The following is a 109822-nucleotide window of genomic DNA, read 5'->3' on the forward strand; positions in this document are numbered from 1 at the left end:
ACATCGTGGGCAACCTGCTGTCCAACGCCATCAAGTATTCGCCCCAGGGCGGGCTGGTGCGCTTTGCGGTGCAGGACCAGGGCCAGGCCCTGGTATTCACCGTGTCCGACCAGGGCATTGGCATTCCCGAGGCCGACCAGGCCCAGCTGTTTGTGAGCTTCCATCGCGCCAGCAATGTGGGCCCGATTGCCGGCACCGGCCTGGGCCTGTCGATCGTGAAAGAGGCCGTGACCTGCCACCAGGGCGAGATCCGTGTCACGAGCACCGTAGGCAAGGGCAGCACCTTCACCGTGACCCTGCCCGCCCACCAATGCACACCTGAGGACTGAGGCCATGCGCATCCTGATTGCCGAAGACGAACCCTCGCTGCGCGAGAACCTGCAGTGGATGCTGGAACTGGAGGGCTACGAGGTGATGGTCGCCTGCGACGGTGCCGACGCCTACGCCCAGGCGCAGGCCCTGCGGCCCGACCTGGTGCTGACCGATGTGATGATGCCCGTGCTGGACGGCTACGGCCTGATCCGCAAGCTGCGCGAGGACGCCCGCACCGCCACGGTGCCCATCATCATGCTGACCGCCAAGGCCGACCGGGCCGATGTGCGCGCCGGCATGAACCTGGGTGCCGACGACTACCTGACCAAGCCTTGCCGCCGCGACGAACTGCTCGAAGCCGTGCAGGCCCGCCTGCAGCGCAGCAGCAGCCTCGACCAGGCAGCCCAACGGCTACAGAATGAAACCCGCTACGCCATGCAGATCGACACGCTCACGGCCCTGCCGGGACGTGACCTGTTTGAGCAGCAGCTGGAATCGGCCCTGGCACACCACCAAGGTGTCGCCCTGCTCTGCCTGGGCCTGGACGGCTTTGCCAAGATCAACGAATCGCTGGGCACCGGCGTGGGTGACCTGGTGCTGCGTGAAGTCGGCAAGCGCCTGAACCTCTACTCCGCGCAATGGGAGCAACCAAGCGCCCATGATGTGGTGGGCCGGATCGGTGGCGACCAGTTTGCCGTGTGCATGGCCGGGCTGGGCCTTGAAACGCAGCTGAACGAGCGCGCCACCGAAATGCTGCGCCGCCTGGCCCAGCCCTACCAGGTGAGCGGCCACACGCTCTTCCTCACCGCCAGCGCGGGTGCCAGCTTGTACCCCATGCAGGCGGACAGCGCACACGCGCTGCTGCTCAATGCGGAGTCGGCCCTGCACCACGCCAAGCCGACCGGCCCCGGCACCTATGTGTACTTCGACGCTGCCATGAACCGCCAGGTGGCCCGTTCGCTGCAAATCCACAACGAGCTGCACCGCGCCGTGGCCCAGGGCGACCTGCAGGTTTACTACCAGCCGCAGGTCAACATCGAAAGCGGTGCCGTGGTCGGCTTTGAGGCGCTGCTGCGCTGGCACCACGCCACGCTGGGCTGGATTCCGCCCTCCGAGTTCATCCCGATTGCCGAGCAAAGCGGCGTCATCGTGCAGCTGGGCCAGTGGGTCATGCACACCGCGGCCGCCCAAGCGGCGACCTGGCTGGCCCAGGGCCACAGCAACTTCCGCATGGCGGTGAATTTGTCGGTGCGCCAGTTTGTCGGCAAGGAGCTGCCGACTCTGGTCGCCCAGGTACTGCAGAGCACCGGCCTGCCTCCGTCCATGCTGGAGCTGGAAGTGACCGAGAGCATGGCCCTGCAAAGTGTGGCCTCCACGCTGGCCACACTGCATGCGTGCAAGGCGCTGGGTGTGAAGCTGGCCATGGACGACTTCGGCACCGGCTATTCCAGCCTGGCCTACCTCAAGCAGTACCCGCTGGACGCGCTGAAGATCGACCAGGCCTTCACCCGCAACATCACGCAGGACACGGGGGATGCCGCGATCACCAAGGCGATTGTGGCGATGGCGCACAGCTTTGGTCTGACGGTGGTGGCCGAAGGGGTGGAGACAACCGAGCAGCTGGCATTTCTGCGCGAGCTGCAGTGTGAGGAGTTTCAGGGCTATCTGTTTAGCAAACCGGTTCCGGCGGAGGAGGCGGTGTTGTGTTTTGCGGGGTATCGGGGCTGACTATTTTTTTCCATCGCCTGCACCGCTTTTTTTAACACCCACTCCCCCAGCCCCTCGCCCCGTCGGCGAGGGGAGCTCTTAACAACCGTATTTTGTTTTTGCACGCCGACTGCGTGGCTACTGGTGTGAAGTTGCCAGCGTGCGTTGTCACCACGGCCAGTGCCTGCGGTTGTGGCGACCTCGGAGGGATTTGTGTGCCAACGCTGGCGGCTGCGCCCGCCAGTGGCTCCGCACCAGTTTTTTGCTATTCACCACAACCGTTGGCACTGGCCGTGGCGCACCCATCTGTTGGCAGCGGTACTTGTGTAGCACCGTAGCCGGAGCGCAGCCCCCAAATCGGCTGTTCAAAGGCTCCCCTCGCCGACGGGGCGAGGGGCTGGGGGAGTGGGAGTTAAAAGAAAAAGTGTCGCTACAAAAACAAAATCAAGCCGCCCAAGTCACCACCCCAGTCCAAGCCGTCACCAACACCACGATGCCAAACACGATGCGGTAGTAGGCAAACCCCACAAAGCTGTGGGTAGAAATAAACCGCAACAACCAGCGCACACACAACCACGCGCTGACAAACGAAAACACCAGTCCCACGCCAAACAGCGGCACATCCGCCACCGACAACAGCGCCCGCTCTTTGTACAGGCTGTACACCCCCGCCCCAATCAAGGTAGGAATGGCCAGGAAGAACGAGAAGTCGGTGGCGGCCTTGCGCGACAGGCCCAAGAGCATGCCGCCGATGATGGTGGCGCCGCTGCGGCTGGTGCCGGGCACCATGGCCAGGCACTGCACCAGGCCCACCTTCAGCGCGTCCAGTGGCGTCATGTCATCCACCTCGGCCACACGCACGGTCTTGGGGTTGTGGGTCTGGCGGCGTTCGGCCCAGAGGATGATGAAGCCACCCACGATGAACGTGGTGGCGACGATGGTCGGGGTGAACAGGTGGGCCTTGATGAACTTGCCAAACAACAAGCCCAGCACCACCGCAGGCACAAAGCCAATCGCGACATTCAGGGCAAAACGCTGCGCCTGTTTCTCGGTGGGCAAGGCCACCAGCGTGTCGCGGATTTTTTGCCAGTAAACCAGGATGACGGCAAAGATGGCGCCGGTCTGGATGGCGATTTCAAACACCTGACGCTTGTCGTGGTCCAGAAAGTCCAGCAGCGCGCCCGCCAGAATCAAATGGCCGGTGCTGGAGATGGGCAGAAACTCCGTCAACCCCTCCACCACGCCCATGAGGGCCGCCTTGATCAGCAATATCATGTCCAAAACACACTCCCTTTTGTAAGCAAAAAATAGCCAGAACGCCCGTATTATCTGCGCGAGCAGCTCACTTATTCATAGCGAATCGCTTGAATCGGTAACAGTTTGGAAGCACGCCGGGCCGGGTAGTAGCCAAAAAACACGCCCACCACACCCGAAAAGCCCACCGCCAGCAGCACCGCCCCCACACTTAAGGACACCTGCCACCCGGCAAAGTGGCCCACGCCCCAGGTGGCCAGCGCGCCCAGCGCCACGCCCATGGCGCCGCCCAGCACACTCAGCGTCACCGCCTCGATCAGGAACTGCGCCAGGATGTCACGCCCGCGCGCGCCCACCGCCATGCGCAGGCCAATCTCGCGCGTGCGCTCGGTCACGCTCACCAGCATGATGTTCATGATGCCAATGCCGCCAATCACCAGGCTGATGCCCGCCACCGCGGCCAGCAGCAAGGTCATCACATGGCTGGACTCTTCCTGCGCCTGCAAAATTTCAGTCAGGTTGCGCACGACAAAGGGATCATCGCCCCCCTCCTGCACCTTGAAGCGTTGGCGCAGCAGGTCTTTGATGCTTGCCTCCACCGCCTTCATGTCCTGGCCGTCACGCACCTTCACGCTGATGGCGCCCACACGCTTCAAGCGGCTGGTGGCGTCACCGCCCCAGATGCGGTTGCGCAGCGTGCCCAGCGGGATCATCACCACATCGTCCTGGTCCTGGCCCATGGAGTTTTGCCCCTTGGGCGCGAGCACACCAATGACCGTGATGGGAATGTTGCGCACACGGATCACCTGGTCCACCGGGTCCTGCTCGCCAAACAGCTCGCGCGCCACGGTGCTGCCAATCCAGGCCACCTTGGCCGAGCCCGAGAGTTCGGCCGCGTCAAACACACGGCCACTGGCCAGCGGCCAGTCGCGCGCCTCCAGGTAGTCGTTGTTCACGCCAATGATGCTGCTGCCCCAGTTGGTGTTGCCAAACACCAGCTGCCCGCTGGTGCGCGACGTGGGGGCCGCCACCTGCACCTCGGGAATCTCCAGCGCTATGGCGGTGGCGTCTTCTTCGGTCAGGCGCTGGCGGGTTTGTGCGCCCAGGCGCACACCGGCCTGCGACACACCACCGGGCAGCACCAACATGATGTTGGAGCCCAGCCCCTTCATTTGCTCTTGCACGCGGTTGGTGGCGCCCTGCCCCACCGCCACCATGGTGATGACAGCGGCCACGCCAATGATGATGCCCAGCATGGTCAAGATGCTGCGCAAGGTGTTGGCCGCCAACGAACGCAAGGCGCTGCGCAACGCCGCTAAAGTATTCATCGCAGCGTGTCCTCCACAATGTGCCCGTCCTTGAACACCAGCGTGCGCCGTGCCCAAGCGGCAATGTCGGCCTCGTGCGTCACCAGCACCACGGTCATGCCCTGATGGTTGAGCTCGGTCAGCAGCTGCATGATGTCTTCGCTGGTCTGCGAATCAAGGGCGCCGGTGGGTTCATCGGCCAATATGAGTTGGGGGTGGTTGACCAGTGCGCGCGCTATCGCCACGCGTTGCTGCTGCCCGCCCGACAGCTCGGCCGGTGTATGGCCGGTGCGCTGGCCCAGGCCCACCCGCTCCAAGGCAGCGCGTGCACGCTGGTGGCGCTGGGCGGCGGGCACACCGGCGTAGACCATGGGCAGCTCCACGTTCTCCAGCGCGCTGGTGCGCGGCAGCAGGTTGAACTGCTGGAACACAAAACCAATGCGCCGGTTGCGAATGCTGGCCAGCGCATCCGGCGCCATGTCTTGTACCGGCTCACCGGCCAGCACATAACTGCCGGCGCTGGGCTGGTCCAGGCAGCCCAGTATGTTCATGAGCGTGGACTTGCCCGAGCCCGAGGCGCCCATGATGGCCACCATCTCGCCCTCGGCAATCTCCAGCGACACCCCGCGCAGCGCGTGCACCGTCTGGTCGCCCATGGCATAGGTTTTGGTCAGGTCACGCGCCTGGATCAGGGCGCGCGCCGGGGTGGTCGATGGCACGGTGCCCGCCTCAGAACGGAGGCCGCGGGCCATTGCTGCGCGGTGCAGTGGCGCCGCCTTGCGGCGTGGTGCCTACCAACACCTCCACACCCTCACGCAATGCCGTCGCTGCTGGTGAGTCCGGCGGCAAGATCAGCTCGGTGCTGCTGCCATCCGACACCCCCACCCGCACGGCATAGGCCAACGGTTTTCCATCGCTGCCCATCACATACACCCGGCTGCGGTTTGCGCCACGCGCCGCGCCGCCCTCGGGGCGGGGCCCCTGCGCACGTGCACCGGGTGCCGACGCAGCCAACGCAGGTGCCACGGGTTCCACACCCTCGATGCGTAAACGCAGCGCCGCGTTGGGTACCTTGAGCACGTTCTCGCGCTGCTCGGTCACCACCCGCACATTGGCCGTCATGCCCGGCAGCAGCTTGCCCTGCACATTGGCAAAACGCACGATGGCCACATAGGTCACCACATTCGCCACATTGGTGGCGGCTTTGCGCACCTGGCGAATCTCACCTTCAAAGGTCTGGCCCGGGAAGGCGTCCACGTTAAAGCTGGCTTTTTGTCCCGGCTGCAGGCGGCCCACGTCACTCTCGTCAATGGCGGCCTCCACCTGCATGTCGGAGAGGTTTTGCGCAATCACAAACAGCTCGGGCGACTGCAGGCTGCTGGCCACGGTCTGGCCACGCTCAATGGTGCGCTTGATCACAATGCCGTTCACCGGCGAGGTGATGCGTGTGCGCGCCAAATCCACCCGCGCCTGGGCCAGCGCGGCCTCACGCTGCGCCACATTGGCCTGCGCCGTTTTCACCTGTGCCTGCGCCACACCCACCTGGGCCTGCACCGCCTTCAGGGCTTCGGTGCTGGTGTTCACCAGTGCGCGCGCCTTGTCGGCCTCGCTCTGGGTAATGAACTGTTTTTCCACCAGGCTTTGTTTGCGCTCCAAGTCGCGCTGCGCCTCGTTCAGGTCCACCTGCGCACGCGAGACCTGGGTCTGCACAGCGGCCACATTGGCCTGCGCGGTCAACACGGCAGCGCGCGCAGCGTCCACATCGGCCTGGGCCGAGCGCACGCGGTATTCAAAGGTCTCGGGGTCAATCTGGGCAATCAGCTGGCCGGCCTTCACCTCGCTGTTGAAGTCCACCAGCACCTCGCGGATCTGCCCGCTCACCTGCGTGCCCACACTCACCTGGGCCACCGGGCTGACCGCACCACTGGCCGCCACAGTGGCCTGCAGATGGCCGCGGACGATGGCCGCCGTGCGGTACTCCACCTTGTCGCCGGCACCCGCCTGCGTCCACCACCACGCACCACCGCCAAGCACGGCGACCAACACCGCGGCGCCACCTATCCATGTTCTGTTCATGCACCGATTCTAGAAAGCCCCCATGGCAGTGCGGTGGCAACCCCCGAAAGCCCCCGCTTTTTGGCATTTCGCGGCGCCCAAGCGGCATTTCGTCGCAGCCCCCTCGCGCCCGTGGCATGCGGGCGGCACAGTCGGCCCATCACTGTTGAACCTTCTCATGGGAGTCTTGCCATGTTCTCTATGTTTGTTTCCAACACCCCGGTCTGGGTGTGGCCCCTGTTGCTGGGCCTGCTGGTACTGGGCCTGCGCCAAACCCTGACCCAGCAGATGGGCTGGATGCGCGTCACTGCATTGCCGCTGGCGCTGGTGGGGCTTTCGCTCTACGGCACGCTGACCGTAGCGCTTGCCTACCCGACCGCCCTGCTGCTGTGGGCTGTGGTGGCCCTCAGTGCTGCCGCCCTGGTGCTGCGCCAGCCCCTGCCCGCCGACGCCCACTACGACCTGGCCCGCCAGCGCTTCACCGTACCGGGCAGCGCCGTTCCGCTGGCGCTGATGATGGGCATCTTCTTCACCAAATACGCCGTGGGTGCCACCCAGGCGCTCGCCCCCGCCCTGCTGCAATCTCCCCTAGCCGCCACGGCCATAGCTGGCATGTATGGACTGTGCAGCGGTGTGCTGCTGGGCCGCAGCCTGCGGCTCTGGAAGCTGGCCGCACACACGGATGCCCAATGGCACCACCACACGCCGACGTCCCGAGTCAATGCCTGAGGAGCACCCCATGCCAGCTTCCACCTCCACCACGCGCCTCGCCCTCTGGTCCGCCCTGCTGGGTGTGGTGCTTCCAACCGCTGCCCAAACCTTTGATTCGGTGCAACTGCATAACGCCGCACCCGGCGCCGATGGCGGCACGATAGGCTTGGCCATCGTGTCGACCCCGGAATACCTGGGCAGTGACCAGCGCAAGACGCTGGGGTTTCCCGCCTTGAGCTACCAGTGGGCCAACGGTTGGTTCGCCGGGCTGGACAATGGCGTGGGCTACAACTTCTCCAAAAACCCGGCCCTGCACTACGGCCTGCGCCTGACAGCGGACCTGGGCCGCCCGAGCGGCGACAACGCGGCCCTGCGCGGCATGGGCGATGTGGATGCCAAGCCCGAAGTCGGTGGCTTTGTCACCTACGCCCCGGCTGAAGGCCTGGCGCTCACCGGCTCGGTGCGCTGGGGCTCGGGCCCAAGCAGCAATGGCACGGTGGTGAACCTGGGCGTGGGCTACTCGGTGGCGCTGGCACCCCAGTGGCGCCTGGGCACCCAACTCAGCGCGACCCTGGCCGACCGCCAGCACATGCAAAGCTACTTTGGGGTCGACGCCCCACAAGCCGCCCGCAGTGGCTACGCCCTCTACACCCCCGACGCAGGCCTGCGCGACACCCGGCTGGGCGTATCCCTCACCTACGCCCTCAACCCGCGCACCTTTGTCACCACCATCGTGTCGGGCAGTGTGCTGGGCGATGCTGCCAAAAACAGCCCGGTCGCACGCAGCAGCAATGCCAATGCTGCGGTGCTGGCACTGACATACGCCTTCTGACCCCGATCCACGAAGGCCCACACCATGTCGACAACAAACTCTCTCTTTCCAGCACCCTATGGCCTTGCGCAATGGGCTAGGTGGTCCACCCTGATGCTGCTGGCACTGGGCGTGGCTGGCTATGCCTTCTGGCTGGTATTGACCAGCGCCCGACCGGACTTTGCCGCCAGCCTGTTTGCCCGCCACCCGGTGGGCGCACTGCTGCACATGGTGTGCAGCCCGGTGGCGCTGGTGGTCGGTGCCCTGCAGGTCAACCGCGCCATTCGCACCCGCCACCTCCTGTTGCACCGCTGGTTGGGGCGCCTGTATGTGCTGGCGGTTGTGCTGGGCGGCACCAGCGGCTTGTCCATGGCTCTGGAGGCCCAGGGCGGACCGGTCTCCGCGTGGGGCTTCGGGCTGGCGGCCATGCTGTGGCTGTGCAGTACGGGTGCGGGCTTCTTGGCCATGCGCCGGGGTGATCGAACGGCTCACCGGGACTGGATGCTGCGCAGCTACGCGCTCACCATGGCGGCCATCACGCTGCGGCTCTACATTCCCGCCAGCCTGATGGCCGGCCTCCCATTTGAGGACGCGTACCGCGCCATTGCCTGGCTGAGTTGGGTACCCAACCTGCTGGTGGCCGAATGGCTGATCCGCCGCCTGCACCGCATCCCCCCAGCATGACCGGTGCAGGACATCCCATGCAACAGCACGACCTGGGCCAACAGGCGTGGAGCCAATGGCTGACGGCATACTTGCCAGCATGACACGCAGACACTTCACCACCCTGGGCCAGGGCCTGTGGAAGACCCTCACGCTCAACACCGTGATTGCCATTGGCATCACCCTGTTTGGCGACCATGGTCTGTGGGACAACCTGGTCTATTCCCAGTGCATCGGCCTGAGCATTGGTGCGGTCATCGATGTGGGACGTTTCTTTTTCCTGCACGACTGGTCCACCCAGATGCGCCGACTGCTGGTGATCGTCCCCATCGGGGTGGTGCTGGGTTTTTTCTTCGGCAATTTTGTGGCCGACCTGATTCTGGGCGGCAGCGCGTTTCACTACTGGATGACCTCGCCCCACAAAGCCTGGGGCATGCTGTTTTTGAGCCTGGTGGCAGGCACCGTGCTCACGCACGAGTTCGTCAGCCGCGAGGTGCTGGCGATCGAACGCGAAAAAGCCGAAGCGGCACGCCGCCAGGCCAGCGAAGCCCAGTTGCGTCTGCTCGAAACGCAGCTGGAGCCCCACATGCTGTTCAACACGCTGGCCAACCTGCGCGCCCTCATTGCCCTGGACCCGGCGCGCGCCCAGACCATGCTGGACCACATGATTGACTACCTGCGCGCCACCCTCAACGCCTCACGCGCCGACGCCAGCCGCCCGCACACACTGGACAGCGAATTTGCCCGCCTGGAGGACTACCTGGAGCTCATGGCCATCCGCATGGGGCCGCGCCTGCGCTTCACGCTGGAGCTGCCTGACGCCCTGCGCCAGTGCTGCGTGCCGCCCCTGCTGCTGCAGCCCTTGGTAGAAAACAGCATCCAGCACGGGCTGGAGCCCAAGGTGGAAGGTGGCAGCGTACGCATCAGCGCCACCCGCCAAGGCGAGCTGCTGTGCCTGGAGGTCGAGGACAGCGGACTGGGCATGCCGCCGCCCGACACCCGGCGCGCGGGCTTTGGCCTGCAGCAGGTGCAAGACCGGCTGCGCACCACGTTCGGCGCCATGGGCGCTATCAAAATAGAAGCTTCTCGCGCAGGTGGTACGCGGGTTAGCATCACTTTTCCCTTAAAACCATGAACCCTCCCACCGCCCTGATTGCCGAAGACGAACCGCTGCTGGCCCAGGCCCTGCTGGCCGAACTGGGCCAGGCCTGGCCCGCACTGCAGGTGCTGCGCACGGTGGGCGACGGCGTATCGGCCGTAGAGGCCGCGCTGGCACTACAACCCGATGTGCTGTTTTTTGACATCCGCATGCCAGGCCAAAGCGGGCTGGAGGCTGCCGCCGAGTTGGCAGACACCTGGCCCCTGGACGGGCCGGGGGCGAAGCCCTTCCCCGCGCTGGTGTTTGTGACCGCCTACGACCAGTATGCCGTGCAGGCCTTTGAGGCCCAAGCGGTGGACTACCTGCTCAAGCCGGTGCAGGCGGCACGGCTGCAGAAAACAGTATCAAAACTGCAGTTAACCCTTGCCAATACTGCGCAAGCAGCTCCTAAAACAGGAGCAGATGACACCGTGCTGGAGGCCACCTTGGCCCAACTGCGCAGCCTGCTGGCCCCTGCAGCCAGTGCTGCCCCGCCGCTGCAGGTGCTGCAAGCCAGCATCGGCAACAGCATCCACATCATTCCGGTAGGCGACGTGCTGTACCTGGAGGCCGCCGACAAATACCTGCGCGTGCTCACCGCCACCCAGGAGTACCTGCTGCGCACCCCGCTCAAGGAACTGCTGCCCCAGCTCGACGCCCAGCTGTTCTGGCAAATCCACCGCGGTACCGTGGTGCGGGTGCAGGCCATCCGCAGCGTCAACCGCGACGAGGCCGGGCGCCTCTGCTTGACCTTGCACCACAGAAGTGAAAGACTCCCGGTCAGTCGGCTGTATGCCCATCGCTTCAAGGCGATGTAGGCGCTGACGCAAAAGGAGGAGTCCCATGGCATTGCTCCGTGGAGCACGGATGTGCGTATGCGCGCGGGCCGCGCTGAGCGGTATGTCCACCTCCCATGCCCAACCCCAGGCCCGCACGCCGAACTTTGCAGTCACCAGCCGCAGCTGGCCCAAACAAGCAGGGCTGCGCAAGGTGCTCGGCCGCACACTGCGCCGGTGCGGGGCGCTGGTCACGCTGGCCGGTGCGGCTCTGGGGAGCCAGGCCGCAACACCGCTTGTATTTGCCATCCCGCCCGAAGACCGCTTGAGTGTGACCATGGCCCAGCGTGTGCTGGCGCTGGCCTACCAAGAACTGGGCGTCGAAGTGCAATACACCAAGCTCCCGGTGCGGCGCGGCTACGCGCTGGCCGACGAGATCGACGGTGTCGGCCTGGGCGTCACGCTGGATATCGCCCTGACGCAGGTGCGCATCGAGGTGCCGGTGTCCTACGAAGAGGCCGCGGTCTACGCCACCCGCACCGACATTGTCCCCAACGGTTATGCCTCGCTACAGCCTTATGTGATCGGCCACATTGCCGGTATCGGGTATCTGGAGACCCGACTGCAAGGCATGCGCACCGATACCGCGACCAATGTGGAAAGCCTGTTTCGCAAGCTGGAGATGGGCCGCACCGATGTCGTGGTGGACTCGCGCTTCAACAGCTGCCTGATCAAGACACTGGGCCTGCGCAAGGTGCAGCTGCTACACCCCTCCCTGGAAACCGCGCCGGGCTTTCACTTCCTGCACATGCGTCATGCGGCCCTGGTTCCACGGGTCACCGCGGTGCTGCGGCGCATGGCCGCGGATGGCACCATCAAGAAAGTACAGGCCCAGGCACTCAAGGAGTACCGGTCGCAGTGTGATTGAGTGTTTCCTAGGGGTTAACCACAAGCCCGACAGCGTGGCACGGTGGTTGCGTGAACGGGCTCCCTCCCTACAATGTGCCCCTTCTCCTACCAGGAACCCCACGATGCAACTGAATCTCTCGCGCCGCGGCGCTGTGCGCCTGTTGGCCCTGTCCGCTGTTCTCTCCAGCGCCCTGCTCCAGGGTTGCGATTCCGTCCCTTCGGTCATCAAAATCGGCGTGGCCCAGCCGCTCACCGGCAACCTCTCGGCCCTGGGCCAGGACTTGCTCAATGGCGTGAACATGGCAGTGGAAGAACTCAACAAGGAAGGCTACAAGGTCAAGGGCAAGACCGTGACCTTTGAAGTGGTGGCGGTGGATGACCGCGCCAACGCGGAAACCGGCAAAGAGGTGGCCCAGCAACTGGTGGACGCCGGCGTGGTGGCTGTCATTGGCCACCTCAACTCCGGCGTGAGCATTGCCGCCGCCCCCATTTACGCCGCCAAGGGCATCCCGCAGCTGGCCATCTCCACCAACCCCAAGTACACCGAGCTGGGTCTGGACACCACCTTCCGCCTGGTGGCCAACGACAAGCTGCAAGCCAAGGCCATTGGCAGCTACTCGGCATCACAGTTCTCGGGCACCAAGTTCGCCCTGCTGGACGATGGCACCCCCTATGGCAAAGACCTGGCTGCCGGAGCCGGCACACAGCTCAAGGCGGCCAAGAAAGAGGTGGTGCTGCAACAGTCGTTCGACGACAAGACCACCAAATTTGAAGAAGTGGCCGCCAAGATCAAGGAGACCGGCGTGGAAGTGGTGGTTTCCACCCTCAACGACTTCCAGATCGTGGCCCTGCTCGACGCGCTCAAGGCCATCAGCTACACCAACATCAAAGTGCTGGGCGGCGACACCATCAAGACCACGCTCATGCTGAAAGGTGCCGGTGTGGCCAGCGGCCTGTTTGCCACCTCCCCCATCCTGGAGGCGCGTGAATTCACCGCCGGTGGCGCCTTTCTGGACAAGTACCGCGCCAAGTACAAGATCGAGCCCGCCTACGCCGGTCACTACACCTACGACGCCATGTACGTGCTGGCGGCAGCCATCCGCCGCGCCGAATCGGCCAAACCCCAGGACATCACCACCACACTCAAAAAGATCGACGGCTACGCACCCGTCACCGGCTCCATGAAATGGGACGAAAAGGGCGAACAGCGCTACGGCGTGATTGGGGTGTACAGTGCCAACGGCGGTCTGTGGGAATCGCAGATGCGCTCCGACAACTGGTAAGCCCACCCCCGTCAGCAGGAGATGCCTATGACCTTGCGTTACACCACAGTGCCCAACACCTTGCCCGAAACCAAGATGCGCCTGTACCCCACCAAGGTCATCAACGTCATCGGCGGGCCGGGGTGTGACAAGTCGCTCATCTCCTCGGCCATCATTCTTTACCTGCACCTGCACACCAAGACGGTAGAGACCATCCCCGACTACGCCAAGTCACTGGTCTGGCAGCAAAACTTTGAAGTGCTCAAAAACCAGTACTTCATCGCCCAACGACAGTATGAAATGCTCAACCTGCTCGACGGGCAGGTGCAGTTCCTCATCACCGAGTGCTCCCTGCCCCAGGTGCTGTACTACAACGAAAACTACCCCGAGAACATTTGCGACGTGGCCAAGACCCGCGCGCAAATTCTGGAGTGGTACCGGCAACACGACAACATCAATGTGTTTGTGGAGCGTGGCGACAAGAAATACGTGCACACCGGCCGCTTTCAGGATGAAGACCAGGCCCGCGGCGTGGACCGCGGCCTGCGCGCCACACTGGTCCGCGAAGGCCTGCACTACACCGCGCTCAAGCCCGACCTGGAATCCATCAACGCTTTTGCAAAAACACTGCTGGGCTAACCATGCACTGGTGCGGTGCGCGCTCCCCGCACAAGCACCAAATAAATACGGGTTTTCACCTACGATTCCCGGTTTTGGGAGTAATGAAATTCATGCATCATTAGATCTTTGAATACAACAAGGACCTAAGTACAAGCCTCATGTCCAGTGCCTGTGACTTGCGCTAACGTCCGCGTTGTGGAAATTAATTCACGATTTTTTTTACCTGGAGTTCTTATGTTGATGAAGTTGAAAACCGTCGCAGCAGCAGCTATCGCTCTGTCTACCGGCATGGCATTTGCGCAAAACGCTGTTGTCACCATCGCTCACGTTGGCCCCACCAGCGGCGCGATCGCCCACCTGGGTAAAGACAACGAAAACGGCGCTATCCTGGCCGTGGAAGAACTCAACGCTGCTGGCGTGACCATCGGCGGCAAGAAGGTCACCCTGAAGCTGATGACCGAAGACGACGCTGCAGACCCCAAGCAAGGCACTGCAGTTGCCCAGAAGCTGGCTGACGCCAAAGTGGCTGGCGTTATTGGTCACCTGAACTCCGGCACCACCATCCCCGCTTCCAGCATCTACTCCGAAGCCGGCATCCCCCAAGTTTCTCCTTCCGCCACCAACCCCAAGTACACACGCCAAGGCTTCAAGACCGCCTTCCGTCTGGTGGCTGACGACGCTCAATTGGGCGGCACCCTGGGCAAATACGCTGTGTCTACCCTGAAGGGCAAGGCCATCGCCGTGATCGACGACCGTACTGCGTACGGCCAAGGTGTGGCGCAAGAATTCACCAAGGCTGTCAAGGCCGCTGGTGGCAACGTGGTCGCTACTGAATTCACCACCGACAAGGCCACTGACTTCAACGCCATCCTGACCACCATCAAGGGCAAGAAGGCTGACGTCGTGTTCTTCGGCGGTATGGACGCTGTGGCCGGCCCCATGCTGCGCCAGATGAAGTCCTTGGGTATCAACGCCAAGTTCTTGGGTGGCGACGGCATCTGCTCCACCGAACTGGTGAAGCTGGCTGGTGACGCAGTGGCTGACAACCAAGTGTTTTGCGCAGAAGCCGGTGGTATCGAAGCTGGTAGCCCGTTCGAAAAAGCACGTGCTGACTTCGACAAGAAGTTCAAGGCCAAGTTCAACGCTGACGTGCAAGTGTACGCACCCTACGTTTACGACGGCGTGAAGGTCATGGTCGCTGCCATGGTCAAGGCTGGTTCTTCTGACCCCGCCAAGTACCTGCCCGTGCTGGCCGCTACCAAGGACTTCAAGGGCGTGACAGGCAACATCTCCTTTGACAACAAGGGCGACATCCTGAACGGCGCTTTGACCTTGAAGACTGTCAAGGGCGGCAAGCTGGAAAAAGTTTCCGTGATCCGCTAAGTCACACAGCTGTCCATGGGCCACACACGTGGCCCTGCCAGCAAAAAGCGCACTGCTTGCAGTGCGCTTTTTTTATGCTCGCGTTCCGCGTCAGCTACGCGGCTGCAGCCCCACCGGCACATAGCGCGCCAGCCGCGCCGCAATGGCCACTTCGTGCCGCTGCCACCAGACACCCAGCGCCACCACCCCCAGACCCAGCAGCGTGAGCGCGAGCGGAAACAGCAGGCTGTCCTGAAACACCTCGTGCGACAAATGGCCCAGGTACAGCGCCACACCCAGCGCGCCAAACACCGTGAACACACGCCGCCCAATGGCTGCGCCCGCCAGCACCATGGCCAGGTTGATCAAGGCGTAGACAAACTTGCCCAGCTCCGAATCGGAGTCGCGCAGGCTCAGGCCGCACCAGAACATCACGGTGCCAAACATGTAGAGCCAAAACGCAAAGTCCTGTCGCCACTCCGCGGTCCTGGACAGGCGGCTGCGCACATCCACCCACAAGGCCACGGCCACCGTGCCAATACCAAACACCAGCGACATATCGCGCATGAACGCCCACTCCCAACTGTGGTCGTCGAGCAGGGCATTGGCTACATCCATACTCATGTACCAGAGCGTTAGCGCCAGTGGCATCACCATGAACGGCAGGCGGTAGCGCCACAGCATCACCACACCTGCGGCCAGCGTGGCAAATTCAAGGGTGAGCCAGCGCCAGTCAATACGCGTGTGGTAGCTGGAGAACGCGTCGGAACCGCCTGGCGGCCACATTCCGGCCAGGCTCTGTGCGCTCCACACGGCCAATGGCACCAAGAACACCGCCAGCGTGGCCAGCAGCCCGGCTGGCACGGCCAGACCACGCACCTTGAAGTGGTCCGCCACCTTGAAGCAAGCCACCATGTAGGCCAGCGCAATGGCCAGCAAAGCGCCCGCACCCAGCGACTGAAAACCCAGCGTCATAAAGAGGCTCATGGCACCAATGGCCACCAACCCGCCAAAGTAATACAGCACATTCACAAAGCCAAACGAAGGCCCCGCGGTGGGCGCAGTGGGCAGCGGCGGCTGGGGGTGCGCGGGGGTGCTGTGGCTCCAGCGCTGCCACAGCGTCTGCGCCTGCGTCTCGGTAAGCAAACCCTCCCGCGCGGCATCCTTCAAATCCTGCAAGCGCAGCTCCACCACCAGATTGGCGGTGTCCGTAAAGTCTTTGATGTGCATGGTGCATACCTGCTGTGGTTTTGCCGCATATGTACCACAGGCGGGCTCCTAGAATTCGCCCATGCAAACCCTTACGCCCTCGGCCCAGGCCACAGACCTGTCCACCATCCTGGAGCAGATCCACACCGAAGCCCAAGCCCTGTTTGGCCAGGGCCGCGTGGCCAGCTACATCCCGGCCCTGGCCGAAGTGGCGCCGCGCCAATTCGGTATGGCCGTGGCGCTGGTGGATGGCAGCACCTACAGCGTGGGCCATGCGCACACCCCGTTCTCGCTGCAAAGCATCACCAAGCTGTTTACCTTTGTGCTGGCGCTCAAGACCGTGGGCGACAACCTGTGGCAGCGCGTGGGCCGCGAGCCATCGGGCGCAGCCTTCAACTCCATGGTGCAGCTGGAAACCGAAAAAGGCATTCCGCGCAACCCCTTCATCAACGCCGGTGCGCTGGTCATCACCGACATATTGACCACCCGCTACGCCCATCTGGACTACGCGCTCTTGGGCGCCCTGCGCCGCCTGACCGATGACCCCGACCTGAGCTGGAACGCACGCATTGCCCGGTCAGAACGCGAGACCGCCCATCGCAATATGGCCCTGGCGTATTTCATGAAGAGTTACGGCAACTTTGTGAACGAGCCCGAACTGGTGCTGGACAACTACTGCCGCCAGTGCGCCACCGAGATGAGCTGCACCCAGCTCGCCCAGGCCACCATGTTTCTGGCCAACGGCGGGCGCGACCTGGGCCGCGACGGCCAGCAGGACGAACAGTTCTTGGCGGCCGACGATGCGCGTCGCGTGAATGCCCTCATGCTCACCTGCGGCGCCTACGATGCCGCGGGCGACTTTGCCTACCGCATTGGCCTGCCAGTCAAGACGGGCGTGGGCGGCGGCATTGTTGCAATTGCGCCGGGCGTGGGTACCATAGCCGTGTGGGCACCCGAGCTGGACGCCAAAGGCAACTCGGTGCTAGGCGCCTTTGCCCTGGAACGCTTGGTGCAACTGACAGCCTGGAACCACACACCATAAAAAAAACAGGGGGCCGGAGTCGTTGTTGGAAAGGGCATCATGCCCATTTGGCTCAAAAGATTGCACACCAGCCTGGCGTGCCTGCTGCTACTCACCGCCGGGTCCGTGCAGGCCGCCAAGTTTTCTGTGGTGTATTCCCGGAAAATCCCCGAAGCAGACAGCCGGCTCGAATACCCGGTCCGGCTGCTGGAGCTGGCCCTGAAGAAATCACGCTTGGACTATGACATCCGGGCCTACCCCCGCCCCATGCCCCAGGGCGCCGCCCTGAACCGGTTGGCCAGTGGCACCGGCATCAATGTGGTGTGGAGCATGACCTCCAAAGACCGCGAAGACCAGCTGCTCCCCATCCGCATTCCTATCGACAAGGGCCTGTTTGGTTACCGCATCGCCTTTGTGCGCGAGCAACACAAGGGCATCATCTCCGGCGTCAAAGGGCTGGAAGACTTGCGCGCCTTTTCTGCCGGCCAGGGCCACGACTGGCCCGACACCGACATCTTGCAGGGCAACGGCCTGCGAGTCACCACCAGCACCACCTATGAAGGCCTGTTTGCCATGCTGCAGGCCGGGCGTTTTGATTACTTTCCGCGCTCCATTCTGGAGATATGGGACGAGGCTGCACAGGCCCGCAATCAGCAACTGGTGGTGGAGGAAAAAGTGCTGCTGCACTACCCCACAGCCATCTACTTTTTTGTGAACAAGAAAGACACAGTGCTGGCCAAAGCCATCGAAACCGGCCTTCACCAGGCCATGGCCGATGGCAGCTTTGATGCCCTGTTTTACGAGCGCTTTGGCGGGATCATCAAACGTGCCAATTTGCGCGGGCGTGTCGCCATTGCGCTGAGCAACCCGCTGCTGCCTGCTGCGACACCCTTGTCGCGCAAGGCCCTGTGGCTGGACCTGGCCGCCCTGCCCAAGTAGGCCGGGCGTTCAGCCCTCGGCCCACACCAGGCAGTCGCGCCCCTGCGCCTTGGCGACATACAGCGCGTGGTCGGCACGGCGCATGTTGTGCGCCGCGTCTTGGCTGGGGTCCAGCATGGTGAGCCCGGCCGAGCAGGTGTAGGCAAAGCCGGGCACCTCGGGCAGGGGGCGTGCAGTGCGCACCTTCTCCAGCACTCGGCCCACGGTTTGCTCCAGCGCCGCGTGGCTGATGTTGGGTAGCAGGAGCATGAACTCCTCGCCTCCCAGGCGACCAAAGCCGTCTTCGCGGCGCAGCGTGGCCTCTACCAGCCGCGCAAAGTGCACCAGCACCCCATCGCCCGCATGGTGGCCATAGGTGTCGTTCACCCGCTTGAAGTGGTCCAGGTCCAGCATCACCAGGCCACAGGGCTGCTGGCGCTCGCGCAGTTGGTCCAAGCGCTTCTCCAGTTGCTGCATCACATGCGCGCGGTTGCTGATGCCGGTAAGCCCATCTACCTGCGCGGCACGCAACGCGCCGTCGCGTGCCAGGCGCAGTGAGCGCTCCCCCACCCGCATGGACGAAATATCAAACGCCACACACAGCATCCAGCCCTGCGCATCCACCGTTTCAGTCATGTAGATCCAGCGGCCATCGGTCAGGTCCGCCTCAAAGGTGCGAAACGGCAGCTTGCCCCGGCGCGAGCGGGTGGACGTGAGCCAGGCCTCAAAGTTGTCGGTCTTGATGGCCGCCCCCACGCCCGAGGTGTGGCTGCAGCGCATCAGGTCGGTCCAGGTGGGCTCGGCACCCGGGGACACGTCAAACGCTTTGCGAAACGCCGGGTTGGCATACCGCATGGTGTCGGAGGCATCAAACAGCGACACAAACAGCGGCGACTGCTCGTACAAGCGCGCCATGTGAAGGGCGGTGGCGTTGGGCACGTCGGGGGGCGCGGCCATGGGCTGGTGCTTTTGAAAAGAAAGTGGCGAAACTGTTGCGCGCCAGTGTACGGGGGGTGCTTCGCATTTCCAAGCGGCGTCTAAAATCCAACGCATGAGCGCCAACACCCCTTCTTCCGCTGCTAACGCCGCCAACACCCCCGAAACACCCAAGATCAGCAACTTCCTGCGCCAGATCATCGAATCCGATCTGGAAAAAGGCACTTACGCCCAGCGCCGCTGGGCCGGCACCCCCGGCGATGCCGCCCACCACGCCGCGGGCCAGCCCGACCCCGCCAAAATCCGCACCCGCTTTCCGCCCGAGCCCAATGGCTACCTGCACGTGGGCCACGCCAAGAGCATCTGCATCAACTTCGGCCTGGCGCGCGACTACGGCGGCGTGTGCCACCTGCGCTTTGACGACACCAACCCCGAGAAGGAAGACACCGAATACGTCAACTCCATCATCGACGCGGTGAAATGGCTGGGCTTTGACTGGAACGGCGCGCCCGATGCTGCCGCCTACCAGGCCAGCGACTACTTTGGTTTTATGTACCGCGCGGCGGAATATTTGATTGAAGCCGGCTACGCCTATGTGGACGAGCAAACGGCAGAGCAAATGCGCATGAACCGTGGCGACTTTGGCAAGCCCGGTGTGGACAGCCCCTTCCGCGCCCGCACGCCCGCTGAAAACCTGGCCCGCTTTCGCGAAATGCGCGACGGCAAACATGAGGATGGATCGATGGTGCTGCGCGCCAAGATCGACATGGCCAGCCCCAACATCAACATGCGCGACCCGGCCATCTACCGCATCCGCCGCGCCACGCACCACAACACCGGCGACACCTGGTGCATCTACCCGATGTACACCTACGCGCACCCCATTGAAGACGCGCTGGAGCAGATCACCCACAGCCTGTGCACGCTGGAGTTTGAAGACCAGCGCCCGTTTTACGACTGGCTGCTGGAGCGCCTGAGCGAAGGCGGCCTGCTGGCAGCGCCCGCGCCCAAGCAATATGAATTTGCCCGCCTGAACCTCACCTATGTCATCACCAGCAAGCGCAAGCTGGCGCAACTGGTGTACGACCACAAGGTGCAAGGCTGGGACGACCCACGCATGCCCACCATCGTCGGCCTGCGCCGCCGCGGCTACACGCCCGAGGCCATCCAACTGTTTGCCGAACGTATTGGCGTGACCAAGAGCGACAGCTGGATTGACTACAGCACGCTGGAAGGCTGCCTGCGCGAAGACCTGGAAGCCAAGGCCCACCGCGGCATGGCCGTCATCAACCCCGTGAAACTGGTGCTGACCAACTGGGATGAAGTGATGGGCGCCGGCCACCTGGAGCCCTGCACCCAGCCCGCCCTGCCCCACCCGCCCGAGGGTGTGGAATCGCCCACACGCCAATTCACCATCGGCAAAGAGGTGTGGATCGAGCGCGAAGACTTTGAAGAAGTGCCCCCCAAGGGCTACAAGCGCCTGTTCCCCGGCAACAAGGTGCGCCTGAAGGGCGGCTACGTGATCGAGTGCACCGGCTGCACCAAAGATGCCAATGGCACCATCACCGAAGTGCTGGCCACCGTGGTGCCCGACACCAAGAGCGGCACGCCGGGCAGCGACTTGGTGAAGGTGAAAGCCGCCATCACCTGGGTGGGCGTGGCCAATGGCGTCAACGCCGAAGTCCGCATGTACGACCGCTTGTTTGTGGACGCGCAGCCCGACGCGGGTGGCAAAGACTTTATCGAGAGCCTGAACCCCAATAGCCTGAAGGTTGTCACTGCAATCGTTGAGCCTTCATTGGCGAACGCCGCGCCAGACCAGAAGTTTCAGTTTGAACGGCATGGGTACTTTGTCGCGGATCGCGTGGACCACGTGCAAGGCAGCAAGCCGGTGTTTAACTTGGCGGTGGGGTTGAAGGATAGTTGGGGAAAGTGAATTCGCGAACTGACAAAACTCGAGTACAGCGATAGCCAAAGTGATCAAAAAGAAACTCAAAAGCTTCCCTTCAGAGGAAAAGCTGGTTGCCGGATTTATCAAGTTTTTAAAGAAAACAAATAACGGCAGCTTTCAAATCGTGCGAGAACTCGAAGGAGGTTTTGGTAGGCCCGATGTGGTTCTCTACAACTTTCCTCCCAAAAGTGCCAAAGCAGATATTCACTCACTTGCGAATCTCAATCCGCGTTTTGCCCCATTGCTTTCAGTTGAGGCGGGAAGATTAGTTCAATCACTTTCAACACTCGCAACAATATCAGGGACTTCGCCTATTGGGGCTCGCAGAATTGCAAATGAATTGGCTGGAATCAAACGATTAGCAATGGTTGATGAAGCTCATCAGACATTTGAAATTGCCTCGATCAATAGCCCACCATTTTCACAAGTAGTTGCAATTGAGGCGAAGTTAAGGGACTGGCGCCGAGCTGTGGTTCAAGCATATCGTTACCTCCAGTTCTCCACCGAGGCATGGGTACTTCTGGATCACTCAAGCGCAGGAAGTGCAATTAAAGAAAGTAATGTATTCCACTCCTGCGGAGTCGGTCTTGCATCTTTCTCTAGCACTGGCGAACTGCACATTCATGTTAGAGCTGCAAACCGCTCATGGCTGGGCGGTGCCCTAGCGTGGAGAACACAAGCAATGTTGGCGCGCGTAGTCGGTGTACGCTAAAACTGATCCACCGCTTTCAACCAAGGAGCGAGATGCGTTCCTTGTCCGTGCTTTTCTAGCTGCATTGTTTTCCCAATTTGGGCATACCATGCCTGAGCGCGCTCTATTCTCTCCCGCAAATAGAGCTTACGGTCCCCTACAGCCATCGACGAAAGCAACTTGACTTCGTTTGTGAAATTTTGAAAATAGTGCTTGTAAAGTTGTGGCTGATTAAAGGTTGGCTCTAACACGAGAGCGAATGCCTGCTCTGAATGTTCGGTCGAGTCATAGATTTCTTCCCATACTTTGGGGAGGCTCTTTCGAATTTCCTTCGCCTGCTCAAACTGGACCCAATTCAAGAGCCCCTTGAGATACACGCGCGCTTTTGGCCCACGTCTATCTTCATCAGTAACTACGAATTTGTCAGTTGAAAAAATTCGAGTGTTCTCGAAACTCCCCATCGTCACCCCAACATCACCCTGCGCAGTCGCCAAAAGAGCTTCTGTATTCTGATGTCCCCATGTCAACTCAAGACCGATACCCTGCATTTCACAGCCAAGTTTGTGACAAGCCACAAGCAATTCTGAATCATGTATTTGCTTTGTGTCACGTGGTGCGGAGTAAATTAGATAAAGTTCCTGGACGTTCGAATAACTCGTAATCCAAGAAAGCAGCTTAGTTCGGAATCCCTCGTCTGCCAACATCGGTGCGGTCACTGCGAGGCTCAAACAGACTTGCTCCTTCGAGGAGATTTGTTCCATAAAAGCATCTACGCAAAAGGCCTTTTGACGATCAACATAGTTGCTGTACATCTGGTCCAAGAAGCGCGTTGGCACAGTAATGCGCCGAAAGCTCATTTCCCTTTGAAATTTAACGCATTGCTCAGCCGACTTTTTCACGTTTGCTTCAAATGAAGTTGTTGCAAATCCGCCTTCTGTAATCTTTTCTGGAAAGAACTCGTATTGCAGCAATTTTGGTTTCTGAGAGCTCGGCAAATAGAACTGCGGATCAAATATAGAAGCTCCTCGCGTTGCATCGGAGAGTTTCTCAATACTTGACGGGGCCTGATGAACAGGGCTAAGTATCAGCCCATCGCCACAATGCTCCTTCTCAAAGGAATCCACATTCCAAGTGGTGTTGTGCCCATTTTGGTGATACACGCGAATAGTCATTACTTCTCCCAAATCAAGTCAATTCTTGTAGCAACGCATCGATTGTTCGCGGGCGAAGGTACGGCTTCTTCTCCATCATCCGCGCAACGGTTTGGGATTGCCTTTCATTCGAACACCCCATTGAAGCTAAAGTTGGTGGGACTAGGTTTTCGGTTGCTTCAGCCACCTCCACCATATCCATTCCATATCTTGTTCGAAATGGGTGCTGGCCCGAAATTAACAGGTACATAACGACGCCGAGCGAAAAGACATCCGTCTTAAAACTCACTAAGTCCTTGTCATTTGCAATATGTTCGGGTGCCGCAAAGTCAATTGAGATTGGGGCTTTGCCCCAACCTTCCTGGGTTATCCCCTGCGAACCAGTTTCACGAACAATGCCAAAATCGATAATGACAATTTCATTTTTCGGGGTAAGCAACAAATTGTCTGGCTTCACATCGCGATGTACCAACTTTCGTGGATGCTCCCACAATGGGCGAAGACCAGACACAACGCTCCGAGCAAGATGAAATACCTCATCGGACTTTCCAACGTAATCTGCCAATTTGTCAGACAGTGGTTCAGATTCGACAAACTCTTCGACGCTGACATAGAGGCTCTCAATCAGCGGATTGTCCGTAATGGGGTTTTCCGTAAAGTAGTTTGAATAGTGAAGTTTGGGGAACTGCGGAGATTGAAGTTCCTTGAGCAAATTTGCTTCCGCTTGCAATCGAGTAAGTGCGACGATCCCTGCGCCAGAAACAACTTTTATTACGACGCGCCCCCACGATTGCCATCCTCGAAGAAAATTTGAAGCTTCGTCATTTAGAAGTTCCGCAGGTATAAGGCTATCGTCAAAGTGTGCGAAATAGACGACTCGTTGCCCCGACTCCTTGGCAACACCATCAATAACGGCGCTTGGAATACAAGCGTTCAAATCTGACCGTAGCTGTGCCGAATCAATTGGCATATGGCCCCTCCCTAAATCTATTTTTGTTTCAGTCTACAGCGCTTTCCGGGAAAATTTCCATCGTCGCATTTGTGGCAATTCAATATGACCAAAAAATGCAATAGCGCTTGGTATCCTTAAGCTCCATGGCCCCTAATTCCATCCTCCACTTCTGGTTCGAAGAGCTAACCCCCAAGCAGCACTTCGTCAAAGACGCCGCGCTGGACGAAACCATTCGTGCGCGGTTTGGCGATACGCTGGAAGCGGCGGCGCGGTGTGAGTTGTTTGCGTGGCGCGCCACGGCTGAGGGGCGGCTGGCGGAGATCATCGTGTTGGACCAGTTCTCGCGCAACGTCTACCGCGACACGCCGCGCGCCTTTGCGCAGGACGCGCTGGCCCTGGTGCTGGCGCAAGAGCTGGTGGCCAGTGGGCAGGACCGCAGCCTGCCTGAAGCGCAGCGCGTGTTTGCCTACATGCCCTACATGCACAGCGAGTCCGCGCTGGTGCATACGCAGGCGGTAGCGCTGTTTACGCAGCTGGGCATTCAGGACAACCTGAACTTCGAGCTGCGCCACAAGACAATAATCGACCGCTTCAGCCGCTACCCCCACCGCAACACCATCCTGGGCCGCAGCTCCAGCACGGAAGAGCTGGCATTTCTGCGCGAGCCAGGGTCGTCGTTCTAGGTTTTGCTTGGCATTTGCTACGCTTTTAGTAGCTGCTGGCGCTTATTCTACGAGGGCTAGAGGTCGATTTCATTAGAAGGCTACCCACCTCTGGGCATCTAGCCACTTGTTGTCTTACATGCTGCCGGTTTACCAAGAAATGGGCGGTCTTCCACTGCTCGGACGACTTGAATATCTTCGCGAGGAATAGTTAGCCGTAGCTTGGTACTCGCCTTGGGTTCCTCCGTCTTCTCTGCTTCGAACTCGATCAGCCATTGCTCACCGACTTTGGAGAGAATTTGCACCTTTGCTTTCCCCCAGTTCTCTCCAGCGCACACGACATCCTTGTTGATCATGCCTTCGGGCACTGCGCTGCGAATCAATTGGCAGGTTTTCTCTGAAACGCGTAAATCGACTGTGCCCTCATCGCGGATTCCTAGGAAGTTAGCGGTCATCTCGGGAAAGAAGTTTCTTTCATTTATAGCCACGGGCATCAAGACAAAGATAATGACGACTGCAAACCAGCCAACAATCGATATCTCAATAGTCCGCAAACTGGTCGCTGCAAACGCATTAATCAGTATTGCAAATGCCCAGAGCGTAAAAAAGATGGAAGTGGCATACAAATACTCGGACCTAAAAACTGGCATCAGTGGTATCACGGCAAGAGAGATTGAGATACTCACAAGCGCAATGCCAACTGCACCAGAGCTTGTACCTAAAAGGGATGCATTCTTTCCTTTTGTAAGCACTATCTTGATGACCACTATCAAGCAAAGAAATAGCGCAACCATTGCAACTACGCCATAGAAGTTCAACCAATTTCCACAGTCCCGGTAGTCAGGGTATGCAGTCAAGCCAAATACACAGCCAATACCACCAAGCTGCAAGCCGATTAGCTCCCACTCCGTGAACTTTCGTTTGGTTTCTGTGGCGTTTTCGTCGGGCTCCAATAAATAGAACCGATAGAAGCCTGCGGGTGCAAACAAGCATGCAAGCTTGATGCACAGCACACCAACTGCACTCGCAGCCGCCCCAACTCCAAGCCCAATAAGCGCAGAAAAGTCGGATGGAAAGAAGTCGATGGTGCGGAAATACCAGAAGAGGACGGAAACTCCGAGCAAGGTGCCAAGTGCAGTCAGGCTGAGCCACGGTACTTCGTTCAAAGTTTGAAACAGTCGGCGTGTCCTGTACGACCAGACCGATTTGATTTCTCTGGAAGCTACGACCTTCCTTTTGATGAACTTGGGCATCTTGCCTCCCTCCCTTTATGAATTCATTCTAGGTGAGTGAAGCAGCCTTTTTTGCTACGCTTTTAGTAGCTGCTGGCGCATATTCCACGTGAGCTAGGGTCCAGTTCCTTCAATAACGAAGGTATTGCAATCCGCGCGCTAGCCCGCCTCAAAGTCAATAAACCCGCGCTCCACATTGGTGGACAGCAGCCTCACGCGCACTTTGTCCCCCACCTTCAGCGCGCTGGCGCCGCGCAGCAGCTTGCCTTCGGCGGGCGGGTTCAGCAGGCGCACCCACTGACCATCGGCGGCGTTGCCGGTGACGATGGCGTCAAAGCGTTCGCCGATGCGGGATTCGAGCAGCAGCGCGGCTTCGGACTTGCGCATCTGGCGCTCCACCTTTTGCGCCGCGTCTTCCTGGCGGGTGCAGTGGGTGGCCAGTGCGGCCAGCTCGGCGTTGCTATAGGGCGGCGGCTCCTTCGCCAGCGTGGCCTTGAGCAGGCGCGCGGTGATGAGGTCGGGGAAGCGGCGGTTGGGCGCGGTGGAGTGGGTGTAGTCGGTGACGGCCAGGCCAAAGTGGCCTACGGGCGGGCCGCCGGGGGCCTCCAGCACGTATTCGCCTCGCCCCATGAGTTTGACGATGACCAGCGACAGATCGGCAAAGCGCAGCGGGTCGACCCGGCGGCGCTTGGCCAAAAAATCTTCCAGCGCTTTCGAATCCGGGTCGGGCGGCAGCACGTCGCCATATTCCTTGGCCACCGCCACGATACGCAGCCAGCGCTCGGGCGAGCGCACCACGCGGCGCAGCGAGGCCACGCCCTGCGCGGCCAGGTAGCGCGCGGTGCAGGTGTTGGTGGCGATCATCACTTCTTCAATGAGCTGGCGGGCGCGGTTGTGTTCTTGCAGCGCGATGTCGGCCACGCGTTCGCCGTCAAACGTGACGCGCGGCTGAAAGCTCTCAAACTCCAGCGCACCCGCGCTGCGGCGGCGTGCGCGCAGCTGCTGGGCCAGCGCGTCTTGTGTGCGCAGCTGTGCGTCCAAGCCCGGCACGGCGGCCGCAGCGGCGGGCAAGTCGTCCTGCCCGTCCAGCCAGGCGCTCACCGCGTCATACGCCAGCTTGGCCTGGTTGCGCACCCGGGCGCGGTACACGGTGGAGCCAGCCAACGAGCCATCGGGGTTGAACACCATCTCGGTCACCATGGCCAGGCGGTCTTGGTGGGGGTTCAGTGATGTCAGGTCGGTGGACAAACGCTCGGGCAGCATGGGGAAGATGCGTGCAGACGTGTAGACCGAGGTGGTGTTGGTGCTGGCGTGCTGGTCGATGGGTGTGTCGCGCGGCACCAGCGCGTCCACATCGGCAATGGCCACCCACAGGCGCACGCTGCCGTTGGGCAAGGCTTCAGACACAGTGAGCTGGTCCAGGTCCATCGAGTCGTCGTTGTCGATGGAACACCACAGCAAGGTGCTGAGGTCGTGGATGGCAGGGTCTGCACTGGTGCCCGTGGCGGTAATGCCAGCCAGCTGGCGCTCCACCGCGGACGAGAACTCGGGCTCCAGCCCGCGCTCCGACATGGCGTGGATGGCAATGCGAACCAGGTCGCTGCGGTGGTGAGATGGTGGCTTGGTACGCATCAAGCCAATATACGCCTGCGTGGGCCCACTGCGCTGAACGGCTGACTGGGCGGATTCACTATTGTTTTGGTAGCTGCTTGCGCATACTCCACGTGGGCTAGAGGCCGATTTGACACATCAACGGGGCGCTCCAGTAAACTCCAAGTCATGCACCCAGCCATCGCCCAACACCGCACAGGCATTTCTGCCATCTGCCAGCGCTACCGCATTCAGCGGCTGGAAGTGTTTGGCTCGGCGGCACGGGCCGATGACTTTGACCCTGCCAACAGTGACGCTGACTTTCTGGTGGAGTTTGCGCCGGGCGTCCAGCCTGGGCTCAACGCCTTGTTTGGTGCCAAAGCAGACCTGGAAGCCCTGCTGGGCCGTGGGGTGGACTTGGTAGAGCCTGGCGCAGTCCGTAACCCCTACGTGCTGGCCAGCATCAATAGCAACCGCGAAGCCATTTATACAGCGTGACCCACGCGCCTTTTTATGGGACGTACGCGAGTCGGCTTTGGCGATTCAGTCGTTTACCAGTGGCATGGATGTGACGGCGTATGAGGGCAACGCAATGGCCCAGGCTGCGGTAGAGCGCAAGTTTGAAATCATCGGCGAAGCACTCAACCAGCTATCGAAACTGGATGCCTTGATTGCCGCACGTATTCCAGACCTGCCGCAAATCGTGGCGTTCCGCAATCAGCTGATCCATGGATATGCCACGGTGAGCGTGGGCACGGTCTGGAACATCACCCGGAGCGCGCTGCCCGCTCTGCTTGACTCCGTGCAAGCGCTGCTGGACGAGCTCGGTTAGGTCTTGGCCCCACCAGCGGCTTTGCGCCGCACATGCAGATGCGTCTGCACCGCATCGCCCTCGCCGCTCTTCACTTCTTTCACGTCCAGATACGCTGCCTGCTGGCGGATGAGTTCGCCCAGCTTGGCTACGCCGTAGTTGCGCGGGTCGAACGAGGGGTGGCTGCGGTTGATCTGGCTGCCCAGCGCGGACAGTGTGGTCCAGCCGTCTTCGCGGGCGGTGGCGTTCAGGGCGTTGAGCAAGATGGGTTTGAGCTTGGGCAGCTCGGCCACGGGCTCGGCACCGGGCTTGGCCTCTTCGGGCTGAGTGCGCAAAATTTCGGTGTAGATGAACTTGTCGCACGCGGCCACAAAGGGTTCGGGCGTTTTACGTTCGCCGAAGCCGTAGACCACCAGCCCTGCCTCGCGGATGCGGGTGGCCAGGCGGGTGAAGTCGCTGTCGCTGCTGACCAGGCAAAAACCGTCCACGCTACCGGTGTGCAACACATCCATGGCGTCGATGATCAACGCTGAGTCGGTGGCGTTTTTGCCGCTGGTGTAGCTAAACTGCTGGATGGGCTGGATCGCCATGGTGTGCAACACCTCTTTCCAGCCCTTGAGGTTGGTGGTCGTCCAGTCGCCATAGGCGCGCTTGATGGTGGCGGTGCCGTAGCGCGACACCTCGGCCAGCAGCTCCTGGATGACGGAGGCCTGCGCGTTGTCCGCGTCAATGAGGACGGCGAGTTTCTGGTTGGTATTGGTGGCCATGGCGTTCCCCCTGTGATTTGCCACATCGTACCGCGCGGCAAAACCGCTATGGTTTTAATAGCTGCTTGCGCAATATCCATGGGGTCTAGCGGCCTATTTGACATCAAAATAGGGCGGGCCGGTAAACTGTATCCCGGTGCCGCCCCGCGGCCTTGTAAGATCACGCCCTTTTGCCCGCCCGGAACCGGAAACAAGCATGCCCAAAACCAACAACAAACCTTTCGTGATCGGTGTCGCAGGCGGCAGTGGCAGCGGCAAGTCCACGGTCACCCGTGAGGTGCTGGCCTCCATTGGGCCGGAGATGGCTTCGGTGGTCTACCAAGACGACTATTACCTGGACCAGACCCACCTCTCGATTGAAGAGCGCGTCAAGACCAATTACGACCACCCCGATGCCTTTGACTGGCCGCTGATGGTGAAGCAGGTGCAAGCCTTGCGCCGTGGCGAGGCCATCGACATGCCGACCTACGACTTTGTGAAGCACAACCGCGCGCCCACCACGGTGGTGGTGAACCCGGCGCCGGTGATTGTGGTGGAGGGCTTGTTTGCGCTGTTCGACCCCGAGCTGCGCAAGATGATGTCGCTGAAGATTTTTGTGGATACGGCGGCCGACGTGCGCTTTATCCGCCGCCTGCAGCGTGACATTTCCGAGCGTGGGCGCAGCGCCGAGAGCGTGATTGCCCAGTACCTGGAAACCGTGCGCCCCATGCACAAGCAGTTCATCGAGCCCACCAAGCGGCACGCGCACGTCATCCTGCCGCACGGCGCCAATGACCCGGCGGTGGACATCATCACCACCAAGGTGAAGACGCTGATCCGCGACCTGGAACGCAGCTAAAGCCACGCCATGGCCGAGCCCCTGGTTGCCCAATACGGCCCCGATGTACCCCGCGCCATTGCGCGCATGGTGGCCGCGGTGCACCGGCGGTTTGACACCGATGCCTTTTTGCACGACGCGCTGAACGGCTTTGAGGCGCTGGCGCTGATGCCGCGTGGCAAACACATGGCGCGGGCGCTGCAGCGGCATTTGCCGCAAGACTATGCCCAGGCGCTGCCCATCGTGCTGGCGTCGGCCGAGCAGCCGCATGGGCGTGACCCGGGTTTGTCGCTGGGGTCGTTCTTGTACCTGCCGCACACGGCGTTTGTGGCGGAGTTTGGGCTGGGGCATTTTGATCTGTCGATGCAGGCGCAGCACGCGCTCACGCAGCGCTTCACGGCAGAGTTCAGCATTCGCCCCTTTCTGCAGCAGCACCAAGATGCCACGCTGGAGCGGCTGGCGGAATGGACGCAGGATGCAAGCGAACATGTACGCCGCCTGGTGTCTGAGGGCACACGGCCGCGGCTGCCCTGGGCGTCGCGCCTGCCCGCCTTCCAGCGCGACCCGGCGCCGGTGCTGGCGCTGCTGGAGCGCCTGAAGGACGACGCCGCGCTGTACGTGCGCCGCTCGGTGGCCAACAACCTCAACGACATTGGCAAAGACCACCCCGCCCTGCTGGCCCACACGGCCCAGGCCTGGCTGCAAGGCGCCACGCCCGAGCGGCGCTGGATCGTGCAGCACGCGCTGCGCAGCGCGGTGAAACGCGGCGAGGCCGGTGCGCTGGCGGCGCTGGGCTTTGGAGAAACGGCCAACGTGGTGGTCGGCCAGCCTGCCATCACACCACAGCGCGCAGTGATGGGCGGCTCGCTGAACGTGGCCTTTGACGTGACCAACACCACGGCGCAGCCCCAGCAGGTGCTGGTGGACTTTGCGGTGCACTACGTCAAGGCCAATGGCCAGGCGCGGGCCAAGGTGTTCAAGCTCAAGACGCTGGACCTGGCCGCGCACGAGACCCAACGCGTGGGCAAAAAAATCTCGCTGGCCGACATGACCACCCGCAAACACTACCCCGGCCACCACCGGGTAGACGCCATCCTCAACGGCCGCGCGCAGGCGCTGGGGACCTTTGATTTAACAACCAGTTAAAGCAGGATTTAGACCGCCAGCCCGCGCCGCCGTTGCGCCAGAAGCTATAGTTTCAGGAGCATTTGCGCCAACACCAGGCGCGCGCTGGACAGGTTGGTGGCGCAGGGCACGTCGTGCACATCGCAGGCGCGCACCAGGGCGTTGATGTCGGGTTCGTGCGGCTGTGGGGTCATGGGGTCGCGCAAGAAGATCACCGCGTCCACCTCGCCCTGCGCCAGCCGCGCGCCAATCTGCAAGTCGCCGCCCCAGGGGCCGCTGAGCATGCGCTCCACATCCAGGCCCGCTTCATCCACCAGACGTCCGCCGGTGGTTCCGGTGGCCATCAGTGTGCAGCGCTGCAGGTAGGGCGCGAACTCTTTGGCCAGTGCGACCATGGTGTCTTTCTTGCGATCGTGCGCAATGAGTGCGATGCGCGGGCGGTCTGACGGGGTGGGGGTGGCAGGGGCGTTGTACATGCCCACTATGCTAATCCAGCAGGCGCGAGGACTTGGGCACGTGCGCCATCAAAAACTCCATCTGGTCCGCCAGGATGCGGCGGTTGCGCAGGATGAAGTCCTCCCACAGGCTGGGCACGTAGGGCGTGTAGAGCAAGGGCATGTGGGCCTGCTCGGGCGTGCGGTGGCTCTTGCGGTGGTTGCAGGGCTTGCACGCGGTGACCACGTTCATCCAGGTGTCGATGCCGTGCTGGGCAAAGGGGATGATGTGCTCGCGCGTGAGCTCGCTCTCGTGGAAATGGCCGCCGCAGTAGGCGCACACATTGCGGTCGCGGACAAAGAGCTTGGCGTTGGTCAGGCCAGGGCGCAGGTTGAAGGGGTTGATACTGGGTACGCCGCGCGTGCCAATGATGCTGTTGACCTTGATGATCGACTGCTGGCCGGTCATGGCGTTGTGCCCGCCGTGGAACACGGCGACCTCACCCCCCGACTCCCAGCGCACCTCGCCCGCAGCGTAATGGATCACCGCTTGCTCCAGCGATATCCAGGACTGGGGAAGCCCTTGGGCCGACAACTTCAAGACTTTCACGCAACGCCTCCATCAACGGTAAAACCTACCACCAACACGGACTGCCAAATGTCTGCAAGTGCGCGCCAGACGTGTGTCCGGGCCCTGCTAAGTCACAATATACCGTGTTTCCATGACAAATTGGCGTCCAGCCCCGGCAGCGTTTGCGCGGCCTGCTATCAAAAAGATAACAAAACATGAAGGTTTTCCGCGGTTTCAAGCACCCTGGCATTGCCAGCGCGAGTGCGGTCACGATTGGCAACTTTGACGGTGTCCACCGGGGGCACCAGGCCATGCTGGCCCTGCTGCGTGCCGAAGCCCAGCAGCGCGGCGTGGCCAGCGTGGTGCTGACCTTTGAGCCCCACCCACGCGACTACTTCGCCGAGCTGCACAAGAAACCCGAGCTGGCCCCGGCCCGCGTGGGCACCCTGCGCGACAAACTGGAAGACCTGGCCCAAGCCGGCGTGGACCAGACCGTGGTGCTGCCCTTTGACGCCCGGCTGGCGAACCAGAGCCCGCAGGCGTTCATCGACCAGGTGCTGCTGCAAGGCCTGGGCGCCCGCTATGTGCTGGTGGGCGACGATTTCCGCTTTGGCAAGGCCCGCGCGGGCGATTACGCCCTCTTGGACGCCGCAGGCGAGGCCCAGGGCTTTGACGTGGCCCGCATGAATTCGTACGAAGTGCATGGCCTGCGTGTCTCCAGCTCCGCCGTGCGCGACGCGCTGGGCCGGGGCGACATGGCAGCCGCCGCCCGCCTGCTGGGCCGCCCCTATTGCATCAGTGGCCACGTGGTGCACGGACGCAAGCTGGGCCGCACGCTGGGCTTCAAGACCCTGAATTTGCGCTTTGCGCACTGGAAACCGGCTGCCAGCGGCATCTTTGTGGTGCTGGTGCATGGCCTGGCCAGCAAGCCGCTGCAAGGCGTGGCCAACCTGGGCGTGCGCCCCTCGCTGGATCCCAACGATGTGAACGGCGGGCGTGTGCTGCTGGAGACCCATTGCCTGGACTGGCCTGCCGAGCTGGGCCCCGAGGGGGCCTACGGTAAAATCATCCGTGTGGAACTGCTACACAAACTGCACGACGAACTGAAATACGACGGTCTGGATGCCCTCACCCAGGGCATACAAAAAGACCGCGACGACGCGCGTGTCTGGCTCCAGTCCAACGTCAGCACCCGAATTTGACGGGGCTCCCCGACGCACTTTGCCCCGCGTCTTGCCCCATTGCTTGCCGTGACGACCACCGCAGGCCGTCCAACTCCCTTTGAGATTAGCCATGACTGACAAAGTTGATTACCGCAGCACCTTGAACCTGCCCGACAGCCCCTTCCCCATGCGCGGCGACCTGCCCAAGCGCGAACCGGCCTGGGTGAAAGAATGGAACGAAGAAGGCCTGTACAAGAAGCTGCGCGATGCGCGCCATGGCGCCCCGTTGTTTGTGCTGCACGATGGCCCGCCCTATGCCAACGGCAAGCTGCACATCGGCCACGCGCTGAACAAGGTGCTCAAGGACATGATCGTCAAGAGCAAGCAGCTCGCCGGCTTTGACGCGCAGTACATCCCTGGTTGGGACTGCCACGGTCTGCCGATCGAAAACGCGATCGAAAAACTGCACGGCCGCAACCTGAGCCGCGACGACATGCAGGCCAAGAGCCGCGCATTTGCCACCGAGCAGATCGACCAGCAGCGCGAAGACTTCAAGCGCCTGGGTGTGCTGGGCGACTGGGAGCGCCCCTACAAAACCATGAACCCGGCCAACGAGGCGGGCGAAATCCGCGCCTTCAAGCGCGTCATCGAGCGCGGCTTTGTCTACCGTGGCTTGAAACCCGTGTACTGGTGTTTTGACTGCGGCTCGTCCCTGGCCGAGTTTGAAATCGAATACGCGGACAAGAAGAGCGACACGCTGGATGTGGCCTTCGAGTCCAACGATGCCACAGGTCTGGCCAAGGCCTTTGGCCTGAGCGCCCTGCCCGCGGGCAAGCCAGCCTTTGCCGTGATCTGGACCACCACCGCGTGGACCATCCCGGCCAACCAGGCACTCAATGCCCACCCCGAGCTGGAGTACGCGCTGGTGGATACGCCCAAGGGCGTGCTGCTGCTGGGTGCCAATCTGGTCGAGAAGTGCCTGGAGCGCTTCGGCCTGACTGGCACGGTGCTAGCGACCGCCAAGGGCGAAGCCCTGCGCGGCCAGGTGTTCCGCCACCCGCTGTATGACCTGCCTGAGAGCGGTAACGAATACAGCTACAAACGCCTGTCGCCGCTGTACCTGGCTGACTATGTGAGCGACGGCGACGGCACCGGCATCGTGCACTCCTCGCCCGCTTACGGCGTGGACGACTTCAACAGCTGCATCGCCAACGGCCTCAAGTACGACCAGATCTTGAACCCCGTGCTGGGCAATGGTGTGTATGCCGAAGAGCTGCCCCTGTTCGGTGGCCAGCACATCTGGAAGGCCTGTGCCAACGTCATCAACACGCTGCGCGAACACGGCCGCCTGATGGCCACCGTGGGTATCACGCACAGCTACCCGCACTGCTGGCGCCACAAGACACCAGTGATCTACCGCGCCGCCGCCCAATGGTTTGTGCGCATGGACGAAGGCGTTGGCGTGTTCACCCAGGACAAGGCGCCCAAGACCCTGCGCCAACTGGCGCTGGACGCGATCGAAGACACCCAGTTCTACCCCGAGAACGGCAAGACCCGCCTGCGCGACATGATCGCCAATCGGCCCGACTGGTGCATCTCGCGCCAGCGCAGCTGGGGCGTGCCCGTGCCCTTCTTTTTGCACAAGGACAGCGGCGAGCTGCACCCGCGCACCATGGAGATCCTGGACCAGGCCGCAGACATCGTCGAAAAGGGCGGCATCGAAGCCTGGAGCCGTGTGTCGGTGGAAGACATCCTGGGCGCAGCTGACGCCCCCAGCTACACCAAGAGCACCGACATTCTGGAAGTCTGGTTCGACTCGGGCTCCACCTTCCAGCACGTGCTGCGCGGCAGCCACAAGGACGCCTACGACCGCGTGCCCTTCCACACCGAAGGGCCCGAGGCCGACCTGTACCTCGAAGGCCACGACCAGCACCGCGGCTGGTTCCACAGCTCGCTGCTGCTGGGCTGCGCGCTGTACGACCGCGCCCCCTACCGTGGTCTGCTGACCCACGGCTTTGCCACCGACGGCCAGGGCCGCAAGATGAGCAAGAGCCTGGGCAACACGGTGGACCCACAAACCGTGACCAGCAAGCTGGGCGCCGAAATTGCCCGCCTGTGGGTGGCCAGCACCGACTATTCGGGTGACCTGAACATCGACGACAAGATCCTGGCCCGCGTGGTGGACACCTACCGCCGCGTGCGCAACACGCTCAAGTTCTTGCTGGCCAACGTCAGCGACTTTGACCCGGCCAAGGACGCCGTGCCAGCAGACCAGCTGCTGGAGATCGACCGCTACGCCCTGAGCCGCGCCGCGCAGCTGCAGGCGGACATCCTGGCGCACTACAAGGTGTACGAGTTCCATCCTGTTGTGTCGAAACTGCAGGTCTATTGCAGCGAAGACCTGGGCGCGTTCTACCTCGACATCCTGAAAGACCGCCTCTACACCACGGGCGCCAACAGCCTGGCACGCCGCTCTGCACAAACCGCGCTGTGGACGATCACCCAGGCCATGCTGCGCTGGATGGCACCGTTCCTGAGCTTCACCGCCGAAGAGGCGTGGGCCGTGCTGGGTGCCGAAGGCAAGACGCCTGCCGCCACCAAGCTGTCCATCTTCATGGACGGCTATGTGGCGCTGGCCGCGGCGGATGAGGCCTTGCTGGCCAAGTGGGACCGTATCCGCGCCGTGCGCGAAGCCGTCAACAAGGACATCGAAACCCTGCGGACTGCCGGCCAGGTGGGCGCGTCCTTGCAGGCCGAAGTGACCCTGACCGTGCCCGCGGAAGAGTTTGCACTCTTGAGCAGCCTGGGCGATGACCTGAAGTTTGTGTTCATCACTTCCGCTATCAATTTGGTAGCTGGTGACGCACAATCCATAAGCGTTGCAGCCTCAAATGGTACAAAATGCGAGCGCTGCTGGCACTATCGGCAAGACATTGGCGTAGATGCAGCCCACCCCACGCTATGCGGCCGCTGCACCAGCAACCTGTATGGCGCCGGTGAAAACCGCGTGTTTGCCTGATGGCCCGCGGCGGCAAAGCAGCCGGTGGCAACACCGGCCTGTGGCAGTGGCTGGGTCTGGCCTTTATCTTGCTACTGGCAGACCAGTTCACCAAAATCCTGATCCTGGGCTACTACCAGTTGGGCGACAGCACCTACGTGACCAGCTTCTTCAATGTGGTGCGGGTCCACAACACGGGGGCTGCGTTCTCGTTTCTGGCGGGCGCCTCGGGCTGGCAACGCTGGTTCTTCACGGTGTTGGGCCTGGTGGCAGCCGGGGTCATCATCTGGATGCTCAAGTCCCACCCGGGGCAAAAGCTGTTCAGTTTTGCCATGGCCTGCATTCTGGGCGGCGCCATTGGCAACGTGATTGACCGCCTGGCCCATGGTTACGTGGTGGACTTTTTGGATTTCCACTGGCGGGGCATGCATTTCCCCGCCTTTAATGTGGCGGACAGCGCGATTTCCATCGGCGCGGTTTGCCTGATACTGGACGAACTGCTGCGCGTGCGCAAAACCCGCTAAACAGGGACGGCACACCGCGCGGCACACAAGGAAGAGTTTGTGACGCATTTGCTGAATCTGTTTGCCGCGATTGCCCTGCTGGTGTGGGGCACGCACCTGGTCCGTACCGGTATCCTGCGCGTATTTGGCGCCAACCTGCGCAGCATCCTGGCGCACAGCACCGGCAACCGCTTTGCCGCCGTGGTGTCGGGCATTGGTGTCACGGCCGTGGTGCAGTCCAGCACCGCCACCGCACTCATCGTCTCGGCCTTTGTGGGCCAGGGGCTCATGAGTCTGCCCTCGGCCCTGGCCGTGATGCTGGGCGCGGACATTGGCACCAGCCTGATGGCCGTGGCGTTTTCGCGGGATCTGTCCTGGCTCTCGCCTCTGTTCATTTTTATCGGCGTGGTGCTCTTCATTGCACGCCCCTCCACCACCGTTGGCCGCGTGGGGCGCGTACTCATCGGGCTGGGCCTGATGCTGCTGGCGCTGCGCCTGGTCACGCAATCGGCCACCGTACTAACCCAGTCAGCAGCGGTCAAAGCCCTGCTGGGCACGCTGACCAGCGACTTGCTGCTGGAGATTGTGGTGGGGGCCGCACTGGCCCTGGTGTCCTACTCCAGCCTGGCCATCGTGCTCCTGACCGCCACGCTGGCCACCTCGGGGGTGATCCCGGTGGACGTGGCATTGGGTCTGGTGCTGGGCGCCAACCTGGGCAGCGGTGCGCTGGCGGTGCTGACGACCATGAACGCCAATGTGGAGACGCGCCAGGTGCCGCTGGGCAACCTGGTGTTCAAGGTACTGGGGGTGGCGGCGGTGCTGCCGTTTTCGGGCGTCTGGATGCGATATGCCAGCCCCTACCTCACCGACGAGGCCACGCTGGTGGTGGGTTTTCACCTCGCTTTCAACGTGGGCGTAGGCATTGCCCTGATCGGCTTCACACAGGTGGTGGCACGCTGGGTGGAACACTGGCTGCCCAAACCCCAAAAGACCACCGTGGCCGGCCGCCAGCGCCACCTGGACCCCTCGGCTCTGGCCACGCCCTCCTTGGCGATTTCATGTGCCGTGCGCGAGGCCATGCACCAGGCCGATGTGGTGGAGTCCATGCTGCTGGGCACCCTGGCGGTGATGCGCGACAACGACCAGGCCCTGGCCAAACAGCTGCGCACCATGGACGACACGGTGGACGAGCTCTACAGCGACATCAAGTACTACCTGACCAAAATCTCGCGCGAGGCGCTGGGCGAGAACGAGGCCAAGCGCTGGACTGACATCATCAGCTTCACCATCAACATGGAGCAGATCGGTGACATCATCGAGCGCGTGATCCTGGATGTGGAAGACAAGAAGATCAACAAGGGGCGCGAGTTTTCCGACGCGGGCATGGCCGAGATCTGCGAGCTGCACAGCCGCCTGGTGGACAACCTGCGCCTGGGCATGAGCGTGTTTTTGAATGGCAATGTGCGCGATGCGCGCCGCCTGCTCGAAGAAAAAACCCGCTTCCGCGACCTGGAGCGCCAGTACGCCGCCACCCACATCGCGCGCCTGTCAGACAACACACTCTCCAGCATCGAGACCAGCTCTCTGCACCTGGACCTGATCAGCGACTTGAAGCGCATCAACTCGCACATCTGCTCGATTGCCTACCCCATCCTCGACTCCGCGGGCGAACTGGCGCCGAACCGCCTGCGCATGCATGTGGAGTCCAGCGGCAAATAAAAAAGGCCGGCGCATGCACCGGCCTTTTGGCTTGGAAACCCAAGCGCTTAGAAGCGGTAACCCACCGCCACCAGCAACTCGTTGTAGGTGAAATGGTGCGAGGCCTTGTCGCCGCGCGCACTGGTCAGCACATCGGGCAGGTCCACATACCCCATCTTGTAGGCCGTGCGCACAAACACGGTCTTGGTCACGTCCACGTCCATGCCCACACCGGCGCCCACGCTCCAACCGGCCAAATGGAACTCGTCGTTGCGGGTCTGGTTCACCATGTGCATGGTGGCGTTGGTCTTGGGAATCACGATGCCCAGGCCCACCAGCGCAAACACCTTGGTGCGGTCGCCGCCAAACCAGTCCACCTTCTTTTGCTTTTCGTATTCCAGGCTCACGATGTTCAGGCCATCGGTGTGCTCGAAGTTGAGCCAATTGTCGGCAATCACCTGCTGGCCGCTTTGCGTCACACCCTTGATCTGGCCGTCAATGGCAACGGACTGGTCCTGCACCACCACATATTTCATGTGGTCCAGGTTCAGGGCAATGGCGGTGTCGCCATCGAGCTGGTAGGCCACACGCAGGTTGGTTTGCGGGATGGTGATCTCGGCCGGGTTCAGGTAGTACTTGAAGATGTCCGCCAGACCGGTGTTGGTCTGCAAGTCGGTGGCCTTGACATCGTGCAGGGTGAAGTCGTGGTCCGAGCCCTTGAAGTGAATGGTGCTGTTGGAGTAGGTGGAACGGTTCCAGCCCCAGTAGATCGACCAACGCCTGCTGTTCTCCGCATCAATCTGGGCCGCGGTCTTGTCGACGGCGGCGGCAGGTGCTGGTGTGGCGGCAGGCTGGGCCTGGGCCAACACCACCGAAGAGGTCTGCGCGTAGGACGCAGCAGCAGCCACCAGGCCCGCTGCGCAAACAAGGGATTTGCGCAGGAGCGCGGAGGAAGTCAAAGTCATCTTGCGATTTTATCCCCCTGACTTACAGGGTCAGGATGGTGCAACCGGTTGTTTGACGTGCCTCAAGGTCTTTGTGGGCCTGCTGCACGTTTTCCAGCGTGTAGTGCTGGGCGATGTGGATCTTCACGGCACCACTTTGCACCACGGCAAACAGGTCGTCCGCCATGGCCTGCGTGGCCTCACGCGTGGCGATGTGGGTGAACAAGGTCTGGCGCGTCACGTAGATGGAGCCCTTGGCCCCCAGCATGCCGGGTGCAAACGGCGCCACCGGGCCCGAGGCATTGCCGAAGCTGGCCATCAGGCCAAACGGGGCCAGGCAATCGAGTGATTGGTCCCAGGTGTCTTTGCCCACCGAGTCGTAGACCACCTTCACGCCCTTGCCACCGGTGATCTCTTTGACCCTCGCCGCAAAGTCATCTGCTGCGTAATTGATAGCAAACTCCGCACCATTGGCAAGCGCCAGGGCACATTTGGCATCAGACCCCGCAGTGCCGATGAGGCGTAGACCCAAGGCCTTGGCCCATTGGCAGGCAATCAGGCCCACACCGCCAGCCGCCGCGTGGAAGAGCACAAAGTCGCCAGGGTTCAGTCCGCCCTGGGGCAAGGTGCGCTTGAGCAGGTACTGTGCGGTCAGGCCCTTGAGCATCATGGCCGCACCGGTCTCGAAGCTGATGGCATCCGGCAGCTTGCACACGCACTTGGCGGGCAGCACCCGCACCTCGCAGTAGGCGCCGGGCGGGTTGCTGGCGTAAGCGGCGCGGTCGCCCGCCTTCAGGTGGGTCACGCCCGCACCCACCGCCTCCACCACACCGGCGGCTTCCATGCCCAGCTGCACGGGCAATTGCTGCGGGTACAGGCCGGTGCGCTGGTACACATCGATGAAGTTCAGACCCACCGCGTGGTGGCGCATGCGCACCTCGCCGGGGCCCGGCTCGCCCACGGTCACGTGCACCAGCTGCAATTGTTCGGGGCCGCCGTGCTGGGCGATGTGGATGGCACGGGAGGGAATGGCAGTCATGGGGTGATCTCCAAAGTAGTGGTGAACTGTGGGCGCTGATGGTGCCAGAAAGCCGTGTCAGCCGCTCGCAAGCGAGGTCATGCCCGGCTTGCTACAGTCGCCCGCATGCACAAAGGCCTCACTCCCACCGCAATTGCGTTGCTCGTCATTCCGCCCCTCATGTGGTCGGGCAATGCCGTGGTGGGGCGACTGGTGGCACCCATGGTTTCCCCCATGACGCTGAACCTGCTGCGCTGGGGCATTGCCTTTTTGTTGCTGCTGCCGCTGGCCGGTGCCGTGCTGCGCCCGGGCAGCGGCCTGTGGCCCCAGTGGCGGCGCTTTGCCTGGCTCAGCCTGTTCAGCATCGGCGGCTACAACGCGCTGCTCTACCTGGCCCTCAACACCTCCACCGCCATCAACGTCACCCTGGTGGGCGCCAGCACGCCGGTGTGGATGCTGCTGATTGGGCGGCTGTTTTTCAAGATGGCGGTAACCCGCCGCCAGCTGCTGGGGGCGGCCTTGTCCATGGTCGGTGTGGTGCTGGTGCTGGGCCGGGGCGACTGGGAAGTCATCACCCATCTGCGCCTGGTACCGGGCGACCTGTATGTGCTGCTGGCCTCCATGGCCTGGGCCTTCTACAGCTGGCTGCTCGCCCATCCCACACCCGAGTCCGCCCACATCCGGGCCGACTGGGCGCAGTTTCTGCTGGGGCAGATGGTGTTTGGCCTGGGCTGGTCGGCGCTGTTCACCGCGGGCGAGTGGGCACTGACACCGGCGCACATCGACTGGAGCTGGCCGCTGGTGGCTGCCTTGGCCTTTATTGCGGTAGGCCCCGCGGTGATTGCCTATGGGTCCTGGGGTGCAGGCGTGTCGCGCGCCGGGCCCGCGGTAGCGGGCTTTTTCATCAACCTCACGCCCCTGTTCACGGCACTGCTCTCCTCCCTGTTTTTGGGGGAGCCACCGCGCGTCTACCACGGCGTAGCGTTTGTGCTCATCGTCTCGGGCATCGTGCTGTCTTCCCGCAAATAGCCCCCCAGGCGCCTGCCTAGGCCTTCTCGGGTACGTGGCGGGAACTGAGCGCCAGGATGGTGGAAGCCAGCACCACCACGCCCATGGCCAGCGTGAGTGAGGCGTGCTGGGCAATGCCGCCAATCAGCGGTGGCCCGATCATGAAGCCGCTGTACCCAATGGACGACACCGCTGCAATGGCTGCGGCGGGGGTGGTGCCCGGGACGCGGCTGGCTGCGCCATACAAGATGGGCACCACCATGGCCAGGCCGGCACCAATGAAGGCGTAACCCAGCAAGGACACCCAGGGGTTGCCGCTCAGCAGCAGCACCGCCATGGCCAGTGCCGTGGTGCTGCCGCTGGCGCGCAGCAGTCGCTGCTCGCTGAACCGGGCGCGCAGGCTGTCGGCCACAAAACGCATGGTGGCCATGGCGCCGGAAAACGCGGCATAACCCAGGGCCGCCTGCGCCTGGGGCATGCCCACCTCCTGCTGCAGGTAGAGCACACACCAGTCGTACATCACGCCTTCGGCGCTCATGCCGGCAAATATCAGCAGTCCAATCACCAGCAGCGGGCCGCGCGGCCAGGCAAAGTGCGGCTTCTGGGCGCTGGCCTCGGTGTCTGGCGCGGTGGGCAACATCCAGCGCGAGCCCACCAGCACCCAGGCCGCCATGCCCAGCCCCACCGCGCTCAGCTGCCAGGGCGCAGGCACGCCCGCGCGCAAGAGCCCCGCCGCCAGCGCGGCCCCAGCCATGCCACCCACGCTGAACATGCCGTGCAAACCACCCATGATGGGCTTGCCCCCCGCAGTCTCCAGCGCCGAACCTTCGGTGTTGATGGCCACGTCGTACACGCTGAGCGAGGAGCCGAACACCACCATGGACAGCAGCAGGAGCGCAAAGCTGGGCCACTGCAGCGCCATGCCCAAAGAAAACGCCATGACCAACGCACACAGCGCCGCCGCATTGCGCGCCCCCAGCCGGCCAATCACGCGGCCCGCAAAAAACAATGCCAGCACGGCACCACTGGCCGCCGCCACCAGCACCAAGGAGAGCGCGCCCTCGCCCAGCCCGTAATGCGCCTTGACCGAAGGAATGTGCACCCCCCAGGCCGCGCTGAGCACACCCAAGGCGGCAAACAACGCGCGCGTGGCCCAGGTGGCCTGGCGGATTTGGGCTGGGGTGCCGTGCACGGCAGCGGCGCTCATGCGGCACTCCCGGGCTGGCAAGCGCTAGCAAAAAACCGGGAATCAGTACGAGGAATCTTGGTTGGCATAAGAAATAACAGGGATTCTGGAAACACAGGAAAATAAAACCACCATTCCTGCGCTAGCGTACGGGTTTGCCATACCGCGGGCAACGCCAATCCATACCAGCAACATGTCAAAAGTAGCAAAATTCTTTGAAACACCAGCACTGCCCGATTGCAGCTGCGTGGCCGCCATTTCGCCCGACGATCCGTCCGCGCCCGCCCACGCACGGCAGATGCGTGTGGTGCTGGGCGACTTCATTGCGCGCGCGGCCCAAGGCAGCCTGCGCGTGCTGTCGCCCCCGGCGCAAAGCGGCTGGACCACGCGCGGCGCGGGGCACTTGCACCTGAACCCCGAGCTGTTTTTGCAGGTGCAGGGCCACACCACGTTCCGCTTCCCCGAGGGCGAAGTGACCCTGCGCGCCGGCGAGGCCCTGCTGATGCCCCCCAAGCTGCTGCACGACGAGTGGGTGGCCGGGAACGGTGCGCAGGCGTTTTCCAACCTGGTGATCTATGCCGACCACCAGGCCCTGTCGTGCCATCTGGCGCACGAAGACCGCCCTGGTCACCCCGCCAACCTGTACCTGGAGGTCTACCCGCATGTGGAGGCCGCGCGCATTGAAGGCTGGCTGGGCGACGCCAGCAAGCCGCCCGCACACGACGCACAGGACCTGTGGGGGCTGCAGCAGCGCGCGCTGGTGCTGGCGGCACTGACGGCGGTGGCACGCTTGCTGGATGCACCGCAAAAATCCGTGGCCAGCGAACCGGCTATGCTGGGCCAGTTGCGTGTGCTGGTGCAAAACCGCTTGGGCGAAGTGGACCTGACAGTGACCAGTCTGGCCGAGGAACTGGGCTGCACCGCGGACTACCTGTCGCACCTCTACAGCCGCAGCACGGGGGAACATCTATGGCAGGTGGTGCTGCGCCAGCGTTTGGCGCGCGCGGCCCGGCTGTTGGCGGAGGATGGTTCGGCGATCAAAGAGATTGCCTGGTGCTGCGGTTTTGCCAGCGCGAGTTATTTCATTCGCAGTTTCAAGCAGCAGTTTGGGCTGACGCCCAAGGTATTTCGGGCGCAGGCGCAGGCGGGGGTGTCTTGAGTCTCCTGCGGCGGCTTTTTGTGTGTGCCTGCACCGCTTTTTTGGACACCCACTCCCCCAGCCCCTCGCCCCGTCGGCGAGGGGAGCCTTTGAACAGCCATATTTGGTGGTTGCGCGCCGACTGCGTGACTACTGGGGTGAAGTTGCCAGCGTCAGTTTGCTCCACGGCCTGTGCCTGCGGTTGTGGGACTTCGGAGGAATGTGTTTGCCAACGCTGGCGGCTGCGTCCGCCAGTGGCTCCGCACCAGTTTTTTGCTATTCACCACAACCGTTGGCGCTGGCCGTGGCGTACCCATCTATTGGCAGTGGTACTTGTGTAGCACCGTAGCCGGAGCGCAGCCCCCAAATCGGCTGTTCAAAGGCTCCCCTCGCCGACGGGGCGAGGGGCTGGGGGAGTGGGTGTCCAAAAAAAGCGGTTTAGGCGAACAAAAAATCTCCCCCAAGAAAACTAGTAGGTCCCCGGATAAGCCCCGCCATCCAGCAACACGTTTTGTCCCGTCATATAGCTAGCCTGCTGGCTGCACAAGAAAGCACAGACCTGCCCAAACTCCTGGGGCGTGCCATACCGCCCCATGGGAATCTGCGCCTGCTGCGCAGCGCGCACCTCGTCCACACTCTTGCCCGTCTTGGCCGCCGCGGCCTTCACCGTCGTGGCAATGCGGTCGGTGTCGAACTTGCCGGGCAAGAGGTTGTTGATCGTCACCCCCTTGGCGGCCAGGCTGCTGCGTGCCACGCCGGCGACAAAACCGGTGAGGCCGCTGCGTGCGCCGTTGGACAGGCCCAGGATGTCGATGGGTGATTTGACCGAGCTGGAGGTGATGTTGACGATGCGCCCAAAGCCGCGAGCGGCCATGCCGTCCACCGTGGCCTTGATGAGCTCGATGGGCGTGAGCATGTTGGCGTCCACCGCTTTGATCCAGGCCTCGCGGTCCCAGTCGCGGAAGTCGCCCGTGGGTGGACCGCCCGCATTGGTGACCACGATGTCGAACTGGCTGCGCATGGCGAACACCGCGGCGCGGCCGGCCTCGGTGGTGATGTCTTGGGCACAAAACAGCACCTCAGCGCCTGTGGATACTGCGTAAGCAGCTTCCAAATTCATAGCACTTTGCTGCAACGCCTCGTGCCCGCGCGCCACCATCAGCACGTTCACGCCCTCGGCCACCAGTGCCTGCGCACAGCCCAGACCCAGCCCCTTGCTGGCGCCGCACACCAGCGCCCATTTGCCCTTGATTCCCAAGTCCATTGTGTTGTCTCCAGAAAATAATTCAGTCGGCCACCGGTGCCGCCGCGCGCTGGCGGCTCACCACGTACACGCCCAACAGCACCAGCACCGTGCCGCCCACCACCCAGCCGTTCATGGGCTCGTCCAGCAGCAGCACACCCATGGCGATGGTGGACATGGGGCCCACCATGCCCACCTGTGCGGCCAGGCCGGCGCCAATGCGCTCGATCGCCATCATGACCATCAGCACCGGCACCACGGTGCAGGCGGTGGCGTTGAGCAGGGACAGCCACAGCACCTCGGGCGCCACGGCAAAAGCGGTGTTCAGCGGGCGCAGCACCACAAATTGCGCGATACACAGCACGCAGGCCACACTGGTGGCCAGACCCACCAGGCGCAGCGAGCCCAGGCGCTTGACCAGCTCACCGCTGTACGACAGGTACAGCGCGTAGCTGATGGCACTGCCCAGCACCAAAAGCGCGCCCAGCGCCACATCACCGCCAGCCAATGTGACCTCGTGGCCAAACACCAGCAGCACGCCGCCGTAACTGATCGCCATGCCCAGCGCCTGCGGCGCCGTCACACGCCTGCCGTACAGCGCCACACCCAGCAGCACCACCAGCGTGGGGTTCAGATACAGGATCAGCCGCTCCAGCGAGGCCGAGATGTAGGCCAGCCCGGCAAAGTCCAGAAAGCTGGCCAGGTAATAGCCGGTGACGCCCAGGCCCAGAATGCCCCACTTGTCGTGGGCAGTCAGGCGCGGCAGGGCCACACCCGAGAGGCGCGCCTTGCGCCCGGTCCACCACACGATGACCAGAAAGAAAGGCAGCGCCATCAGCATGCGCAGCATGATGAGGGTGACCGCGTCTACCCCATAGCGGTAGGCCAGCTTGACGATGATGGCCTTGCCACTGAAGGCAATCGCGCCTGCGATCGCCAAAAACAAACCAGTTGCTATTGATTTAGGAGCTATCTGCGCACTATTCATGAGGGCTAGAGGCACTTTTCATTGTTATTTCTACAGCAACACCCGGCGTGCGCGCTGCACAGCCGTCACACCGGCCAGCACCAGCCCACCGGCCACCACGCCGACCAGGCCATCCCACACAAAGCCGAGGGGCAAGCCTTCGAGCAGGTGGTGCAACAACGGCAGGCCGTGCACCAGAATGCCGCCGCCCACCAGGAACATGGCCGCCGTGCCCGCTACCGACAGCACTTTCATGAGGATGGGCGCTGCCCGCAACAGGCCGCGCCCCAGCGCCTGCGAACCACTGCCGGATTGTCGGCTCAGGTACAGGCCCGCGTCGTCGATTTTCACGATGCCAGCCACCAGGCCATACACGCCCATCGTCATGATCAGAGCCACCCCGGCCAAAACGGTGAACTGGGTGGCAAACGGGCTGGTTTGCACCGTACCCAAGGTGATGGCAATGATCTCGGCCGAGAGGATGAAGTCGGTGCGGATGGCGCCCTTGACCTTGTCTTTCTCCAGCGCCAGCAGGTCCACCTCGGGGTTGGCCAGCGCCTGCATCAGTTCGGCCTCGTGGGCCTGGTCGTCTTCAGCGCGGTGCAAGAACTTGTGCGCCAGCTTTTCAAAGCCTTCGAAACACAGAAACGCACCGCCCACCATCAACAGCGGCGTCACCAGCCAGGGCGCCACGGCGCTGATAGCCAACGCTGCGGGCACCAGAATCATCTTGTTGACCAAAGAACCCTTGCACACCGCCCACACCACGGGCAGCTCGCGGTCGGCGCGCACACCGGCCACCTGCTGGGCATTCAGCGCCAGGTCATCACCCAGCACACCGGCTGTTTTTTTGGCGGCCACTTTGGTGAGAACGGCCACGTCGTCCAGGATGGTGGCAATGTCGTCGAGGAGGGCAAGAAGGCTGCTGGCCATGGCGTGTTGGGGCGGAAGTGAAAGAGGCGCCCATTGTCACCCGTTTGGCGTAGGCGCCTTAGTGCTTACCCGTACAGGCCTGGCCCGGGCCTTGCTGGAGAATGGCAAACAGCAGGCGCCGCCTTCCCCATGCATTCCTCCCCTTTGACCCACCCCAAGCCATCCCTCTCACCCGCCATGCCCACGGTGCTCGACATTGAAGCCTCCGGCCTGGGCCGCAGCAGTTACCCGATCGAAGTGGGCTACGTACTTCCCGACGGCCACGCCTACTGCACCCTGGTGCAACCCGAGGACGACTGGACCCACTGGGACGAAGGTGCCGCGTCCCTGCACCGCATCACCCGCGACCTGCTGCAAGCCCGCGGCCTGCCCGCCAAAGACGTAGCCCGCCGCCTAAACGAACAGCTGGCCGGCCAAACCGTGTACTCCGACGGCTGGGCCAATGACTACACTTGGCTGTCGGCCCTGTTTGAGGCGGCCGAGATGACACCCCGCTTCAAACTGGACAACCTGCGCAGCCTGCTGACCGAAGCAGAAGCCGACCAGTGGCACGACGTGAAGGCGCAAATTTCCAGCGAACGCGGCACGCAGCGCCACCGTGCCAGCTCCGATGCGCGCCTGCTGCAGCTCACGCTGCAGCGACTGCGCGGGCCGCACTGAGCTCGGCGCATTCTAGGCAGCCAGCTCCAGCCCCGGCCACCACTGCGCGCAGTAACATGCGCCCACAGCATTCACAACAAGGAGACAGACACCATGGCCGTTACCGTAGAGATCAACCTGGGTTACGAATTTGAAGTCAAGGCCAAGGCGGCCGAGGTTTTTGAAGTCCTGTCTGACGTGCCCACCTCAGCCAGCCACTTCCCCAAGGTTGACCAGTTGGTGGACCTGGGCGGCGGCGCCTACCGCTGGGAGATGGAAAAGATCGGCATCGCGTCCATCAGCCTGCAAACGGTGTACGCCTCCAAGTACGTGTCCAACAAATCCAAGGGCACCATTGTCTGGACACCCGTGAAAGGCGAAGGCAACGCACTGGTGTCGGGCAGCTGGAAGATCACCGACAACAAAAAGTCCACCAAGCTGGAACTGGAAATTCAGGGCGAACTGACCCTGCCCCTGCCCGGCCTCATGAAGATGGTGGCCGGCCCCGTGGCCGAAGCCGAGTTTGAGAAGATGGTGGAGCAATACATCGAGAACCTGACCCAGCGCTTTGGCGGAGAAGCGTAAGACCGGCGCACAAAAATACGCTATGGAATAAGGAGCTGCTGGCGCCCTGTTGATGGGGGCTGGCGGCTCTTTTTATTGGGCATTGAGGCAGCAGCGTGCGCGCTGGCTTATTCGCTGTACTTCTTTTGCAAGGCCGCAAATACGCCAGACGCCTTTAATCCGTCCAGCGTCTTTTGCCACAGCGCAATGTCTTGATCGGCAATGTCTGTGCTGCATGCGATGTACAAAGGGGCACCCACCAGTTTGACCGGTGTCTGAACCAATGCGCTGGCCGGCATATTCAACTTCTTCAGAATGTGCTTCACGCCCAACGGCGTGTCACTGATGGCCAAGTCACACCGGCCCAGCAACAGCTTCTTGTAGACAGATTCACCGTCAGTGGAAGTGGGGTCAAGGTTCGTAAACCCCGCTGATTTCAAGGTATTCAGCACCAGGCCGGCATGTCGGCATCCGATCAGCTTGACCTTTCTGGCATCGTCCAAACTGGCGATCTCCAGTGGACTATCGCCCTTCTTGTAGAAGTAAATGTGGCCATCGCCCAAGGGCCCTATCCACTTGTACTTCGTCTCTCGTTCAGGTGTCCTCAACATGGTGATCATCATGGTCCCGGGCACACTGCCAAGCATCAGGGTCGTGCGCATGCTGGGATAGACCTCGATCGATATTTTCAAATTCAGTCGGTCAATGATGTGCTGCACCACCTCCACTGAAAATCCCTTCAGAACGCCATCTTCCAAATAGTTGTACGGGGCCCAGTCCTCTGTGATCACGCTCAACTTCTTCTCCTCGGCCCACAATGCAGACGGAGATGCCCCACCAAGCAGGAGGGTCAGTCCAAGCAGGGTGGTTCTTCTGTCGCTACGGATCGGGTTGGGGGGCATGGGAAGACTCGTTTTCTGCTCGGACCGCCATGAATTCTGAAACCGCTTCAGCCATCCCAACAGCACCGGCAGACACCTCTGGCATATCGAAAACTACGCAAAACAGGCCATTTTGGTAGACCCAGCAGCACCGGTCAATGGGCGCCATGCACCGGAGTGCCTTCCAGCTGACACGTGGAGACACGCAACTTGCGCAGACAGCACATCCCCAAAAAAGGCAGCGCAACACTTTTCGGCACTCCCACAACGTGATAACGTGCAATATCAAACAAAAAAAGCACTTGGATGTCTGAATCGGACAAGGAAGAATGAAGGCACACGAACCCGCTGACACGCAAAGTGTTCCGGTTGTTGCAATCAGCGCACCAGTGGGCCCGTTTGAAGGTGTCCATTCCGTTGCGGTTGCCACTCTGAAGAAAGTGTCTGCGGCGCTGGGAGGGGTGATCTTTCTCAGCCTCGCTGCCATGCTGCTCCTGCTGCTGCACATGGGCGATAGCCATGACGAGTTGGCGGCTGCAGATGCACAGCGGCAGTTCAGCAGTTTGCTGGAGCTGCAATCCCGGCAACTCGCCACGCAAGCCCTGGACTACTCCAACTGGGATGAAGCGATCGAGGCTCTGCTGGTAAAGAGAGACACCAAGTGGTGGGCAGCCAATGCGGGGGACTACGCAGTGACCACGTTTGGCCTCTCCTTCAGCCTGGTGATCGACGGCCGCGACAAAGCAACCTTTGTCGCCCTGACAAAAGACCTGCCCCTGACCGTGCCCGAGATCACGGCAGCCCCGTCATTGCAGGCATTGCTTCGCTCGGCCCGCAATCGGCCATTGTTGGGAAACGCAGCGTTGGTTGCGGCAACCGGGCTGGTGAACGTTCAAGGACAGGTCTATTCGGTTGCCGCAGTTCGCTTCCGCACGGAGACACCCGCCTCCAAACGCAACCCCGACCCGGAGGCCTTGCTGCTGTTCGGGCGGTCCGTGCCAGATTCCGTGCTGCCGATCACCGCAGAAGTGATGGGGGTGCGTGATCTGCAACTGGGGCAGGATTCCACACCAGAGCAGGTGGCGGTCCGTCTGGAGTTGGCAGATGGTGAGCCCGCCGGTGCGGTGACATGGCCATCCCCAACCCCTGGGCGGAAGATGGTGGTTTCTGTGCTTCCCTGGATGGGGGGACTTTTTTTACTGGTGCTGGCCGCCGTCGTTTATGCGGCCTTGCGTACACAGCGCCTCACCCGCGAGATCCTGGCCGAGTCACGACTGCGACAAATGCTCGCCGTGCGCAACCGCTCCATCCTGGACGCCGCGGATGACGGCATCATCGGCATCGACAGACAGAGCCGCATCATTTTCGTCAACCCCGCCGCGATGCAAATTCTTCGGCAACCGGAGTCCGCGCTGTTCGGCCTGGATTTGCACCAGGTGCTTTTGCCCCAAACGGCCGATGTCTTGCAGTCCGCGCTCGCGAACGGCGAGTCCTGGAGCAGTGCATCTGAAATGTTGTGCGACAGCGCAGGCCGGATGTTTCCCGCAGAGCTGTCCATCACGATGGTCCGGCACAACCACGTGATCGACGGTGCGGTGGTCGTTTTTCGGGACATCACCGAACGCAAATCCATCGAGGATCAAATTCACCACCGCGCCAACTTCGACGCACTCACGGGGGCCCCCAACCGCAACCTGCTGAGCGACCGTTTGTCCAAGGAAATCGCGCTCGCCCGACAAAGTGGTCGCTCCGGTGCGGTGATGCTGATCGATATTGACCGTTTCAAAAAAGTCAATGACTCCATGGGCCACGAAGCCGGTGACTTGCTCCTGCAGCAGGCCTACGATCGATTGCGCAAGTGCGTGGGCACGGTGGACACCGTGGCCCGGCTGGGTGGTGACGAGTTTGTTCTGATTTTTCCGAATGTCAGCGATACGCAATCGGCCAAGCAGATGGCCAAGACACTGCTGGCAGAACTCAGCCACGGCTTCGACCTCCTGGGCCATTCCGTATGGGCGGGCGGCAGTCTCGGCATTGCCTTCTATCCTGGCGATGGTGAGACTTCCGCCGATTTGCTCCGCCACGCCGAGATGGCGATGTACAAAGCCAAACACGAGGGGCGCAACAGCTACCAGTTTTATGAACAGGCGATGGCCGAACACATTCAGGCCTACCGTTCCCTGGAAGTCAATCTGCGCCAAGCCTTGGTGCAACAACAGCTGCTGCTGCACTACCAGCCCATTTTGGACTTGAAAACAGAACGCATGTCGCACATGGAGGCACTCGTGCGGTGGCGCGATCCTGAGCGTGGGTTGATCAGCCCTGACGCCTTTATTCCCTTGGCGGAGGAGACAGGCCTCATCGTCGACATCGGGATTTGGGTCCTGGACGAAGGCTGCCGACAGCTGGCAGCCTGGCACGCCCAAGGGCTGGACGCGTCCATCGGAATTGCCATCAACGTATCGGGACGCCAAGTGCCGCGGGGTCTCTCCGTGGAAAGTGTCGCTGCCACACTGGCAAGGCACAACATGGCAGGAACGCTGCTGAATCTTGAAATCACCGAGTCCGTGCTGTTCGACCGATCACCTGCCGTGATGGAGTGGCTGCACGGTATTCGCGCATTGGGCATCAAGCTGATGATTGATGACTTTGGAACGGGCTACTCCTCACTAAGCTACCTCAAGCACTTTCGTGCGGGCGCACTCAAGATCGACAAGAGTTTCATCGCCGGCGTCGTGGACAAGAACGAAGACCAGTCGCTGGTGCGTGCCATTCTCGCCATGGCCCACAGCCTAGACTTGCCCGTGGTGGCCGAGGGCGTAGAGACGCAGGAACAAGCGGCCTGGCTGCGCGAACACGGCTGCGACTACGCACAGGGTTACCTGTTTGGACGCCCCATGCCGGCCGGTGACATGTGGTTGTCCATGGATCGGGCTACCCGAGCAGCCTGAGCTGCTCGCGCCACTTGCACTTCCCGCTGGAGTGCATTATTTTGCTATCAAATACATAGCTGCTCGCGCAATATCCATAAGCCTCAAAGGCCTATTTCAAGCAAAAATCACACGAAGTCGGCATCCAGCACCACGCGGTAGCGTGCCTTGCCGCTGCGCAGGTGCTCCAGCGCCTCGTTGACTTGGGACATGGGAAAGTGCTCTACCTGCGGTGCGATGCCGTGGCGGGCGCAGAACTCCATCATCTTCATCAGCGTGACAGGCGATGGTGTGGGTGACGCAGAGATGCTGCGTTGCCAGGACAGCAGGCCATTGGTGCGGAGCTTCATGGCCTCCGTCACCACGCCCACCAGGTGCAGGCGGCCCTTGGGCGCCAAGGTGCCCATCAGCGCGTCCCACTCCAGGCTGGCGCCCACGGTCACCAGCAAAAAGTCCAATTGGCCCGCATGGGCTTTGAGTTCCTTCACATCCACACTCGACACCGTGCGGTGCGCGCCCAGCAACAGCGCCTCCTCGCGCTTGGACGGGCTGGAGGTGAATGCCGTGACCTCGCAACCCCAGGCCTTGGCAAACTTGACGGCGAGGTGGCCCAGGCCGCCAATGCCCACCACGCCCACCCGGTCGGTCGGCTTGATGTCGTGGATCACAAAGGGCAGAAACGCCGTGCCGCCGCCACACATCAGCGGGCCGGCTGCTGCCGGGTCCAGCCCTGCCGGGATGGGCAAGGCCCAGCTCCAGTGCGCACGCAGCTTGTCGGCAAAGCCGCCATGGCGGCCGATGATGGTGGGCTGGCGGGTGCCGCAGAGGTGTTGTTCACCCCCCACGCAAAACTGGCAGTGCTGGCAGCTCCTGCTGTGCCAACCCACCCCCACACGCTGGCCCACGCTGCGGCCCTTGGCGTTGGGACCCACGGCCACGATGGTGCCCACCACCTCATGACCAGGCACCACGGGGTAAGTGGTGGGGAACCATTCGCTGTCCACCATGGCCAGGTCGGAGTGGCAGACGCCGCAATACTCCACGGCTATCTCCACGTCCTCCGCGTCGAGGGGGCCAGGGTCAAAGTTCAGGCGCTCCAGCGGGGCAGCCTTGCTGGGGGCGGCCCAGCCACGGAAAGGGGTCATGGTGGTCTCCTGCAGACGGGATGGCAAATGCAGGCGGCAGGGTACAACGAAGCGGCCGTGCTGCACAGGCCCGCTGTAACGCCCGGGACTGCCCTGCGGGCAGCGATAATCCGCCCGTCGCCGGGCAGCTGCCCGCCCCCATCCAGCCAGAGAAGACCACCATGCACCGTGTCGCCATCAGCAGTACAGGCCTGTTCACCCCGCCCCACGTCATCACCAATGCCGAGCTGGTCGCCAGCTACAACGCCTACGCCGCCCTGCAAAATGCCCAACACGCCGACGCGATTGCAGCCGGCACTCGCACGGCGCTCACCGACTCCAGCGTGGAATTCATTGAGAAGGCCTCCGGCATCCAGCGCCGCTACGTGATGGAAAAGACCGGTGTGTTGGACCCCACGCGCATGCGCCCCCACTTCACCCCACGCCCCGACACCGAGATTTCGCTGATGGCCGAGATTGCCGTGAAGGCCTGCCAGGACGCGCTGACAGCAGCTGGCAAGACCGCGGCGGATGTGGATGGTGTGATCTGCGCCGCCGCCAATATGCAGCGCCCCTACCCCGCCATGGCGGTGGAAATACAAACCGCGCTGGGCGTGCAGGGCTATGGTTTTGACATGAATGTGGCCTGCTCGTCGGCCACCTTTGCGCTGGAGCAAGCAGTGAACGCGGTGCGCTGCGGCAGCGCCCGCGCCGTGCTGGTGGTGAACCCCGAAATCACCTCGGCCCACCAGGCCTGGATAGACCGGGACTGCCATTTCATCTTTGGCGATGTGTGCACCGCCATCCTCGTGGAACGGCTGGACCTGGCGCCAGCAGGTGCCTTTGAGGTGCTGGGCACCAGACTGCTGAGCACCTTCAGCAACAACATCCGCAACAACCACGGTTTTATGTGGCGCGCCGAAGACCGCAACCCCGAAGACCGCGACCAGCTGTTCCGCCAGGAAGGCCGCAAGGTGTTCAAAGAGGTATGCCCCATGGCGGCTGAGCACATGGAACAACACCTGAAGAGCCTGGAGCTGACACCGCAGAACGTGCGCCGTTTCTGGCTACACCAGGCCAACCTGGGCATGAACCAGTTGATTGCGAAAAAGCTGCTGGGCCGGGAGGCGACGCTGGATGACGCGCCGGTCATTCTGGACGAGTTTGCCAATACCGCATCCGCCGGCTCCATCATTGCCTTCCACCGCCACCACGCCGACATTGCGGCGGGTGAAGTGGGGGTGATTTGCTCGTTCGGTGCGGGATATTCGATTGGCAGCGTGGTCGTCAAACGCCTGCAGTAGCAGACCGAGGCTCAGGAGGATGAAAGGCAATTTGCCGCCGGGCCGCCCCAAGGCGAATTAGCCCCCCTGGGGGGCAGCGACCCGCGCAGCGGTGGATCGTGGGAGCCTTAATTCAGTGGGCGCTTGAGGCGGATTTCCTCGATCTTGACGGTGCCGATAGGCACCGTCTTGGCGCTGGACATTTCGCGCTTGAAGCCGGCCAGCTCATGGAAACGCATGGCCCGCTCGTTGGCAATCGGCAGCCACACGCTGACGTGGGTGCAGCCTTCGTCCTGCAGACCTTCGCGAGCCGCGTCCCACAGGGCCAGGCCTACGCCCTTGTCCCAGTGGCTGGGGCTCACGTAAATGGCCCAGATCTCGCCCATGGTGGGGGGAGTACCTTTGTCGCGCGAACGGTCAAAGCCAACAAACCCAACGATCTTGTCGTCGTCCAGCGCCACTTGCACCTGGGGTTCGGCGTATTCGATCGCTTCGCGCCAGTAAGCCTGGCGCTTGTCCAGGGGTGTGGTGGGGATGGGGGTGTCGGCCAGCATGCTTTTGAAGGCTTCGCGCACGGTAGAGTTGTGGAGCTCAGCGATGGCTTTGGCATCGCGCAGTGTGGCGGGGCGAACCTTGTAGGTGGTCGTATCGGACATGTCTAAACGCAAACTCACGCAAAATTGAAAAAAAGAGCGTGATTGTCGCAGCATTCGTAGAAACCCTCCCTAGCCCCCACTTTGATGCCCGATTCCAACCCCAGATCTGCCGCCGATCCGACACCCCCACTCACCGCGTTTCAGGTGCGCATTGCGCCCGACGGCTGGGTGTTTGCGGCGACGTCTGCGCAGAGCGTGCTGCAGGCGGCCTTGGCGGCCGGCGTGGAGCTGGAGAGTTCGTGCCGCAACGGCACCTGTCGCACCTGTCTTTGTCGGCTGGTGCAGGGCACGGTGGCCTACCCCATGGCCTGGCCGGGCGTGAGTACGGAGGAGCAGGCCGAGGGCTGGTTTCTGCCCTGCGTGGCCCAGGCCCGCAGCGACCTGGTGGTGGACCAACCCATGGCCTGGCCCGCGCCCACACCGTAGAAACGCCAAGTTCGCCGTGCCACGTCACCTAGGGTCAACACCATTGCCGCAGGAGATACAGGCCCCAAGAATGGCCGCTCCAACCACAGGGAAGCGTCCATGACCACCATCACCGTCTCGCCCGGCGATTTGCCTCTGCAATGCCTGTACCGCTGGGAAAAGGAGCGCGGCCCGCAGGTCTACCTGACCCAGCCCACCGGTGGCGGTGTGGTGCTGGACATCACCTGGGCCCAGGCCGCCCGGCAAGTGCGCAGCATGGCGGCTTGGCTGCAATCCCAGGGCTGGCCACAGGGCAGCCGCGTGGCCATCATCGGCAAAAACAGCGCGCACTGGATCCTGGCGGACCTGGCCATCGTGATGGCGGGGCATGTATCAGTGCCGATCTACCCCACCTTCAATGCCGAAGCGCTGGCCTACATCCTGGCGCACAGCGAGGCCAAGGCCCTGTTTGTGGGCAAGATGGACGACATTACCAACCTCCACAACGGCGTACCCGCCGGTCTGCCGCTGGTGGCTTTGCCGCTGGCCCCCACGCTGCCAGCGCTGCAGTGGGCAGATGTGGTCAAGGCCCATAGCCCTCTGGGCGGCGAGCCGGTGGCTGACGGGGACCAGATCAGCACCATCATCTACACCTCGGGCACCACCGGACAACCCAAAGGGGTCGTCCACACCTTCAACACCATGGCCTGGGGAGTCTCCAGCGCTACGCAGCGCGTGCGCATGGATGTGAATGATCGCTACATCTCCTACCTGCCGCTGGCCCATGTGGCCGAGCGTATGCTGGTGGAACAGGCCTCGTTGCGCTACGGCGGGCGCATCTTTTTTGCCGAGTCGCTGGACACCTTCTTGCAGGACCTGCAACGCGCGCGGCCCACCATCTTTTTCTCGGTGCCACGCCTGTGGGTCAAGTTCCAGCAAGGCATCCACGGCAAGATTCCGGCACCCAAACTCCAGCGCCTGTTGGGCCTGCCGCTGATTGGCAGCCTGGTGCGGAAAAAGATTCTCAAGGGCTTGGGCCTGGACCAGTGCCGCATTGCCGCCGGCGGTGCCGCGCCCATGCCGGCGGATGTGCTGCAGTGGTACCGCAAGCTGGGCCTGGATTTGATCGAGGTCTACGGCATGACCGAGAACAGCGGTGTGTCCCACTCCACCCTGCCAGGCTCGCGCCAGACGGGCTCGGTGGGCCTGCCCTACGCGGGCGTGGAAAGCCGTGTGGACGCAGAGACCGGCGAGATCCAGATGCGCTGCACGGCCCTCATGAAAGGTTACTACCGCGAGGAGGCGCAGACCGCTGCAGCCCTCACACCGGATGGCTGGTTGCGCACCGGAGACAAGGGCCAAATCGACGCGCAGGGCTTTTTGAGCATCACCGGCCGCGTAAAAGACATGTTCAAAACCAGCAAGGGCAAGTACGTGGCCCCCGCCCCGATTGAGGACCGACTGGTGATGCACCCCGACATCGAGGCCTGCGCCGTGACAGGCGCCAACCTGGCCCAACCACTGGCGCTGGTGATGCTGTCGCCAGATGCCATTGCGCGCAGCCAAAACAGCGAGGACCGCCAGACCCTGAACACCTCGCTGCAACTGCACCTGCAGGCCGTGAACGCCAAATTGGAACCACACGAAAAGCTGGACTGCCTGGTCGCCGTGACCACCGTCTGGACGCCGGAGAACGGTTTTGTCACGCCCACGCTCAAGGTCAAACGCAACATGGTGGAAGAGGTCTATGCCCCGCGCTTTGGCCACTGGCTGGCGCAGGGCCAGCCCGTGGTGTGGGCCGACGCCAGCTAAAGGCTGCTCACACCTGCTGCGGTAAGCTCGCAGCATGCATGCTCGGAGATTCTTTTTGTCACGTCGCGGCCAGTGTGCCGCCGGGCTGGCGGCCATGGCACTGTGGCTGGCCCCGGCACGCGCCGAAGCAGCCGAGCCCCTTCACCCTATGGCCGAGCGCACCGCTGCCTGCACCGCCTGCCACGGCACGCAAGGCAAAGCCGGGCCGGATGGCTACTACCCGCGCCTGGCCGGCAAGCCTGCGGGCTACCTCTACAACCAACTGCGCAACTTCCAGGAAGGCCGCCGCCACTACACGCTGATGGCGGGCTTGCTGGCGCCGCTGGGCCCTGGCTACCTGCGCGACATGGCCACCTATTTTTCGGAGCTGGACCTGCCCTACCCGCCCCCTGCCCGCAGCAGCGCCCCCTCAGCCGTGCTGGAGCGTGGCAAAGCCCTGGTGATGCATGGCGACAAGGCGCTGGGAATCCCGGCCTGTGTGGCGTGCCACGGCACCGCGCTGACCGGTGTGCAGCCCCACACCCCAGGCCTGCTGGGCTTGCCACGCGACTACCTCAACGCCCAACTGGGCGGCTGGCAAACCGGCCAGCGCAAAGCCCATGCGCCCGACTGCATGGCCGCCATAGCGCGCAAGCTCAGTACGGACGATGTGAATGCCGCCAGCCAGTGGCTCTCGTCCCAAGCCCTGCCCAGCTCCACCAAGCCAGCCACCCAGCGCCCCAGCGCCGTGGCGGGTGCCTTGACGCTGCCCACCTGCGGCAGTGCCCCCTGATATGCGCGCACGGACTCCGCTTTGGCGTCGCCTGTGGTGGGTCTTGCTGGGCCTGCCACTGGCAGCGGCCTTGTTGCTGGCCGCACTGGTGTTGCGTGAACTGCGCTCCCCAGGCCACAACGCAGCCACCCCTGCCGCGGCCGCACCGTCCATGGAGCAGGTGCAGCGCGGGGCCTACCTGGCCCGTGTGGGCAACTGTGCCTTGTGCCACAGCGCACCAGGCGGTGCGAGTTATGCGGGTGGCAAAGGCATTCCCACACCATTTGGCACGGTCTACACCAGCAACCTGACCCCGCACCCCGAACACGGCCTGGGCCGCTGGTCGGCTGACGACTTCTGGCAGGCCATGCACCTGGGCCGCTCACGTGACGGCCACCTGCTCTACCCCGCCTTCCCCTACACCAGCTTTACCCAACTGGCGCGCGACGACAGTGATGCCTTGCTGGCTTTTTTGCACACCCTGCCCGCGGCAGACCAGCCCAACCTGCCCCACGCTCTTCGCTGGCCCTACAGCAGCCAGTGGGCACTGGCGGTGTGGCGCGTGCTGAACTTCGCGCCTGCGCAGGCAGTCGCCACCGCCCCAGCGCGTGGGGATGCTGTGCTGCGCGGGGCTTACCTGGTCAATGGCCTGGGGCATTGCAATGAATGCCATGGCGGGCGCAATGTGTGGGGGGCGCCCGACCTGCAGCAGACGCTGTCGGGCGCCACGCTGCCGCAGAGCCTGTGGTACGCCCCCTCGCTGCGCACGGCTGAGCAGGGCAGCGTCGCCGCCTGGACGCTGGAGGACACCGTGGCCCTGCTCACCACCGGCACCAACCGCCACGCCAGCACCAGCGGCCCCATGGCCGAGGTGGTGCACCACAGCACACAGTACCTGCAGGCGACCGATGCCCAGGCCATGGCCCGCTATCTGGCCCAACTGCCCGCTGCGCCCGCCCGCCAGGTGCACACCGACCCGGTCACGCCCGCCAACCAGCCGCTGGGCGCACGCCTCTACGAGGCGCAGTGCGCCCAATGCCACGGCAAACAGGGTGAGGGCCAGGCAAATGCCTATCCCGCCTTGGCGGGCAACCGTGCGGTGCAAATGACACCCAGCAACAACCTGGTGCTCAGTGTGCTGCAGGGTGGCTACGGCCCGTCCACCCAGGGCCGCCCTCAGCCCCATGGCATGCCGCCGTTTCAGTTGGTACTCAACGACGCCGAGCTGGCCGCCGTGCTCAGCTACATCCGCAGTGCCTGGGGCAACCAGGCCCCGGCCCTGAGCGAGTTTGATATAAACAAGTTTCGCAATCTCCAAGCCCCGTAAAGCCCCCGGAACCACCACCATGCGTACCTCTCACCTTCTTCTCAGTGTCTCCGTACTGGCCCTCGCAGGCTGCGCACAATGGGGTGGCCCTGGCCCGGACAAGGACAAGACCTACGCCATCACCATCCTGCACACCAACGACCACCACGGCCGTTTCTGGAAGAACCGCGATGGCGAGTACGGCATGGCCGCCCGCAAAACCGTGGTCGACCAGATCCGCCAGGAAGTCAAGGCCGCGGGTGGCTACAGCCTGCTGCTGGACGGCGGCGACGTGAACACCGGCGTGCCCGAGTCCGACCTGCAGGACGCTGTACCCGATTTCCGAGGCATGAACCTGCTGGGTTATGACGCCATGGCCGTGGGCAACCACGAATTCGACAAGCCGCCTGTGGTGTTGCAGATGCAACGCGACCTGGCGACCTTTCCCATGCTGTCGGCCAACATCTACAAAGACGGCAACCGCCTGTTTGCGCCCTACAAGGTGTTCAACCTGGGTGGCGTGCGCGTGGGCGTGATGGGCCTGACCACCGAAGACACGCAGAAGATGGTGCACCCGGACAATGTGCGCGGCGTCACCTTTGCCAATGTGCAAACGGAGACCGCCAAGGTACTGCCCGAACTGCGCCAGAAAGCCGACGTGGTGATTGCCGCCACCCACATGGGCCACTACGAAGACGGCAAACACGGCGTGCAGGCTCCTGGCGATGTGGAGTTGGCCCGGGCCGTCAAAGGGCTGGACATGATTGTGGGCGGCCACTCCCAGAACCCGGTGTGCATGAAGGCCGAGAACGTGGCGGACCGTGCCTACGTGCCTGGTGCCGCCTGCCAGCCCGACCGCCAGAACGGCACCTGGATCGTGCAGGCGCACGAGTGGGGCAAGTACGTGGGCCGCGCCGACTTCAGCTACCGCAACGGCGAATTCAAGCTGGTGAAGTACTCCCTGATTCCCATCAACCTCAAGAAGCCCGTGAAGACCACGGACGGCAAGACGGTGATGCAACCTTACACCGCCGAGATTGCAGAGTCACCCGAGATGCTGCAGCTGCTCAAACCCTTCCAGGACTTTGGCCAGCAAAAGCTGCTGGTGGAAGTGGGCAGCAGCGATGGCAAACTCGAAGGCGACCGCAGCGTGGTGCGCAGCCAGCCCACCGCACTGGGCGTGATGATTGGCCAGTCCATGATGGACAAGACCAAGGCCGACTTCGCCATCGTCAATGCAGGCGGGGTGCGCGACTCGCTGCCCGCAGGCAAGCTCACCTACAAGGATGTGCTGACGGTGCACCCCTTTGGCAACACCGTGGCGGTGGTGACCCTGACCGGCAAGGAAGTGCTGGACTACCTGAACGCCGCCGCCAAGATGACCCCGGGCTCGGGCGCCTTTGCACAGTTTGCCGGGGTACAACTGGTGATTGAGGGCGGCAAGGTGCAAAGCGCCCAGGTGGCCGGCCATGCCATCGACCCCACCAAGACCTACCGCATGGCGATCAACAACTTTGTGGCCGCAGGTGGCGATGGTTACCCCAAGCTGAGCACCCACCCCGGCTATGTGGACACCGGCTTTGTGGATGCCGATGTGCTGCGCGCCTACATCGCGGCCAACAGCCCCCTCAAGTCCCAGGCCTACGCGCCTGGCAACAGCGTCGTGCGACGGTAAATGGCACAACTCTCACGCCGCAAAGCCAAACTACCCTCCTCGCGCCAAGCCTCCGTGCCCACACGCCAGGGGCGTGCCGGGCAGCACATGATCATCGACGGCTACGCCCCGTCGCAGATGATTGAAGACCTGCGCAAGTACCAGGCCGAACTGGAAATCCAGAACAAGGCCTTGCGTTACTCGCAGCAGGAGGCCGAAGGCGCCTCGGAGCGCTTTGCCACCCTGTTCTCCAATGTCCCCCTGGCGCTGATGGTGGTGGACGAAGAGGGCCTGGTGCTGGCCAGCAATGCCATGGCACTGCGCCTGTTCCAGCCACTGGAGAGTGATGCACCGCTGAATTTTTTGCTGCCCTTTGTGGGGCCGGACCATGCAGACGAAGTGGCGGTGGCCTTTTCCAGCGCCAAGCAGGACGGTACCAGCGAGGTCCATGAGGTGGAGTTCCTGGCGGGCTCACGCGGCAAGTTCACTGGTGACCTGCACATTGCACGTATTGAGAACCCGCTGGACGAGCTGGCGCACTTCATCTGCGCCATCATCGACCAGGGCCCTTTGCTGGCAGAACGCCAAGCCCTGCAGGAAAGTGCGACCGTGCTGCGCCAGCGCAACGAAGACTTGCTGCTCAGCGAAAACCGCATGGCGGCCATCATCAACTCCTCGCTCGATGCGATCTTGTGCATCGACGAGAAACAATGCATCACGGTCTTCAACCCGGCTGCGACGGCGCTGTTTGAATGCCCGGCCGACCAGGCTTTTGGTGCCCGACTGGGCCGTTTTTTGCCTGACGTGGAATATGCCTTGGCAAACGGCAGCGTTCCCGCGCAGGCCATGCTGGGGGAGTTCACCGCCACCACGCTGAGTGGCAGGAAGATTTACGTCGAAATCAGCGTCTCGCTGGAACGGCGCCTGCGCACCCGTGCGCCCCTGCGCTCGCTGGACAGTGACCCCACTGCACACCGAGGCCAACACAGCGCGCATGGCGCCATCACCACCATTTTTGCGCGCGACCTGACCGCAAAAAAACTCGCAGAAGCCCAGCGCACCGCCCTGGAAACCCAGCTGCGCGAATCGCAAAAAATGCAGGCCATGGGCACCATGGCGGGTGGCATAGCGCACGACTTCAACAACATCCTGAGCGCGATCCTGGGCAATGTGGAGTTGGCCAAGCAAGACACCGCACCCGACGCGGCCTCCCTGGTGAGCCTGCAGGAAATTGACAAGGCCGGTCGCCGCGCGCGCGACCTGGTGCGGCAAATCCTGACCTTCAGCCGCAACGAGCCCCCCAAGCGCACCCCGCTGCAGCTGGCCGAGGTGGTACAGGAAACCGCGCGTCTGGTGAAGGTGGCTCTGCCCCCGGCGGTGGAATTGCAGCTCATGCTTCCGGACAACCTGCCATCGGTGCTGGCCGACGTCACGCAAGTGGAGCAAGCCCTGCTCAACCTCTGCACCAACGGCATTCTGGCCATTGGCAATGCCAAGGGCTCGGTCACCATTGAGCTCAGCCAGATCGAGATCGAACTGCCCTTCAGCAACCGCCTTGGCCTCCCCGAGGGGCACTACGTGACCGTACGGGTGCGCGACACCGGTGGCGGCATGTCCGAGGCCACAATGCAGCGCATCTTCGAGCCCTTCTTCACCACGCGCCAGGTCGGCCAAGGCACGGGCTTGGGTTTGTCGGTGGTGCACGGCATCATGCAAACCCATCTGGGCGCCATCGACGTGCACAGTGAACTGGGGCATGGCAGTGTGTTCACCCTGTACTTTCCTGCCACGGAGCAAATGCCGCTGGACGTCGCAGAGCCCGAACCCGTGCAGGAAGTCAGGGGCAGCGGCCGCCGTGTGATGTATGTGGACGATGACCAGGCCCTGGTATTCCTGGTATCGCGCGTGCTCACGCGCAAAGGCTTTGCCGTGACCGCCTTTACCGATCCGCACGAAGCCCTGGCCGCACTCAAGACCAATGCGGCCCACTACGACCTGCTGGTCACCGACTACAACATGCCGGGCTTCAGCGGTGTGGACCTGCTGCGTGAGGCCAAAGCGCTGCGGGCCGACCTGCCAGTGGCCCTGGCCTCGGGCTATGTCACGCCGGAGATTGAGCAACGCGCGCTGCAAGAAGGCGCCAACGCGCTGATTTACAAACCCAATGATGTGAACGAGCTGTGTGAAACCGTACAGCGCCTGATAGCCCCCCCCGATGCTCCCCACTGAAGATTTCGCTACCCTGCCCTTGGACGTGGTGTTTGCTGACGACGCCATCGTGGTACTCAACAAACCCTCGGGCCTGCTGACCGTGCCAGGCCGCGGCCCGGACAAGGCAGACTGCCTGAGCAAACGTGTGCAGGCGCACTACCCCGACGCACTCATCGTGCACCGGCTGGACCGCGACACCTCAGGCCTGGTGGTGATGGCGCGCGGCCTGCCGGCCCAGCGCGTGCTCAACCTGGCATTTGAACAGCGCCGCGTGGACAAGCGCTACACGGCGGTGGTAAGCGGCCTGCTGACTGTGGACAGCCAGTGGCACGAGATTGACCTGCCCATGCTGGTGGACTGGCCCAACCGGCCCAAGCGCACCATCAATTTCGCGGAAGGCCAAAGCGCGCTCACCCGCTGGCGCTGCACGGCGGTGGACACCGTGGCCCACACCTCCCGCGTGGAACTGGAGCCGGTGACCGGGCGCACGCACCAATTGCGTGTGCACATGCAGGCCATCGGCCACCCCATGGTGGGCGACACCCTGTATGCGCCGCCCGAGGTGCAAGCCCAGGCCAACCGGTTGCTGTTGCACTCGGGCCTGCTGAGTTTTCCGCACCCGATGACGGGCGCGGTGCACGAATACACCGCGGCGCCTGCCTTTTAATGCCTGGGCCTAAAATGGTTCGGTGACTATCCAACTCAACGCCGACCTCCATTGCCACTCTGTGGTGTCCGATGGCACCCTGACCCCCGAAGCCCTGGCCGCGCGCGCCAAAGGCAATGGTGTGGAACTGTGGGCGCTGACCGACCACGACGAAGTGGGCGGTCTGCAGCGCGCGCGTGATGCGGCCCGTGCCGAGGGCATGCAGTACCTCACCGGCGTGGAGATTTCCATCACCTTTTTGAACCAGACCGTACACATCGTCGGTCTGGGTTTTGACGCCGACAACGAGGCCCTGCGCCAGGGCTTGCGCCAAACCCGTGGTGGCCGCAAAGAGCGCGCCATGGAAATGTCGGACGGGCTCGCCAAGGCGGGCATCCAGGGTGCCTATGAAGGTGCACTGAAGTTTGTCGGCAACCCCGAGCTGATTTCGCGCACCCACTTTGCGCGCTTTCTGGTGGAAAGCGGCGTCTGCCGGGAAACCAACGAGGTGTTCCGCAAGTACCTGACCGAGGGCAAGCCCGGCTTTGTGCCGCACCGCTGGGCCACGCTCAAGGACGCGGTCACCTGGATCACCCAGGCTGGCGGTATGTCCATCATTGCCCACCCGGCGCGCTACAAGTTCACACCCAACGAGGAGTTCGCGCTGTTCACTGAATTCAAGGGCTACGGCGGCCAGGGTGTGGAAGTGGTGACCGGCAGCCACTCGGTGCCCGAGTACCAGATCTACGCCGAAACCGCCAGGGAATTTGGCCTGGCCGCCTCGCGCGGCAGCGATTTCCACAGCCCTGATGAAAGCCACACGGAGCTGGGCACCCTGCCCACGCTGCCCAGTGGCCTGACCCCCGTGTGGGAGTTGTTGAGCTCCCGTATTCAATAAAAACAAGAGGACAAGCGCGCAAGCGTTTGCCATGCCATGGCGCAGTATTTCGAAGTTCACCCCGACAACCCCCAACCCCGCCTGCTCAAGCAGGCCGTAGGTCTGCTTGAAAAAGGCGGCATCCTGGCCGTTCCAACAGACTCCAGCTACGCCCTGGTCTGCCACCTGGACGACAAGGCCGCCGCCGACAAGCTGCGCAGCATCCGCGGGGTGGACGACAAACACCACCTGACCCTGCTGTGCCGCGACCTGAGCGAACTGGCCAGCTACGCGCGCGTGGACAACGCGCAGTACCGCTTGCTCAAGGCCGCCACACCCGGCGCTTACACCTTCATCCTGGAAGCCAGCAAGGAAGTGCCACGTCGCGTGAGCCACCCCTCGCGCAAGACCATCGGCCTGCGCGTACCCGAGCACAAGGCACTGCAAGAGCTGCTGGCCCTCCACGGCTCGGCACTCCTGGCGACTACGTTGATCGCGAAGGGGGACGTGGAACCGCTCAACGAAGCACAGGACATCCGCGAGCGCTACGAGCACCAGATCGCCGCCGTGATCGACGCGGGCGCCTGCGCAGCAGAACCCACCACGGTGATCGACCTGACGGGTGACACGCCCGAGGTGATCCGCCAAGGGGGCGGCGAGCTGGCCGCCATCGGGCTCTAGCCCAGCCGCGCTCCCCACGTTTTGCCCCCATTTCACTCTGAGACAATTGCCCTGTGGACTTTGCACACCTGATCCAAACCGTTGCCATTTATGCCCTGCCCGTGCTGTTTGCCATCACGGTGCACGAGGCCGCCCACGGCTACGCGGCCCTGCATTTCGGCGATAAGACCGCCTGGGCCCTGGGCCGCATCACACTCAACCCGGCCAAACACATTGACCCGGTGGGCACCCTCCTGATGCCGCTGCTGCTGTACTTCGCCACTTCCGGCGCCTTTCTGTTTGGCTATGCCAAACCGGTGCCGGTGCGCTTTGGCAACTTGCGCAATCCCAAGCGCGACATGGTCTGGGTCGCCCTGGCGGGCCCGGGCGCCAACCTGCTGATGGCTCTGGCTTGGGGCGTGGCTTTGTACCTGCTGCAAGGTGCGGGGGTGAGCGAACCCTTCTTCCTGAAAATGTGCCAGGGCGGTGTTTTGGTCAATGTGGTGATGTTCGCCTTCAACCTGTTCCCGCTGCCCCCGCTGGATGGCGGCCGCATTCTGGTGGGGCTGCTGCCTCTCAAGCAGGCCATGGCCGTGTCGCGCATTGAGCCCTGGGGTTTCTTCATCGTCATGGCGCTGGTGATTGCCGGTGTGCTTAGCGCCGTGTGGATGCAACCCGTCATGTCCCTCACCTTTGGCTTTTTGGACCTGGTGCTCACACCACTGTCCATGCTGACCCGTTGACTATTTACTGTTTTGTCTGACCGATTGTTTCCATGAGCACTGTTCGCTTCCTCACCGGCATCACCACCTCCGGCACGCCCCACCTGGGCAATTACGTGGGCTCCATCCGCCCCGCCGTGCGCGCCAGCCTGACGCCGGGCGTGGAGAGTTTTTACTTTCTGGCGGACTACCACGCGCTCATCAAGATCGACGAGCCTGCGCGCATCCAGCGCTCCACGCTGGAGATTGCGGCGAGCTGGCTGGCCGCAGGGCTGGACCCGTCGCATGTGACCTTCTACCGCCAGAGCGACGTGCCCGAGATTCCCGAACTCACCTGGTTTCTGACCTGCGTAACCGGCAAGGGCGTGCTCAACCGTGCGCACGCCTACAAGGCCTCGGTGGACAAGAACACTGCGGCCGGTGTGGACCCGGATGCCGATGTGACGGCGGGCCTCTTCATGTACCCGGTGCTCATGGGCGCGGACATTCTGATGTTCAACGCGCACAAGGTGCCCGTGGGGCGCGACCAGATCCAGCACATTGAAATGGCACGCGACATGGCGGCCAGCTTCAACCACCGCTATGGCGAGCACTTTGTGCCACCGCAGGCCGAGATTGAAGAGTCCGTGGCCACCCTGCCCGGCCTGGACGGCCGCAAGATGAGCAAGAGCTACGACAACACGATTCCGCTGTTCAGCAGCCGTGAACAGCTCAAGAAGCTGATTGCCGGCATCAAGACCGATTCGCGCGCACCTGGGGAGCCCAAGGACACCGAAGGCTCGGCCCTGTTCCAGATTTACCAGGCCTTTGCGTCCGAAGAAGAGACCGCCACGCTGCGCCAGGCCTATGCCGATGGCATTGCCTGGGGCGATGCCAAGGCCCTTCTGTTCGAGCGAATCGACCAGGAAATCGCGCCCATGCGCGCCGCCTACGAGGACTACATGGCCCACCCCGAAAAGGTGGAGGCCCTGCTGCTGGCCGGCGCCAAAAAAGCCCGCGCAATTGCGACGCCTTTCATGGCCCAACTGCGCAGCGCCGTCGGCCTGCGTGGCCTGGGCAGTGCGGTGCAAACCAAAAGCGACAAGAGCAGCAAGGCCACCCTCGCCGCCTTCAAGCAATACCGCGAGAAAGACGGCCTGTTCTACTTCAAGCTGGTGGACACGGCCGGCGCCGTGCTGCTGCAAAGCAAAGGCTTTGAGTCGCCCAAGGTTGCGGGCCAGGCGATTGCGCAGCTGCAACGCGAAGGCGCTGCAGGCATTGCGGCACTGCAGGCCCAGCTGGAGACGCTGGGCAGCGAGGCCCAGACCCGCGCCGTACAGGCACTGACTGCGCTAGCCGAAGTGGCAGACGCCAAATAACGCTATTAAATTAGTAGCTGCTCGCGCATATTCCATGCGGGCTAGAGGCCAAAATTGCCTCAAAACACGGCATTCGGCTAGGGCACCAGCACTCGGATCTGCAAGAGGCGTCGCACCTCGCTGCCGCCCGCACTGCTGTAGCTGCCTTGGCGGGTGGGTGCAGGGCCCGTCGCGGCAATGGTGACCCACTGCGCCAGCGGCGCGGTCACCGTAGTGCTGAACTGGCTGCGGCTTTGGCTGGGCATGTCAGCGTTGTGGCGCGTGACCAGGGCGGCTTGTTGCACCTCCAGCTCCACCGTGGCAGCGCGGTTGCCCCCCGGCCAGCGTGGGGTGACCGCCATGCTTTGCCCGGCCTCAAACCACTGCAGCGCATTTTTGACCCCAGCCCCGCTGTTGGCCGATGCGGCCTGCACGGCCTCCACCCACTGCATGGGGACCGAGAGATGCATGCGCAGCTGTGCCTTCTGGCCGTTGCGCACCTGCACCTTTTGGGGCTGAAACGACTGTGCGCTGTTTGCGGCACCCGCGCGGTAGCTGCTGCCATCGTCGCGGCCTTCTTCAATCTGGCGCAGCTCCACGGTCAGGTCCCGTGCAGGCAACTGGGCTAGGGCCCAAGGCGCCCAAGCGCTGCAGACCAGCAGCAGGAACGAGGCAATGGAAGTGCGCATGGGGCCATTGTTCCACGCAAGCCCCTGGCCGACCAGCCGGCAAAGGGGGCAACAGGGGCCGCAAATAACGGCTTATTCGATCTTCAGGTTCTGCGTCTGGACCACGTCGCGCCAGGCGCGGTAGTCGGCCTCGATGAACTTCGCCTGCGCCAGAGGCGTGCCCGGCGTGGCTTCCACCGCATCGAGCTTGAAGCGGGCCTGTACCTCCGGCAGTTGCACCACCTTGTTCAAGGCCGTGTTCAGCTTGTCGATGACCGCTGCCGGTGTACCGGCGGGAGCGGCCAACGCAAAGTAGTTCAGCACGTCAAAGCCCTTGAAGCCGGCTTCAGCCATGCTCGGTACATCGGGCATGGCGCTGGAGCGCTTGGCACTGGTCACCGCCAGAGGCTTGATGCGCCCGTCTTTCACCAAAGGCAACAGCGCCGGGATGGTACCGGTCACCAGTTGCACCTGGCCCGAGACCATGTCCAGGGCCGCAGGTGCCACGCCGCGGTAGGGAATGTGGGTGATGAAGGTGCCGGTCTTGGCCTTGAGCAGCTCCAGCACCAGGTGGTTCACCCCCCCCGCACCGGCCGAGCCGTAGTTCAGCACACCTGGTTTTTGCTTGGCATAGGCCACCAGCTCCTGCATGGTGCTGATGCCGGTCTGGTGGTTGGTGGCCCAGACCAGGGGACCGCTGGCAATCATGCCCACGGGCGTAAAACTCTTGACCGGGTCGTAGCCCGCGTTGGGCAAGGACGCCGCGACCGTGGTGAAGGGCGATGCCACCAGCAGCAGGGTGTAGCCATCGGCCGCTTGTTGCGCCACGTACTGCGTGCCAATGGCACCGGAGGCGCCGGTGCGGTTCTCCACCACAAAGCTTCCACCCATCACCTCACCCAGCTTTTGCGCCATCAGGCGGCCCATGGCGTCGGTACCGGCACCGGGTGCAAAAGGCACCACGATCCGGACCGGCTTGTCGGGGAAGCCGGTGCTGCCGTTTTGCGCCCACGCTGCCGGGCCCCAAAAAATGCTTGTCAGTAGGGCCGCAGCCGCTGCGCGACGGGACATTGTGTGAATCTTCACCATGAAAAACACCTTAAACACTGGAGACAGCCCGCCACTATGCGACAAACAGATTGCAGCCACATGACAGCGCCCACCGGGGCGTGGCGCCCCAACAAAAAAGCCTGCATCGTTGTGCGATGCAGGCTTTTGTATGTGGAGGAGAAGGAGGGATTCGAACCCTCGGTGCCTTGCGACACGCCTGATTTCGAGTCAGGTACATTCGACCACTCTGCCACTTCTCCTGATTCGTGTCGGTCGAAACGAATCCGAGATTCTATCAGGCCTTCAGCACCGCTTTTCCGCCCAGGTAGGGCCGCAGCACTTCCGGCACAGTAATGCTGCCGTCGGCGTTCTGGTGGTTCTCCAGCACCGCCACCAGCGCGCGGCCCACGGCCAGGCCGGAGCCGTTCAAGGTGTGCACCAGTTCATTTTTGCCCTGGGCATTTTTGAAGCGGGCCTGCAGGCGGCGCGCCTGGAAGGCTTCGCAGTTGGAGACCGAGCTGATTTCGCGGTAGGTGTTCTGCGCGGGCAGCCAGACCTCCAGGTCGTAGGTCTTGGTGGCGCCAAAGCCCATGTCACCGGTGCACAGGCTCATCACGCGGTAGGGCAAGCCCAGCTTTTGCAAAATGGCTTCGGCGTGGCCGGTCATCGCCTCCAGCGCTTCATAGCTCTTCTCGGGGTGCACGATCTGCACCATCTCCACCTTGTCGAACTGGTGCTGGCGGATCAGGCCACGCGTATCGCGCCCGGCGCTGCCGGCCTCGGACCGGAAGCAGGGGGTGTGCGCGGTCAGCTTGATGGGCAGGTCGGACTCGGCCGACACCACGTCACGCACAAAGTTGGTCAGCGGCACTTCGCTGGTGGGAATCAGGTACAGCGCGGTGTTGTCGTCACCACCGTCCTGGCCACCCTTTTTCGCGGCGAACAGGTCTTCCTCAAACTTGGGCAACTGGCCGGTGCCGCGCAGGCTGTCGCCGTTGACGATGTAGGGCGTGTAGCACTCGGTGTAGCCGTGTTCTTCGGTCTGCACGTCCAGCATGAACTGGGCGAGTGCGCGGTGCAGGCGGGCGATAGGGCCCTTCATCACAGTAAAGCGCGAGCCAGTGAGCTTGACGCCCATCTCAAAATCCAGGCCCAGAGGGGAGCCCAAGTCCACATGGTCCTTGACTTCAAAGTCATAGGTCTTGGGTCCCTTACCGTCAGGACTCCAGCTGCGCACCACCACATTGCCGTGTTCGTCTTCACCCACGGGCACGCTCTCGTGCGGCAGGTTGGGCACCGCCTCCAGCATGGTTTGCATCTCGGCCTGGATGGCATCCAGGCGGGTGGCGGAGGCGTCCAGTTCGGCCTTCAAGCTGCCCACTTCAGCCATGGCAGCGTCGGCCTCGGCGTGCTGGCCCTTGCCTTTGAGCATGCCGATCTGTTTGCTGACCGTGTTGCGCTTGGCCTGCATTTCCTCGGTACGCATCTGGATGGTCTTGCGCTCGGATTCCAGCGCCTTGAAGGCATCCACGTTCAGGAAGGCTTGCGGGTTTTTGCGGGTTTGCAAACGGGCGACCACCGAATCCAGGTCTTTGCGCAGCAGGGTGATGTCTAACATGGTGTTCTCGTACTTCTAAGTCAAATCAGTATCAAATCGGGCTCTAGCCCTCTATTTTATTGCGCAAGCAGCTACTAAAAACATAGCGCTTTGCAACGGCCTCAGGCATCCAGTTTCAGCCCCTTGGGCAGCGGAAACTTCACGGTTTCCTCGATGCCGTCCATCTTGCGCACCGACACGGCGCCCAGCGCCTTGATGCGGTCGATCACGGCCTTCACAAGCACCTCGGGCGCGCTGGCACCGGCGGTCAGGCCCACGCGGGAGCGGCCTTCAAACCACTCGGGCTTGAGCTCGTCAGCGTTGTCCACCATGTAGCTCTCGGTGCCCAGCTTTTTGGCCACTTCGCGCAGGCGGTTGCTGTTGGAGCTGGTGGGGCTGCCCACCACGATCACGATGTCCACCTGCGGGCTCATCACCTTGACCGCGTCCTGGCGGTTCTGGGTGGCGTAGCAAATGTCTTGCATCTTGGGTTTCTTGATCAGCGGAAAGCGCGCGACCACCGCGGCCGTAATGTCCGCCGCATCGTCCACGCTGAGGGTGGTTTGGGTCACCACGGCCAGCTTGTCGGTCTGGCCGGGCTGGATGCGGGCCACATCGGCCACGTCTTCCACCAGGTGAATGCCGCTCTCCAACTGCCCCATGGTGCCCTCCACCTCGGGGTGGCCCTTGTGGCCGATCATGATGAATTCAAAGCCTTCTTTGTGCAGCTTGGCCACTTCCACGTGCACCTTGGTCACCAGCGGGCAGGTGGCGTCGAAAATCTGGAAGCCCCTCTGCTGCGCCTCGCGCTGGATGGCCTGGCTCACGCCGTGGGCCGAAAACACCAGCGTCGCGCCCGGGGGCACATCGTCCAGCTCTTCAATGAAGATGGCGCCGCGCTCTTTGAGGTCGTTGACCACATAGGTGTTGTGCACGATCTCGTGGCGCACGTAAATCGGCCGGCCGAACTTGGCGAGGGCCTTTTCTACAATCTCGATGGCCCGGTCCACACCGGCGCAGAAGCCGCGTGGCTCGGCCAACAAAATTTCCTGGGGCAACACCGGTGCGCTCATAACACGCCAATCAACTGCACTTCAAACGTGACGGGCCGGCCAGCCAGCGGGTGGTTGAAGTCAAACAACACGGCGCGCTCCTCACCCTCGCCACGCAACTGCAGCACCACGCCCGCAAACTGGCCTTGGCCATCGGGTGTGGGGAACTGCACCACGTCACCCACGCTGTAGGTCTCCAGCGGGTCACCCATCTGGGTCAGCACCTTGCGCGCCAGCCACTGCTGCATGTCGGGATTGCGCTCGCCAAAGGCAGCGCCAGCCGGCAACTCAAACGTGGCACGGGCGCCCTCTTCCATGTCCATCAAGCAGGCTTCCACGGCGGGGGACAGCTCGCCCGTACCCAGACTGAGCGTGGCCGGCTTGCCGGTGAAGGTGTTGATGATGTCCCCAGCCGGGCCGCCCAGGCGGTAGTGCAAGGTGAGGAAAGAGCCCGCTTGGACTCGGGGGAGCGTGGTGGTCATAAAAGTCCCGATAAACTGGCCTCTATTGTAGAAAGCTTGCCCCGACCAGCCTTCCGGCACCCGCTTCACCTCCCCGCCATGCCCCTCAAAGACCTGCCCCTGGAAGCCCGCCCGCGCGAAAAGCTGCTGGCCCGTGGCCCCGGCGCGCTCAGCGATGCGGAGCTGCTGGCCATTTTGTTGCGCACCGGCATGGCGGGCAAAGGGGTGTTGCAGATGGCGGAGGAGCTGCTGCAACTCAAAAATGATAGCGCCTCGCGCAATACTGACGGGCTCCAGGGCGGGTTTGGAGGCATAGCCGGCTTGCTGCACGCCACCGCCGACGACCTCAAGCGCGTCAAAGGCCTGGGGCCTGCCAAGCGGGCCGAGATTGTGGCGGTGCTGGAGCTGGCCCGCCGCGCCATGGCGCAGCGCCTGCAGGAGCGCGAGGTGTTTGCCGACCCGCAGGCCGTGAAGCACTACCTGCAGCTGCACCTGGCCGCCAAAGGGCACGAGGTGTTTGCGGTACTTTTCCTGGACAGCCAGAACAAGATGCTGGCCATGGAGGAGCTGTTTCGCGGCACGCTCACGCAGACCAGTGTGTACCCGCGCGAGGTCGTCATCCGCGCGCTGCACCACAGCGCGGCTGCCGTGGTGCTGGCGCACAACCACCCCAGCGGCAGCGTGCAGCCCAGCCGTGCCGACGAGGCACTGACCCAAACACTCAAAGCCGCGCTCGCACTGGTGGATGTGCGGGTGCTGGACCACATCATCGTAGGCCCCGGCCAGGCACTGTCCATGGCCGAGGCCGGTTTACTCTAAAGGGCTGCCATGAAGATCAACGCCCTTTCCGACCTGAAGCTGGTCAAAAAAGAAATCGAAGCCCAGGCCGCACGCGAAGCGGCGCTGGCCGCACAGAAGGCGGCAGAGGCCAAGCGCAAGGCGGCTGCCAGCAACCTGTTCCAGGCGGCCATCGGCAAAGTCAAACCACTGGAGCCACCGCAGCGCGCCAAGCTGGCGCCGGAACCGCCCAAACCCATCCCCAAGCAGCAGATGCTGGATGACGCCGCCGCACTGCAAGAAGCGCTGAGCGACGAAGTGGACGTGACCACCCTGCTGGACACCGACGAGCACCTCAGCTTTCGCCGCCCCGGCGTGGGTACCGATGTGACGCAGAAGCTGCGCAAGGGCAAGTGGAGCATCCAGAAACAGATTGACCTGCACGGCTACCGCAGCGACGAGGCGCGCGAAGCGCTGGGTGCCTTTATCCGCGAATCACACAAACAGGGCATACGCTGCGTGCGCGTGGTGCACGGCAAAGGCCTGGGCTCACCCGGCAAGGCACCCGTGCTGAAAGAGAAAGTGCACAAATGGCTGGTACAGAAGAGTGAGGTCGTCGCCTTTGTCCAAGCCCAGCCCGCGCAAGGCGGCGCAGGCGCACTGGTGGTGCTGTTGCAGCCCCTGAATCGCGCCTAGTCAGTGCGAGCCAGGTGGCTTGCGCGCCGCCCACCACTGCCCTGCCTGATTCACCAGCAACCCCAACAACACCGCCCCCGTACCCAGCCACTGCAGCAGCTTGGGCACTTCCCCAAACGCCAGCGCCGCAGCGGCCAGCCCCACCACCGGCACCAGCAGCGAAAACGGGGTGACCTTGCCCGCCGTGTGGCGCTGCAACAGCCGCGTCCACAGCGTGTAGGCCAACAGGGTGGCCAGCCACGCCAAATACAGCACCGAAGCCACCGCCGGCCAGCGCAGCCCGGCCAGCTGCGACACCACCGCGTCCCAACCCTCGGTCCACAGCGCCAGGCCAGTAAACGGCAGGATGGGCACCACACTGGTCCACACAATGAAGGGAAAAGGCTCGTAACTGCCATGGCGGGCCGCCAGCCGCACCACGATGTTGGATACCGCCCACATCAATGCCGCGCTGGCCGTGAGCACCAGGCCCACCAGCGTCATCTGGCCCGGGCCTTCGCCATGTGCCGAGGCAATGGCCAGCAGGCCGCCCAATGCCAGCACCAAACCAGCCCACTGCCAGCCGCGTGCGCGCTCACCGAGGATGGGCGCCGCCAGCAGCAGCGTAAAAAAGGCCTGCATCTGCATCACCACCGAGGCCATGCCCGCCGTCATGCCCAGTTGCAAGCCCCAGAACAGAAAGCCGAACTGTCCCAGCCCCTGCGCCAGCCCATAGGCCAGTACATAACGCCAAGGCAGCGGCGGGCGCCCTACCCACCACAAAAACGGCAACGATGCTGCAGCAAAACGCAAGGCGCCCAGCAGCATGGGGCTCAGGCCCTGCAAGCCCACCTTCATGACCACAAAGTTGAGCCCCCACAGCACCACCACGGCCAGTGCACGCAGGCTGTCGCCCCGGCTCCAGGGGCGCAACACCTGTGCGCCGCTCATGCAGCGGCCCGCGTGCCTGTCACCGGACGGCCTTGGGCTGCGCGGGCGGCAATAAAGGCGTCCAGCGCCTGGCTGCTGGTTTTGCCGGGCACATAGCCCAGTTCGGTCTTGAGCGCGGTGTTCAACAGCACCGGGCGGTAACGCAAGAAGTCGAGCTGCTCGGGACCATAACGACTCACACCCAGCGCCTGCCCCATGGCCAGTGCGCTCTTGAGCAGCCAGGCCGGCAAGGTCAGCAGCGGTTTGCCCAGGCGTTTGGCAATGGCCTGCAAGGGCAAGGCCCCATCCCCCGCCAGGTTGAAACACCCTGCGTGGCGGCGCTGCAGCGCATGCAGCATGGCGCCGGTGACATCCGTATCCCAGATGAACACAAAGGGGCTGTCGCTGCCGCGTATGGCCAACAGGCGCGGCTTCTCGAACAGTGCGGTGATCTGGTTGTCCACCGCCTCCCCCAAAATGGTGCCGATGCGGAACACGGTTTGCAGCAGCTGCGGCGCATGCGAGCGGTACTGCGCCAGCATCTCCTCCACCAGACGTTTGTGGTGGGCGTAGGCAAAGGCCTCGTTGCCGCGCAGCGCGTCACGCTCCACGAGCCAGGCCGGGTTGTCCGCGTGGTAGCCATACGCCGCGCCACTGGAGCTCACCACCAGGTGCTGCACGCCCTGGGCCACACAGGCATCCAGCACATTGCGCGTACCCAGCACATCCACCGAATACTCAAACTCACGGTTGGACTGCTTGCCCGGCGTGACGATGGAGGCCAGGTGCACCACGGTGTCGATGGCATGGGCGCCCAGCAAGGCACCCAGTGCAGCGTCGCGTACATCCTGCTCCAGGTAGGTCACGCCCGGCAGACGACGCTCTGGGGGTACGGTGCGCACATCGGCCGCCACAATGGCTTCAAACTGCCCGCTGTGCAACATGGCAGCCACCAGGCTGCGACCCAGAAAGCCATCGGCCCCGGTGATGAAAACGCGGCGCGCGGCGCCTGTTGCCGCCACGCTCATGCTTCGCTCCCAGCCGGTTTGACGGGTGGTTTTCGGCCCCACCAGCTGGCCAAAGCCAAGCCGGCGATGATGTCCCAAAAGCCCCACACCCCGGCCACCACGGCCATGCCGCCCAGGCCACCAAAGAAGCTGAAGATCAGCACCAAGCCCAGGCCCGCGTTGCGGATGCCCACCTCAATCGACACGGCACGGCGGTCGTAGTCCGAGAGGCCCGTGGCACGCGCGCACAGATAGCCCGTGCCAAAGGCCAGCGCATCGTGGATGGCCACGGCCAGCAGCACCAGGCCCACATAGTCCAGAAAGTAGCGCCAGTTGCCAGCTACCGCACCAACGATGAAACCAATGAGGCACAGAAAGCTCAGGATGCGGGCTGGCTTGCGCACCTTCTCGGTCAAGCGTGGCAGCTTCTCGGCGCAGGCGATGCCCAGCACAAAGGGCACACCGATGATGACCACGATGTGGCCCGCCATTTCCAGCGGGTCCAGCGCGATGCTGCGAAACAGGGTTGAGGCCGTGGGGTGCATGCCGGCCCAGAACGCAAAGTTCAGGGGCATCAGCACAATCGCCAGCGCGTTGGAAATCGCCGTCATGGACACCGACAGCGCGACATTGCCTTGCGCCCGGTGCGTGAGGATGTTGCTTACATTGCCGGGCGGGCAGCAGGCCACCAGAATCATGCCCAGTGCAATGCTGGGGCCAGGGTTCAGCGCCAGCGTGAGCGCATAGGTCACCGCAGGCAACACCACAAACTGCGCCGCAATGCCCGCGGCCATGGCCACGGGCATGCGCAGCACGCGTTTGAAGTCGGCCACGCGTGTGTCCAGCGCAATGCCGAACATCAGAAAGCCCAGCACGATGTTGAGAATCACCAGCGAGGCGGGGTTGAAGTTCAGGCGTATTTCGTCGACAGGCAGCATGGCGCGTTTCCTGGTTGTGGTGAGTGAGGCTCAGACCAGTGCAGCACTGGCGGCACGCACCGCAGCGCGGTAGGTGTCTTTGTGCACGTAATAGGCCATGCGTTCGAGCTTGAGGTAGCGGTAGCCGCCACTCAGGTCGGGTGGTGGGCCGGCCTTGGCGCGGCACAGCGCGGCTGCGGCTGCGCTGCCGGCATCACGCGCCTTGAAGTAGCGCGCCACCAGCTCGCCCTGCTCGTAGCGGCCCTGCCAGCCAATACCACTGGCTTCGATCATGCCCATCACGGCCAGGTTGTCGTATTGGGGCGAGAAGATGTTGAGGTAGAGCTGGGGCGACATGCCCTGCCAGTTCAACAGCTTCACATCCATAAAAGGGTAGTGCAGGCGGTAACCCGTGGCGCACAGAATCAGGTCGTAGTCCTTGGCACTGCCGTCCTTGAAGTGCACGGTGTGCCCGTCCAGACGCGCAATGTCACCCTTCACATGCAAGTCGCCATGGCCCAGGTGGTGCAGCACCAGCGAGTTCACCACCGGGTGCGACTCGTACATCTTGTAGTCGGGCTTGGGGAAGCCAAAACGGCTGGGGTCGCCGGTGAACCAGCCCAGCACCGTGCTGTCCACCTTTTGCTTGAGCCAGGCTGGCAGCTTGACCTTGCCACCCAAGGTATCGGCCGGTTTGCCAAACACGTACTTGGGCACAAAGTAGTAGCCCCGGCGCACCGAGATGTCCACGCTCCGCGCGGCATGCACCGCGTCCACGGCAATGTCGCAGCCCGAGTTGCCCGCCCCCACCACCAGCACACGTTTGCCGCGAAACATCTCCGCGCTCTTGTAGGCCGCGGTGTGCAGCAGTTCGCCGTCAAAGTGCCCGTCAAACGCGGGCATGTTGGGCTCTGCCAAGGTGCCATTGGCAATCACCACACCCTTGAACTCTGCACTGTGCACACCACCAGCGGCGTCCTGCCATTCCACACGCCATAGCGGCGCCACGTGATCGCCCAAGGGCTTGACCGACAACACCTTGGCACCAAAATGAAAGTGTGCGCGCAGGCCAAAGTGATCGGCGAAATCGAAGAAGTACTGGCGCATCTCCTTGTGGCTGGGGTAGTCGGCCACTTCGGGGCGCATGGGGAATTCGCTGAACTCGGTGGTGGTCTTGCTGGAGATCAGGTGGGCCGACTCGTAAACCGTGCTGCGCGGGTTGTCGATGTTCCACAGGCCACCCACATCGGTGTGGGCCTCAAAGCCCTGGAAGGGCAGGCCCTGCTTTTGCAGGTTGCGGGCGGCGGCCAGGCCACTGGGGCCAGCGCCAATCAGGGCAATGCAGTCGCGTGTCGCGGCACGCTTCAAAGTCTCGGTCATCAAAGTCTCTCTCGGGTGCTTGTCGTAAAAAAATCAGGGGCGCGGTGGCAGGCCCGGAATGGCCGTGGCGCCCGCTTCGCCCACGCGTGGCTTGCGCGGCTGGCCCAGCAGGATGCGGTCGTGCCAGGCGGTGGGCAGCAGGCTCAGCGCCCGCGACAACCAGCCCATGTGGCGCGGCAGCACAATCTGCTCGCGCCCACGGGCCACGGCGGCCAGCAGCGCACGTGCCGCGTCATCGGCCTCCATGAGGCCGGGCATCACAAACTGGTTGCCCGCGGTCAGTGGCGTGCGCAGGTAGCCCGGGCTCACGGTGTGCACGCGCAGGCCGCTGCCTCGCAACTCGGCACGCAGGCTCTCTAGGTAGCGAATCAGTGCACCCTTGCTCGCGCAGTAGGCGCCGTTGCCCGGCATGCCGCGCCAACCGGCCAGGCTGGCCACGCCCACCAGGCTGCCGCGGCCCTGGGCACGCATGGCGTCCAGAAATGGCTGAAACGTGGTAGCCACGCCCAGCACATTGATCTCCAGCATGCGGCGCATCACCGCCAGGTCGTCGGCCTGGGCGGTGTCAAAACCCCCAGCTACGCCGGCATTGGCAATCAACAAGTCGGGCACGCCAAAGCGGCCGACCCAGTCCTGTGCACAGGCCTGCATGGCCTGCGGGTCGGCCACATCGGGCGTGTAAATGGCACAGCGGTAGGGGGCGGTGGCGGCCAGCGCCTCCAGCGCAGGATGGTTCAACCCCACCAGCGCCACCACCGAGCCCTGGGCCAGCAACTGGCGCGCCAGCGCCTGGCCCAGGCCGCCGCAAGCGCCAGTGAGAACCGTGTTTTGGAAGGGAAGTGGCATGCGGGGACTGGTGTATCAACAATGCCACGAGCATAATCAGCGCAGTTTTTTGTCTCAGATATTTATAGTTATTTGTCTCGAATTCCGGAACCAACATCCAAGCCATGGACAAACCCACGCCCGCCCTGCGCATGTTTGAGTTGCTGGACCTGGTCTGCGCCACGGGCCAGCCCTTCAGTCTGGCCGACGCCGTGCGCAGCAGCGGTTGGCCCAAGCCCAGCGTGCACCGCATGCTGGCGCAGCTGGAAGCCGGGGGCCTGGTCACGCGCGAGCCCGGCGGCCGCCTCTATGCGCCCGCCGCCCGGCTGGTGCGCCTGGCCGAGAACGTGCTGAGTGCCGACACGCGCCGCGGCGTGCGCCACGCGGTGCTGCGCCAGCTGGTGAGTGTGGTGGGCGAGAGCTGCAACCTCACAGCCCTGAGCGGCACCGACGTGATGTACCTGGACCGGGTGGAGTCGGCCTTTCCGCTGCGCATGGAACTCAAGGCCGGCACGCGTGTCCCCATCCACTGTTCGGCCAGTGGCAAGCTGTTTCTGGCGTATATGACCGAACAGGCGCGTGCGGCCCTGCTGGACAGCCTGCCCCTGCCCCGCTACACCGCCACCACCCTGACCCAGCGCCAGGCGCTGGAAGACGAGCTCGCACAGATCGTGCGCCAAGGCTATGCCGTGGATGCGGAAGAGTTTGTGGACGGTCTGGTGTGTGTGGCCGTACCCGTGCTGCAAGCTGGCAGCCGCGCGGTGCGCACGGCCGTGGCGCTGCAGGCGCCAGCCGCCCGCATGCCGCTGCAGCAAGCCTTGCAACATGTGCCCCAACTGCTGGAGGCGGCTACGGCCCTGGGCCGCACGCTGGCCTGATCTGTCAGGGTTGCGGCACGCCGCAGCCCCTAGTGCCGGGGTCGTTGTGGGCGATGGCCAATTCGTCCTTGGCATGGGACACCGCCATGTCGCGCGGCAAGGTCACCCCGTTTTTGACGGCCAGTATTTCCGCCATCACGCTAACCGCAATCTCGGGCGGTGTCTTGCTGCCGATGTAAATGCCAATGGGGCCGCGCAGACGGGCCAGCGTTTGGGGCGTCTGTGCCAGGTGTTCCAGCATGCGTTGGCGGCGGGCCGCGTGGTTGCGGCGCGAGCCAATGGCACCGATGTAGAAGGCGTCCGACTGCAGCGCTTCCAACAGCGCCAGATCGTCCAGCTTGGGGTCGTGCGTGAGCGCAATCACACAGCTGCGGCTGTCGGGCTTGAAAGCCGTCACCACCTCATCAGGCATGCCGCTGCTGACCGTCACGCCGGGCACGGCCCAGGCACCGCGGTACTCCTCGCGCGGGTCACACACCGTCACGGCAAAACCGCTGAACTGCGCCATGGTCGCCACATACTCGCTGAGCTGCCCGGCACCGATGATGAGCAGGCGGTATTCCGGCCCAAAGGTGTTGGCCAGTTCTGCATCCGAGACAGCCAGTGCCGCCGGAGTGCTGGCAGGTTGCAAGCCCACCACGCCATCGGCCAGTCGCACCGTGCGCCGCACCAGCTGACCTTGCTCCAGGCGCACCACCAGCTCTGCCAGGCAGGTGGCGTCAGGGTCGAACTCCAGCAGCAGCTCCAGCGTGCCACCACAGGGCAGGCCAAAGCGGTGTGCCTCGTCGGCGGTGATGCCATACTTCACGCGCTGCGGCGGGCCGCTGGGAATCTGCTGCACGCCATCGCTGGGCGCCGCCCCATCGGACGCGTAGGCCCGCGTGAAACGAAAAATCAAATCGTCCTCAATACACCCGCCCGACACCGAACCAATCACCGCGCCATCCTCGCTCAGCGCCATGATGGACCCCACGGGCCGCGGCGACGAGCCCCAGGTGCGCACCACCGTGGCCAGCAGCGCGCGCCGTCCGGCTTGGCGCCAGCCGCACAGGGCCCGCAAGACCATCACATCAAGGTTTTCCATGGCGCTCAAGTATTGCGGTGCGGCTCACGCCCCCACATTGCGCATCCAGTCTGCCGTCTGAAAAAACGAGGTCTTGAGCCGCTCGCGCAGTTCGACAGGAACACCGGTGTCGCCCATGGCCTGGTCCATGCAGGCCAGCCATTGGTCGCGCTCCAGAATGCCGATCTTGAAAGGCATGTGCCGCGCCCGCAGCCGCGGGTGGCCAAAACGCTCCACAAAATAATCCGGACCGCCGAGCCAGCCACACAAAAACCAGAATAGGTGGTCTCGTGCCTTGTCCAGCGAGCTGCCATGCGCGGCCCGCAATTCGGTGTAGCCGGGCTCCAGATCCATCAGGTCGTAAAAACGGTCCACCAGGCTGCGGACCACGGGTTCACCACCTATCCATTCAAACGGGGTGCGGGCTTCGTTGGGGGTATCGCTCATGCCGTTTTATAGCCCACAAACTCCACCGCCGCACACACGGCGGCCACCTGCGCGGCAACGCACTGCTCGGGCGTGGCGCAGGGGCTGTCAGGGTAGACCTCGGTGGTACTGGTGTAGCGCGCACCGCTGATGCTGGCGCACAGACCCAGTTCTTTCATGGCGTAGTGGATCACACCGTGCGCCACCAGCGGCGAGCCGATGATGCCGCCCTGCGTGTCTGCCGGAGCGATATGGGTGACGCGCTGTACCGCGTCGATGATGGCCTGCTGGAACACGGGCTGGGGGTTGGCGCTGTCGTCCACCAGATAAAAGCCGTCCGGGATGGTGCCGGGCTCGAACGGTTTGCCGTCACGGGCGGCCACGGCGGGGCGGTATTCAGTCTCGTCGGTGTCGGTGGTTTCGTGCAGGTCGATGTGGGCGGCAAACTGGCCGTACAGCGGTGTCACCAGGCGCAAGAGTGCCGCGCTCTCTTGCGCGGGGCTGTCCGCGCGGAAGTTGCGGTTGGGGTCCAGCGCGTCATGGTTCCAGCGCTGGATGCGCTCATACGCCCAGGGACTCACACACGGTGCCACCAGCAGGTTCACCCGGTCTGCGTAGGTGGCGGCGTGCGCGTCCACAAAACGCAGCGCACCGTGCACACCGCTGGTCTCGTAGCCATGCACGCCACCGGTCACCAGCACGCTGGGCAGCGCGGCATTCCAGTGGCGGCTGCGGATGGCCATGAGCGCAAAACGCTCGTCCCCGTAGACCACCTCGCCATAGGTGTCCACGTCAAAACGGTCGCGCAGATCCGCGACCGCCCGCAGCACATCGTCGGCATAACTGCGCTGGCGCACCTGGCGTGCGCGCCACTGGGCGCGCTCTGCGGGGCCCCATGCCTGACCGGGGCTGCCTATTGGGTAAAAGTGGGAGATTTGCATAGGAGCAGCATGGTACATGGGCCACAATTTGCTCCTGTATTTATAGCTACTCGCGCAATATCCATAAGCTCTATAGGCATTTTTTATACATAAAGCCCAATACCTCTGCGGCCTGCAGCGCCCCGGGGAAACAGCAGGTCGCGGCTTTGTCCGACATACCGCGCGGCGCGGCGGGCGCGTAATGGGTCTTTCACCCTAGGAGCCCCCATGACCCAACACGCCACCGTAACGGACCACGTGACCTACCGCCCAGGCGATGGTGCCCCTCTGCAGATTCCACTGGGGCCCATACAGGTGGAGCTGGCGGCAGACAGCGCCACACTGAGCTGGACCGACGAAAACGGCAACGCGGGCCTGACAGCGATTCCGCTGACACAGTACAAGGAATACGTGCAGCAAAAACGCATCACAGTGCAAGCCTGATGCTGCCCAGGCAGTGAAGCGACCAGGTCTTGCCAACTGGCCCTGCGATGGCAATACTGCAGCCCTTGAACAAAGGGAAGCCATGGTGAAGGTGGAGTTTGCAGCCAGCTTGCGTCGCCACGTGGAATGCGCGCCGCAACGTGTGGCGCCCGGCAGCCTGCGCGCTGTATTGGATGCCGCGCTGGCTGCCGCACCCGGCCTGCGTCACTATGTGTTGGACGACCAAGGCCATATCCGTAAACATGTGGCGGTGTTCATCAACAAGACCATGGTGATGGACCGGCAAACCCTCAGCCAGCCGTTGGCCAGCGGCGACAGCGTGCTGGTGATTCAGGCCCTGACCGGCGGCTAGGACATGGCCCCACGCTTGCTTCTTTGTGCACTGCGCTCCCTCCGGAGAGGAACCGCGTTTCACCTTGGGGCGGCCAGGCCGTAAAAGCAGTTCATCGGAGACATAAGCTATGCAAACACTGTTGGTAGCCAGCCGCAAAGGCTTGTTTGTGGTGCGCGGCCAGGGCGCGCAATGGGCGGTGGTGGGCCACCACTTTGCGGGTGACCCGGTCACCCAGGTGCTGGCCGACCCACGTACCGGCCACTGGTGGGCCGCGCTGCGCATGGGCCACTTTGGCGTGAAGCTGCGCAAGAGCACCGACCAGGGCGCCAGCTGGACCGAGATCGCGGCGCCCGCCTTCCCGCCCAAGCCCTCCAGCGGCCCGCTGGCCGACGACCCCACGCCCTGGAATGTGGACCTGGTCTGGGCGCTCACCCCGGGCAGCGCCGACCAGCCCGGCACACTGTGGGCCGGCTGCATGCCGGCGGGGCTGTTCAAGTCGGAGGACGGGGGCGCCAGTTGGGAACTTTGCACCGCGCTGTGGGAGGACCCGCGCCGCCCGGGCTGGTTTGGTGGTGGCAATGACTTTCCGGGCATGCACTCGGTGCTGGTGGACCCGCGCGATCCGCAGCACATCACGGTGGCCATCTCCTGCGGCGGTGTGTGGCAAACGCAGGACGGTGGTGCCAGCTGGGCGCTCACGGCGACAGGCATGACGGCCGACTACCTGCCTGCCGACAACGCCGACGACCAGAACACCCAAGACCCGCACCGCGTGGTGCAATGCGCAGCCCAGCCCGAAGTGCTGTGGGCGCAGCACCACTGCGGCATCTACCGCAGCGCCAACGGCGGGCAGCAGTGGGAGCGCATCACGGCGCCGGCACCGTCGGGTTTTGGTTTTGCCGTGGCCTGCGACCCGCAAGACCCGCTGCGCGCCTGGCTGGTGCCGGCGCAGGCGGACACGCACCGCTACCCGGTGGACGGCCGGATGGTGGTGAACCGCACCGACGACGGCGGCAAGACCTTCAGGACGTTTGGCGCCGGCCTGCCGCAAGCGCATGCGTACCATCTGGTGTACCGGCATTGCCTGGAACTGGCCACCGACCGCCAGACCCTGGCCATGGCGTCCACCACCGGCGGCCTGTGGGTCAGCGCCGATGCGGGCGAACACTGGCACACCGTGAGCCAGGACCTGCCGCCCGTGGCCGCACTGGGCTTTGTACCCTGAACTACCCCACTTTCCAGTAACCCCACCGCCCTCGGTGTATTCGGCGGGTGGTACCTTCTCGGCCCTTGTTGTCTCACTCTCTGGACTTAATTTCCATGCTTTTTAATCCCCTGCAAGTTGGCGCGCTGACCCTTCCCAACCGTTTTGTGCTGGCCCCGCTGACGCGCACCCGCGCGGGCACCGAGCACCAGCCCAACGACCTGATGGCCGAGTACTACGCACAGCGTGCCAGCGGCGGCCTCTTGATTACCGAATGCACCATGGTGGTGGAGGGCACGTCGGCCTTTGTGGCCGAGCCCGGCATCTACTCCGCAGAACAGATTGAAGGCTGGAAGAAGACCACCGCCGCCGTGCACGCCAAGGGCGGGCGCATCTTCATGCAGATCTGGCACGCGGGCCGCGCCGCGCACCCCGGCATCAACGGCGGCCAACGCACCGTTTCCAGCAGCGCCACCGCCATTGAGGGCGAGATCCACACGCCCGCTGGCAAGGTGCCCCACGCCGTGCCCCACGCGCTCAGCACCGACGAGATTGCCACCATCGTGGCGGCCTTTGCACAGGGCGCGAAGAACGCCATCGCAGCCGGTTTTGACGGGGTGGAAGTGCATGGCGCCAATGGCTACCTGATTGACCAGTTCCTGCGCGACGGCTGCAACCAGCGCACCGATGGGTATGGCGGCTCTGTGGAAAACCGGGCGCGCTTTTTGTTCGAGGTGTTGACGGCCGTGAGTGCGGCGATTGGCTCGGAGCGTGTGGGCCTGCGCCTGTCGCCACTGAACAGCTACAACAGCATGAAGGACAGCGACCCCGTGGGCCTGACTGCCTACCTGGCCGAGAAGCTCAACGACTTCAAACTGGCCTACCTGCACCTGATGCGGGCTGACTTCTTTGGCGTGCAAACCGGCGACGTGATGACGGTGGCCCGCGAGAAATACAAGGGCGTGCTGATGGGCAATATGGGCTACAGCGCAGAAGAAGCGGCGCTGGCCATTCAGGAAGGGAAGCTGGATGCGGTCGCGTTTGGCAATACCTACATCGCCAACCCCGACCTGCCAGAGCGCATCAAGGCCGGGGCGGCGCTCAATGCGCCAGACAGCAGCACCTACTATTCGCCCGGTGCCAAGGGCTACACCGATTACCCCACGATGTAAGGGGAGCAGGCGGTCGGCCTGCGCGAAGGCTTACAGGCCTTCGTGGCGGTCGGCGGCGGCGAACAGGTCGTTCGCAAATTCAGGGTCCGCGCCCTGGATTTGCGCAGCGTAGGTGCGCAGTTCTTCGGCTTCCTGGTATGCGGTCTTGGCTGCAGCGGGCTTGGCACCCAGGGCCGCTTGCCACACGGCAACTGCCAGGGCCTGACCGGCTGCCAGCAGGGCTTGCAGGGACGCACCCACGGTGGGCTGGGCGCTGGAAGGCAGGGAGAGGCTGTTCAGAGTGGTGCTGGCCATGGTGGGCTCCTAGAAAGTAAAAACAACTGATGTTGCACTGCAGTATAGGGTAAACCCTATACATCAATCAAGGGTTTACCCTAGGCTCCTGTTGCTTTAGTTAGACAGTCAGCCCTAAGTCGGGCTAAGGCAGGCGCTCCACCCGGTAGCCCTTGCCGGCCAGCAGGTGCACCACACCGTCGCTGCCCACCAGATGCAGCGCGCCTACCACCACCAGCACGTTGTCGCGGGCCTTGTCCCGCAGCAGGGCTTCGAGCTGCGGCAGCCAGACCTTGTTGCGGTCCACATTCACACGCTGGTAGAGCACGGGGTACTGGTCACGCATCTCGGCCAGTGCCGCGCGCTCCAGTGCGCTGGCGTCGCCCTGGCGCCAAGCGGTGTGCAGCGCTTCAAACAGCGCCTTGAAGTCGCCAATCTCGCGCAGCGTGTCTTGCAGATAGGCGTCTTGCAGCGTGCCGTCCAGGCTGTCGAGCATGGCAATCTGGGCCTCGGCCGTTTCCAGGCCCTGCGTGGGTTTGCCGGCTTGGGCGGCGCGCTCCATCAGGTGCTGGTCCAGCCCCAGCGCGGGGTTCAGGCCCAGCTTCTGGCTTTCCGTCAGTGCCAGCAGCATGGCCACAAACCAGGGTTTCAGGCCTTGCAGGCTGGCCACGTCCATCTGGTTCTTGGCCGCGTAGCGCTGCAGCGCCCGCCAGGTGGCTGGCGACACGGCTTGCTGCAGGGTCTTGCCATCGGTGCGCGTGGCGGCCTGCATCATCCGGGCGGGCAAGGCGGGGTCAGCCATCTCGCGCGGCGCCACTTCAAAATAAACCTGCTGTACATCGGCCAGCGCGGCACCCACGCTGGGGGCCAGCGGGTAGTCGCTGGGCTTGAGCATGTGAAAAGAACCCAGCAGGTAGATGCTGTTGTCAGCGTCACTCACCTTCCACAGCATCGGCACGGGGGCCTGCGCCCATGCCAGGGTGGTGCACAGTGCCCACAGCCAAACCAGTACGATTTTTTTCATCACCACACCCACCACAGCAGAAAGCCAGAAGCATACGGGCAAGCGCCACCGCCTGGATTGCTATTGTTTCAGTAGCTGCTTGCGCATATTCCATAAGGGTTAGAGGCCAATTTGGCACTTAAACTCAAGCCGCATACACTGCGCGCAAACCACACAGGGAGTCTGTCCATGCACCGCACCGTCCAGTTTTTGAAGTGGCTGACCGGGTTTGCCGTGCTGCTGGCACTGCTCACCTGGGGCACGCTGCAGCTGCCCACCTTTGGCGGCACCTTCGAAGGCGCACGTCTGCAGCGCATGCAGCAGTCGCCCCAGTTCCAGCATGGCCGCTTTGAGAACACGCCACCGTACGTCAGCCATATGTCGCTCGCCCGCGAGCTGCACGACTACCTGGGCGAACAAGTGCGCGAGCCCACCTTTGAAGTGCCGGTGGTGAAGATGCGGGCCGAGCAGCTTGATGCCCCCGCAGCCCCTGGCCTGCGCAGTTGGTGGCTCGGCCACGCCAGTGTGCTGGTGGAACTGGACGGTGTGCGCATCCTGACCGACCCGGTGCTGTCGCTGCGGGCTTCGCCCTTCCAGTGGATAGGCCCCAAGCGCCTGCACCCGGCGCCGCTGCCACTGGAACAGTGGAAGAACATTGACGCCGTGGTGATCTCCCACGACCACTTTGACCACCTGGACAGGGACACCATCCGCCACCTGGCGCAAGGTGGCACCCACATCTATGCGGGCCTGGGCATTGGCGCGCACCTGGCGCGCTGGGGCGTGCCTGCCGCGCAGATCCACGAGATGGACTGGTGGGAGCAAGCCAGCATCAAGGGCGTGACCATCCACTGCACGCCAGCGCGCCACTACTCGGGCCGCACCAGCATGGACAACTCCACGTTGTGGGCTTCGTGGATGGTGAAAGGACCCGCGCATTCGATGTACTACAGCGGCGACACCGGCTACGCCGGGCACTTCAAAGCCATCCGCGACAAGCTGGGCGCACCGCAACTGGCCCTGGTCAAAGTGGGCGCCTATGGCGACACCTGGATGGACATTCACATGGCCCCCGAGTCTGCGGTGCAAGCCGCGCGGGACCTGGGTGCCACCACCCTGCTGCCGGTGCACTGGGCCACCTTCAACCTGGCCTACCATGACTGGGCCGAGCCCGCCGTGCGCACCCTGGCCGCGGCCCAAACGGCCGGCGTGCAAACCGTGCTGCCCCGCGTGGGCGAACCCGTTGTCTTCGGCCAGCCCTTCATCAACCAGCCTTGGTACCGCCCGTGACCGAACTCCACCTCATCCCCGTGAACGCCGATGTGCACAGCGTGCACACGCCCGACGGCGCCCACGTGGGCAACCTCAAGCGCATCGGAACGGTGTGGAAGTTCAAGGCCGTGGGCTACGACGCCCGCGGTGGCGTGGAGCCCGGCGGCGGCCCACTGACCGAGCAGCACAACATGGTGTTTGATACGCCCGACGCGCAGGCCGTGAGTGCGCGGCTGGGCTGCGGGCTGTAGCCCTGCAGCCCGCGCCTCTACAATAGCGGCGGGCTTGCAGGACGCCCGCCTCGCAAAAGCCGAAGCACCTGCATCGCAAGCACCCCGCTTGCATACCCCCTCCTCACTGGCCCACTGCGAGAACGGCCAATTGTTCCAAGGAGTCGGTATGCACATTTCCAGCATTCCACAACACACCAGCCCCTGCGCGCTGGACCTGGCCTTGCGCCAGGCCCGCCTGCTGCACCGCGCCGCCCAGACCGGCACGCTCACGCAGGCGCTCCCCGCCTTGCGGCGTGCGCACAACGCGGGCCTGTTTTCCGAGTTATCACTCAGCAACCTGTACCGCCAGCGGCACCTGCTGCAGCGCAAGCATTTCTTGCGCACCCTGGCGGCGGAGGCGGGCCACGCCAGTTGGGCCGAGTATCTGCCCACACTGCGTGCGCAGGCTGCGCATGACTTTGCGCACTACACCACGGGCCGCGAATACGGCTACCCCAACGCCTGGTTCAGCACCCACGCGGAGGCTGCGGCCTACGCGGCCGAGCACGGTGGCAAGGTAGTGCGCTACGGCCAGCAGGCCATGGTGCAAGCACCGATGCCACACTAGCACCGCTATCGTTTCAGGAGCTGCTGGCGCTTGTTCTACGGGGGCTAGCAGCTCTTTTGACGCATAAACCCGGCCCGCTATCATTGCCCCATGGCCCAACCCGACTTCAGCCCCTCTGCCGAACGCAACAAACAGCCCATCCTGGAAGCGCTGCAGACTTTTCTGCCCGCGCAGGGCACGGCGCTGGAAATTGCCTCGGGCACCGGCCAGCATGTGGTGTGGCTGGCGCAGCACCTGCCGCTGTGGACCTGGCAGCCGACCGAGGTGCACCCCGGCGCGCTCTACAACATCGAGGTGCGCGCCACCGAGGCGGACCTGGCCAATGTGAACGTGGCGCTGCCGCTGGATGTATGCAAGACGCCCTGGCAACTGGAAGACACGCCGTTTGACCTGATCCTGTGCATCAACATGCTGCACATCGCGCCCTGGGAGGCCTGCACCGCGCTGATGCGCGGTGCCGCCACGCACTTGGCGCCGGGCGGCAAGCTGGTCACCTACGGCCCCTACTTCGAAGCCGGAGTGGTACCCACACAAAGCAATCTGGACTTCGACCAGAGTCTGCGCACGCATGATGCGAGTTTTGGCATTCGCCAGCTGGATGATGTGCAGGAACAGGCGGGCTTGGCCGGTCTGCAACTGCTGGCGCGCCACGCGCTGCCGGCCAACAACCTGCTGCTCGTCTGGGGCCGTGCCCCGGCCCACTGAGCGTCCAACTTAGACGACGCGCTCCACCGACACCGGGTGGCGCGGCTGGCCCGTGGCTGCAAAGCTGCTGATGTTGTCCAGCGTGGTGCGGGCAATGGCAGCCAGCGCATCTTCGGTAAAAAACGCCTGGTGCCCGGTGACCACCACATTGGGAAAGGTAAGCAGACGGGCAAACACATCGTCCTGAATCGCTGCGCCCGAGAGGTCACGAAAGAACAAGTCGCCCTCCTCCTCGTACACATCCAGCCCCAGGGCGCCCAGTTGCCCGCTCTTCAATGCCTCAATGGCGGCGCGGGTGTCCACCACCGCGCCACGGCTGGTGTTGACCAGCATGGCGCCGCGCTTCATGCCGGCAAAAGCCGCCGCGTCAATCAGGTGATGGGTCTGCGGCGTGAGTGGACAGTTCAGGCTCACTACATCGCTGCGCGCCAACAGCTCGGGCAGCGGCACGTACAACACGCCCAGGGCCACACAGGCCGGGTTGGGCTGCGGGTCTGCCGCCAGCAGCGTGCAGCCAAAGCCGGTCATCAGGCGGCAAAAGGTTTCACCAATGCGGCCCGTACCCACCACACCGATGGTGCGGCCATGCAGGTCAAAACCCAGCAGGCCATCCAGCGCAAAGTTGCCCTCGCGCACACGGGCGTAGGCGCGGTGGATTTTCCGGTTGAGCGTGAGCACCAGCGCCAGCGTGTGCTCGGCCACGGCGTAGGGCGAATATTCAGGCACACGGGCTACGGCCATGCCCAGCTCGGCCGCAGCCGCCAGGTCCACCTGGTTGAAGCCGGCGCAGCGCAGCACCACCAGGCGCACGCCCAGCGCATGCAGGGCCTGCAGCACTTCGCGCGGTAGCTGGTCGTTCACAAATACACACACCGCGTCGGCCCCGGCTGCGGTGGCTACGGTGCTGGTGTCCAGCCGCACGTCCAGAAAGGTCCACTGGTGCGGCGTGCCCTGTGCGGCAGCGCTGAGGGCGGCCCGGTCATAAGGGCGGGTGCTGTAAACGGTGATGTGCATGGCAGGCTCGGTGGGAGGGGGTGTCATCCATCTTACGGCTGGCTGGGTTAACCTCGCCGCCTCAGCCACCAAGGAAACTTATGAAAAAACTCCACGTCACCATCAAACTCGAAATGTCCGTACCTGACGAATGGGAGCTGGTCGAAACCTCGGAAGGCACACCCGTGCTCAAGTTGCCCAACGGCCAGTTTCTGGACGTAGCCATCGAACCCCTGTTTGCCACCAACCCCGAAGAAACCTGGGCCAGCACCGAGAGCGAAGACGAGCTCAACGACATCCTGGACATGGTGGAGAGCGAGGAAGTGGCCTACGAATTCGTGGTGCACTAAGCCCCACCAACCCACCGGACCTGGCCTCAGACCAGAGCTTTAGGCCAGGTCCAGCGCGTGGAACACGCGGATGGCGGCATACGCGTCATTCGCGGCGTACACCAGCTGCGACTCACTCAGCCGCGCATTGGCCCAGTTGCTGGTGGCGGCTTTTTTGGACTTCATGAAGCGCTGCTTGAACAGCACGGCCACTGCGCCCTTCACGCCCATGTCCTTGCGGTAACCGCGCTCGCGGAACACCGTGTTGAGCTCCAGAATGCCCTGGGGCTGCACCCCCAGCTTGCTCACAATGCGTTTCTTGTCATCGCCCAGGCCAAAGCCGGCCTTGGCAATGCCGCCCAGGGCCAGCAACTCGGCCGCCACAGCGCTGCAGGCGGGGTCCATCAACTGAAACACCCAGGCGCGCTCTGGCGTGGCCAGCTGCAGGATGTGCGGCCCGTCGGACACATCGCCCACCTTGAAGGTGGGTTTGGATTCGGTGTCAAAGCCCCAGGCGGGGGTGTCGGTCAAGGCCGCATAGGCCTCTTTGGCCTCTGCGCCCGTGCTCACCAGAGTGATGCGGTCGAGCCCCAGGCGCTCGAACGGCGGCAATAGGGCAATGGTGTCTTTGTCGGGGGTGGGGTGGCGTTCCTGCATGGGGCGTATCATCGCCCACCCGCCTTTGTTGGCCCAGGACCCCCATGAAAAAGACATTTCCCCTTGCCGTAGAAGGCAAACACCCTGAGCGCCTGCTCGAAGCCACCAAGCACGAAATCCGCAAATATGTGAAACGCGAGCGCCGCCGCGACCTGCCCGAAGGCGTGGACTTTTGGGACTTTGACTGCCGTTTTGGCCCCACCGAAGACGCCGCCCAGAGCGCCCACCTGGCCGAAATCACCAAGCTGATTGACGCCGTGGTGCAGAGTGGCGGTACGCAGTTTTATGTAGAAATTCTGGCCAAGCATGGCGTGCGCAAGGCACGTGACCCGAGCGAAGCGCCCACCGCGGGCGACTTTCTGGAAGAGTAAGCGCTCCCAGCGCTGGCACCGCTCTGGGCGGCCAGTGCACCGATGTACATCCCCATCAGCGGCCTCCGGCGTCGCGCAGCAGCTCCGCCACATGCACCTGCTTGCGGGCCAGCGCGTGCTGCAAGGGGGTTACGCCCTGGGCATCGGCCAGGTTCACATCGGCCTTGGCCGCAATCAGCATGCGCACGATTTCGGCATGCGCCAGCCCGCCATCGCCCAGGATCACGGCCTCCAGCAGCGCGGTCCAGCCCAGATTGTTGACGTGGTCTACCGCAATCCGGGTGGTGAGCAGCAGGCGCACGGTATCCACATGGCCGTAGTGGCAGGCCGGAATCAGGGCGGTGCCGCCGTAGCGGTTGGTGCTGGCCAAATCGGCACCTGCGGCCAAGGTGGCCTGCACGATGTCGGTGTAACCACTGGCACTGGCCAGCAGGAAGGCACTGTCTTGCTGCGCATCCTGCGCATTCACATTGGCACCGCGGGAGACCAGCAGACGCACCACATCCACATGGTTGCCCTGCGTGGCGGCCAGCACGGGCGTGGCGTTGCGGCTGCGCGCCGTGTCCGCGCGCGATTCAATTGGCGCCCCACCGTCCAGCAGCACCAGCACCTTGCCCCACTGCCCACGCGCCGCTGCGTCCACCAGGGCGGGGCTGTTGCCGGTCAGGTGGACCGGCTGGGCAAACGTGATCGGAAGGTTGAGCAACCAAAGGGCAGCAAACGCGGCGTGGCGGCGGTGCAATGTCATGCTTGTGTGTCCTTGTCCTGGGGCAGGCGCAGCTGCAACAGCTGCGCGGCCTGTTGGGGGTCGTCGGGGTCGGTCACCATGGTAAACACCCAATCGCTGCCATCGGACAGCACGGCAAGGCCTTCCACCTTGGGTGCACCGTGCAAGAGATGCACCTGCCGCACCTGGCCGTCGGGCAACACGATACCAACCGCACTGGCCACACAGGCACCATCCGCATAGCTGTCGTCCGAGCTCTCGGCCACGGCAGCAAAAGCCCAAGCACCGCCGTGCAACGGTGTGCCGTCGGTCAGCGTGAGCGGCACACCGTCCACATGCCCCAGGTCCATCCGTTGCACGCTTTTGGCGGCGGGTGGCTGGGGCTGCAGGCCTGCCAGCCAGGGCGCAATCTGGTTCCAGTCGTAACGGATGCAGGCGCTGTGGGGGTCCGCCAGGTTGCCACGCTGCAAGAGCAGCAGCTCACCGCTGACCACCAGCGCGCCCTCGATATTGAGGTCTGCAAAACGCTTGTGCAGCGGCGCATAGAGTCCGCCCAGATCCAGCGTAGCCATACGGCCATTAGGTTGGCCCGCCACGTCCAGCGCCACCAGCACACCGGTTTCTCGGTTGGGCCGCGAGCCCGAGCCCAGGGCCAGCAGTGCGCCCGCCGGACAACCCGGCAAAGGGGGCAACAGGGCCAAACTCTCCAAATCCGGTTTGGCCGCCTTGCGCTGCTTTTTGCCCTGAGGCAGTTCGCCGTCCAGCAGGCGCAACAAGCGGCCGGGTGCGGCTGCAGGCGTGGGGCTGCCGCAGTCGTCAAACTGGCCCAGATGCAACTCGTCGTCAGCCACCACATACAGGCGCTGGCGCACACGCACCAGGCCGCTGGCCGCGCTCAGGTGGGCCATGCCGCGGGGGTGCTGCGCCGGATCGATCTGCAGGGTGTGCAGCAGTGTGGGGTGCAAGGGGGCGGACAGTGTGGCGGGCGTGGCCATGGGCGCTTTCAGGAGTTGCGGCATGGTACAGGCTGGGGCCTGCACCGACGCCTCAGGCCAGCATTGCGCGTCGCTTGCCCGCTTGCTTGGCGCGGTACAGGGCTTGGTCAGCCGCCAGCGCCAGGGTTTTGGTGTCGGAGCCGTGGCGCGGAAACAGTGCCACTCCCGCGCTAGCCGACACCGGTGCCAGCACTTGCGGGTAAGGCTCCGAGAGCGCCGAAACAATGCGCTCTGCCGTGTCCATCGCTGCGACCTGGTCCACCTCGCTGAGCAGCAGAATGAATTCATCCCCGCCAATGCGCGCCACAATGTCCGAGGCGCGAATGGCGGTCTGGATACGCTGCGCGACCGCTTTGAGCACCTCATCCCCCGTCGCATGGCCCTGGGTGTCGTTCACGGTCTTGAAGCCGTCCAGGTCCACCGCCACCACGGCAAGGGTGTGGCCTCGCCGCTGGGCAAAGGCCAGACTCCGTTCGGCCACTTCGTCAAACAACAACCGGTTGGGCAACCCTGTCAGCGCATCGTGTTGGGCAAAAAATTTGACCTGCTTCATGGCCAGCGAAGCCTGCACCAGTGCGGCGCCCACCGCCTCGGCCTCTTGGAGGCGCATGGTGGGCAAGGCCACTTCTTCGCCATGGCTCAGGGCTTGGGCAGCGTCGTTCAGTTCACGTACCGAGGCCAGCACACGCAGGGAAATGGCGCGTGCCAACCACAGGCCCAAACCATACGCCGCCAGAATGCCGCCCAGTACCCACCCCAGATGGGAGAGAAGATCTTGCATCAACACGGCGCGGGGGGCACCCACCACCACACGCCAGCGCCAGGCCTTGGAGGTGGTGTAGGCCGTGAACACCGGCACACCGTCCTTGGTCTCTGACAGCAGGGTGTCGCTGTCACGCAGCGCCATGGCCGCCAGCAGCTCGGGCACAGCAGACTGGCCAAGATAACGCCCCGCATCACGCGAACGCCCCACAATATGGCCACTGCTGTCGAGCACCGCCACCAGCCAGCCCGTTGGCAAATGCTGCTGCCCCAGCAGCGTCTGGATGCGTGCGGGGTCCAAACCGATGTTGAGCACGTAGGGAACCCGGTCCCCCACCTTCACCGGGACCCCCATGGCCACCGCCTGACGGCGGGCCACAGGCCCCATAAACAGGTCGGTCAGCACGCTGGTTTGTTCGGTGAATGCGCGCGCGAGCTGCGGCGGAGTCCCGGTAGTGGGCAGGGGGGCGCCCCAGGGGCGCAGGGTGTTGAGCAGCTGGTGCCCTTGCACATCGGTCAGGATGTAGTTGTAGGCCAGCCCCGTGCCCAGGGTGTTGGTGGCGCGCTGGTAAAAGCCACGCAGGTCGCCATCGACGAGTTCCGGCGCCGTGGCCATGACCTTGAGGACGGATTCGATGGAGGCCAGATCGCGCTCCAGGTCAGCCAGAACCGACAGGCCCAACAACACCGTTTGTTGCTCCACCTGCTCGCGGCGCAACTGGTAGGTGGAATAGGTCAGCAGGGCACTCACCAGTGTGGCCGGCAGCACACACACAAAGACCAGCAGCCTCAAGTTGCTGCGCAACGAGTAAGGTCGATCCGACAGCTTGAACAGCAGCATGTAGTGGTGCCTGACTCTTGGTTTCCCTGACCCGAGCACACTATGGCAGATGCCGGCGCCACACGCAATCCATCGGGGCTGGCTACTGCAGAAATGATAGTGGGACGCATTGCCGCCACGGCCCTGGCGAGGCCAAATTCAAAAAAAACGAAAAAAACTTACCCCAAATTCATGGAGACAACGTTGTGGATAACCACCGGAACAAGCCGCCAAAACCGCGCCAGCCGTGGCTTGCCACACGACGCCTATTTTTTAAGCAGCCCAAGACATGCCTGGTGTGAAAGGGTGCAGTTTTGTCAATGGAGGGAAAAACTGTGCTAGCAAAAATGAACCGAAAATGAAAATCCAGAAATCGTTTTCTCACCCCGCAAAGTTGCACCCGTAAACTGTGCGTGACTTTGTGGATAACTATGTTCACAAGCGGCAAAACCCGCGCCAACAGGGGCTTTGCCAAGGGTGCCTGCAAAATGACCAACCCGGGAACCTTTTGGCTGCTGGCACACTCCACCCTTGTTGAACCTTGCTTGCACGGTTCTGCCCCCCAACTCTTCTGAACACCCATGCTGAAAGCTACCCCAACGCCCCGCGCCCAACGCCAACGCTTGCACCTGCTGGCCCTGCCCCTGGTGGCTGCCATGGCCGGTCTCGCAGGCTGCTCCAAGTCCGAAGAAACAACACCGGCCGCCGCACCCGCCAGCGCCCTGCCTCCCGCCCAGGCCTATGAAAAAGTGGCCACCACCAGCAAGGGCTTCACCGTGGGCGCATTGATGAGCGCCAACCCGGTGTTTGTCCTGTTTGACCCCCAGTGCCCCCACTGCGGCCACTTGTGGAACACCTCCCAGCCCTTGCTGGGCAAGGTCAAGTTCGTCTGGGTCCCGGTGTCTTTCATCAACGGCAAAAGTGCGCCTCAGGGTGCCGCCATTCTGGCGGCAGGCAACCCAGCCGAGTTCATGACCGCACACGAAGCCTCTTTGCTCGCTGGCACCGGCGGAGCCCCACTGCCCGCCAGCATGTCGCCTGAACACGAAGCCACCATCAAGGCCAACACCGAGTTGTTCAACAGCCTGAAGGTGGAGTCGGTGCCCTACATCCTGGCCAAGAACCTCAAGACCGGCACCGTGGTGACCAACGCGGGCGCCATGGAGACCGCGGCGCTGGCCGAGTTCCTGGGTGTGTAAACCCTGAGCGGGGCGGTGGCGCTGGGCTTGCGTGCCTTTCTTCGCCCTGCCCCGCAGCATGGACTAGCGCCTGCGCCGCGTGGCCCTGGTCGGCACCTGCATGACGACGAACGCTAAAGCACTGCGTAGCGCCCGGGCCGGTGGTTGATGGCGATGAAGAGATTCATCACCACGGCTGCCAGCACCGAATAGGCCACCCGCACCGGGTCCACCACAGTCAGGGCCAGCAGCACAATGGTGCAGTCCATGCCCATTTGCACCACGCCGGCGCGCCAGCCGCGCGACTGCTGCAGGTACAGCGAGACGATGGTGGCGCCGCCCAAACTGGCGCGGTGCCGCGCCAGAAACAGGCAGCCCGAGCCCAGCAGCAACCCGCCCAGCACTGCAGCATAGGCCGGGTGCAGCCGCTCGATGGCAAAGAGGCGCGGTGACCACTCGGCCATGGCCGACAAAAACGTGATGGCCACAAAAGTCTTGAGCGTGAACTCGCGCCCCATGCGGCGCCAGGCAAACCAGTAAAACGGCAGGTTGATGAGGAAAAACAGCTTGCCCAGGCTCACCCCCGTGGCGTAGTGCAGCACAAAGGCCACACCCGCCGTGCCGCCGGTGAGCAGCCCCGCCTGCGCAAACAGGATGAGTGCCAGGCTGACGAACAGCGTGCCGGTGAAGATGGCCTGCGCGTCTTCGAACAGCGTGTGCGTGTGTACCGGGGTGGTGAGGGCGTTCATATCGGGCATGGAGCAAACATTGTGCCGTGCCCCACGCCCCAGGCCTTACCAACTCGCCGGATCGACCCTAAAAAAGCCGCGCAACTCCGCGTACACCTGCGGGTACTCGGCCGCCAGCGCGCGGCCCTGCTCAAAAAACACCTCGCTCACCACGGCAAAAAACTCCGCCGGATCTTGCGCTCCGTAGTGGTTCAGCAGGCCCTGCTCGCCCATGAAGACCTGCTGGCGCAAATGCTCGTAGGCGTCTTCAAACACCCGCTGCCAGCGGGCGGCGTTGTAGCGCGCATCCCCCAGCACTGGCAGCGGTGCGCCTACGGCACGGCCGTTCTCCTGGTCCAGCTGGTGGGCAAATTCGTGGATCACCACGTTGCGCCCGTCATCCGCAGTGGCCGCGCCATCCAGCGTGTCTTGCCAGGACAGAATCACCTGCCCCTCGCCCCAGGATTCACCCGCCAGCGCCTCGCGCTGCTCCTGCTGCACACCGGCAGCATCGGTATGGCGGCGGTTCACCACAAAGGCACCGGGGTACATGAGGATTTGCCGCACCTTGGGAAAGTAAGCCGCCGCGTCGGGCCGGTTGAGCAACAGCAAACAGGCATTGGCCGCCACCACCACCCGCATCTCTTCGGTCACCTGCAGGCCGGCGCAGCCTATAAAGGTTTTCTCGGCCACAAACACCTGGATGTGCTGCTTGAGCTGCAGCTGCAGGTCGGCTGGCAGGCGGGCCACCATCGGCACACGGCGGCGCAGCAAGGTGCGCCAGTGTTTGGGAAAGGGCTGCGCCTGCAGCCCACGGCGCCGGGTGCGCTGCCACCAGGGATAGCCCAGCAACCAGGCCAGGAGCCCGGCAGCAGCCAGGCAAAACACAACAAAGGCCACAGGGCTCCGATCCAAAGCGTTGCAGGAACGCCGTAGCTGGAGGCCGCGTGGCCGTTTTCAAGCCATGGGCTCAGGCCCTTATCGCGTCACCAGCACCGGCACCGGGCTCTCAGCCACCACCTTGGTGGCCACGCTGCCCAGCATCAGGCGAACGATACCGGTTCGGCCGTGGGAGCCCAGCACAATCAGGTCGGCCCCCACTTCAGCCGCGGCCTGCACAATGCCGCTGGCCGCGGTCACCCCCTCCACCAGCTTGGCCTGCATGGCCACCACCGGGCCGCCTTCGCGGCACAGGGCGTCTGCCTGGGCATGGGCCTGGGCAGCCAGTTCCTGCGCGGCGGCGGCATAGGCCTGGTAGCCCATGGGATTGGCCTCACCCACACCCAGGTAGGGGTAGGGGTCAGACACGTACACCGCGGTGAGCTGGGCGCCATGGGTACGCGCCAGGCCCACGGCCAGGGAGCCAGCGTGGGCCGAAGCGGTGGAGCCATCGGTGGCCAAAAGAATGTGTTTGAACATACGCACCTCGCCTTCCAAAAAATGAACCAAGCTCCATGCTGCGCGCGGGCCGCGCTACAGTCATTGATATAGATCAGGTGCCGCACAGATGCAAGTCTGTCACTCTATTGCTATATTTTTGGTAGCTATTTGCGCATATTCCACGCTGGCTACAGCCCTATTTTACCTAAAAACCGATGACACCCCCCACTTGGCGCCCGACCCTGGGCGGCAAGTCCATCAACACCAACAACGGGAACGAAACCGCGGAGCGGCCTGCACCGCAGCTGCTACGAAGACGGCAAACAGACCGCCGACGACGCCCGGTTTGAAGGCGGCTCACGCAAGGCCTACACCCGTTGGGGAGCTGTCACACAAGCGGGCTACACTGGGATCAAGAGAAAAACAAGGGACACGAGCCACCCATGATCCCGTCGTTGAGACATCTGCTTGCCACGCTTTTGTTGGTCTGCCCCTTGTGGGCGCAGGCACAGACCATGCGTTATGCCTACCCGCCCCCCGAAAGCGGCTCCGATGTGCGCCTGAACTACTACTGGGAGCTGCTGCAGGCCGCACTGGACGCGACAAGTCCCAAATGGGGCCCCTATGTGTTGCAAGCCAGCCCCAAAGTCATGAATACGGGTCGGGCAGAGTTGCTGCTGACTACGGCCACCGACATCAGCGTCATGACTCGCACCACCAGCGTCGCACGCGAACAGGCACTGCGCCCCATCCGCATCCCGCTGGACAAGGGGCTGACCGGCTACCGCCTGTTTCTCATCAAGGCGGACACGCAGGCATGGACCGACCCCGTGCGCACACTGGAGCAGTTGCAGTTGTTGTCGATTGGCCAGGGGGCCACCTGGGTCGACACCGAAATCCTGCGTGCCAACGGATTCACGGTGGTCACCGCACCCACCTATGATTTGCTGCTGCCGATGCTGGATTCCAAACGCTTTGACCTGTTCTCGCGCGGGGTCAACGAAATCAGCCATGAGCTGACCAGCGGCAGCCGCGTCTACCCGGGACTGGCCATCGAGCGCAAGCTGCTGCTCTATTACCCGCTGCCGCGCTACTTCTTCTTCCCGCGCACGGCCGAAGGTGAGCGTCTGGCGCAACGCGCCGAGGAAGGCTTGCGCCTGCTCATGAAAAGCGGCAAGTTCGAGAAGCGATACCAGATTTTCAAAAAATCCATCCTCAGCGAGTTGCATCTCAGCGGGCGGCGTGTCTTCAAGATCAGCAACCCCTTGTTGCCCGCCGAAACCCCACTGGCCGAGCGTGAACTGTGGGACACGCTGGAGCCCGAGCTGCGCGCCCGACCCTGAACGCTTGGCCCGCCACAGGCGCCAAGAAAGGCGGCTGCATCGCTATATGATCGTGGCTACAACAGAGGGCGACAAGCCCCAACCACTTTCAAGGAGGACTCCCCGCATGCAACATGCAGACACTGCCACGTCCGGCGCAACCCATCCCTTCGACGCGCCCGACACCGAGGTGCAAGTGCCCACCTCGACCAACCAGATCCCCATCGCCTTCACCGGCTCCGGCAGCGAGTACTTCCGCATCTGGATCGTCAACCTGCTGCTGATGTTGGTTACGTTGGGCCTCTACTTCCCCTGGGCCAAAGCACGCCGCCTGCGCTACTTCATGGGCAACACACTGGTCGGTGGCCAGCCCCTGGGTTTCCATGGCGATCCCAAAAAAATGTTCAAGGGTTATGCCCTGGTCGGCGTTCTTTTCATCCTGTATTCAATCGCGGGCGAGTTTTCCAGCATGGCCGGTCTGGTGGCCCTGGTGCTGGTCGCCGGCTTGTGGCCTGCGCTGTTCAAGTCGTCCATGCAGTTCCGCCTGGCCAACACCAGCTGGCGCGGCTTGCGTTTTCGGTTCACCGGCGATTTGCCCAGCGCCTACCGGGCGGTGTTGCCCTTGTTCCTTCCCGGCCTGGTCCTGGTCGGAGGACTCGCTTTTGTCAACGATGAGTCTGCACCACCTGCCTGGTTCGGCTTCCTGGCCTTGGGGGTCATGCTGACCACACTGGCCATCACCCCCTGGCTGATGTGGAACCTCAAGCAATACCAGCACAACCACTACAGCCTGGGCCACCTGCAAACCAGCTTCCGAGCCTCGGTGGGTTCTTTTTATCTGCTGGCGCTCAAGATCATCGGCATGTGGTTGATGGCCATCGTGCTGCCCGTGGGCATTCTGTTTGGCCTGGCTTCCGGCATGGAGGGGCTGGAGGGCATGCGCAGACAAACCGGCATCTGGATGATGGCTGCCGCCTTCCTGCCAGCCCTGCTGATCATGCTGGCCGTGCTGGTCGGTATCAAGCCCTACGCCGTAGCCCGCCTGCAAAACCTGGTGTGGACCAAAACCGGCAATACCGAGCTGCGTTTTGTGAGCACGCTACGCGTGCGTTCCCTGCTTTGGGTCACCCTCAAGAACTGGCTGCTGATCGTCATCACCCTGGGCCTGTACTGGCCTTTCGCCGCCGTGGCGCTGGCGCGTGTGCGGCTGGAGGCCGTGAGCGTCAAGTCGCGCGCCAACCCGGATCTGCTGGTTTCGCAGGTGCACCCCCGTGAAGGCGATGCGGCGGGGGACGCTGCCGGCGACTTCTTTGGCCTGGATGTGGGGCTCTGAGCCGTGCACAGTGCCGGCAGCTCCCTGCCCGCCACCTACTTTGACGGCCGCAGCGCCCGCGCCCAGCCTGTGACACTGCAGCTGCTGGGCGAGGGCCGGCAGCGCAGCCTGCACATCCAGGGCGAGGGCGTGGACCTGCGGGTGCCCGCCCACCAGGTGCAATGGCCCGAGCGCACGCGCCACGGCCAGCGCCTGGCCCACCTGGCCAGTGGCGGCCATGTGCAATGCGACGACGGCCCCGCCTGGGACGCCTGGGCGCAGAGCCAGGGCCAGCGCGAATCACTGGTTGTGAAGATGCAGCAGAGCTGGCGCTGGGTAGCCGGCAGTGTGACGGTGCTGGTTGCGCTGGTGGTGGCGCTGCAGCTCTGGGGCCTGCCCTTGGTGGCGCGTGCCGTGGTGGCCGCCACGCCACCCGGCATCGAGCAAAGCCTGGGCGAAAGCACCTTGGCCGCCGTCGATGAAGCCCTGATGCAGCCTAGCCAACTGCCACAGGCCGAGCAGGCGCGCATTACCCAGGCCTTTACGGACGCGGTGGCGCACCAGGACGCGGCCAGCCAGCGTTCCTGGAGACTGGTCTTTCGCCAGAGCAAGATCGGCCCCAACGCCCTGGCCCTGCCGGGTGGCACCATCATCATGACCGACGAGATGGTGGCCCTGGTGAATGCCGACACCCGGGTGCTGACCGCCGTATTGGCCCACGAGCTGGGCCATGTGCAACAACGCCATGGCCTGCGCATGCTGGTGCAGGCCACCGTGTTGGGCGCCTTAGGCGCCGTGGTACTGGGAGACTTCAGCACCCTGCTGGCAGCCGTGCCCGCCCTGCTGGGCCAGGCCCATTACTCGCGCGAAGCCGAACGGGAGGCCGATGCCCATGCCGTGCAGGTGCTCCAGGCTGCGAGCCTGTCCCCCCTGCACATGGTCACGCTGTTTGAGGCGCTGGAACACGAGCGTCAGCAAAAAGCCAAAGACTCCGTCGATGGGAAAACCGAGGCTGAAGACAGCCCCTCCTGGCTCGGCATTGCCTTCGCCTCGCACCCGTCCGATGCGGACCGGATTGCCTACTTTCGGGCTGCAGCCCAATAAGCACAAGCGCAAGCAGCTACTCATTCAATAGCAAACCCATGAGCCAACACAGTTTTTACGTCAACGAGACCGAGGTCTTCCTGGAAGGCCGGGGCAGCCACACGGTGGTGATGCTGCACGGCTGGCCCGACACCTACCGCCTGTGGGACGGCATGGTGACCGCCCTGGCACCGCAGTACCGCTGTGTGCGCTTCACCATGCCCGGTTTTGAAACTCCGCACAACGGCAAGGCCCGCTCGCTGGCAGAGATGACCGCGCAGCTACTGGCGATTGTGGACACGGTGAGTCCGCAGCAGCCCGTCACGCTGCTGCTGCACGACTGGGGCTGCATTTTTGGCTACGAACTGGCCATGCGCCACCCCGACCGGGTGGCGCGCATCGTGGGTATCGACATTGGCGACCACAACAGCGGCGCCTACCGGCGCGCGCTGGGTACCAAACAGAAGCTGCAAATCCTGGGCTACCAGCTCTGGCTGGCGGGGGCCTGGGGCCTGGGCGTGTTGGGGAGCGAAGGCCTGGCCGATCGCATGACCCGCTACATGGCCCGCATACTGCGCTGCCCGCTGGCGCCAGCGGCCATCCACTGGCACATGAACCGGCCCTACGCCATGGCCTGGCTGGGCGCAGCCGGTGGCCTGCGCCACACGCTGCCGGTGCGGCCCCAGTGCCCGCTGTTCTACGCCTACGGCACACACAAGCCCTTCATGTTCCATTCGCCACGCTGGCTGGAAACGCTGGCCCGCAACCCGGCCAATGTCGCGTTGGGCTTTCGCAGCGGCCACTGGGTGATGCTGGACCAGGCCGAGGCACTGCAAACCGCCGTACGCCAGTGGCTTGAAAGCCCGGCCAACCGCCCCAGTTAAAGGGCATGACCGACGCCCTGCACATTGTTTGCCCCCACTGCCACACCACCAACCGCGTGCAACACGCCCAGCTGGGCAGCGCACCCGACTGCGGCAGTTGCAAGAAACCCCTGTTTGTAGCCCAGCCGGTGGCGCTGGACGAAGCGGCCTTTGACAAACACATCGCGCGCAACCACATCCCGGTGCTGGTGGACTTTTGGGCCCCCTGGTGCGGGCCCTGCCGACAGATGGCACCGGCATTTGCGCAAGCCGCCGCACAGTTGGAGCCGCAGCTGCGCCTGGCCAAGGTCGACACCGAAGCGGTGCCGAATCTGGCCGCACGTTTTCAGATCCGCAGCATTCCCACCCTGGCGCTGTTTGCCGGGGGCCGGGAGATTGCACGCCAGCCCGGCGCCATGGGCACGGCGGATATCGTGCGCTGGGCACGCAGCCACCTGGGGCGCTGAGGCGTTCTAAAACAGCGAGAGGTTCGGTGCCTCGGGTACAGCCCGGTCCAGCGGGGCTGCAGCGGCCACCAGGTCTTCGGCTGGCGCCGCACGCATGAAGTCCCCCGCCTGCTGCGGGCTGGCCTGCAGCCAGTCGGCATAGTGCGCAGGCGGCACGATCACCGGCATGCGTTTTTCCTCGTCGGGCCGGTGCATGCGGCCCATCACCGCGTGGCCATCGGCATTCACCGTGAGCACCGTGAAGCTGCCCTGCACACTGCCCGTGGCGGGGTCGGTCCAGCGATCCCACAGGCCGGCCACGGCAAAGGGTTGGCCATCGGCGCGCGCAATGCGCCAGCGCGTGGGGCGGCCGCTGTTGGCTGCGGCATCTTCCCAGCTGGGCTCAAAAAAACACTGCATCGGCACCAGCACCCACTGGCGGGCGGCCCAGGCGGTACGAAAGCTGGGCTTGCTGGCAGCGGTTTCGCTGCGTGCGTTGTAGGTCTTGCGGCTGATATCGCGCGCCTGCGCGGCATCCGGGCACCAGTGCGGCACCAGGCCAAACTGTGCCGGCCGCAGCGCGGCCAGGCTGTTGCCAGCACCACCGCGGCGCAGGGCCACCGGCGCGCTGTAGCCTGGAAAGATGTCTTCCAAGTGGCCCAGCGGCGGCTCCAGCGGGCCCAGGCGCTCGGCCAGAAAGGCCGGGTTGGCTGCGGGCCGGAAGTTGATGCACATGGCAGCGACTCAGTTTGCTATGAATTCAGGAGCTGCTTGCGCAATATCCACGAGGGCTAGATGCCTATTTGGTTCTATTCCTCGGTCCCGGCGTCGTCCACGCGCGGTGGGCGGGGCACTTTCTTGAAGCGGATCTTGCGGTCCAGCTCGATAGCGTCTTTCTTGAGCTGGCGCTCGGCATCCAGCTTCTGACCCACGGCCAACCAATCGGCAAACTCGGCGGGGGTCTCCAGTGTCATCCGGCCGATGGCGCAGGCCCGGAAGTCGTGGATCACGATCTCGGCCGCCTTCTGCAGGTTGATCTTGCCGCCGCTTTGCAGCGCACCGCGCTTGCGGCCTATCGCGTCCAGCAGCTGTTCGTCGGTTTGCGCGGCCACACCGGTCAGCTTGTAACGCGCCTCCAGCGCGTTGGCGTAGTGCTGGCGCAGGTAATCCAGCAGCTCCAGCGCCACCTCTTCCTCGTCAAAGGCGTTCTTGCCAATGGCGCCGCTGGCGGCCAGGTTGTAGCCGCTCTTGGCCACAATGATGCGCGGCCACAGCACGCCGGGTGTGTCGTAGAGGTAGAAGTCGTCCGCAATGGTGATGCGCTGCTCCAGCTTGGTGACACCGGCCTCGTCGCCGGTCTTGGCGGCGCGCTTGCCCTTCAGGGTGTTGATGAGGGTGGACTTGCCCACGTTGGGAATGCCGCAGATCAGCACGCGCATGGGCTTGGCCATGCCGCCGCGGTTGGGGGCCAGCTCGTGGCAGGCGGCCACCAGCGCACGCGCGGGCGTGGTCATGCTGGCATCCAGCGGGAGTGCGCGCACGCCGGGCATGGCGTTGTAGTGCGCCAGCCAGAGTGCGGTGCGCGCGGGATCGGCCAGGTCTTGCTTGTTCAGCACTTTGAGCGCCGGTTTGCCTGCGGTCATCTCGGCCAGCATGGGGTTGGCACTCGATCCGGGCAGGCGCGCGTCCAGCAACTCAATGACCACATCAATCGCCTTGATGCGGTCCTGGATCGCCTTGCGCGTCAGGTGCATATGCCCCGGGAACCACTGAATTGCCATGCCGTGTCGTCTTTCTGCCTGTGCGCTAAACCCTGCATTGTCCGGCATGTGCCGCCCCTGCCCTGCTTAGGCAGGCGCCTCTAGGAAAGAGGCGGGATTTAAGGTGCCTTCACTAGGGGGGCTTTGGAGAATGCAAGGCACTGGTTTTTCATTCATCCACTTTGCAGGAGTTTTCCATGGCCAACAAGAAACTGTCCACCGTGACCACCGAACTGATCGCGTCTTATGGCAACACTGCCAAGAACGTGATCAATGCCTACCGCGTGGGCAATGCCCGTGCCGTGGGTTATGTCGACCAGTCCTGGGCCGCTGCGGTCAAGAAGGCTGGCAACCGCATCAGCGCCGAAGTGCGTACCAACGCCGTGGCCGCCCAAAAGAAAGTCACCTCCCTCTACACCCAGGGCGTGACGCTGACCACCGACGGTGCCGACAGCGCCGTCAACAAGGCCATGGAACTGGCCGGCAAGGGCCTGGAGCAAGTGGCGGCCAACGCCAGCCGCTTTGAGAAGAGCACCGGCCTGTCCACGCTGAACACGATTGCGGTGGCTGCTGTGCCCGCCGCGGTGGCGGTTGGCAATGTGGCCGCCAAGCTGGAAGCCCAGAGCGGTGTGCTGGTGAGCAAGATTGCAGGCTCCAAAGTGAAGGCCAAGGCGGCGACTGCCAAGCGCGCTGTTGCCAAGAAAGTGGCTCGGGTTCGCAAGGCGGCCTAAGCTTTCTGCTCGTCTCCACTAAGCCGGCATTGGATGCCGGCTTTTTTGTTTTTGGGGTTTTGCTTTTTGAACACCCACTCCCCCAGCCCCTCGCCCCGTCGGCGAGGGGAGCCTTTCAACAGCCATATTTGGTGGTTGCGCGCCGACTGCGTGGCGACTGGGGTGATGTTGCCGCTGCTACTTCACACCACGGCCTGTGCCAACGGTTGTGGAACTTCAGAGGAGTGTGTTTGCCAACGCTGGCGGCTGCGCTCGCCAGTGGCTCCGCACCAACATGTGTGCATTCACCACAACCGTTGGTGCTGGCCGTGGCGTACCTATCCGTCGGTGACGGCTCTTGTGTAGCTCCGTAACCGGAGACTGCCTCCAAATCGGCAGTTAAAGGCTCCCCTCGCCGACGGGGCGAGGGGCTGGGGGAGTGGGTGTTAAAAAAACCAGTCCCACCAGAGAAAGAAAAGCCGCGCCGTCAGCCCACCTTGACCGCCCGCGCCTGCAAGCGGTGCGGTGCCAGGTATTCCTTCAGGTACACATCAAACGGCATGGTGTCCGCCGCCTCGATGGCGCGTTGCGCGTCCCAAGACGCTTGCGACTCTGCCGCAAAGCGTGCAGCCACCGCCGGCGCCGGGGGGGTCTGCAACATGGCAGCACGGGTTTGCTCCGACTGTGCGCGGGCAAAGGCCACAAAGGAGCCGTCGTGCTGCTCGGTAATGGCGCGCAGCACACGGGCCGAGGGCAAGGTGTCGGGGTGCTGCAAGGCATGCTGGGCCGCTTGCACGGCGCGGCTGTAGGCGTCAGTGCCATGGGCTGCATCCAGCGCCTGTGCAATGCCCACCATGCCGTCGAGAAGCTCTTGGCCCCAGCTGGTCAGTGTGACTTGGGTGTCACCACGCTGTAGCAACAGGCCGGGCTCGCGGCCGCGCTCGGCCACCGCATGCTGGTTGCGGCCCACGGCGGCAATCTCTTGCGGCGTGTCGTCAGGGCTGGCGACAGACAGACAGTGCAGCAAAAACACGTCCAGAAAGCGCATGGTCTGGCTGTTGATGCCCACAACCTCAAACGGGTCCAGGTCCATCAGGCGCACTTCCACGTACTCCACACCGCGCTCGCGCAGGGCGTGCAGCGGACGCTCGCCAGCAAAGGTGACGCGCTTGGGGCGGATGGTGCCGTAGAACTCGTTTTCAATCTGCAGCAGCGTGGTCGCCAACTGCTTGTAGACGCCGTCTTCCCCGCGCACACCCACCGTCTCATAGGGTGCATAGGGTTGGGTCAGCGCGCCGTGCAGCGAGTGGGCATAGCCCTCCAGGCTGTTGTAGCTCACGGCCAGCGAGGCCTGGGCATCGCTCTGGTAGCCCAGACGGCCCATGCGCAACGAGGTGGCATAGGGCAGGTACATGGTGCCTTCGCTCAGCGGCTGGAGCTGGTGCTGGCGGCCCGCCACAAAAGACGCACACACCGCGGGCGAGGCGCCAAACAAATACAACAGCAAAAATGCATGGCGACGGAAGTTGCGAATCAGCCCAAAGTACTGCTCGCTGCTGACATCGGGCAGCGACCAGTTGTAGTGAATGCCCGAGATGGTTTGCATGCGCCGACCGTAGCGGTGGCCCAGGCCACGGCGGTACACGGTCTTGGACTGCGCCACATTCGATGAACCGTATTGGCCCAGCGGAATCGTGTCGTCATCCGGCAAGCAACAGGGCATGCTGGAGACCCACAGGCGCTCATCGCCCATGGTGCCCAGGGTGAACTGCTGCACATCGGCCAATTCCTGCAAGCATGCCTCGGGATCTGCATGCACACCGGTGATCAGCTCGACCTGCGATTCGCTGAAATCGGTGGTGATGTGGGGGTGGGTGAGGGCCGAGCCCAGCGCCTGGGGGTGCGAGGTCATCGCCAGCATGCCGCTGGGCAGCGCGCGCAGGCTTTCTTTTTCCACACCCCGGCGGATGCCGCGCAGGCGGTCTGCTGTCAGGGCACTCAGGGCCGCTTCTCTACTGTCCATGCCTAAGGGCCCTTCCATTTTTCTTCGGGGCGCAAAGTTACCACAGGCGGGCATTTGCTGCAGGCGCCGGGTTGAGTTTGCAGGTTTCAGGCAACTGGGGTTGGGCGGGCAGATTTCAAGGGAGAGGCCCAGCGGCTGGTGAATAATGGCTTGGTGGAAACATCCGAACTGATGGTTTGGTCCTGCATGCTCGGTGGCCTGTTAACCATGGCAGCCGTGGCGCTGGCCGACGTACTCATGAACCGCAGCGTCGCATCGTGGCGCGGGCTGATTTTCGTGCTGATGCTGGGCAGCTGCGCCATGCTGATGACCAGCCTGCCCGCCTTGTGGTTTCCCGAGCTCTCGCCCACCATCTGGCTCACCCTGAAGGCCAGCCTAGGGCCGCTGTGCGGCGCCTTGTCGCTGATTTATCTGGGCCTGTGGCTGGGCACCGCCGCGGAAGACCGCGTCGTCTACTACTGCCTGGCCTGGGGTGCCACGGTGTTGATCGGCACCTCGGTGTTGCTGGCGTTTTGGGCGCTGAACTACGAAGGCCAAAGCCCCGAGGACGTGATCAAAGTGGCGGCCGGTTTCAGCGGCGCAGCCGTGCTGCTGGCGCTGGGTGTCTCTGTGCGCGCCCATGTGCTGGGGGACGAGTTGGCCCGCTGGATGGTGGTGGCCTGTGTTTTCCTGGCGGGCATGAGTCTGGGGCTCTACACCTACACCCTGCACCCGGCCTGGTTTGGCTGGCAGGGCATGGCGCTTACCGCCTTTTGCACCGTGGCCTACTTTCTGCTGGCCACCGCCTTGGCCGTGCGGCGCAACCGGCAGCACCGCAAGTTGTTGCGCCTGGCGGGCCTGGCCCAGGGGGCGGACCCGGCCACCGGCTTGCCCACGGGCTCGGTCCTGCTGTCCAAGGTGGACGATGCTTTTTGGCGTGGCGCCCGCATGCACGGGCAGTGCACCGTGGTGTGCCTGCACCTGCACAACCTCTACGAGCTGGGCGAATCCGCCGGCCACCGGGTGGACCAGCAAATCCTGACCTCCATCACCGCGCGCATCCGCCGTGCGGTGGGCTTCCGGTGTGTGGTGGGCCTGTACCACCCGCGCTGCTTTGTGGTGGTGATTTCGGGCATCAAACACGAGGAATTGGTCGAGCGCACTGTGCTGCGCCTGCGCATGGTGCTGTCCAAACCGCTGAATGTGGTGGGCCTGGACGAAGCCTTCCACACCTTCATGCCGCGCTACGGCATGGGCGTGGTCACGGTGCATGCGGCCAGTGCCGATCCGGTGGCGGTGGTGGACGAGGCCGAGCGACGGTCATGGGAAAACGCGGGCAGCGCACCGCCCGCGGCAGCTACCGTTTTTTGAACCCCGGGCTCAGCGCCCACCCAGTTGGGCCATGGCACGTGCCACTTCCTGGCCGCCCTGTGCAGCACCACTCTCCGGCACCGTATCGCCCGCACGCGCCAGCACTTGTTGCAAGTTGGCCGCCAGTGTTTCGGGGGCTTGGGCTTCCAGCCCTATCCATGCGCCTTGTGTGAGCGTGATGTGCGCCGCCTCCACACTGCCAGCACCGGCACACAGCGTGGTGCGCGTAGGCGCGCCTTCGGACACCAGCACCAGCATGGCAGGCACCACGGCTTCGGGCTTGAGGGCTTCGAGCACCTGGGGCGGCATCAGGCCCTCGGTCATGCGGGTGGCCGCCGTGGGGGCCAGGCTGTTGACATGGATATTGTTTTTGGCACCTTCCAGGGCCAGGGTCTGCATCAGGCCCACCAGCGCCAGCTTGGCCGCGCCGTAATTGCTCTGGCCGAAGTTGCCATACAGGCCGGAGCTGGAGGTGGTCATCAGAATGCGGCCGTACTTCTGTTCGTTCATGTGGGGCCACACCGCCTTGCAGCAATGCACCGCGCCCATGAGGTGCACATCCACCACGGTGCGGAAGTCGGCAATCTCCATCTTGGCAAAACTCTTGTCACGCAGGATGCCAGCGTTGTTCACCAGAATATCCACTCGGCCCCAGGCGTCTATGGCCTGCTGCACCATGGCCTGCACGGCCTCAAAGTCGGTGACGGACGCACCGTTGGCCATCGCCTCGCCGCCCGCCGCGCGGATCTCGGCCACCACCGACTCTGCTGCGGAGAGCGAACCGCCGGAGCCATCGCGCGCACCGCCCAGATCATTCACCACCACTTTGGCGCCGCGTGCAGCCAATGCCAGCGCATGTTGGCGACCCAAGCCGCCGCCTGCGCCCGTTACGATGGCCACGCGGCCTTTGAAATCCAGATTCATGACTCGTCTCCTCGGGTTGTTGGATCAGACCAAGGGCAAGTCCGTAGGCCCACAGTCAGCTGCAGGTACTTTAATTCAAGCAGTTGCTCACCAAAAAACAAAACAGAAATAACAGTCCCATGCAAGACACCCTCAGCCCCGCCAGCGGCACGCCGCGCGATGCCTCCACTGTCGTGCTGCTGCGCGATGCCCGCCACGGACTGGAAGTGTTTTTGATGAAGCGCAGCGGTCTG

The 109822-nt window shown here is 63.4% G+C and carries 113 protein-coding genes and 1 tRNA gene (2 of these 114 only partly in view); 64 read left to right on the plus strand and 50 right to left on the minus strand.

Annotation, left to right across the window (positions count from 1 at the left end):
• Both AC3WS7_RS15290 and AC3WS7_RS15295 read left to right on the plus strand, forming a co-directional pair.
• Positions 1 to 329 carry the final stretch of an ATP-binding protein gene (locus AC3WS7_RS15290; RefSeq protein ID WP_492656950.1) on the plus strand. It extends 1462 nt beyond the left edge of the window, so the window shows 329 of its 1791 coding nt (coding positions 1463-1791); its start codon lies off the left edge, out of view; its stop codon occupies positions 327 to 329.
• Between the two features lie 4 nt (positions 330 to 333).
• Positions 334 to 2040, plus strand: a complete 1707-nt coding sequence (locus tag AC3WS7_RS15295; protein ID WP_492656951.1) for a putative bifunctional diguanylate cyclase/phosphodiesterase — start codon at positions 334 to 336, stop codon at positions 2038 to 2040.
• Between the two features lie 423 nt (positions 2041 to 2463).
• On the opposite strand, the gene AC3WS7_RS15300 is transcribed toward AC3WS7_RS15295, so the two are convergent.
• The 4 genes from AC3WS7_RS15300 to AC3WS7_RS15315 all read right to left on the minus strand — a co-directional run bounded on the left by AC3WS7_RS15300 (position 2464) and on the right by AC3WS7_RS15315 (position 6656).
• Entirely contained in the window at positions 2464 to 3300 is an 837-nt protein-coding gene (locus AC3WS7_RS15300) for an undecaprenyl-diphosphate phosphatase (protein ID WP_492656952.1), read from the minus strand.
• Positions 3301 to 3365: 65 nt separating this feature from the next.
• Positions 3366 to 4601, minus strand: coding sequence for an ABC transporter permease (locus AC3WS7_RS15305; RefSeq protein ID WP_492656953.1), 1236 nt, complete (start codon positions 4599 to 4601; stop codon positions 3366 to 3368).
• Positions 4598 to 5332 (minus strand): ABC transporter ATP-binding protein, encoded by a 735-nt coding sequence (locus AC3WS7_RS15310; RefSeq protein ID WP_492656954.1) that lies wholly within the window; start codon positions 5330 to 5332, stop codon positions 4598 to 4600. The genes AC3WS7_RS15305 and AC3WS7_RS15310 overlap by 4 nt, the downstream gene beginning before the upstream one ends.
• The gene (locus tag AC3WS7_RS15315) at positions 5310 to 6656 is read right to left on the minus strand and encodes an efflux RND transporter periplasmic adaptor subunit (protein WP_492656955.1); all 1347 of its coding nucleotides are present in this window, start codon (positions 6654 to 6656) and stop codon (positions 5310 to 5312) included. The genes AC3WS7_RS15310 and AC3WS7_RS15315 overlap by 23 nt, the downstream gene beginning before the upstream one ends.
• A gap of 171 nt (positions 6657 to 6827) precedes the next feature.
• Between AC3WS7_RS15315 and AC3WS7_RS15320 the strand changes: the two genes are divergently transcribed.
• The 9 genes from AC3WS7_RS15320 (at position 6828) to AC3WS7_RS15360 (ending at position 14909) form a co-directional block, all read left to right on the plus strand.
• Complete coding sequence (locus AC3WS7_RS15320; RefSeq protein WP_492656956.1) at positions 6828 to 7364, plus strand: DUF6622 family protein; 537 nt, start codon at positions 6828 to 6830, stop codon at positions 7362 to 7364.
• A 10-nt stretch (positions 7365 to 7374) separates the two neighbouring features.
• Positions 7375 to 8178 carry a MipA/OmpV family protein gene (locus tag AC3WS7_RS15325; RefSeq protein WP_492656957.1) on the plus strand — a complete coding sequence of 268 codons (804 nt, stop codon included), beginning with the start codon at positions 7375 to 7377 and terminating at the stop codon, positions 8176 to 8178.
• 24 nt (positions 8179 to 8202) lie between these two features.
• Entirely contained in the window at positions 8203 to 8841 is a 639-nt protein-coding gene (locus AC3WS7_RS15330; protein ID WP_492656958.1) for a DUF2306 domain-containing protein, read from the plus strand.
• Between the two features lie 79 nt (positions 8842 to 8920).
• Positions 8921 to 9955, plus strand: coding sequence for a sensor histidine kinase (locus tag AC3WS7_RS15335; RefSeq protein ID WP_492656959.1), 1035 nt, complete (start codon positions 8921 to 8923; stop codon positions 9953 to 9955).
• A complete protein-coding gene (locus AC3WS7_RS15340) occupies positions 9952 to 10776 on the plus strand; it encodes a LytR/AlgR family response regulator transcription factor (protein WP_492656960.1) in 825 nt (274 codons plus the stop codon). The genes AC3WS7_RS15335 and AC3WS7_RS15340 overlap by 4 nt, the downstream gene beginning before the upstream one ends.
• A 25-nt stretch (positions 10777 to 10801) precedes the next feature.
• Entirely contained in the window at positions 10802 to 11662 is an 861-nt protein-coding gene (locus tag AC3WS7_RS15345) for a substrate-binding periplasmic protein (protein WP_492656961.1), read from the plus strand.
• A 103-nt stretch (positions 11663 to 11765) separates the two neighbouring features.
• Positions 11766 to 12926, plus strand: a complete 1161-nt coding sequence (locus AC3WS7_RS15350; RefSeq protein WP_296472344.1) for a branched-chain amino acid ABC transporter substrate-binding protein — start codon at positions 11766 to 11768, stop codon at positions 12924 to 12926.
• A gap of 27 nt (positions 12927 to 12953) precedes the next feature.
• Positions 12954 to 13544 carry a hypothetical protein gene (locus AC3WS7_RS15355; protein WP_296472342.1) on the plus strand — a complete coding sequence of 197 codons (591 nt, stop codon included), beginning with the start codon at positions 12954 to 12956 and terminating at the stop codon, positions 13542 to 13544.
• Between the two features lie 216 nt (positions 13545 to 13760).
• The gene (locus AC3WS7_RS15360) at positions 13761 to 14909 is read left to right on the plus strand and encodes a branched-chain amino acid ABC transporter substrate-binding protein (RefSeq protein WP_296472340.1); all 1149 of its coding nucleotides are present in this window, start codon (positions 13761 to 13763) and stop codon (positions 14907 to 14909) included.
• Positions 14910 to 14999: 90 nt separating this feature from the next.
• On the opposite strand, the gene AC3WS7_RS15365 is transcribed toward AC3WS7_RS15360, so the two are convergent.
• Positions 15000 to 16118 (minus strand): DUF2157 domain-containing protein, encoded by a 1119-nt coding sequence (locus AC3WS7_RS15365; protein ID WP_492656962.1) that lies wholly within the window; start codon positions 16116 to 16118, stop codon positions 15000 to 15002.
• Positions 16119 to 16179: 61 nt separating this feature from the next.
• On the opposite strand from AC3WS7_RS15365, the gene AC3WS7_RS15370 reads away from it, so the two are divergent.
• Together AC3WS7_RS15370 and AC3WS7_RS15375 are read left to right on the plus strand one after the other, a co-directional pair.
• On the plus strand, positions 16180 to 17139 hold the full coding sequence (locus AC3WS7_RS15370) for a glutaminase (RefSeq protein ID WP_296472335.1): 960 nt from the start codon (positions 16180 to 16182) through the stop codon (positions 17137 to 17139).
• Between the two features lie 39 nt (positions 17140 to 17178).
• A complete protein-coding gene (locus AC3WS7_RS15375; protein ID WP_492656963.1) occupies positions 17179 to 18057 on the plus strand; it encodes a substrate-binding periplasmic protein in 879 nt (292 codons plus the stop codon).
• Between the two features lie 9 nt (positions 18058 to 18066).
• Here the strand turns inward: AC3WS7_RS15375 and AC3WS7_RS15380 are convergent, their stop codons facing one another.
• Positions 18067 to 18993: a sensor domain-containing diguanylate cyclase gene (locus tag AC3WS7_RS15380; RefSeq protein ID WP_296472332.1), complete on the minus strand. Its 927-nt coding sequence runs from the start codon at positions 18991 to 18993 to the stop codon at positions 18067 to 18069.
• Between the two features lie 94 nt (positions 18994 to 19087).
• On the opposite strand from AC3WS7_RS15380, the gene AC3WS7_RS15385 reads away from it, so the two are divergent.
• Positions 19088 to 20908, plus strand: a complete 1821-nt coding sequence (locus AC3WS7_RS15385) for a glutamine--tRNA ligase/YqeY domain fusion protein (protein ID WP_492656964.1) — start codon at positions 19088 to 19090, stop codon at positions 20906 to 20908.
• Positions 20909 to 20948: 40 nt separating this feature from the next.
• Positions 20949 to 21635: a hypothetical protein gene (locus AC3WS7_RS15390; protein WP_492656965.1), complete on the plus strand. Its 687-nt coding sequence runs from the start codon at positions 20949 to 20951 to the stop codon at positions 21633 to 21635.
• Here AC3WS7_RS15390 and AC3WS7_RS15395 read toward each other — a convergent pair.
• Positions 21632 to 22786, minus strand: a complete 1155-nt coding sequence (locus AC3WS7_RS15395; protein WP_492656966.1) for a hypothetical protein — start codon at positions 22784 to 22786, stop codon at positions 21632 to 21634. The genes AC3WS7_RS15390 and AC3WS7_RS15395 overlap by 4 nt on opposite strands.
• Positions 22787 to 22799: 13 nt before the next feature.
• Positions 22800 to 23735, minus strand: a complete 936-nt coding sequence (locus tag AC3WS7_RS15400) for a serine/threonine protein kinase (RefSeq protein ID WP_492656967.1) — start codon at positions 23733 to 23735, stop codon at positions 22800 to 22802.
• Between the two features lie 125 nt (positions 23736 to 23860).
• Here AC3WS7_RS15400 and AC3WS7_RS15405 point away from each other — a divergent pair, with 125 nt between their 5' ends.
• On the plus strand, positions 23861 to 24400 hold the full coding sequence (locus tag AC3WS7_RS15405; RefSeq protein ID WP_492656968.1) for a DUF924 family protein: 540 nt from the start codon (positions 23861 to 23863) through the stop codon (positions 24398 to 24400).
• Positions 24401 to 24498: 98 nt separating this feature from the next.
• Here AC3WS7_RS15405 and AC3WS7_RS15410 read toward each other — a convergent pair whose 3' ends face one another.
• Positions 24499 to 25632, minus strand: coding sequence for a hypothetical protein (locus AC3WS7_RS15410; RefSeq protein WP_492656969.1), 1134 nt, complete (start codon positions 25630 to 25632; stop codon positions 24499 to 24501).
• A gap of 138 nt (positions 25633 to 25770) precedes the next feature.
• A complete protein-coding gene (locus tag AC3WS7_RS15415) occupies positions 25771 to 27243 on the minus strand; it encodes an RNB domain-containing ribonuclease (protein WP_492656970.1) in 1473 nt (490 codons plus the stop codon).
• A gap of 147 nt (positions 27244 to 27390) precedes the next feature.
• On the opposite strand from AC3WS7_RS15415, the gene AC3WS7_RS15420 reads away from it, so the two are divergent.
• The gene (locus tag AC3WS7_RS15420) at positions 27391 to 27699 is read left to right on the plus strand and encodes a nucleotidyltransferase family protein (protein WP_492656971.1); all 309 of its coding nucleotides are present in this window, start codon (positions 27391 to 27393) and stop codon (positions 27697 to 27699) included.
• Positions 27700 to 27736: 37 nt separating this feature from the next.
• The gene (locus AC3WS7_RS15425) at positions 27737 to 28033 is read left to right on the plus strand and encodes a HepT-like ribonuclease domain-containing protein (RefSeq protein ID WP_492656972.1); all 297 of its coding nucleotides are present in this window, start codon (positions 27737 to 27739) and stop codon (positions 28031 to 28033) included.
• On the opposite strand, the gene AC3WS7_RS15430 is transcribed toward AC3WS7_RS15425, so the two are convergent.
• On the minus strand, positions 28030 to 28779 hold the full coding sequence (locus AC3WS7_RS15430; protein ID WP_492656973.1) for an NYN domain-containing protein: 750 nt from the start codon (positions 28777 to 28779) through the stop codon (positions 28030 to 28032). The two genes, AC3WS7_RS15425 and AC3WS7_RS15430, sit on opposite strands and share 4 nt — an antisense overlap.
• A 196-nt stretch (positions 28780 to 28975) precedes the next feature.
• Here AC3WS7_RS15430 and udk point away from each other — a divergent pair, with 196 nt between their 5' ends.
• Both udk and AC3WS7_RS15440 read left to right on the plus strand, forming a co-directional pair.
• On the plus strand, positions 28976 to 29617 hold the full coding sequence (gene udk, locus AC3WS7_RS15435) for a uridine kinase (protein ID WP_296472312.1): 642 nt from the start codon (positions 28976 to 28978) through the stop codon (positions 29615 to 29617).
• Between the two features lie 9 nt (positions 29618 to 29626).
• Positions 29627 to 30742, plus strand: coding sequence for a DNA alkylation repair protein (locus tag AC3WS7_RS15440; RefSeq protein ID WP_492656974.1), 1116 nt, complete (start codon positions 29627 to 29629; stop codon positions 30740 to 30742).
• 44 nt (positions 30743 to 30786) lie between these two features.
• On the opposite strand, the gene AC3WS7_RS15445 is transcribed toward AC3WS7_RS15440, so the two are convergent.
• Together AC3WS7_RS15445 and AC3WS7_RS15450 are read right to left on the minus strand one after the other, a co-directional pair.
• Positions 30787 to 31197, minus strand: a complete 411-nt coding sequence (locus AC3WS7_RS15445) for a methylglyoxal synthase (RefSeq protein WP_296472309.1) — start codon at positions 31195 to 31197, stop codon at positions 30787 to 30789.
• Positions 31198 to 31207: 10 nt separating this feature from the next.
• Positions 31208 to 31765, minus strand: a complete 558-nt coding sequence (locus AC3WS7_RS15450) for an HNH endonuclease (RefSeq protein WP_492656975.1) — start codon at positions 31763 to 31765, stop codon at positions 31208 to 31210.
• Positions 31766 to 31941: 176 nt separating this feature from the next.
• Between AC3WS7_RS15450 and AC3WS7_RS15455 the strand changes: the two genes are divergently transcribed.
• The 4 genes from AC3WS7_RS15455 to AC3WS7_RS15470 all read left to right on the plus strand — a co-directional run bounded on the left by AC3WS7_RS15455 (position 31942) and on the right by AC3WS7_RS15470 (position 38109).
• The gene (locus tag AC3WS7_RS15455) at positions 31942 to 32928 is read left to right on the plus strand and encodes a bifunctional riboflavin kinase/FAD synthetase (RefSeq protein WP_296472307.1); all 987 of its coding nucleotides are present in this window, start codon (positions 31942 to 31944) and stop codon (positions 32926 to 32928) included.
• Positions 32929 to 33019: 91 nt separating this feature from the next.
• Positions 33020 to 35908, plus strand: coding sequence for an isoleucine--tRNA ligase (gene ileS, locus AC3WS7_RS15460; RefSeq protein WP_492656976.1), 2889 nt, complete (start codon positions 33020 to 33022; stop codon positions 35906 to 35908).
• Positions 35908 to 36411 (plus strand): signal peptidase II, encoded by a 504-nt coding sequence (gene lspA, locus AC3WS7_RS15465; RefSeq protein ID WP_492656977.1) that lies wholly within the window; start codon positions 35908 to 35910, stop codon positions 36409 to 36411. The genes ileS and lspA overlap by 1 nt, the downstream gene beginning before the upstream one ends.
• A 39-nt stretch (positions 36412 to 36450) precedes the next feature.
• Complete coding sequence (locus tag AC3WS7_RS15470; RefSeq protein ID WP_296472301.1) at positions 36451 to 38109, plus strand: Na/Pi cotransporter family protein; 1659 nt, start codon at positions 36451 to 36453, stop codon at positions 38107 to 38109.
• A gap of 47 nt (positions 38110 to 38156) precedes the next feature.
• Here the strand turns inward: AC3WS7_RS15470 and AC3WS7_RS15475 are convergent, their stop codons facing one another.
• Positions 38157 to 39053, minus strand: coding sequence for an outer membrane protein (locus AC3WS7_RS15475; protein WP_492656978.1), 897 nt, complete (start codon positions 39051 to 39053; stop codon positions 38157 to 38159).
• Between the two features lie 22 nt (positions 39054 to 39075).
• A complete protein-coding gene (locus tag AC3WS7_RS15480; RefSeq protein WP_492656979.1) occupies positions 39076 to 40071 on the minus strand; it encodes a quinone oxidoreductase family protein in 996 nt (331 codons plus the stop codon).
• Positions 40072 to 40176: 105 nt separating this feature from the next.
• Here AC3WS7_RS15480 and AC3WS7_RS15485 point away from each other — a divergent pair, with 105 nt between their 5' ends.
• Positions 40177 to 41079 (plus strand): DMT family transporter, encoded by a 903-nt coding sequence (locus AC3WS7_RS15485; protein WP_492656980.1) that lies wholly within the window; start codon positions 40177 to 40179, stop codon positions 41077 to 41079.
• Positions 41080 to 41095: 16 nt separating this feature from the next.
• Here the strand turns inward: AC3WS7_RS15485 and AC3WS7_RS15490 are convergent, their stop codons facing one another.
• Complete coding sequence (locus AC3WS7_RS15490) at positions 41096 to 42265, minus strand: MFS transporter (RefSeq protein ID WP_492656981.1); 1170 nt, start codon at positions 42263 to 42265, stop codon at positions 41096 to 41098.
• 172 nt (positions 42266 to 42437) lie between these two features.
• On the opposite strand from AC3WS7_RS15490, the gene AC3WS7_RS15495 reads away from it, so the two are divergent.
• Positions 42438 to 43403 carry a helix-turn-helix domain-containing protein gene (locus AC3WS7_RS15495; protein ID WP_492656982.1) on the plus strand — a complete coding sequence of 322 codons (966 nt, stop codon included), beginning with the start codon at positions 42438 to 42440 and terminating at the stop codon, positions 43401 to 43403.
• 448 nt (positions 43404 to 43851) lie between these two features.
• Here AC3WS7_RS15495 and AC3WS7_RS15500 read toward each other — a convergent pair whose 3' ends face one another.
• From AC3WS7_RS15500 to AC3WS7_RS15510, 3 genes are read right to left on the minus strand one after another with little or no spacing between them, the layout of a single operon-like run.
• Positions 43852 to 44646 (minus strand): SDR family oxidoreductase, encoded by a 795-nt coding sequence (locus AC3WS7_RS15500; RefSeq protein ID WP_296472292.1) that lies wholly within the window; start codon positions 44644 to 44646, stop codon positions 43852 to 43854.
• A gap of 22 nt (positions 44647 to 44668) precedes the next feature.
• Positions 44669 to 45613, minus strand: coding sequence for a DMT family transporter (locus tag AC3WS7_RS15505; RefSeq protein ID WP_296472290.1), 945 nt, complete (start codon positions 45611 to 45613; stop codon positions 44669 to 44671).
• Between the two features lie 30 nt (positions 45614 to 45643).
• Positions 45644 to 46525 (minus strand): DUF808 domain-containing protein, encoded by an 882-nt coding sequence (locus tag AC3WS7_RS15510; RefSeq protein WP_492656983.1) that lies wholly within the window; start codon positions 46523 to 46525, stop codon positions 45644 to 45646.
• Between the two features lie 129 nt (positions 46526 to 46654).
• Between AC3WS7_RS15510 and AC3WS7_RS15515 the strand changes: the two genes are divergently transcribed.
• A complete protein-coding gene (locus tag AC3WS7_RS15515; protein ID WP_492656984.1) occupies positions 46655 to 47185 on the plus strand; it encodes a 3'-5' exonuclease in 531 nt (176 codons plus the stop codon).
• Between the two features lie 93 nt (positions 47186 to 47278).
• On the plus strand, positions 47279 to 47749 hold the full coding sequence (locus AC3WS7_RS15520) for an SRPBCC family protein (protein WP_296472285.1): 471 nt from the start codon (positions 47279 to 47281) through the stop codon (positions 47747 to 47749).
• Between the two features lie 107 nt (positions 47750 to 47856).
• Here AC3WS7_RS15520 and AC3WS7_RS15525 read toward each other — a convergent pair whose 3' ends face one another.
• Positions 47857 to 48630 (minus strand): substrate-binding periplasmic protein, encoded by a 774-nt coding sequence (locus AC3WS7_RS15525; protein WP_492656985.1) that lies wholly within the window; start codon positions 48628 to 48630, stop codon positions 47857 to 47859.
• Between the two features lie 308 nt (positions 48631 to 48938).
• Here AC3WS7_RS15525 and AC3WS7_RS15530 point away from each other — a divergent pair, with 308 nt between their 5' ends.
• Positions 48939 to 51560 carry a bifunctional diguanylate cyclase/phosphodiesterase gene (locus tag AC3WS7_RS15530; RefSeq protein WP_492656986.1) on the plus strand — a complete coding sequence of 874 codons (2622 nt, stop codon included), beginning with the start codon at positions 48939 to 48941 and terminating at the stop codon, positions 51558 to 51560.
• A 107-nt stretch (positions 51561 to 51667) separates the two neighbouring features.
• On the opposite strand, the gene ahr is transcribed toward AC3WS7_RS15530, so the two are convergent.
• Positions 51668 to 52684, minus strand: coding sequence for an NADPH-dependent aldehyde reductase Ahr (gene ahr, locus AC3WS7_RS15535; protein WP_296472281.1), 1017 nt, complete (start codon positions 52682 to 52684; stop codon positions 51668 to 51670).
• 161 nt (positions 52685 to 52845) lie between these two features.
• On the opposite strand from ahr, the gene AC3WS7_RS15540 reads away from it, so the two are divergent.
• Positions 52846 to 53967 carry a beta-ketoacyl-ACP synthase III gene (locus AC3WS7_RS15540; RefSeq protein ID WP_296472279.1) on the plus strand — a complete coding sequence of 374 codons (1122 nt, stop codon included), beginning with the start codon at positions 52846 to 52848 and terminating at the stop codon, positions 53965 to 53967.
• 107 nt (positions 53968 to 54074) lie between these two features.
• Here the strand turns inward: AC3WS7_RS15540 and AC3WS7_RS15545 are convergent, their stop codons facing one another.
• Positions 54075 to 54602, minus strand: a complete 528-nt coding sequence (locus tag AC3WS7_RS15545) for a GNAT family N-acetyltransferase (RefSeq protein WP_094476221.1) — start codon at positions 54600 to 54602, stop codon at positions 54075 to 54077.
• An 84-nt stretch (positions 54603 to 54686) separates the two neighbouring features.
• On the opposite strand from AC3WS7_RS15545, the gene AC3WS7_RS15550 reads away from it, so the two are divergent.
• From AC3WS7_RS15550 to AC3WS7_RS15600, 11 genes are all read left to right on the plus strand, one after another.
• Complete coding sequence (locus AC3WS7_RS15550; protein ID WP_492656987.1) at positions 54687 to 55028, plus strand: 2Fe-2S iron-sulfur cluster-binding protein; 342 nt, start codon at positions 54687 to 54689, stop codon at positions 55026 to 55028.
• A 99-nt stretch (positions 55029 to 55127) separates the two neighbouring features.
• Entirely contained in the window at positions 55128 to 56819 is a 1692-nt protein-coding gene (locus AC3WS7_RS15555) for an AMP-binding protein (RefSeq protein WP_492656988.1), read from the plus strand.
• 34 nt (positions 56820 to 56853) lie between these two features.
• The gene (locus tag AC3WS7_RS15560; protein WP_492656989.1) at positions 56854 to 57591 is read left to right on the plus strand and encodes a c-type cytochrome; all 738 of its coding nucleotides are present in this window, start codon (positions 56854 to 56856) and stop codon (positions 57589 to 57591) included.
• A 1-nt stretch (position 57592) separates the two neighbouring features.
• Positions 57593 to 58897, plus strand: coding sequence for a c-type cytochrome (locus tag AC3WS7_RS15565; RefSeq protein ID WP_492656990.1), 1305 nt, complete (start codon positions 57593 to 57595; stop codon positions 58895 to 58897).
• Positions 58898 to 58916: 19 nt separating this feature from the next.
• Entirely contained in the window at positions 58917 to 60551 is a 1635-nt protein-coding gene (ushA, locus tag AC3WS7_RS15570) for a bifunctional UDP-sugar hydrolase/5'-nucleotidase UshA (RefSeq protein ID WP_492656991.1), read from the plus strand.
• The gene (locus AC3WS7_RS15575; RefSeq protein ID WP_492656992.1) at positions 60552 to 62759 is read left to right on the plus strand and encodes a hybrid sensor histidine kinase/response regulator; all 2208 of its coding nucleotides are present in this window, start codon (positions 60552 to 60554) and stop codon (positions 62757 to 62759) included.
• A complete protein-coding gene (locus AC3WS7_RS15580) occupies positions 62746 to 63408 on the plus strand; it encodes an RluA family pseudouridine synthase (protein WP_492656993.1) in 663 nt (220 codons plus the stop codon). Before AC3WS7_RS15575 ends, AC3WS7_RS15580 begins: the two co-directional genes overlap by 14 nt.
• 22 nt (positions 63409 to 63430) lie before the next feature.
• Positions 63431 to 64285, plus strand: coding sequence for a 3',5'-nucleoside bisphosphate phosphatase (locus tag AC3WS7_RS15585; protein WP_492656994.1), 855 nt, complete (start codon positions 63431 to 63433; stop codon positions 64283 to 64285).
• A 36-nt stretch (positions 64286 to 64321) separates the two neighbouring features.
• Positions 64322 to 64945: an L-threonylcarbamoyladenylate synthase gene (locus AC3WS7_RS15590; protein WP_296472263.1), complete on the plus strand. Its 624-nt coding sequence runs from the start codon at positions 64322 to 64324 to the stop codon at positions 64943 to 64945.
• 53 nt (positions 64946 to 64998) lie between these two features.
• On the plus strand, positions 64999 to 65667 hold the full coding sequence (locus AC3WS7_RS15595) for a site-2 protease family protein (RefSeq protein WP_296472261.1): 669 nt from the start codon (positions 64999 to 65001) through the stop codon (positions 65665 to 65667).
• A 32-nt stretch (positions 65668 to 65699) separates the two neighbouring features.
• Complete coding sequence (locus AC3WS7_RS15600) at positions 65700 to 67004, plus strand: tryptophan--tRNA ligase (RefSeq protein ID WP_492656995.1); 1305 nt, start codon at positions 65700 to 65702, stop codon at positions 67002 to 67004.
• Positions 67005 to 67081: 77 nt separating this feature from the next.
• On the opposite strand, the gene AC3WS7_RS15605 is transcribed toward AC3WS7_RS15600, so the two are convergent.
• The 6 genes from AC3WS7_RS15605 to AC3WS7_RS15630 form a co-directional block, all read right to left on the minus strand.
• Positions 67082 to 67672, minus strand: a complete 591-nt coding sequence (locus tag AC3WS7_RS15605; RefSeq protein ID WP_492656996.1) for a secretin GspD/PilQ domain-containing protein — start codon at positions 67670 to 67672, stop codon at positions 67082 to 67084.
• Between the two features lie 72 nt (positions 67673 to 67744).
• Complete coding sequence (locus tag AC3WS7_RS15610; protein ID WP_492656997.1) at positions 67745 to 68722, minus strand: tripartite tricarboxylate transporter substrate binding protein; 978 nt, start codon at positions 68720 to 68722, stop codon at positions 67745 to 67747.
• 151 nt (positions 68723 to 68873) lie between these two features.
• A tRNA-Ser gene (locus AC3WS7_RS15615) sits at positions 68874 to 68961 on the minus strand.
• A 35-nt stretch (positions 68962 to 68996) separates the two neighbouring features.
• On the minus strand, positions 68997 to 70319 hold the full coding sequence (gene serS, locus AC3WS7_RS15620) for a serine--tRNA ligase (RefSeq protein ID WP_296472254.1): 1323 nt from the start codon (positions 70317 to 70319) through the stop codon (positions 68997 to 68999).
• A gap of 101 nt (positions 70320 to 70420) precedes the next feature.
• Entirely contained in the window at positions 70421 to 71371 is a 951-nt protein-coding gene (gene ispH / locus AC3WS7_RS15625; protein WP_296472252.1) for a 4-hydroxy-3-methylbut-2-enyl diphosphate reductase, read from the minus strand.
• Entirely contained in the window at positions 71368 to 71832 is a 465-nt protein-coding gene (locus AC3WS7_RS15630; protein ID WP_492656998.1) for an FKBP-type peptidyl-prolyl cis-trans isomerase, read from the minus strand. Before AC3WS7_RS15630 ends, ispH begins: the two co-directional genes overlap by 4 nt.
• 78 nt (positions 71833 to 71910) lie before the next feature.
• Between AC3WS7_RS15630 and radC the strand changes: the two genes are divergently transcribed.
• Together radC and AC3WS7_RS15640 are read left to right on the plus strand one after the other, a co-directional pair.
• On the plus strand, positions 71911 to 72630 hold the full coding sequence (gene radC, locus AC3WS7_RS15635; RefSeq protein ID WP_492656999.1) for a RadC family protein: 720 nt from the start codon (positions 71911 to 71913) through the stop codon (positions 72628 to 72630).
• 9 nt (positions 72631 to 72639) lie between these two features.
• Positions 72640 to 73284 (plus strand): Smr/MutS family protein, encoded by a 645-nt coding sequence (locus AC3WS7_RS15640; protein ID WP_296472247.1) that lies wholly within the window; start codon positions 72640 to 72642, stop codon positions 73282 to 73284.
• Here AC3WS7_RS15640 and AC3WS7_RS15645 read toward each other — a convergent pair whose 3' ends face one another.
• The 5 genes from AC3WS7_RS15645 to AC3WS7_RS15665 are packed head-to-tail and all read right to left on the minus strand — an operon-like array spanning position 73285 to position 78343.
• Positions 73285 to 74214, minus strand: a complete 930-nt coding sequence (locus tag AC3WS7_RS15645) for an EamA family transporter (RefSeq protein ID WP_492657000.1) — start codon at positions 74212 to 74214, stop codon at positions 73285 to 73287.
• On the minus strand, positions 74211 to 75221 hold the full coding sequence (locus tag AC3WS7_RS15650; protein WP_492657001.1) for an NAD-dependent epimerase/dehydratase family protein: 1011 nt from the start codon (positions 75219 to 75221) through the stop codon (positions 74211 to 74213). The genes AC3WS7_RS15645 and AC3WS7_RS15650 overlap by 4 nt, the downstream gene beginning before the upstream one ends.
• Positions 75218 to 76138 (minus strand): bile acid:sodium symporter family protein, encoded by a 921-nt coding sequence (locus AC3WS7_RS15655; RefSeq protein ID WP_492657002.1) that lies wholly within the window; start codon positions 76136 to 76138, stop codon positions 75218 to 75220. The genes AC3WS7_RS15650 and AC3WS7_RS15655 overlap by 4 nt, the downstream gene beginning before the upstream one ends.
• Before the next feature lie 30 nt (positions 76139 to 76168).
• Positions 76169 to 77497, minus strand: coding sequence for a flavin-containing monooxygenase (locus tag AC3WS7_RS15660; protein WP_492657003.1), 1329 nt, complete (start codon positions 77495 to 77497; stop codon positions 76169 to 76171).
• A gap of 33 nt (positions 77498 to 77530) precedes the next feature.
• Positions 77531 to 78343 carry an SDR family oxidoreductase gene (locus AC3WS7_RS15665; protein WP_296472242.1) on the minus strand — a complete coding sequence of 271 codons (813 nt, stop codon included), beginning with the start codon at positions 78341 to 78343 and terminating at the stop codon, positions 77531 to 77533.
• Positions 78344 to 78447: 104 nt separating this feature from the next.
• On the opposite strand from AC3WS7_RS15665, the gene AC3WS7_RS15670 reads away from it, so the two are divergent.
• Complete coding sequence (locus tag AC3WS7_RS15670; RefSeq protein WP_296472241.1) at positions 78448 to 79200, plus strand: IclR family transcriptional regulator; 753 nt, start codon at positions 78448 to 78450, stop codon at positions 79198 to 79200.
• A gap of 4 nt (positions 79201 to 79204) precedes the next feature.
• Here AC3WS7_RS15670 and AC3WS7_RS15675 read toward each other — a convergent pair whose 3' ends face one another.
• From AC3WS7_RS15675 to AC3WS7_RS15685, 3 genes are read right to left on the minus strand one after another with little or no spacing between them, the layout of a single operon-like run.
• Positions 79205 to 80284: an XdhC family protein gene (locus AC3WS7_RS15675; protein ID WP_492657004.1), complete on the minus strand. Its 1080-nt coding sequence runs from the start codon at positions 80282 to 80284 to the stop codon at positions 79205 to 79207.
• A 24-nt stretch (positions 80285 to 80308) separates the two neighbouring features.
• On the minus strand, positions 80309 to 80710 hold the full coding sequence (locus AC3WS7_RS15680; protein ID WP_492657005.1) for a group II truncated hemoglobin: 402 nt from the start codon (positions 80708 to 80710) through the stop codon (positions 80309 to 80311).
• Positions 80707 to 81630: a M14 family metallopeptidase gene (locus AC3WS7_RS15685; protein WP_492657006.1), complete on the minus strand. Its 924-nt coding sequence runs from the start codon at positions 81628 to 81630 to the stop codon at positions 80707 to 80709. The genes AC3WS7_RS15680 and AC3WS7_RS15685 overlap by 4 nt, the downstream gene beginning before the upstream one ends.
• Before the next feature lie 207 nt (positions 81631 to 81837).
• Here AC3WS7_RS15685 and AC3WS7_RS15690 point away from each other — a divergent pair, with 207 nt between their 5' ends.
• The 4 genes from AC3WS7_RS15690 (at position 81838) to AC3WS7_RS15705 (ending at position 84763) form a co-directional block, all read left to right on the plus strand.
• Positions 81838 to 82053, plus strand: coding sequence for a hypothetical protein (locus AC3WS7_RS15690; RefSeq protein WP_296472233.1), 216 nt, complete (start codon positions 81838 to 81840; stop codon positions 82051 to 82053).
• Positions 82054 to 82135: 82 nt separating this feature from the next.
• Positions 82136 to 82405, plus strand: coding sequence for a MoaD/ThiS family protein (locus AC3WS7_RS15695; protein ID WP_296472230.1), 270 nt, complete (start codon positions 82136 to 82138; stop codon positions 82403 to 82405).
• A gap of 109 nt (positions 82406 to 82514) precedes the next feature.
• Positions 82515 to 83612, plus strand: a complete 1098-nt coding sequence (locus AC3WS7_RS15700; protein WP_492657007.1) for a WD40/YVTN/BNR-like repeat-containing protein — start codon at positions 82515 to 82517, stop codon at positions 83610 to 83612.
• Positions 83613 to 83707: 95 nt separating this feature from the next.
• The gene (locus AC3WS7_RS15705) at positions 83708 to 84763 is read left to right on the plus strand and encodes an alkene reductase (RefSeq protein ID WP_492657008.1); all 1056 of its coding nucleotides are present in this window, start codon (positions 83708 to 83710) and stop codon (positions 84761 to 84763) included.
• A 30-nt stretch (positions 84764 to 84793) separates the two neighbouring features.
• On the opposite strand, the gene AC3WS7_RS15710 is transcribed toward AC3WS7_RS15705, so the two are convergent.
• Complete coding sequence (locus AC3WS7_RS15710; protein ID WP_492657009.1) at positions 84794 to 85057, minus strand: hypothetical protein; 264 nt, start codon at positions 85055 to 85057, stop codon at positions 84794 to 84796.
• 124 nt (positions 85058 to 85181) lie between these two features.
• Positions 85182 to 86060 carry a TraB/GumN family protein gene (locus AC3WS7_RS15715; RefSeq protein ID WP_492657010.1) on the minus strand — a complete coding sequence of 293 codons (879 nt, stop codon included), beginning with the start codon at positions 86058 to 86060 and terminating at the stop codon, positions 85182 to 85184.
• Between the two features lie 168 nt (positions 86061 to 86228).
• On the opposite strand from AC3WS7_RS15715, the gene AC3WS7_RS15720 reads away from it, so the two are divergent.
• The 4 genes from AC3WS7_RS15720 (at position 86229) to AC3WS7_RS15735 (ending at position 88856) form a co-directional block, all read left to right on the plus strand.
• Entirely contained in the window at positions 86229 to 87329 is a 1101-nt protein-coding gene (locus AC3WS7_RS15720) for an MBL fold metallo-hydrolase (RefSeq protein WP_492657011.1), read from the plus strand.
• Positions 87326 to 87562, plus strand: coding sequence for a hypothetical protein (locus AC3WS7_RS15725; protein ID WP_492657012.1), 237 nt, complete (start codon positions 87326 to 87328; stop codon positions 87560 to 87562). The genes AC3WS7_RS15720 and AC3WS7_RS15725 overlap by 4 nt, the downstream gene beginning before the upstream one ends.
• A gap of 148 nt (positions 87563 to 87710) precedes the next feature.
• Positions 87711 to 88151, plus strand: a complete 441-nt coding sequence (locus AC3WS7_RS15730; protein ID WP_492657013.1) for a hypothetical protein — start codon at positions 87711 to 87713, stop codon at positions 88149 to 88151.
• 90 nt (positions 88152 to 88241) lie between these two features.
• Positions 88242 to 88856 carry a DUF938 domain-containing protein gene (locus AC3WS7_RS15735; RefSeq protein ID WP_492657014.1) on the plus strand — a complete coding sequence of 205 codons (615 nt, stop codon included), beginning with the start codon at positions 88242 to 88244 and terminating at the stop codon, positions 88854 to 88856.
• A 9-nt stretch (positions 88857 to 88865) separates the two neighbouring features.
• Here AC3WS7_RS15735 and AC3WS7_RS15740 read toward each other — a convergent pair whose 3' ends face one another.
• Positions 88866 to 89870 (minus strand): 2-hydroxyacid dehydrogenase, encoded by a 1005-nt coding sequence (locus tag AC3WS7_RS15740; protein WP_492657015.1) that lies wholly within the window; start codon positions 89868 to 89870, stop codon positions 88866 to 88868.
• An 80-nt stretch (positions 89871 to 89950) separates the two neighbouring features.
• Here AC3WS7_RS15740 and AC3WS7_RS15745 point away from each other — a divergent pair, with 80 nt between their 5' ends.
• Positions 89951 to 90199 carry a hypothetical protein gene (locus tag AC3WS7_RS15745; RefSeq protein ID WP_296472214.1) on the plus strand — a complete coding sequence of 83 codons (249 nt, stop codon included), beginning with the start codon at positions 89951 to 89953 and terminating at the stop codon, positions 90197 to 90199.
• Between the two features lie 39 nt (positions 90200 to 90238).
• On the opposite strand, the gene AC3WS7_RS15750 is transcribed toward AC3WS7_RS15745, so the two are convergent.
• Complete coding sequence (locus tag AC3WS7_RS15750) at positions 90239 to 90835, minus strand: 3'-5' exonuclease (RefSeq protein ID WP_296472212.1); 597 nt, start codon at positions 90833 to 90835, stop codon at positions 90239 to 90241.
• 44 nt (positions 90836 to 90879) lie between these two features.
• Between AC3WS7_RS15750 and AC3WS7_RS15755 the strand changes: the two genes are divergently transcribed.
• Positions 90880 to 91206, plus strand: coding sequence for a DUF6172 family protein (locus AC3WS7_RS15755; protein WP_492657016.1), 327 nt, complete (start codon positions 90880 to 90882; stop codon positions 91204 to 91206).
• A 55-nt stretch (positions 91207 to 91261) separates the two neighbouring features.
• On the opposite strand, the gene AC3WS7_RS15760 is transcribed toward AC3WS7_RS15755, so the two are convergent.
• Genes AC3WS7_RS15760 through AC3WS7_RS15770 form a run of 3 tightly spaced genes read right to left on the minus strand, consistent with a single transcriptional unit; the run spans position 91262 to position 94531 of the window.
• Complete coding sequence (locus AC3WS7_RS15760) at positions 91262 to 91954, minus strand: ankyrin repeat domain-containing protein (RefSeq protein ID WP_492657017.1); 693 nt, start codon at positions 91952 to 91954, stop codon at positions 91262 to 91264.
• On the minus strand, positions 91951 to 92952 hold the full coding sequence (locus tag AC3WS7_RS15765) for a DUF6910 family protein (RefSeq protein ID WP_492657018.1): 1002 nt from the start codon (positions 92950 to 92952) through the stop codon (positions 91951 to 91953). Before AC3WS7_RS15765 ends, AC3WS7_RS15760 begins: the two co-directional genes overlap by 4 nt.
• A gap of 28 nt (positions 92953 to 92980) precedes the next feature.
• Positions 92981 to 94531, minus strand: coding sequence for a GGDEF domain-containing protein (locus tag AC3WS7_RS15770; RefSeq protein WP_296472205.1), 1551 nt, complete (start codon positions 94529 to 94531; stop codon positions 92981 to 92983).
• A gap of 42 nt (positions 94532 to 94573) precedes the next feature.
• On the opposite strand from AC3WS7_RS15770, the gene AC3WS7_RS15775 reads away from it, so the two are divergent.
• Together AC3WS7_RS15775 and AC3WS7_RS15780 are read left to right on the plus strand one after the other, a co-directional pair.
• Positions 94574 to 94852, plus strand: coding sequence for a hypothetical protein (locus AC3WS7_RS15775; RefSeq protein ID WP_492657019.1), 279 nt, complete (start codon positions 94574 to 94576; stop codon positions 94850 to 94852).
• A 239-nt stretch (positions 94853 to 95091) separates the two neighbouring features.
• Complete coding sequence (locus tag AC3WS7_RS15780; protein WP_296472204.1) at positions 95092 to 95709, plus strand: thioredoxin domain-containing protein; 618 nt, start codon at positions 95092 to 95094, stop codon at positions 95707 to 95709.
• 113 nt (positions 95710 to 95822) lie between these two features.
• Here the strand turns inward: AC3WS7_RS15780 and AC3WS7_RS15785 are convergent, their stop codons facing one another.
• The 3 genes from AC3WS7_RS15785 to AC3WS7_RS15795 all read right to left on the minus strand — a co-directional run bounded on the left by AC3WS7_RS15785 (position 95823) and on the right by AC3WS7_RS15795 (position 97835).
• On the minus strand, positions 95823 to 96446 hold the full coding sequence (locus AC3WS7_RS15785; RefSeq protein WP_315847934.1) for a YitT family protein: 624 nt from the start codon (positions 96444 to 96446) through the stop codon (positions 95823 to 95825).
• A 36-nt stretch (positions 96447 to 96482) separates the two neighbouring features.
• Entirely contained in the window at positions 96483 to 97316 is an 834-nt protein-coding gene (locus AC3WS7_RS15790; protein ID WP_492657020.1) for a M90 family metallopeptidase, read from the minus strand.
• A 78-nt stretch (positions 97317 to 97394) separates the two neighbouring features.
• A complete protein-coding gene (locus AC3WS7_RS15795) occupies positions 97395 to 97835 on the minus strand; it encodes a universal stress protein (RefSeq protein ID WP_492657021.1) in 441 nt (146 codons plus the stop codon).
• 404 nt (positions 97836 to 98239) lie between these two features.
• On the opposite strand from AC3WS7_RS15795, the gene AC3WS7_RS15800 reads away from it, so the two are divergent.
• From AC3WS7_RS15800 to trxC, 5 genes are all read left to right on the plus strand, one after another.
• A complete protein-coding gene (locus AC3WS7_RS15800; RefSeq protein ID WP_492657022.1) occupies positions 98240 to 99139 on the plus strand; it encodes a hypothetical protein in 900 nt (299 codons plus the stop codon).
• A 106-nt stretch (positions 99140 to 99245) separates the two neighbouring features.
• Positions 99246 to 100451, plus strand: coding sequence for a YjgN family protein (locus AC3WS7_RS15805; protein WP_492657023.1), 1206 nt, complete (start codon positions 99246 to 99248; stop codon positions 100449 to 100451).
• 3 nt (positions 100452 to 100454) lie between these two features.
• Positions 100455 to 101534 carry a M48 family metallopeptidase gene (locus tag AC3WS7_RS15810; protein ID WP_492657024.1) on the plus strand — a complete coding sequence of 360 codons (1080 nt, stop codon included), beginning with the start codon at positions 100455 to 100457 and terminating at the stop codon, positions 101532 to 101534.
• 38 nt (positions 101535 to 101572) lie between these two features.
• Positions 101573 to 102397, plus strand: coding sequence for an alpha/beta fold hydrolase (locus tag AC3WS7_RS15815; RefSeq protein ID WP_492657025.1), 825 nt, complete (start codon positions 101573 to 101575; stop codon positions 102395 to 102397).
• 5 nt (positions 102398 to 102402) lie between these two features.
• Positions 102403 to 102843, plus strand: a complete 441-nt coding sequence (trxC, locus tag AC3WS7_RS15820) for a thioredoxin TrxC (RefSeq protein ID WP_492657026.1) — start codon at positions 102403 to 102405, stop codon at positions 102841 to 102843.
• Positions 102844 to 102849: 6 nt separating this feature from the next.
• Here trxC and AC3WS7_RS15825 read toward each other — a convergent pair whose 3' ends face one another.
• Complete coding sequence (locus tag AC3WS7_RS15825) at positions 102850 to 103557, minus strand: SOS response-associated peptidase (RefSeq protein WP_492657027.1); 708 nt, start codon at positions 103555 to 103557, stop codon at positions 102850 to 102852.
• Between the two features lie 74 nt (positions 103558 to 103631).
• A complete protein-coding gene (ylqF, locus tag AC3WS7_RS15830) occupies positions 103632 to 104603 on the minus strand; it encodes a ribosome biogenesis GTPase YlqF (protein ID WP_492657028.1) in 972 nt (323 codons plus the stop codon).
• A 176-nt stretch (positions 104604 to 104779) separates the two neighbouring features.
• Between ylqF and AC3WS7_RS15835 the strand changes: the two genes are divergently transcribed.
• Positions 104780 to 105313, plus strand: coding sequence for a hypothetical protein (locus AC3WS7_RS15835; RefSeq protein ID WP_492657029.1), 534 nt, complete (start codon positions 104780 to 104782; stop codon positions 105311 to 105313).
• A 466-nt stretch (positions 105314 to 105779) separates the two neighbouring features.
• On the opposite strand, the gene gshA is transcribed toward AC3WS7_RS15835, so the two are convergent.
• Positions 105780 to 107315: a glutamate--cysteine ligase gene (gshA, locus tag AC3WS7_RS15840; protein ID WP_492657030.1), complete on the minus strand. Its 1536-nt coding sequence runs from the start codon at positions 107313 to 107315 to the stop codon at positions 105780 to 105782.
• A gap of 153 nt (positions 107316 to 107468) precedes the next feature.
• Here gshA and AC3WS7_RS15845 point away from each other — a divergent pair, with 153 nt between their 5' ends.
• Positions 107469 to 108665, plus strand: coding sequence for a sensor domain-containing diguanylate cyclase (locus AC3WS7_RS15845; RefSeq protein WP_492657031.1), 1197 nt, complete (start codon positions 107469 to 107471; stop codon positions 108663 to 108665).
• Between the two features lie 9 nt (positions 108666 to 108674).
• On the opposite strand, the gene AC3WS7_RS15850 is transcribed toward AC3WS7_RS15845, so the two are convergent.
• A complete protein-coding gene (locus AC3WS7_RS15850) occupies positions 108675 to 109589 on the minus strand; it encodes an SDR family oxidoreductase (protein ID WP_492657032.1) in 915 nt (304 codons plus the stop codon).
• 119 nt (positions 109590 to 109708) lie between these two features.
• Between AC3WS7_RS15850 and AC3WS7_RS15855 the strand changes: the two genes are divergently transcribed.
• Positions 109709 to 109822, plus strand: partial view of an NUDIX hydrolase gene (locus tag AC3WS7_RS15855; RefSeq protein ID WP_492657033.1) — the start only. Its footprint extends 741 nt past the window's final position; 114 of the gene's 855 nt are visible here — the first part of the coding sequence; its start codon is at positions 109709 to 109711; its stop codon lies off the right edge, out of view.

This window comes from Rhodoferax sp. EU05-FHT12H12, from assembly GCF_058791215.1.

Bases quoted from the DNA above. Each gene is read 5' to 3' on its own strand.
- AC3WS7_RS15530 (WP_492656986.1), top strand. From the start codon at position 48,939: ATGAAGGCACACGAACCCGCTGACACGCAAAGTGTTCCGGTTGTTGCA.
- AC3WS7_RS15370 (WP_296472335.1), top strand. From the start codon at position 16,180: ATGCAAACCCTTACGCCCTCGGCCCAGGCCACAGACCTGTCCACCATC.
- AC3WS7_RS15600 (WP_492656995.1), top strand. From the start codon at position 65,700: ATGAGCACTGTTCGCTTCCTCACCGGCATCACCACCTCCGGCACGCCC.
- AC3WS7_RS15695 (WP_296472230.1), top strand. From the start codon at position 82,136: ATGGTGAAGGTGGAGTTTGCAGCCAGCTTGCGTCGCCACGTGGAATGC.
- AC3WS7_RS15730 (WP_492657013.1), top strand. From the start codon at position 87,711: ATGCACATTTCCAGCATTCCACAACACACCAGCCCCTGCGCGCTGGAC.
- AC3WS7_RS15700 (WP_492657007.1), top strand. From the start codon at position 82,515: ATGCAAACACTGTTGGTAGCCAGCCGCAAAGGCTTGTTTGTGGTGCGC.
- AC3WS7_RS15305 (WP_492656953.1), bottom strand. From the start codon at position 4,601: ATGAATACTTTAGCGGCGTTGCGCAGCGCCTTGCGTTCGTTGGCGGCC.
- AC3WS7_RS15410 (WP_492656969.1), bottom strand. From the start codon at position 25,632: ATGCCCAAGTTCATCAAAAGGAAGGTCGTAGCTTCCAGAGAAATCAAA.
- AC3WS7_RS15430 (WP_492656973.1), bottom strand. From the start codon at position 28,779: ATGGCCACCAATACCAACCAGAAACTCGCCGTCCTCATTGACGCGGAC.
- AC3WS7_RS15685 (WP_492657006.1), bottom strand. From the start codon at position 81,630: ATGCAAATCTCCCACTTTTACCCAATAGGCAGCCCCGGTCAGGCATGG.
- AC3WS7_RS15505 (WP_296472290.1), bottom strand. From the start codon at position 45,613: ATGAATAGTGCGCAGATAGCTCCTAAATCAATAGCAACTGGTTTGTTT.
- AC3WS7_RS15835 (WP_492657029.1), top strand. From the start codon at position 104,780: ATGGCCAACAAGAAACTGTCCACCGTGACCACCGAACTGATCGCGTCT.
- AC3WS7_RS15310 (WP_492656954.1), bottom strand. From the start codon at position 5,332: ATGGCCCGCGGCCTCCGTTCTGAGGCGGGCACCGTGCCATCGACCACC.
- AC3WS7_RS15660 (WP_492657003.1), bottom strand. From the start codon at position 77,497: ATGACCGAGACTTTGAAGCGTGCCGCGACACGCGACTGCATTGCCCTG.
- AC3WS7_RS15800 (WP_492657022.1), top strand. From the start codon at position 98,240: ATGATCCCGTCGTTGAGACATCTGCTTGCCACGCTTTTGTTGGTCTGC.
- AC3WS7_RS15355 (WP_296472342.1), top strand. From the start codon at position 12,954: ATGACCTTGCGTTACACCACAGTGCCCAACACCTTGCCCGAAACCAAG.
- AC3WS7_RS15365 (WP_492656962.1), bottom strand. From the start codon at position 16,118: ATGCACATCAAAGACTTTACGGACACCGCCAATCTGGTGGTGGAGCTG.
- AC3WS7_RS15650 (WP_492657001.1), bottom strand. From the start codon at position 75,221: ATGAGCGTGGCGGCAACAGGCGCCGCGCGCCGCGTTTTCATCACCGGG.
- AC3WS7_RS15795 (WP_492657021.1), bottom strand. From the start codon at position 97,835: ATGTTCAAACACATTCTTTTGGCCACCGATGGCTCCACCGCTTCGGCC.
- AC3WS7_RS15360 (WP_296472340.1), top strand. From the start codon at position 13,761: ATGTTGATGAAGTTGAAAACCGTCGCAGCAGCAGCTATCGCTCTGTCT.
- AC3WS7_RS15315 (WP_492656955.1), bottom strand. From the start codon at position 6,656: ATGAACAGAACATGGATAGGTGGCGCCGCGGTGTTGGTCGCCGTGCTT.
- AC3WS7_RS15525 (WP_492656985.1), bottom strand. From the start codon at position 48,630: ATGCCCCCCAACCCGATCCGTAGCGACAGAAGAACCACCCTGCTTGGA.
- AC3WS7_RS15735 (WP_492657014.1), top strand. From the start codon at position 88,242: ATGGCCCAACCCGACTTCAGCCCCTCTGCCGAACGCAACAAACAGCCC.
- AC3WS7_RS15755 (WP_492657016.1), top strand. From the start codon at position 90,880: ATGAAAAAGACATTTCCCCTTGCCGTAGAAGGCAAACACCCTGAGCGC.
- AC3WS7_RS15605 (WP_492656996.1), bottom strand. From the start codon at position 67,672: ATGCGCACTTCCATTGCCTCGTTCCTGCTGCTGGTCTGCAGCGCTTGG.
- AC3WS7_RS15775 (WP_492657019.1), top strand. From the start codon at position 94,574: ATGGCAGATGCCGGCGCCACACGCAATCCATCGGGGCTGGCTACTGCA.
- AC3WS7_RS15345 (WP_492656961.1), top strand. From the start codon at position 10,802: ATGGCATTGCTCCGTGGAGCACGGATGTGCGTATGCGCGCGGGCCGCG.
- AC3WS7_RS15815 (WP_492657025.1), top strand. From the start codon at position 101,573: ATGAGCCAACACAGTTTTTACGTCAACGAGACCGAGGTCTTCCTGGAA.
- ushA (WP_492656991.1), top strand. From the start codon at position 58,917: ATGCGTACCTCTCACCTTCTTCTCAGTGTCTCCGTACTGGCCCTCGCA.
- trxC (WP_492657026.1), top strand. From the start codon at position 102,403: ATGACCGACGCCCTGCACATTGTTTGCCCCCACTGCCACACCACCAAC.
- AC3WS7_RS15590 (WP_296472263.1), top strand. From the start codon at position 64,322: ATGGCGCAGTATTTCGAAGTTCACCCCGACAACCCCCAACCCCGCCTG.
- AC3WS7_RS15850 (WP_492657032.1), bottom strand. From the start codon at position 109,589: ATGAATCTGGATTTCAAAGGCCGCGTGGCCATCGTAACGGGCGCAGGC.
- AC3WS7_RS15745 (WP_296472214.1), top strand. From the start codon at position 89,951: ATGAAAAAACTCCACGTCACCATCAAACTCGAAATGTCCGTACCTGAC.
- AC3WS7_RS15320 (WP_492656956.1), top strand. From the start codon at position 6,828: ATGTTCTCTATGTTTGTTTCCAACACCCCGGTCTGGGTGTGGCCCCTG.
- AC3WS7_RS15705 (WP_492657008.1), top strand. From the start codon at position 83,708: ATGCTTTTTAATCCCCTGCAAGTTGGCGCGCTGACCCTTCCCAACCGT.
- AC3WS7_RS15380 (WP_296472332.1), bottom strand. From the start codon at position 18,993: ATGGCCGCGCCCCCCGACGTGCCCAACGCCACCGCCCTTCACATGGCG.
- AC3WS7_RS15520 (WP_296472285.1), top strand. From the start codon at position 47,279: ATGGCCGTTACCGTAGAGATCAACCTGGGTTACGAATTTGAAGTCAAG.
- AC3WS7_RS15565 (WP_492656990.1), top strand. From the start codon at position 57,593: ATGCGCGCACGGACTCCGCTTTGGCGTCGCCTGTGGTGGGTCTTGCTG.
- AC3WS7_RS15630 (WP_492656998.1), bottom strand. From the start codon at position 71,832: ATGACCACCACGCTCCCCCGAGTCCAAGCGGGCTCTTTCCTCACCTTG.
- AC3WS7_RS15375 (WP_492656963.1), top strand. From the start codon at position 17,179: ATGCCCATTTGGCTCAAAAGATTGCACACCAGCCTGGCGTGCCTGCTG.
- AC3WS7_RS15770 (WP_296472205.1), bottom strand. From the start codon at position 94,531: ATGCTGCTGTTCAAGCTGTCGGATCGACCTTACTCGTTGCGCAGCAAC.
- AC3WS7_RS15330 (WP_492656958.1), top strand. From the start codon at position 8,203: ATGTCGACAACAAACTCTCTCTTTCCAGCACCCTATGGCCTTGCGCAA.
- AC3WS7_RS15295 (WP_492656951.1), top strand. From the start codon at position 334: ATGCGCATCCTGATTGCCGAAGACGAACCCTCGCTGCGCGAGAACCTG.
- gshA (WP_492657030.1), bottom strand. From the start codon at position 107,315: ATGGACAGTAGAGAAGCGGCCCTGAGTGCCCTGACAGCAGACCGCCTG.
- AC3WS7_RS15720 (WP_492657011.1), top strand. From the start codon at position 86,229: ATGCACCGCACCGTCCAGTTTTTGAAGTGGCTGACCGGGTTTGCCGTG.
- lspA (WP_492656977.1), top strand. From the start codon at position 35,908: ATGGCCCGCGGCGGCAAAGCAGCCGGTGGCAACACCGGCCTGTGGCAG.
- ispH (WP_296472252.1), bottom strand. From the start codon at position 71,371: ATGAGCGCACCGGTGTTGCCCCAGGAAATTTTGTTGGCCGAGCCACGC.
- AC3WS7_RS15490 (WP_492656981.1), bottom strand. From the start codon at position 42,265: ATGAGCGCCGCTGCCGTGCACGGCACCCCAGCCCAAATCCGCCAGGCC.
- AC3WS7_RS15400 (WP_492656967.1), bottom strand. From the start codon at position 23,735: ATGCCAATTGATTCGGCACAGCTACGGTCAGATTTGAACGCTTGTATT.
- AC3WS7_RS15440 (WP_492656974.1), top strand. From the start codon at position 29,627: ATGGCCGAGCCCCTGGTTGCCCAATACGGCCCCGATGTACCCCGCGCC.
- AC3WS7_RS15670 (WP_296472241.1), top strand. From the start codon at position 78,448: ATGGACAAACCCACGCCCGCCCTGCGCATGTTTGAGTTGCTGGACCTG.
- AC3WS7_RS15760 (WP_492657017.1), bottom strand. From the start codon at position 91,954: ATGACATTGCACCGCCGCCACGCCGCGTTTGCTGCCCTTTGGTTGCTC.
- AC3WS7_RS15780 (WP_296472204.1), top strand. From the start codon at position 95,092: ATGCTGAAAGCTACCCCAACGCCCCGCGCCCAACGCCAACGCTTGCAC.
- AC3WS7_RS15710 (WP_492657009.1), bottom strand. From the start codon at position 85,057: ATGGCCAGCACCACTCTGAACAGCCTCTCCCTGCCTTCCAGCGCCCAG.
- AC3WS7_RS15480 (WP_492656979.1), bottom strand. From the start codon at position 40,071: ATGACTGCCATTCCCTCCCGTGCCATCCACATCGCCCAGCACGGCGGC.
- AC3WS7_RS15335 (WP_492656959.1), top strand. From the start codon at position 8,921: ATGACACGCAGACACTTCACCACCCTGGGCCAGGGCCTGTGGAAGACC.
- udk (WP_296472312.1), top strand. From the start codon at position 28,976: ATGCCCAAAACCAACAACAAACCTTTCGTGATCGGTGTCGCAGGCGGC.
- radC (WP_492656999.1), top strand. From the start codon at position 71,911: ATGCCCCTCAAAGACCTGCCCCTGGAAGCCCGCCCGCGCGAAAAGCTG.
- AC3WS7_RS15645 (WP_492657000.1), bottom strand. From the start codon at position 74,214: ATGAGCGGCGCACAGGTGTTGCGCCCCTGGAGCCGGGGCGACAGCCTG.
- AC3WS7_RS15485 (WP_492656980.1), top strand. From the start codon at position 40,177: ATGCACAAAGGCCTCACTCCCACCGCAATTGCGTTGCTCGTCATTCCG.
- AC3WS7_RS15540 (WP_296472279.1), top strand. From the start codon at position 52,846: ATGCACCGTGTCGCCATCAGCAGTACAGGCCTGTTCACCCCGCCCCAC.
- ylqF (WP_492657028.1), bottom strand. From the start codon at position 104,603: ATGGCAATTCAGTGGTTCCCGGGGCATATGCACCTGACGCGCAAGGCG.
- AC3WS7_RS15785 (WP_315847934.1), bottom strand. From the start codon at position 96,446: ATGCCCGATATGAACGCCCTCACCACCCCGGTACACACGCACACGCTG.
- serS (WP_296472254.1), bottom strand. From the start codon at position 70,319: ATGTTAGACATCACCCTGCTGCGCAAAGACCTGGATTCGGTGGTCGCC.
- AC3WS7_RS15545 (WP_094476221.1), bottom strand. From the start codon at position 54,602: ATGTCCGATACGACCACCTACAAGGTTCGCCCCGCCACACTGCGCGAT.
- AC3WS7_RS15750 (WP_296472212.1), bottom strand. From the start codon at position 90,835: ATGCAGGAACGCCACCCCACCCCCGACAAAGACACCATTGCCCTATTG.
- AC3WS7_RS15690 (WP_296472233.1), top strand. From the start codon at position 81,838: ATGACCCAACACGCCACCGTAACGGACCACGTGACCTACCGCCCAGGC.
- AC3WS7_RS15825 (WP_492657027.1), bottom strand. From the start codon at position 103,557: ATGTGCATCAACTTCCGGCCCGCAGCCAACCCGGCCTTTCTGGCCGAG.
- AC3WS7_RS15680 (WP_492657005.1), bottom strand. From the start codon at position 80,710: ATGAGCGATACCCCCAACGAAGCCCGCACCCCGTTTGAATGGATAGGT.
- AC3WS7_RS15655 (WP_492657002.1), bottom strand. From the start codon at position 76,138: ATGCTGCCTGTCGACGAAATACGCCTGAACTTCAACCCCGCCTCGCTG.
- AC3WS7_RS15420 (WP_492656971.1), top strand. From the start codon at position 27,391: ATGCACCCAGCCATCGCCCAACACCGCACAGGCATTTCTGCCATCTGC.
- AC3WS7_RS15495 (WP_492656982.1), top strand. From the start codon at position 42,438: ATGTCAAAAGTAGCAAAATTCTTTGAAACACCAGCACTGCCCGATTGC.
- ahr (WP_296472281.1), bottom strand. From the start codon at position 52,684: ATGACCCCTTTCCGTGGCTGGGCCGCCCCCAGCAAGGCTGCCCCGCTG.
- AC3WS7_RS15560 (WP_492656989.1), top strand. From the start codon at position 56,854: ATGCATGCTCGGAGATTCTTTTTGTCACGTCGCGGCCAGTGTGCCGCC.
- AC3WS7_RS15575 (WP_492656992.1), top strand. From the start codon at position 60,552: ATGGCACAACTCTCACGCCGCAAAGCCAAACTACCCTCCTCGCGCCAA.
- AC3WS7_RS15555 (WP_492656988.1), top strand. From the start codon at position 55,128: ATGACCACCATCACCGTCTCGCCCGGCGATTTGCCTCTGCAATGCCTG.
- AC3WS7_RS15715 (WP_492657010.1), bottom strand. From the start codon at position 86,060: ATGAAAAAAATCGTACTGGTTTGGCTGTGGGCACTGTGCACCACCCTG.
- AC3WS7_RS15385 (WP_492656964.1), top strand. From the start codon at position 19,088: ATGAGCGCCAACACCCCTTCTTCCGCTGCTAACGCCGCCAACACCCCC.
- AC3WS7_RS15475 (WP_492656978.1), bottom strand. From the start codon at position 39,053: ATGACTTTGACTTCCTCCGCGCTCCTGCGCAAATCCCTTGTTTGCGCA.
- AC3WS7_RS15500 (WP_296472292.1), bottom strand. From the start codon at position 44,646: ATGGACTTGGGAATCAAGGGCAAATGGGCGCTGGTGTGCGGCGCCAGC.
- AC3WS7_RS15580 (WP_492656993.1), top strand. From the start codon at position 62,746: ATGCTCCCCACTGAAGATTTCGCTACCCTGCCCTTGGACGTGGTGTTT.
- AC3WS7_RS15515 (WP_492656984.1), top strand. From the start codon at position 46,655: ATGCATTCCTCCCCTTTGACCCACCCCAAGCCATCCCTCTCACCCGCC.
- AC3WS7_RS15740 (WP_492657015.1), bottom strand. From the start codon at position 89,870: ATGCACATCACCGTTTACAGCACCCGCCCTTATGACCGGGCCGCCCTC.
- AC3WS7_RS15665 (WP_296472242.1), bottom strand. From the start codon at position 78,343: ATGCCACTTCCCTTCCAAAACACGGTTCTCACTGGCGCTTGCGGCGGC.
- AC3WS7_RS15395 (WP_492656966.1), bottom strand. From the start codon at position 22,786: ATGACTATTCGCGTGTATCACCAAAATGGGCACAACACCACTTGGAAT.
- AC3WS7_RS15510 (WP_492656983.1), bottom strand. From the start codon at position 46,525: ATGGCCAGCAGCCTTCTTGCCCTCCTCGACGACATTGCCACCATCCTG.
- AC3WS7_RS15550 (WP_492656987.1), top strand. From the start codon at position 54,687: ATGCCCGATTCCAACCCCAGATCTGCCGCCGATCCGACACCCCCACTC.
- AC3WS7_RS15325 (WP_492656957.1), top strand. From the start codon at position 7,375: ATGCCAGCTTCCACCTCCACCACGCGCCTCGCCCTCTGGTCCGCCCTG.
- AC3WS7_RS15805 (WP_492657023.1), top strand. From the start codon at position 99,246: ATGCAACATGCAGACACTGCCACGTCCGGCGCAACCCATCCCTTCGAC.
- AC3WS7_RS15675 (WP_492657004.1), bottom strand. From the start codon at position 80,284: ATGGAAAACCTTGATGTGATGGTCTTGCGGGCCCTGTGCGGCTGGCGC.
- AC3WS7_RS15610 (WP_492656997.1), bottom strand. From the start codon at position 68,722: ATGTCCCGTCGCGCAGCGGCTGCGGCCCTACTGACAAGCATTTTTTGG.
- AC3WS7_RS15445 (WP_296472309.1), bottom strand. From the start codon at position 31,197: ATGTACAACGCCCCTGCCACCCCCACCCCGTCAGACCGCCCGCGCATC.
- AC3WS7_RS15350 (WP_296472344.1), top strand. From the start codon at position 11,766: ATGCAACTGAATCTCTCGCGCCGCGGCGCTGTGCGCCTGTTGGCCCTG.
- ileS (WP_492656976.1), top strand. From the start codon at position 33,020: ATGACTGACAAAGTTGATTACCGCAGCACCTTGAACCTGCCCGACAGC.
- AC3WS7_RS15765 (WP_492657018.1), bottom strand. From the start codon at position 92,952: ATGCCGCAACTCCTGAAAGCGCCCATGGCCACGCCCGCCACACTGTCC.
- AC3WS7_RS15455 (WP_296472307.1), top strand. From the start codon at position 31,942: ATGAAGGTTTTCCGCGGTTTCAAGCACCCTGGCATTGCCAGCGCGAGT.
- AC3WS7_RS15640 (WP_296472247.1), top strand. From the start codon at position 72,640: ATGAAGATCAACGCCCTTTCCGACCTGAAGCTGGTCAAAAAAGAAATC.
- AC3WS7_RS15340 (WP_492656960.1), top strand. From the start codon at position 9,952: ATGAACCCTCCCACCGCCCTGATTGCCGAAGACGAACCGCTGCTGGCC.
- AC3WS7_RS15405 (WP_492656968.1), top strand. From the start codon at position 23,861: ATGGCCCCTAATTCCATCCTCCACTTCTGGTTCGAAGAGCTAACCCCC.
- AC3WS7_RS15415 (WP_492656970.1), bottom strand. From the start codon at position 27,243: ATGCGTACCAAGCCACCATCTCACCACCGCAGCGACCTGGTTCGCATT.